This is a genomic window from Corallococcus terminator, from assembly GCF_049194865.1.
Lineage (GTDB): Bacteria > Myxococcota > Myxococcia > Myxococcales > Myxococcaceae > Myxococcus > Myxococcus terminator_A.
The window spans coordinates 1-110,332 of sequence record NZ_JBLZWL010000051.1 but is presented as its reverse complement, the minus strand read 5'-3'; the positions used below and the strand labels follow the sequence as shown (position 1 = coordinate 110,332).

The 110,332-nt window shown below is 69.5% G+C and carries 86 protein-coding genes, 1 tRNA gene and 1 pseudogene; 34 read left to right on the top strand and 54 right to left on the bottom strand.

The window, feature by feature from the left end:
• The 6 genes from ACN469_RS17510 to ACN469_RS17485 form a co-directional block, all read right to left on the bottom strand.
• Positions 1–1,982 (bottom strand): tetratricopeptide repeat protein (locus ACN469_RS17510; RefSeq protein ID WP_498769339.1); only part of this gene is annotated, 1,982 nt, incomplete at its 3' end.
• On the bottom strand, positions 1,979–2,575 hold the full coding sequence (locus ACN469_RS17505; RefSeq protein WP_498769337.1) for an RNA polymerase sigma factor: 597 nt from the start codon (positions 2,573–2,575) through the stop codon (positions 1,979–1,981). The genes ACN469_RS17510 and ACN469_RS17505, both read right to left, overlap by 4 nt.
• A 239-nt stretch (positions 2,576–2,814) precedes the next feature.
• Positions 2,815–3,009 carry a hypothetical protein gene (locus ACN469_RS17500; RefSeq protein ID WP_498769335.1) on the bottom strand — a complete coding sequence of 65 codons (195 nt, stop codon included), beginning with the start codon at positions 3,007–3,009 and terminating at the stop codon, positions 2,815–2,817.
• A gap of 130 nt (positions 3,010–3,139) precedes the next feature.
• Positions 3,140–6,130 (bottom strand): CHAT domain-containing protein, encoded by a 2,991-nt coding sequence (locus ACN469_RS17495; RefSeq protein WP_498769332.1) that lies wholly within the window; start codon positions 6,128–6,130, stop codon positions 3,140–3,142.
• Complete coding sequence (locus ACN469_RS17490; protein WP_498769349.1) at positions 6,127–6,714, bottom strand: RNA polymerase sigma factor; 588 nt, start codon at positions 6,712–6,714, stop codon at positions 6,127–6,129. Before ACN469_RS17490 ends, ACN469_RS17495 begins: the two co-directional genes overlap by 4 nt.
• 140 nt (positions 6,715–6,854) lie before the next feature.
• Entirely contained in the window at positions 6,855–8,462 is a 1,608-nt protein-coding gene (locus ACN469_RS17485; RefSeq protein WP_498769330.1) for a sensor histidine kinase, read from the bottom strand.
• A gap of 82 nt (positions 8,463–8,544) precedes the next feature.
• Between ACN469_RS17485 and ACN469_RS17480 the strand changes: the two genes are divergently transcribed.
• The 3 genes from ACN469_RS17480 (at position 8,545) to ACN469_RS17470 (ending at position 10,682) form a co-directional block, all read left to right on the top strand.
• Complete coding sequence (locus ACN469_RS17480) at positions 8,545–9,414, top strand: DMT family transporter (protein WP_498769328.1); 870 nt, start codon at positions 8,545–8,547, stop codon at positions 9,412–9,414.
• Positions 9,415–9,519: 105 nt separating this feature from the next.
• Entirely contained in the window at positions 9,520–10,068 is a 549-nt protein-coding gene (locus ACN469_RS17475) for a hypothetical protein (RefSeq protein ID WP_141644216.1), read from the top strand.
• The gene (locus ACN469_RS17470; protein ID WP_498769326.1) at positions 10,065–10,682 is read left to right on the top strand and encodes a tRNA-uridine aminocarboxypropyltransferase; all 618 of its coding nucleotides are present in this window, start codon (positions 10,065–10,067) and stop codon (positions 10,680–10,682) included. Before ACN469_RS17475 ends, ACN469_RS17470 begins: the two co-directional genes overlap by 4 nt.
• A gap of 4 nt (positions 10,683–10,686) precedes the next feature.
• Here ACN469_RS17470 and ACN469_RS17465 read toward each other — a convergent pair whose 3' ends face one another.
• A complete protein-coding gene (locus ACN469_RS17465) occupies positions 10,687–12,129 on the bottom strand; it encodes a protein-disulfide reductase DsbD family protein (protein WP_498769324.1) in 1,443 nt (480 codons plus the stop codon).
• 62 nt (positions 12,130–12,191) lie between these two features.
• The gene (locus ACN469_RS17460; protein ID WP_498769322.1) at positions 12,192–14,027 is read right to left on the bottom strand and encodes an SPFH domain-containing protein; all 1,836 of its coding nucleotides are present in this window, start codon (positions 14,025–14,027) and stop codon (positions 12,192–12,194) included.
• A 372-nt stretch (positions 14,028–14,399) separates the two neighbouring features.
• Between ACN469_RS17460 and ACN469_RS17455 the strand changes: the two genes are divergently transcribed.
• The 7 genes from ACN469_RS17455 to ACN469_RS17425 all read left to right on the top strand — a co-directional run bounded on the left by ACN469_RS17455 (position 14,400) and on the right by ACN469_RS17425 (position 19,773).
• Entirely contained in the window at positions 14,400–15,761 is a 1,362-nt protein-coding gene (locus ACN469_RS17455; protein WP_498769347.1) for an IscS subfamily cysteine desulfurase, read from the top strand.
• Positions 15,762–15,859: 98 nt separating this feature from the next.
• Positions 15,860–16,261, top strand: coding sequence for a Fe-S cluster assembly scaffold IscU (gene iscU, locus ACN469_RS17450; RefSeq protein WP_141644221.1), 402 nt, complete (start codon positions 15,860–15,862; stop codon positions 16,259–16,261).
• Positions 16,262–16,305: 44 nt separating this feature from the next.
• Positions 16,306–16,707, top strand: a complete 402-nt coding sequence (locus tag ACN469_RS17445; RefSeq protein ID WP_498769318.1) for a HesB/IscA family protein — start codon at positions 16,306–16,308, stop codon at positions 16,705–16,707.
• A gap of 112 nt (positions 16,708–16,819) precedes the next feature.
• Positions 16,820–17,377, top strand: a complete 558-nt coding sequence (hscB, locus tag ACN469_RS17440) for a Fe-S protein assembly co-chaperone HscB (protein WP_498769316.1) — start codon at positions 16,820–16,822, stop codon at positions 17,375–17,377.
• Positions 17,374–19,218, top strand: coding sequence for a Fe-S protein assembly chaperone HscA (gene hscA, locus ACN469_RS17435; RefSeq protein ID WP_498769314.1), 1,845 nt, complete (start codon positions 17,374–17,376; stop codon positions 19,216–19,218). The genes hscB and hscA overlap by 4 nt, the downstream gene beginning before the upstream one ends.
• A gap of 1 nt (position 19,219) precedes the next feature.
• Positions 19,220–19,597, top strand: coding sequence for a 2Fe-2S iron-sulfur cluster-binding protein (locus tag ACN469_RS17430; RefSeq protein ID WP_498769312.1), 378 nt, complete (start codon positions 19,220–19,222; stop codon positions 19,595–19,597).
• Between the two features lie 92 nt (positions 19,598–19,689).
• Positions 19,690–19,773 (top strand) — tRNA-Leu (locus tag ACN469_RS17425).
• 72 nt (positions 19,774–19,845) lie between these two features.
• Here the strand turns inward: ACN469_RS17425 and ACN469_RS17420 are convergent.
• Both ACN469_RS17420 and ACN469_RS17415 read right to left on the bottom strand, forming a co-directional pair.
• Positions 19,846–20,931, bottom strand: a complete 1,086-nt coding sequence (locus ACN469_RS17420; protein ID WP_498769310.1) for a lysylphosphatidylglycerol synthase transmembrane domain-containing protein — start codon at positions 20,929–20,931, stop codon at positions 19,846–19,848.
• 26 nt (positions 20,932–20,957) lie between these two features.
• A complete protein-coding gene (locus ACN469_RS17415; protein ID WP_498769345.1) occupies positions 20,958–22,511 on the bottom strand; it encodes an alkaline phosphatase family protein in 1,554 nt (517 codons plus the stop codon).
• 182 nt (positions 22,512–22,693) lie between these two features.
• On the opposite strand from ACN469_RS17415, the gene omp85 (ACN469_RS17410) reads away from it, so the two are divergent.
• Positions 22,694–23,866: an Omp85 family outer membrane protein gene (gene omp85 / locus ACN469_RS17410; RefSeq protein WP_498769308.1), complete on the top strand. Its 1,173-nt coding sequence runs from the start codon at positions 22,694–22,696 to the stop codon at positions 23,864–23,866.
• A 110-nt stretch (positions 23,867–23,976) separates the two neighbouring features.
• On the opposite strand, the gene ACN469_RS17405 is transcribed toward omp85 (ACN469_RS17410), so the two are convergent.
• The 6 genes from ACN469_RS17405 to fni all read right to left on the bottom strand — a co-directional run bounded on the left by ACN469_RS17405 (position 23,977) and on the right by fni (position 30,243).
• Complete coding sequence (locus ACN469_RS17405) at positions 23,977–24,564, bottom strand: DUF642 domain-containing protein (protein ID WP_498769307.1); 588 nt, start codon at positions 24,562–24,564, stop codon at positions 23,977–23,979.
• Positions 24,565–24,804: 240 nt separating this feature from the next.
• Complete coding sequence (locus ACN469_RS17400) at positions 24,805–25,884, bottom strand: mevalonate kinase family protein (protein ID WP_498769305.1); 1,080 nt, start codon at positions 25,882–25,884, stop codon at positions 24,805–24,807.
• A complete protein-coding gene (gene mvaD, locus ACN469_RS17395; protein WP_498769303.1) occupies positions 25,884–26,870 on the bottom strand; it encodes a diphosphomevalonate decarboxylase in 987 nt (328 codons plus the stop codon). The genes ACN469_RS17400 and mvaD overlap by 1 nt, the downstream gene beginning before the upstream one ends.
• A gap of 8 nt (positions 26,871–26,878) precedes the next feature.
• Positions 26,879–27,811 (bottom strand): mevalonate kinase, encoded by a 933-nt coding sequence (gene mvk / locus ACN469_RS17390; RefSeq protein ID WP_498769301.1) that lies wholly within the window; start codon positions 27,809–27,811, stop codon positions 26,879–26,881.
• Positions 27,812–27,816: 5 nt separating this feature from the next.
• Positions 27,817–29,145: a hydroxymethylglutaryl-CoA reductase, degradative gene (locus ACN469_RS17385; protein WP_498769299.1), complete on the bottom strand. Its 1,329-nt coding sequence runs from the start codon at positions 29,143–29,145 to the stop codon at positions 27,817–27,819.
• Between the two features lie 39 nt (positions 29,146–29,184).
• Positions 29,185–30,243 (bottom strand): type 2 isopentenyl-diphosphate Delta-isomerase, encoded by a 1,059-nt coding sequence (fni, locus tag ACN469_RS17380; protein ID WP_498769297.1) that lies wholly within the window; start codon positions 30,241–30,243, stop codon positions 29,185–29,187.
• A 163-nt stretch (positions 30,244–30,406) separates the two neighbouring features.
• Between fni and ACN469_RS17375 the strand changes: the two genes are divergently transcribed.
• Positions 30,407–30,817 carry a hypothetical protein gene (locus ACN469_RS17375; protein ID WP_498769295.1) on the top strand — a complete coding sequence of 137 codons (411 nt, stop codon included), beginning with the start codon at positions 30,407–30,409 and terminating at the stop codon, positions 30,815–30,817.
• 60 nt (positions 30,818–30,877) lie between these two features.
• Here the strand turns inward: ACN469_RS17375 and ACN469_RS17370 are convergent, their stop codons facing one another.
• Entirely contained in the window at positions 30,878–33,295 is a 2,418-nt protein-coding gene (locus ACN469_RS17370; protein WP_498769293.1) for a TonB-dependent receptor family protein, read from the bottom strand.
• Positions 33,296–33,424: 129 nt separating this feature from the next.
• Positions 33,425–34,903, bottom strand: coding sequence for a hypothetical protein (locus ACN469_RS17365; protein ID WP_498769291.1), 1,479 nt, complete (start codon positions 34,901–34,903; stop codon positions 33,425–33,427).
• A 146-nt stretch (positions 34,904–35,049) separates the two neighbouring features.
• Here ACN469_RS17365 and ACN469_RS17360 point away from each other — a divergent pair, with 146 nt between their 5' ends.
• The 3 genes from ACN469_RS17360 (at position 35,050) to ACN469_RS17350 (ending at position 38,849) form a co-directional block, all read left to right on the top strand.
• A complete protein-coding gene (locus tag ACN469_RS17360; RefSeq protein ID WP_498769289.1) occupies positions 35,050–36,285 on the top strand; it encodes an imelysin family protein in 1,236 nt (411 codons plus the stop codon).
• The gene (locus ACN469_RS17355) at positions 36,278–37,717 is read left to right on the top strand and encodes an HTTM domain-containing protein (protein WP_498769287.1); all 1,440 of its coding nucleotides are present in this window, start codon (positions 36,278–36,280) and stop codon (positions 37,715–37,717) included. The genes ACN469_RS17360 and ACN469_RS17355 overlap by 8 nt, the downstream gene beginning before the upstream one ends.
• A 145-nt stretch (positions 37,718–37,862) precedes the next feature.
• Positions 37,863–38,849 (top strand): zinc metalloprotease HtpX, encoded by a 987-nt coding sequence (locus tag ACN469_RS17350; protein ID WP_498769285.1) that lies wholly within the window; start codon positions 37,863–37,865, stop codon positions 38,847–38,849.
• Positions 38,850–38,894: 45 nt separating this feature from the next.
• On the opposite strand, the gene ACN469_RS17345 is transcribed toward ACN469_RS17350, so the two are convergent.
• Entirely contained in the window at positions 38,895–39,713 is an 819-nt protein-coding gene (locus ACN469_RS17345) for a 2-oxo acid dehydrogenase subunit E2 (protein WP_498769283.1), read from the bottom strand.
• Positions 39,714–39,971: 258 nt separating this feature from the next.
• Here ACN469_RS17345 and ACN469_RS17340 point away from each other — a divergent pair, with 258 nt between their 5' ends.
• Positions 39,972–41,024: a cell envelope biogenesis protein TolA gene (locus ACN469_RS17340; RefSeq protein ID WP_498769281.1), complete on the top strand. Its 1,053-nt coding sequence runs from the start codon at positions 39,972–39,974 to the stop codon at positions 41,022–41,024.
• Between the two features lie 87 nt (positions 41,025–41,111).
• Here ACN469_RS17340 and ACN469_RS17335 read toward each other — a convergent pair whose 3' ends face one another.
• On the bottom strand, positions 41,112–41,570 hold the full coding sequence (locus ACN469_RS17335) for a MarR family winged helix-turn-helix transcriptional regulator (RefSeq protein ID WP_498769279.1): 459 nt from the start codon (positions 41,568–41,570) through the stop codon (positions 41,112–41,114).
• A gap of 116 nt (positions 41,571–41,686) precedes the next feature.
• Here ACN469_RS17335 and ACN469_RS17330 point away from each other — a divergent pair, with 116 nt between their 5' ends.
• From ACN469_RS17330 to ACN469_RS17320, 3 genes are all read left to right on the top strand, one after another.
• Positions 41,687–43,066 carry a TolC family protein gene (locus tag ACN469_RS17330; protein ID WP_498769277.1) on the top strand — a complete coding sequence of 460 codons (1,380 nt, stop codon included), beginning with the start codon at positions 41,687–41,689 and terminating at the stop codon, positions 43,064–43,066.
• On the top strand, positions 43,054–44,202 hold the full coding sequence (locus tag ACN469_RS17325; protein ID WP_498769275.1) for an efflux RND transporter periplasmic adaptor subunit: 1,149 nt from the start codon (positions 43,054–43,056) through the stop codon (positions 44,200–44,202). The genes ACN469_RS17330 and ACN469_RS17325 overlap by 13 nt, the downstream gene beginning before the upstream one ends.
• A 76-nt stretch (positions 44,203–44,278) precedes the next feature.
• The gene (locus ACN469_RS17320) at positions 44,279–47,425 is read left to right on the top strand and encodes an efflux RND transporter permease subunit (protein ID WP_498769343.1); all 3,147 of its coding nucleotides are present in this window, start codon (positions 44,279–44,281) and stop codon (positions 47,423–47,425) included.
• A 79-nt stretch (positions 47,426–47,504) separates the two neighbouring features.
• Here ACN469_RS17320 and ACN469_RS17315 read toward each other — a convergent pair whose 3' ends face one another.
• Both ACN469_RS17315 and ACN469_RS17310 read right to left on the bottom strand, forming a co-directional pair.
• Entirely contained in the window at positions 47,505–47,879 is a 375-nt protein-coding gene (locus ACN469_RS17315) for a DUF488 domain-containing protein (RefSeq protein ID WP_498769273.1), read from the bottom strand.
• Positions 47,880–48,692: 813 nt separating this feature from the next.
• Positions 48,693–49,607, bottom strand: coding sequence for a glutaminase (locus ACN469_RS17310; protein ID WP_498769341.1), 915 nt, complete (start codon positions 49,605–49,607; stop codon positions 48,693–48,695).
• 173 nt (positions 49,608–49,780) lie between these two features.
• Between ACN469_RS17310 and ACN469_RS17305 the strand changes: the two genes are divergently transcribed.
• A complete protein-coding gene (locus ACN469_RS17305; RefSeq protein WP_498769271.1) occupies positions 49,781–51,406 on the top strand; it encodes an ELWxxDGT repeat protein in 1,626 nt (541 codons plus the stop codon).
• A gap of 136 nt (positions 51,407–51,542) precedes the next feature.
• Positions 51,543–53,975 (top strand): ABC transporter permease, encoded by a 2,433-nt coding sequence (locus ACN469_RS17300; protein ID WP_498769269.1) that lies wholly within the window; start codon positions 51,543–51,545, stop codon positions 53,973–53,975.
• Between the two features lie 21 nt (positions 53,976–53,996).
• Here the strand turns inward: ACN469_RS17300 and ACN469_RS17295 are convergent, their stop codons facing one another.
• From ACN469_RS17295 to ACN469_RS17245, 11 genes are all read right to left on the bottom strand, one after another.
• Complete coding sequence (locus ACN469_RS17295) at positions 53,997–54,743, bottom strand: 2OG-Fe(II) oxygenase (RefSeq protein ID WP_498769267.1); 747 nt, start codon at positions 54,741–54,743, stop codon at positions 53,997–53,999.
• Positions 54,744–54,933: 190 nt separating this feature from the next.
• Positions 54,934–55,650: a phosphatase domain-containing protein gene (locus tag ACN469_RS17290; RefSeq protein WP_498769265.1), complete on the bottom strand. Its 717-nt coding sequence runs from the start codon at positions 55,648–55,650 to the stop codon at positions 54,934–54,936.
• 92 nt (positions 55,651–55,742) lie between these two features.
• Positions 55,743–57,044 (bottom strand): PQQ-dependent sugar dehydrogenase, encoded by a 1,302-nt coding sequence (locus ACN469_RS17285; RefSeq protein ID WP_498769263.1) that lies wholly within the window; start codon positions 57,042–57,044, stop codon positions 55,743–55,745.
• 148 nt (positions 57,045–57,192) lie between these two features.
• A complete protein-coding gene (locus ACN469_RS17280) occupies positions 57,193–58,089 on the bottom strand; it encodes an NAD-dependent epimerase/dehydratase family protein (protein ID WP_498769261.1) in 897 nt (298 codons plus the stop codon).
• Between the two features lie 117 nt (positions 58,090–58,206).
• A complete protein-coding gene (locus ACN469_RS17275; protein WP_498769259.1) occupies positions 58,207–59,061 on the bottom strand; it encodes an ion transporter in 855 nt (284 codons plus the stop codon).
• 73 nt (positions 59,062–59,134) lie between these two features.
• Complete coding sequence (locus ACN469_RS17270) at positions 59,135–59,734, bottom strand: cysteine hydrolase family protein (protein WP_498769257.1); 600 nt, start codon at positions 59,732–59,734, stop codon at positions 59,135–59,137.
• A gap of 140 nt (positions 59,735–59,874) precedes the next feature.
• Positions 59,875–60,732, bottom strand: a complete 858-nt coding sequence (locus tag ACN469_RS17265) for a serine protease (RefSeq protein ID WP_498769255.1) — start codon at positions 60,730–60,732, stop codon at positions 59,875–59,877.
• A gap of 211 nt (positions 60,733–60,943) precedes the next feature.
• Positions 60,944–61,795, bottom strand: a complete 852-nt coding sequence (locus tag ACN469_RS17260; protein ID WP_498769253.1) for a serine protease — start codon at positions 61,793–61,795, stop codon at positions 60,944–60,946.
• Positions 61,796–61,958: 163 nt separating this feature from the next.
• Positions 61,959–65,144: an efflux RND transporter permease subunit gene (locus ACN469_RS17255; RefSeq protein ID WP_498769251.1), complete on the bottom strand. Its 3,186-nt coding sequence runs from the start codon at positions 65,142–65,144 to the stop codon at positions 61,959–61,961.
• Entirely contained in the window at positions 65,141–66,331 is a 1,191-nt protein-coding gene (locus ACN469_RS17250) for an efflux RND transporter periplasmic adaptor subunit (RefSeq protein ID WP_498769249.1), read from the bottom strand. Before ACN469_RS17250 ends, ACN469_RS17255 begins: the two co-directional genes overlap by 4 nt.
• Before the next feature lie 403 nt (positions 66,332–66,734).
• Positions 66,735–68,117: a hypothetical protein gene (locus tag ACN469_RS17245; protein WP_498769247.1), complete on the bottom strand. Its 1,383-nt coding sequence runs from the start codon at positions 68,115–68,117 to the stop codon at positions 66,735–66,737.
• Between the two features lie 79 nt (positions 68,118–68,196).
• Between ACN469_RS17245 and ACN469_RS17240 the strand changes: the two genes are divergently transcribed.
• Together ACN469_RS17240 and ACN469_RS17235 are read left to right on the top strand one after the other, a co-directional pair.
• Positions 68,197–68,712, top strand: coding sequence for a 6-pyruvoyl trahydropterin synthase family protein (locus ACN469_RS17240; RefSeq protein ID WP_498769245.1), 516 nt, complete (start codon positions 68,197–68,199; stop codon positions 68,710–68,712).
• Positions 68,709–69,416 (top strand): SDR family NAD(P)-dependent oxidoreductase, encoded by a 708-nt coding sequence (locus ACN469_RS17235; RefSeq protein WP_498769243.1) that lies wholly within the window; start codon positions 68,709–68,711, stop codon positions 69,414–69,416. The genes ACN469_RS17240 and ACN469_RS17235 overlap by 4 nt, the downstream gene beginning before the upstream one ends.
• Before the next feature lie 7 nt (positions 69,417–69,423).
• Here the strand turns inward: ACN469_RS17235 and queD are convergent, their stop codons facing one another.
• Both queD and ACN469_RS17225 read right to left on the bottom strand, forming a co-directional pair.
• The gene (gene queD / locus ACN469_RS17230; protein ID WP_163862189.1) at positions 69,424–69,822 is read right to left on the bottom strand and encodes a 6-carboxytetrahydropterin synthase QueD; all 399 of its coding nucleotides are present in this window, start codon (positions 69,820–69,822) and stop codon (positions 69,424–69,426) included.
• Between the two features lie 70 nt (positions 69,823–69,892).
• On the bottom strand, positions 69,893–71,689 hold the full coding sequence (locus ACN469_RS17225; RefSeq protein ID WP_498769241.1) for a serine hydrolase domain-containing protein: 1,797 nt from the start codon (positions 71,687–71,689) through the stop codon (positions 69,893–69,895).
• 259 nt (positions 71,690–71,948) lie between these two features.
• Between ACN469_RS17225 and ACN469_RS17220 the strand changes: the two genes are divergently transcribed.
• Both ACN469_RS17220 and ACN469_RS17215 read left to right on the top strand, forming a co-directional pair.
• Entirely contained in the window at positions 71,949–73,493 is a 1,545-nt protein-coding gene (locus ACN469_RS17220) for a sensor histidine kinase (RefSeq protein WP_498769239.1), read from the top strand.
• On the top strand, positions 73,490–74,821 hold the full coding sequence (locus tag ACN469_RS17215; protein ID WP_498769237.1) for a M16 family metallopeptidase: 1,332 nt from the start codon (positions 73,490–73,492) through the stop codon (positions 74,819–74,821). Before ACN469_RS17220 ends, ACN469_RS17215 begins: the two co-directional genes overlap by 4 nt.
• Here ACN469_RS17215 and ACN469_RS17210 read toward each other — a convergent pair.
• Positions 74,799–76,058, bottom strand: a complete 1,260-nt coding sequence (locus ACN469_RS17210; protein WP_498769236.1) for a tetratricopeptide repeat protein — start codon at positions 76,056–76,058, stop codon at positions 74,799–74,801. The genes ACN469_RS17215 and ACN469_RS17210 overlap by 23 nt on opposite strands.
• Positions 76,059–76,170: 112 nt before the next feature.
• Here ACN469_RS17210 and ACN469_RS17205 point away from each other — a divergent pair, with 112 nt between their 5' ends.
• A complete protein-coding gene (locus ACN469_RS17205; RefSeq protein ID WP_498769234.1) occupies positions 76,171–76,515 on the top strand; it encodes a hypothetical protein in 345 nt (114 codons plus the stop codon).
• 27 nt (positions 76,516–76,542) lie between these two features.
• On the opposite strand, the gene ACN469_RS17200 is transcribed toward ACN469_RS17205, so the two are convergent.
• The 6 genes from ACN469_RS17200 to ACN469_RS17175 all read right to left on the bottom strand — a co-directional run bounded on the left by ACN469_RS17200 (position 76,543) and on the right by ACN469_RS17175 (position 83,882).
• Positions 76,543–77,403: a hypothetical protein gene (locus ACN469_RS17200; RefSeq protein WP_498769232.1), complete on the bottom strand. Its 861-nt coding sequence runs from the start codon at positions 77,401–77,403 to the stop codon at positions 76,543–76,545.
• 412 nt (positions 77,404–77,815) lie between these two features.
• Positions 77,816–78,946 carry a DUF819 family protein gene (locus ACN469_RS17195; protein WP_498769230.1) on the bottom strand — a complete coding sequence of 377 codons (1,131 nt, stop codon included), beginning with the start codon at positions 78,944–78,946 and terminating at the stop codon, positions 77,816–77,818.
• Between the two features lie 61 nt (positions 78,947–79,007).
• Positions 79,008–80,324, bottom strand: coding sequence for a pyridoxal phosphate-dependent decarboxylase family protein (locus ACN469_RS17190; RefSeq protein WP_498769228.1), 1,317 nt, complete (start codon positions 80,322–80,324; stop codon positions 79,008–79,010).
• A gap of 15 nt (positions 80,325–80,339) precedes the next feature.
• Positions 80,340–81,410 carry a TauD/TfdA family dioxygenase gene (locus ACN469_RS17185; protein WP_498769226.1) on the bottom strand — a complete coding sequence of 357 codons (1,071 nt, stop codon included), beginning with the start codon at positions 81,408–81,410 and terminating at the stop codon, positions 80,340–80,342.
• A 295-nt stretch (positions 81,411–81,705) separates the two neighbouring features.
• Positions 81,706–83,022, bottom strand: coding sequence for an Omp85 family outer membrane protein (gene omp85, locus ACN469_RS17180; protein WP_498769224.1), 1,317 nt, complete (start codon positions 83,020–83,022; stop codon positions 81,706–81,708).
• Positions 83,023–83,186: 164 nt separating this feature from the next.
• Positions 83,187–83,882, bottom strand: coding sequence for an SDR family oxidoreductase (locus ACN469_RS17175; protein ID WP_498769222.1), 696 nt, complete (start codon positions 83,880–83,882; stop codon positions 83,187–83,189).
• A gap of 432 nt (positions 83,883–84,314) precedes the next feature.
• On the opposite strand from ACN469_RS17175, the gene ACN469_RS17170 reads away from it, so the two are divergent.
• The 5 genes from ACN469_RS17170 to ACN469_RS17150 are packed head-to-tail and all read left to right on the top strand — an operon-like array spanning position 84,315 to position 90,003.
• The gene (locus ACN469_RS17170) at positions 84,315–86,078 is read left to right on the top strand and encodes a flavin monoamine oxidase family protein (RefSeq protein WP_498769220.1); all 1,764 of its coding nucleotides are present in this window, start codon (positions 84,315–84,317) and stop codon (positions 86,076–86,078) included.
• A 42-nt stretch (positions 86,079–86,120) separates the two neighbouring features.
• The gene (locus ACN469_RS17165) at positions 86,121–87,299 is read left to right on the top strand and encodes an FAD-dependent oxidoreductase (RefSeq protein ID WP_498769218.1); all 1,179 of its coding nucleotides are present in this window, start codon (positions 86,121–86,123) and stop codon (positions 87,297–87,299) included.
• Between the two features lie 33 nt (positions 87,300–87,332).
• Positions 87,333–87,866 carry an AidA/PixA family protein gene (locus ACN469_RS17160; RefSeq protein WP_498769216.1) on the top strand — a complete coding sequence of 178 codons (534 nt, stop codon included), beginning with the start codon at positions 87,333–87,335 and terminating at the stop codon, positions 87,864–87,866.
• A gap of 60 nt (positions 87,867–87,926) precedes the next feature.
• Complete coding sequence (locus tag ACN469_RS17155) at positions 87,927–88,460, top strand: AidA/PixA family protein (protein ID WP_498769214.1); 534 nt, start codon at positions 87,927–87,929, stop codon at positions 88,458–88,460.
• A gap of 31 nt (positions 88,461–88,491) precedes the next feature.
• Complete coding sequence (locus ACN469_RS17150) at positions 88,492–90,003, top strand: peroxidase family protein (protein WP_498769212.1); 1,512 nt, start codon at positions 88,492–88,494, stop codon at positions 90,001–90,003.
• A gap of 49 nt (positions 90,004–90,052) precedes the next feature.
• Here ACN469_RS17150 and ACN469_RS17145 read toward each other — a convergent pair whose 3' ends face one another.
• The 7 genes from ACN469_RS17145 to ACN469_RS17115 form a co-directional block, all read right to left on the bottom strand.
• Positions 90,053–90,478, bottom strand: a complete 426-nt coding sequence (locus ACN469_RS17145; protein WP_498769210.1) for a DUF779 domain-containing protein — start codon at positions 90,476–90,478, stop codon at positions 90,053–90,055.
• Entirely contained in the window at positions 90,478–91,998 is a 1,521-nt protein-coding gene (adh, locus tag ACN469_RS17140) for an aldehyde dehydrogenase (RefSeq protein ID WP_498769208.1), read from the bottom strand. The genes ACN469_RS17145 and adh overlap by 1 nt, the downstream gene beginning before the upstream one ends.
• Positions 91,999–92,190: 192 nt before the next feature.
• Entirely contained in the window at positions 92,191–94,173 is a 1,983-nt protein-coding gene (locus ACN469_RS17135) for a sigma-54-dependent Fis family transcriptional regulator (protein WP_498769206.1), read from the bottom strand.
• A gap of 115 nt (positions 94,174–94,288) precedes the next feature.
• Positions 94,289–94,516 carry a YtxH domain-containing protein gene (locus ACN469_RS17130; protein WP_498769204.1) on the bottom strand — a complete coding sequence of 76 codons (228 nt, stop codon included), beginning with the start codon at positions 94,514–94,516 and terminating at the stop codon, positions 94,289–94,291.
• Positions 94,517–94,616: 100 nt separating this feature from the next.
• On the bottom strand, positions 94,617–94,994 hold the full coding sequence (locus tag ACN469_RS17125) for a hypothetical protein (protein WP_498769202.1): 378 nt from the start codon (positions 94,992–94,994) through the stop codon (positions 94,617–94,619).
• A gap of 118 nt (positions 94,995–95,112) precedes the next feature.
• Positions 95,113–95,850, bottom strand: coding sequence for a hypothetical protein (locus ACN469_RS17120; RefSeq protein ID WP_498769200.1), 738 nt, complete (start codon positions 95,848–95,850; stop codon positions 95,113–95,115).
• A complete protein-coding gene (locus tag ACN469_RS17115; protein WP_498769198.1) occupies positions 95,847–96,527 on the bottom strand; it encodes a hypothetical protein in 681 nt (226 codons plus the stop codon). The genes ACN469_RS17120 and ACN469_RS17115 overlap by 4 nt, the downstream gene beginning before the upstream one ends.
• 163 nt (positions 96,528–96,690) lie before the next feature.
• On the opposite strand from ACN469_RS17115, the gene ACN469_RS17110 reads away from it, so the two are divergent.
• A complete protein-coding gene (locus ACN469_RS17110; RefSeq protein WP_498769197.1) occupies positions 96,691–97,434 on the top strand; it encodes a DUF6600 domain-containing protein in 744 nt (247 codons plus the stop codon).
• 22 nt (positions 97,435–97,456) lie between these two features.
• Here the strand turns inward: ACN469_RS17110 and ACN469_RS17105 are convergent, their stop codons facing one another.
• A complete protein-coding gene (locus ACN469_RS17105; protein WP_498769195.1) occupies positions 97,457–98,521 on the bottom strand; it encodes a fatty acid desaturase family protein in 1,065 nt (354 codons plus the stop codon).
• Between the two features lie 279 nt (positions 98,522–98,800).
• On the opposite strand from ACN469_RS17105, the gene ACN469_RS17100 reads away from it, so the two are divergent.
• Positions 98,801–99,274 (top strand): FBP domain-containing protein, encoded by a 474-nt coding sequence (locus tag ACN469_RS17100; RefSeq protein WP_498769193.1) that lies wholly within the window; start codon positions 98,801–98,803, stop codon positions 99,272–99,274.
• 6 nt (positions 99,275–99,280) lie between these two features.
• On the opposite strand, the gene ACN469_RS17095 is transcribed toward ACN469_RS17100, so the two are convergent.
• The 4 genes from ACN469_RS17095 to ACN469_RS17080 are packed head-to-tail and all read right to left on the bottom strand — an operon-like array spanning position 99,281 to position 109,848.
• Entirely contained in the window at positions 99,281–100,780 is a 1,500-nt protein-coding gene (locus ACN469_RS17095; protein WP_498769191.1) for a DUF4388 domain-containing protein, read from the bottom strand.
• 18 nt (positions 100,781–100,798) lie between these two features.
• Positions 100,799–102,649 (bottom strand): GGDEF domain-containing protein, encoded by a 1,851-nt coding sequence (locus ACN469_RS17090; RefSeq protein WP_498769189.1) that lies wholly within the window; start codon positions 102,647–102,649, stop codon positions 100,799–100,801.
• 38 nt (positions 102,650–102,687) lie between these two features.
• Positions 102,688–103,539, bottom strand: coding sequence for a diaminopimelate epimerase (gene dapF, locus ACN469_RS17085; RefSeq protein WP_498769187.1), 852 nt, complete (start codon positions 103,537–103,539; stop codon positions 102,688–102,690).
• Positions 103,540–103,563: 24 nt separating this feature from the next.
• Positions 103,564–109,848: a methyltransferase domain-containing protein gene (locus ACN469_RS17080; RefSeq protein ID WP_498769185.1), complete on the bottom strand. Its 6,285-nt coding sequence runs from the start codon at positions 109,846–109,848 to the stop codon at positions 103,564–103,566.
• 104 nt (positions 109,849–109,952) lie between these two features.
• Here ACN469_RS17080 and ACN469_RS17075 point away from each other — a divergent pair.
• A pseudogene (locus ACN469_RS17075) lies at positions 109,953–110,332 on the top strand (IF-2 protein); the annotation flags it as partial.

The window sequence follows — 110,332 nt, the reverse complement described above, 5'->3', positions numbered from 1 at the left end:
CGATCCCTCTCCAACATGAACTGCCCTTCCATGAAGGTCAGCGCCGCCAGCTCTCCCGCCGTGCGAGAGCCGCGCCGCAGCTCGTCGAGCGTGCGCCGCAGCAGGTCCTCGTCGCGGACCTCCGCGCCATGACGGGCCAGATACGAGAGCACCCACGCGCCCGCGATGCCCAGGGGCCGTCCGCAGCGGGTGGCCTGCTCCAGCTCCTCGCGGGCCTCGACCGGACGGAAGTCCGACCAGGCCACCGTGGCGAGGTTGCGGTGCACATACGTGCGCTGCTCGCAGTCATCCGGAATGCGGGACAGGGACTCTCGCAGGAAGGCCCGCGCGATGGCCGGGCTGTGGCGATGGCGGGCAATCTGCGCCATCTCCTGGAGGAACTGCTGCTCCAGGTTCCACTCGCCCAGCTCCCGCGTCAGGCGCCAGCCGTCACGGGCCTCCTCCACCGCGTCAGCCGGCCGGTTCAGGCCCACGAAGAGGTCCGCGAGGCGGCGGCGCAGCGTCGCGCACCGGTAGGCCAGCCCCCGCCCCGAACACGACGCCAGCGCCGCGCGCAGCCGCTGCTCCGCCTTCCACCACTGCCCCGCGCGCTCCTCTCGCACGGACAGCTCGCGCTCGGCCAGCAGCACCAGCCACGGGTCTCCTCCCGCCCGGGCGATGCGCTCGAAGTCGTCCACGTGGCTCGCCACCACGTCCCGCGCCACGAGCGCGCCCAGGTACAGGTCGTCCTCGCCGGAGCGCCGCAGCGTCTCCAGATAGGCCTCCGGCGAAGGGTGCTCGCCGCGCAGCAGTCGCACGTACTCGCGCGCCAACGGACCGCGTCGCTGGAAGTCAGCGCGCGCGACGGCGTGCACGGTGTCGCGAAGCGTGGTGCCGCCCTGCACTTCGTCCAGCACCTCCGCGAGCGGCGAGAGGCGCAGCGCCGCCTCCCGCGTGGGCGCGGCCCTCAGCGCGTCGTAGAAGGCCAGCCGCACCACGCCCGGGAAGCGCCGCGCCTCGTCCAGGGGAAGCCGCGCGCCCTCCAGCGTGGCCAGGTTCAGCGCCGCGGCCCGCGCGTCATGGAAGTCCCGCGAGCGCAGGAGCGTCTCGCTGCGAAGCCCCTGGGAGCGCACCCGGGCCTCCTCGCTCCACCCGGCCTCCCCCTGCTTCGCCACCGTGTCGAAGGCCTCCGCCGCCTGGAGCGTCAGCCCCAGCTCCCGCAACACCAGCCCCCGGTTCCACAGCGCCTGCGGATGGTCCGGCGACTTGCGCAGCACGGCCTCCAGCAGCTCCAGCGCCTCCTCGCGCCGGCCCTGCTCCAGGGCGATGACGGCCAGGTCGCTGTCGCGGTCCAACGACGCGGGCGTCCTCCGCAGGAAGTCCGCCGCCTGCCGCACGTCCTTGCGTATCAGGTACGCGGCGGCGATGCCGTGCAGGTCCCCCCGGTCCTCCAGCTCCGCCAGCTCGCGCAGCGGCAGGGGCGTCGTCATCACCGGCGCCGCGGGCCCGGCGCGCATCGGCACGTAGGGCCGATACCCGTCCGCCCGCGCATAGGCGACCCGCGCCTCCAACGCGCGCTGCGCCGGATGCGCCGCCCACACCTCGGGCGACGTGGCCCGGGCGCGAGGCACGGCCAGCACCAGCACCAGGAGCGTCGCGGCCAGCGCCACCGCGCCCGCGGCCCACCAGCCCCCTGGGGCCTGCCACGCGGGCAACACCGAGCGCAGCCGCTGGTGCCACGCGGGCTTCGGCTTCGGCCACGGCGGCGTGGGCCACGACGGGAGCGACTCATAGCGCGGCGCTTGCTCCTCCACCTCCTCCTCATCGAAGGGCAGCCCCTCCGGGTGGAGCGCCTGGAAGCCGAGCAGCTCCAACTGCATCGCCTCATGCAGCCCGGCCGCGCACATCGCGCAGCGGGCCAGGTGGTGTCGGAAGTTCTCCTCGTCTACGGGGGCCAGCTCGCCATCCAGGAACAGATGCAACCGATGACACGGAGGGCTCATGCCACCCCCCCGCCGTCCGTCAGCGGCATCAGCAGCTCGCGCAGCTCCTTGCGCGCCTGGAACAGCCAGCTTCCCACGGTGCCCTCGGGCACCCCCATGCGCTGGGCGATGGCCCGGTAGCGCAGTCCCGTGGCGTGCAGCTCGAACGCCTCACGCACACGCGGATTGGGCAGCCGGGCAATGGCCTGGACCAGGTCCACGTCGGTGATGCGCTCCCACATCTCGCCCGTCCTGGCGTCGGGAGACTCCACGTCCTCGCGCACGAGACGGATGTCCCGGCGCTCCTGCTCCAGCAGCTCCGTCCTGCGCTTGCGGCACTGGTCCAGGAAGTGATTGGTGAGCGCCCGGCACAGCCAGGCCCGGTACACGGGCTCTGGCTGCGCGGACAAGGTGGCATGGTGGACAAGCGCCCGGACAAGCGCTTCCTGCGCCAGATCCTCCGGGTCGATACCACCCTGGCCGCACAGACGCCTCGCCATGGCCACGAGCATGGGCCTGACGCGCTGAGCGAACTCCTCGAAGCCTTCGTGTGCCACGGCGGCACTGTAGGCCACGGTGAATCTCTTCACCGAGGCATTGCGATGGTCCCTCATCGACCCCTCGCCCTCCTTCCACGCCCACTCGAAACGCAGCCACCCGGAATCCTTGGGTCGCCGTCGGGAAACCGACGCAACCACGCCGGTTTCCGCCAGCTCCCCGACACCGGTGCAGCCCCCAGGGCGGAGTCGACCCGCCACCTGGAGGACGCCGCGTCTCTTCCGTCCACCACTTGCTTGGACGCCCCACGAACGGAGCGTTGGCGAGGACCTCGCGCCGCCGCGAGGCACCAGACTCAGCCCGGAGGACCGCTGGGCGGTGGGTCTCGCACATCGGGACGCGCCGACTCCGGCGGCGTGCCGACGGTCTCTCCCGGCGCGTCGGAATCCACCACCACGGGCGCCTGCTTCGGAACCGCCCCACTCACCGCGGGCCCTTGCACAACTGGAGTCTCCTCCGCCGGCTTCGCTTCGCTCATGCAGCTCGTCATGTCGCACGGCTCCTGGGGCCCGCCGTCCTCCCTCCCGCAGGATGCGGGGCACGGAGGCCCTCATGCCATAGAACGCACGACGTCCTGCTTGTTGCCGGAAACCTCCAACGTCACAACCCCGAAGGCGCGCTCACTCGAAGAGGAGGACGTGGGACAACCACCGCGCGTCATCGGGGTGCTCGCGCAGCCACAGCGCGCGCGCATCCCTCAACGCCACGGAGGGACGCGTGCCCGCGCGGATGCGCTCACGCACCTTCTCGAAGAAGGCCCCCGCTGAGTCGGGAATCTCCACGGAGGCGGCCAGCACCGCGCTCGCCCCCGCGGAGATGAAGGCCACCGGCAGGCTGTAGGACTCGTGCGGAAATGGCGCCGTCCTCGCCGCGCCACACGTGGCCAGCAACACCAGCGGCGCATGCCGCAAGCGCGTCTGCCGGACCATGTCGGCGGTCAGCGCGTAGTCGCCATCCCCATCCGGCGCGAGCACCACCATCGAGGCATCGGACATGGACGCGCTGAACAGCCCATGGGTGTGGATTTCAATCTCGGACGCGTCCGCCATCTCTCGCGACACGCGCGACGGTGTGGCCTCCGCGCCTCGGAGTTCCACGCGCCACGGGTCCGGTACGCGCGGCGGAGTCAGCGCCCCCAGCTTCTGCAACCGCAACGCGGGCGGGCTCGCGACTTCCGTGACGACCAGATGGCTGGAGCCTCCCCCCTGCGCCGGTGTGGCACGGACACCGCGCCCCACGCGATAGCTCCACGCCAGCGCATCCGGCAGCAGCCCGGTGAGCCCATGCACGGGTGGACGCGTGAGTACATCCACGTGCTCGCAGCCCGTCAGCTCCTTCAAGAGTTCGTCAGGAACCAGCCCCGAGGCCTCGTCTCGCAGCGGCTCCCGTCGCCCCGTGGAATACGCCCCCTTCAGCTCGCCGCCGGGTCCCCGCGCGAGGACCAGGGTGCGCTCGTGCTGAAGCGAGACCGCCAGCAGACAGCTCGAGGGGACGGGCTCCACGCGCAGCTCGCGCCCCATCAATGACAGGGCCTCGTGCCAGGCCCCGGCGCGTCCCGCCTCGGACAACAGGGCGGAGTAGCCGAAGGCCAGTGCCTTGCGCGCATCGACACTGTCCGGAAGGTGCTCCGCCATCGACACGCCCCGCCAGAGCAACGCCTGCCCCGTGTCACGCGACTGCTCCAACGCGAACTGGCCCTCGAAGACGAGCAGCAGCGCCTCGCGGCCGGGCGAGACCCCCGCCTGTCGCAGGTCCGCCAGGGCGCGGCGCAGCCAGTGCCCGTCATGCGGCCTGGGGTTGAAGCGCGCCAGCTCCGACAACACCCGCGCGCCCGTCATCCCCAGCGGCCGTTCACACTCCAGCGCCCGCTCCAGCGACTCGCGCGCCGCCTCCGGACGGAACCGCTGCCACTCCAGCAAGGCCACGTTGCTGTGCACGTGCGTGCGCTGGGCGCAGTCCTCCGGCATGCGGACCAGCGACTCCTCCAGATAGGCCCGAGCGCTGGTGAAGGAATGCTGGTAGCGCGCCACGTCCGCCAGTTCCTGGAGGAACAGCTGCTCGAAGCGCCACTCGCGGGCCTCCTGCGCGCGGCTCCACCCGCTCCACGCGTGCTGGAAGGCCTCCGCGGGACGGTGCAGGTCCAGGTACAGCTCCGTGAGCGCCTGCTCCAGTCCCAGGCAGCGATACACCAGGCCCTGCTTCTGGCACGTGTCCAGCGCCTCCAGCAGCCGCTGCTCGGCGTTCCACCAGTGCCCCTCCTGCTTGTCCTGGCGCGCCAGCTCCAGTTCCCCGAGCACCTTCATCCACGGGTCCTCGGAGGCCCGCGCCAGTCGCACCAGGGCCGCCGAGTCCACGGGCTGCCGCGCGTAGCCCGCGAGCACGAGCGCGCCCAGATAGAGGTCCTCCTCCCCCGAGCGGCGCAGTTCCTCCATCACCTCTCCCGAGGGCGACAGCGCGCCGAGCACGAGTTGCGCGTACCGCCGCGCCAGGGGTCCCCTTCGCGTGAAGTCCCGCCCCGCCACTTGAGCCAGCCACGTTTGGAGGACGCTTCCGCCGTAGCGCTCGTCCAGCGCCCGGGCCAACGGGAGCAACCTCAGTACGTCCTGTCGCCGGGGCGCCGCGCGCACCGCGTCGTAGAAGGCGAGCCGGAGGATGCCCGGGTAGTCCCTCACCGCCGCCACGGGCAGCGGCGCGGACGCATCCGTCAGCAAGTCCCGCGTCGCCGCGAAGGCGTCCTTCCAGGCCCTCCCGCGCGAGAGCGTGGACTCGCGCAGGGAGCGCTCCCGGGCCGAGGCCTCCTCGCTCCAGCCCGGCTCCCCCAGCTTCGCGACCTCGCCGAACGAGTCCGCCGCCTGGAGCGTCAGCCCCAGCTCGGCCAGCGTCAGCGCCCGGTTCCACAAGGCCTGGGGATGTCTCGGTGAGACACGCAGCACGCCCGACAACAACTCCAGCGCCTCCTCCAACCGCGCATGCCGGGTGTCGAGCGGCCCGCTCTGCCGAGCCTGCTCCAGCGCCAGGAGCGCCAGGTCACAGTCCCGGTCCACCGAGGGCGGCAGCCGCTTCAGGAAGGCGAGCGCCTGTCGGGGCGCGCCATGAAGCAGGTACGCGGTGGCGATGCCGTGCAGGTCCCCCCGCGCCTCCATCCGCGACAACTCCTGGAGCGGCAGCGACGGGACGGCGGGACGCTCCCAGGCGCCACTCCGGTCCGGGACAAAGGGCTGATGACGCGCATCCACGGCGCGATACGTCACCCGCGCCTCCAAGGTGCGCGGGCCGTCCTTCACCAGCCAGGCCAGTTCGTCGCCACCCCAGTGGCTGGCGCTGGGGGTTATCAAGAACATCGCGAGGCAGGCGACGAGCACCTTGAACCCGGACCCGGCCTCTCCTCGCCGGAGCCACCCGCGCTTGCGCTCGGCGGGCGGGGATGGCTTCGCCATGGGCGGCGCGAGCGAGGGCAGCGCCCGGTGCACCAGCAACTCCAGTTGCAGCGTCTCGCGGAAGCGCGCCTCGCAGAGCTCACACCCGCCCAGGTGCTGACGGAACCCACCCTGCTCCGCCGCGTTCATCTGTCCGTCGAGGAAGCGCGGCAGGTCCTTGCAGTCGACACTCATCGCCTCCGCTCCCGGCGTCGACGCTCGGCCGTCTCGCGCAGCAGCTCTCGTAGCTCCAGTCGGGCGTGATGCAGGCGCGCGCCCACCGTCCCCGGCGATACGCCAGTCTCACGAGCAATGCGCGCATAGGACATCCCTTGGAGGTACAGCTCGAAGGTCAAACGCAGCTTGGGGCTGAGGAAGGTCAGCGCCCACTTCACGTCCTCTTCACCGACGTAACACCACAGCTCGTCCTGCGCGGCCTCGTCGATGTCCTCGGCCTCTTCATTCAGCTCGAGCAGGCTGCGCAGCCGGTCCGCCTCGCTCTTCCGGCGACGGCACCGGTCCAGGAAGCAGTTCTCGGCGACGCGCCCCAGCCAGAAGCGCTGCTTGTACGACTCCCAATGCTGTAGGTGCTCCCACTGGAGCAGCGCACGCAACAACACATCGTGCACCAGGTCCTCGACCTCGTGCTCGATACCCACACAGTACTTTCTAAGAATGGCAAACAATACGGGTTGGAACTGGCGAGCGAAGGCTTCGAAGTCCGCCCCCGGCGCTCCAGACGGAGGATCCACCACCCTCAATCTTGGCCTTGCCCTCATCATGGCCGCCTCCTTCCCTTTCACTAGAGAACGCGGCAGGTCTGCTTTATTGCCGACAACCTCTTTTCCTCACAGCCACGGCACTCCCGCGACATCAGAAAACCCAGGAGGCAAACTGTCTACATATGGACAGTATGACTTCAGGAGGCGGCGGCCGAAAGGGGCACAGGCTGCGACAGTGGAAGGGTCAACACGAAGCTCGCGCCCCCCAGGGAGTCAGAGCGGCTTGCCCGCACCGAAGCTCCGTGACGTTCCAGGATTCCCCGGGCAATCGCCAACCCAAGGCCAGTTCCTGGACGGGGTCCCTCGCGACGCCGCCCCGTGACGAAGGGTTGGAACAACCGGGGGAGCAGCTCCTCGGGGATGCCGGGGCCGTTGTCCTCGACGATGACCTGGAGGCTCGCATCGACACGCTCACACCGCACACGCAAGACAGGAGCGGGCGTATCACTCAGCGCGAGCAAGGCATTCTCCAGGACAATGACAAACACCTGCGAGAGCTGGGACTGGTCCGCCTCCAACTCCAGGGGTTCACTGTCTGGGAGTTCGAAAGAGACGTCCGGCGCCAGCGTGCCCAATCCCTGTCGCGCGGTGGAGTACGCCAGCGCCACGGTGGCCAGCATGTCCACGCGACGCAGCTCCAGCGGCCGGGGACGGCCATACCGCAGCAGTTCGTCCACGAAGTGCCCGGCGCGGGAGATCTGCTCACGCATGGCGGCGACGGCGTCCGCGTCCACGCCCTGTCGCTCCAGGAGCTTCAGGTGCGCGGCCAGCACGCCCAGCGGGTTTCGCACCTCGTGGGCCACGGCGGAGGTGAACTGACCCAGCTCCGCCAGTCGCGCCGACTGGTCCGCGCGGGCTTCCTGCTCGGCCAGGGCGGCCACCAGCTCGGTGCCCGTGGCGCGGCCCTTCAGCAGCCGGCGACCCAGCCACTCCTGGAGCCCCTGGCGCAGCGGCTCGAAGGCGAGCGCCGACAGCGCCAGCAGGAAGAAGGCGCCCACCCGGTACTCGCGCAGGAAGGGCTGCCCGCTGCCCGCCATCAGCGTCAGCACGCCGAAGAGGAAGCCCGCCGACAGCACCGCCGCCATCGCCGAGTACACGAGGCTGCGCTCCAGGAGCCGCCGCTCCCTCGGAGGCTGGTGGGCGTTGACGACTTGCACCAGCACCAGCAGCGAGGCCAGCACGCCGTACATCCCGAAGGGCAGCGCGTAGCCACCCGACAGGAGCAGCGCCGTGCCCAGGCCACCCGAGTACGCCAGCGCGCCGACGATGCCCAGGCTGCGCAGGAGCGGCCGGCGCTCCGGCGTCTCGCGCTGATAGGAGCGAGCCAGGTGCAGCAGCGGCACCAGCGCAGCGGAGACCGACAGCGCGATGACGGGCCAGAACAGCGGCCCGCGCTTCATCGCCAGCGGCCCATACAGCGCGTCCGGGAAGAGCGCGCCCACGCCGGTGACGACCGCCGCCACGGCGTAGGCCAGCACCACCAGCCGATAGGAGCGCTGCCGGGTGACGTCGTACGCGACGTGGAGGTACGCGGCGGCGGTGAAGGCCCCGCTGGCGGCGAAGCGCTCCCCCAGCCATGCACCCTGGGGCACGCACATCAAGAGCAGCGAGCCGCTCCAGATGGCCGTGGCCAGGCAGTAGAGCGTCAGCCCCCGTGCGTCCCGCCCGCGAAACGCGGCGGTGAAACACAAGAGGAGTGACACCGAGAGGACGGGCACGAGGCTGTAGGCGAACAGGGGCCCCATGGACGGAGTGTGGCAGATGTTCCTAGGCTGCGCGCCCCGTCGGCGCCTCCAGGCGATTCGGCGTCACCAGGAGTCATGAGCAGTGCGGCACTTCGCCATGGTCGCGGCCGGGGCCACCCTCTGGGGGTGTTGGTCTCTCTTCCTCCGGCCCGCGGGCCTGTCCTGGGCCCAGAACGCGCTGCTGGCCCTCATCGCCATGTCGCTGCCCGTGCCCTTCCTCCTGCGCGGCGCCCCCTGGCGCGACAAGCGCGCGACAGCGGCCCTGCTCATCGTCGGACTGGCGGATGCGGCCAACATCAGCCTCTTCTTCGCCGCCATGAAGCGCGGCCCCGTGTCCGTGGCGGTGCTCACGCACTACCTGGCGCCCCTGCTGCTGGCGCTCGCGGCCCCCTGGGTGCTGGGCGAGCGGCGCTCCGTCCGGGCCCTGGTCGCCGCGCCGGTGACGCTGCTGGGGCTGGTGCTGCTCATCGGCCGGCCGGATGGGGCGGGCGGCTCGGAGATGACGGCGGCGCTGGGCGCCGGGAGCGCCCTGTTCTACGCGGCCATCGTCCTGGGGACGAAAGCGGCGACACGGGCATATTCTCCCCTGGCGGTCGCGTCGCTCCATGCGCCGGTGTCGGCGGGGGTGCTGTTGCTCATCGCCGGGGCGGACGCCTTGCCCTCGGCGATGGATGGGGCCACGCTCCAGGTGCTGGCTGGCGGCGCGGTGTGTGGACTGATGGGGACCTTCCTCTTCAATGCCGGGCTGCGGCATGTGCCCACGGCGGCGGCGGGGGCCCTGACCTACCTGGAGCCTCTCACGGCCTCCCTGGTGGGCTGGGCCGTCTTCGCGGAAGCCCTCACCCCCGTGGGGGTGGTAGGCGGACTGCTGGTGTTGGCGGCGGGGGTCTGGGTCGCCTCCGAGCGGAGGGCGGCCGTGGCCGGAGTGCCCCTCCCGTCCACCTCGCCTTGAACCCTCCGCCGAACTCCCCACTTGCAAGGTCGGGGAATCCTTTGGTCCTCTTGGGTGAACGAAGCTCTTGCTTGCAGTGCAGCGCCTTGGCGACGCCGTATGCCCATGGAAACCGCAGCAGACAGCCGTGAGTATCGCGTCCTCTTCTTCTGTCCCGCGTCCAACGCGCGACTGGAGCGGCTGGAGGCACCCGTGCGGCGATTGCTGTCACGCATCCAAGCACCTCCCGCGGAGCTGACGCCCATCCAGGAGTCGGGCGCGCTCTCCGAGGCCGGGTGGCAGGTGTATCTGGTGCGCTCCCTCACCGAGCGCTCCGCGGCCCAGGCCATGGCCGCGTACGTGAGCGAGGCGACGTGCGCGCTCGCCGCCGAGGTCGACGCGGAGGTGCTGGGCCTCTACGTGGACGTGTCGGGTGACTCGGCGCGCATCTGCCGGTGTGGGCCGGAGGACGGGCCCGAGACTTTCGCCGGGCGGCGTCAGGCGGCGCTCAACCGCACGGCCGAGTGGCTGGAGGTGGCGCCCATCCTCCTGTCCGCCATCTTCCAGCTCGACGTGCCGGACGCCGACTACGAGCCGGACGCGGACGACCGCTACGTCGAGGAGAAGCTTCGTGAGGCGCGCGTGCTGATGGAGCGATACCGTCAGGGGAAATGAGGTCTCGAACCCCGGAGGACCTCGCGGGTCGCTGTCCGCGCTGTTTCCTGCCCACCGCGTTGTGCCTGTGCGCCGAGCTGCCCGTCGTCTCCACGCGCACCGAGCTGCTCATCATCCGTCACCACAAGGAGACGCTGAAGTCGACGAACACGGCCCGCATGGCCGCGCTCGCGATGCCCCGGTGTCGCATCGTCTCGTATGGCTCGCCGGCGGAGCGCTTCGATGTGTCGACGCTCGAGGACGACGGCGCCACGTGGCTCCTGTTCCCCACGACGCAGCAGGCCCCCGCGCCGGATGCCACGCTGCCCAAGCGGCTCATCGTCCTGGACGGGAGCTGGGGTCAGGCGAAGCGCATGGTGCAGCGGGTGCCCGCGCTGCGCCGGCTGCCGAGCCTGATGCTGCCTCCGCCGCCCCCCGACTCACGCAGGCTGCGCAGGCCTCCGCATCCGGATGGCATGTCCACGCTGGAGGCCATCGCGGGCGCCTTCGCGCACCTGGAGGGCGAGGACGTGGCGAAGCCCCTCTATGAACTGCATGAGCTGATGATCGACCGCGTACTCGCGAGCCGGGGGCGAGGGACAGTCCCCTCGTGCGACGAGGACGACGGGGACTGACGCCTCAGCAGGAAGCGCCGTCGGTGCAGCGCGCCTTGCGCATCTCCGCGGCGAATGGCGTGGGCTCCAGGAAGCCGGTGATGCGCGGACGCGTGAGCACCTTGCCGTCCGGCGCCACGAAGGCCACCGTCGGCAGCCCCTCCACCCCGAAGCGCTCCATCAGCGCGTCGAGCGCGTCCTCGCTGTTCGTCGCGTCAATCTTGATGGTGAGGAACTGGCCCTCGGACGACTGAGAGATGACCTCGGGCGCCGGATACGTCTCGCGGTCCAGCTCCTTGCAGGCCGCGCACCAGTCCGCGAAGAAGTCGATGAGCACCGGACGCCCTTCCGTCTTCGCCTGGGCCAGCACCTTCTCGAACACGTCCGGAGAGAACGTCGCCTGCTTGGCGGGCATCACGTGGTGCCACTGCCAGGACGGCGCGCGCGGCGGCTCGGCGACGCCCAGGCGCACCCACAGCTCGCCCACCGGCCCCGCGTCCAGCGCGCCACCACGAATCACCAGCGCCACCACCACCAGCGCCACGCCGAACGCCTTGAACGAGAACTCTCGCGCGCCCTCCTTGAAGGAGCGGTGCACCGCGCCCACCAGCACGCCCACCACCGCGAGCCCGGCGGCCACCGCCGCGCCCGGCACCCGGCCCAGCTCCGCGCCCAACATCTTCACCACGCCGCGCGCCCAGGGTGACGCATCCTTCAGGTAGCTGAAGGCCAGCGCGACGAGGACGATGCCCAGCACGCTCTTCACCCACTCCATCCACACGCCACTCTTGGGCAGCCGCACCGTGGACACGCCGAGGACGAAGAACGGCACGCCGATGCCCAGCGCGTAGATGAACAGCAGCGAGGCGCCCAGCGTCGTGTTCGCCGTCTTCGCCACGAAGGCCAACAGGCCCGTCAGCACCGGCCCCGTGCACGGCGCCGCGAGGAACCCGGACACGCTGCCCATCAGGAACGCGCCCGCCACGCCCGCGCCGCCCACCGAGTTCAGCCGCGTCTGGAGGCTCGACGGCAGCGCCAGCTCGAAGGCGCCGAACATGGACGAGGCGAGCAACAACAGGAACACCGCCAGCCCCGTCACCACCGCCGGGTGCCCCAACATCGAGCCGAAGGCCTGCCCCGTCTTCGCCGCGAGGATGCCCAGCGCGCTGAACACCACCCCCATGCCGACGATGTAGGACGTGGTGAGCAGCAGCGCCTTGCCCCGGCTCTCCGCCTTGCGGGCGCCGAAGACGGACACTGTGATTGGGATGAGCGGGTAGACGCAGGGCGTCAGCGCGGTGAGCAGACCGCCGCCGAAGACGATGGCCGCGCCCACGAAGAGGTTTCCGGATTCGAGGAAACGCGCCGCGTCGAGCTCCGTGCTGGGCCCGGTGGGCAACAGCCACGGCACCACGGCCACCGCCACGCCGGCCAGCACGGCCATCAATCCCAGCTTCTTGGCATTCATGCGCGCTTCGCTCCGTCTTCCCGAAAGGGCCTGCCTTGTATACGCAGGCCCCGGTCAGCGGGCTACTGCGCCGTGGGGGTAAGCGAGGAGGCGGGCACCTTCAAGCCCGCGGAGCGCGCCAGCCCCATGACGCCCTCCACCGCTGCGGCGATGTAACCAAAGGGATTTGCTCCATCTATCGCCGTGACGTGGACCTCGCCCATCTTCTGCTGGAAGGCCGCCGCCACCTGCGGCAGCTGCTGCGCGAGCGTCATCTGGATGACCTCCGGGCTGATGGTGTTCTCGATGTCGCGCAGCACGCGGGCCCGCGACAGCTCCATCTCCTGCCGCGCGTTCTCCCGGCGCACCTCCAGCTCCGCGATGGCCACCTCCGCCTCGGCGATGGAGCGCCGGGACTGCACCACCTGGAGCTGCGCCTTGAGCTTCTCCACTTCCTGGAGCTGCTCGGCCAGCTGCCCCTCGTGACGCGCCGCCGTCTGCTCCTGCTCGCGGCGCAGCCGCTCCAGCTCCATCTGCGCCCGGGCCGTCGCCTGCTCCTCCTCGCGGCGAAGGCGCTCCAGCTCCATCAGCGCGCGGGCGTGCTCCGCCTCCTGCTCGCGCTGCAGGCGCACCAGCTCGAACCCGGCCTGCGCGGCCTCGGCATCCTGCGCCAGCTTCTGCTTCTCCAGCTCCAGCTTCGCCTGGCCCACGTCCGCGTCCTGCTCGCGCTTGAGCTTCTCCAGGGCGATGCGCGCGCGCGCCACCTCGAGTTCCTGCTCGCGCGCCAGCTTCTCCATGTCCACCTGCGCGCGGCTCGTCGCCAGCGCGCGCTCGGAGACAATCTTCGCCTCCGACAGCCGCGCCTCGGCGTTGAGCGTCTCCAGCTTGGCCTGCTCGTCGGAGACCTGCTTCTTCTGACGGACCTCCTGCTCGGCGGTCAGCTTGGTGAGCGCCACCTCGCGCTCCACGGTGACTTGCTCCTGCTTCAGCGTGCGCTCCTGGGCCAGCTTCGCCTCGGCCACACGCGCGGCCACGGCCAGCGTCTCCAGCTGGGATTGCTCGTCCGCCGTCTGCTTGCGCTGGCGGACCTCGTCCTCGGCCTCCAGGCGCTGGAGGTTCAGCTGCCGCTCGGCCTCCGTCTCCTCGCGGTGGACGAAGCGCTCCTTGGCCAGCTCCGCCTCGCGCGCCTGCCGCTCCTGATCGCGACGGAAGCGCGCCTGCATGTTCTCGAAGACGGTGGACGACAGGACGCGCACGTCCTGGATTTCAATCGTGTCCAGCAGCACGCCCCAGCCCGCGTCCACCGAGTCTTCCAGCCGCCCCCTGCCCGAGAGCACCGGAGCGATTTCACGCATCAGCTCCGTGGAGATGCCCTCCTTGCGCCGCGACAGACACTCCTCCACGGAGAGGTTGGCGACGAGGCGCCGCGCCGCGCCGACGAACATCTCGCGCAAGAGCTCCGCCAGCTTCTCCTGCGCCCGCTCCGGGAAGGAGAAGTTGAGCATGCGGAAGGCCACCAGCGGGTCCGCGATGCGGTACACCGCGAGGCCCGTCACCTGCACGCCCACCTTCTCGCTCGTCACCTGGTCCGCGGTGAACTGGAGCCGCTGGATGCTGGTGGGCACAATCGCCACCGAGTCACCCGGCCACTTGAAGCAGCTCGCCCCCTGTCCGCTGACGTCACGCACGCGGCCCCGACGCATGTGGACGAGGAACTCGCTGGGCCGCGCGGTGATGAGGCCCCAGCGCTTCATCTTCTCCGGGTCCTCCGCCGGCTTCCCCGCGCGCCAGCCGTCCGAGTAGCGGTTGGGCTCCATCCCCCCGGAGCCCCCGTCCACCCGGACCAGCTGCGTCCGACCGGGCTCCGTGGACTCCACCTGCTCCTTCGACCGGGCCGTCTGCTTCGCGTTCGCGCTCATGCCTGCCTCCTGATGGACCACCCAGGTTGCACCCCCTCAGCCAGCACGAACTCCACGGGAATTCAGACACTTACAGGCGGCAGTAGCCCCGTTGCCGCGCCATTTCGGAGCACCCCGCGCCAGGACGGAGCAGCCGGGACTGATCCACCCTGGCCCAGTCGTTCCACCGCCGACATCCCCTCCACCCGGGCATGCCCAGCAGGTCTCTCGTCCGCCTTATGTTCGCTTGACCCGAGGGCACCCGATTTTATAATTGACCAGTCCGGTCCACATTCATGTGTGACGGTGTATGCCCGCCGCAGCGCGCCCCTTGGGTGGCGCCGGGGTGCGGGGGCAGCAGTAAGCCCCTTCAGGAAGGTGTGGGAAGCGATGCTGAAGCTGCCGATCTACATGGACAACCACGCCACCACGCCGCTGGACCCGCGCGTGCTGGAAGTGATGCTCCCGTATCTGCGCGAGGACTTCGGCAACGCGTCCAGCCGCAACCACGTGTTCGGCTGGAAGGCCGAAGCGGCGGTGAAGAAGGCCCGCCAGCAGGTGGCCGAGCTCATCGGCGCGACGGACCAGGAGATTGTCTTCACCTCCGGCGCCACCGAGTCCGACAACCTCGCCATCAAGGGGGTCATCGAGTACTACAAGTCGAAGGGTGACCACATCATCACCCTCAAGACGGAGCACAAGGCCATCCTGGACACCTGCAAGCGCCTGGAGCGCGTGCGCCAGGAGCGCCTGGACGAGCTGAAGCTCTTGCGCCTGAGCCAGCTCGCCGAGCGCGACGTGTCGCCTGAGGACGTGGCGGAGCTGGCCGCGAAGCACGACCTGGAGAACGACGCGACGTACAAGAAGTGGGCGGAGCTGCCCACCGGTGGCGCGCGCGTGACGTACCTGGACGTGGAGCAGGACGGCCGGGTGAGCATGGAGAAGCTCGAGGAGGCGATGACGCCGAAGACGGTGCTCGTCTCCATCATGTTCGCCAACAACGAGATTGGCGTGGTGCAGCCCGTCGCGGAGATTGGCGCGCTGTGCCGCAAGAAGGGCGTCCTCTTCCACTGCGACGCGGTGCAGGGCATCGGCAAGGTGCCCTTCGACGTGGAGGCAATGAAGGTCGACCTCGCGTCCATCACCTCGCACAAGATGTACGGCCCCAAGGGCATCGGCGCGCTGTACGTGCGCCGCAAGCCGCGCGTGCGCATCGCCCCCCTCATCGACGGTGGCGGCCATGAGCGCGGCATGCGCTCCGGCACGCTGAACGTCGCGGCCATCGTCGGCTTCGGCCACGCGGCGCACCTTGCGCGCGAGGAGCTGGCCGACGAGGCCGCCCGCATCCTCCGCCTGCGCGAGAAGCTCCGGAAGGGGCTCACCGACGCGCTGGACATGACGGTGCTCAACGGCTCGCTGGAGCACCGGCTGCCGGGCAACCTCAACATCTCCTTCGCCCACGCGGAGGGCGAGTCCCTGATGATGGGCATCAAGGACGTCGCGGTGTCCTCCGGCTCCGCGTGCACGTCCGCCTCGCTGGAGCCCTCCTACGTGCTGCGCGCGCTGGGGGTGGACGAGGAGCTGGCCCACAGCTCCATCCGCTTCGGCCTGGGCCGCTTCACCACCGAGGAGGAGGTCGACTTCGTCGTCAACCTCGTCGTCGACAAGGTCCGCAAGCTGCGCGACATGAGCCCCCTCTACGAGATGGCCAAGGAAGGCATCGACCTCAAGAGCATCGAGTGGACCGCGCATTAGCGCGGCTTTCCAGGCAATCAGCGGGGCGCATGGCCCCTCGACCGGTGGGCATTGCTCCCCGGAACCTTTGGTGAGAAGCATCCGTTGAAGGAGTTGGCATGGCTTACAGCGACAAGGTCATCGACCACTACGAGAACCCCCGCAACGTCGGGACGATGGACAAGGAAGACCCGAACGTGGGCACGGGCCTCGTGGGGGCTCCGGCGTGCGGCGACGTGATGCGCCTGCAGCTCAAGATTTCCGATGACGGGCTCATCGAGGACGCGCGCTTCAAGACGTTCGGCTGCGGGTCCGCCATCGCCTCCTCGTCGCTCGTCACCGAGTGGGTGAAGGGCAAGACGGTGGACCAGGCGATGACCATCTCCAACAAGGACGTGGCCCGGGAGCTGTCGCTGCCGCCGGTGAAGATCCACTGCTCGGTCCTCGCCGAGGACGCCATCAAGGCGGCCATCGAGGACTTCAAGAAGAAGCGCGCCGCGCGCAAGGCCCAGGCATCCTAAGGGCTGTAGGTACGGCGAACTTCACGACTCCAGGAGGCGGAACCATGAGCGACCAGGCAACCCAGCAGACGACGCAGAGCCCGGTGCCTGGCCCCGCGCCCGTGGCCAAGGCCCCCCCCAAGGGCATCGTCGTGGCGGACAGCGCGGTGGCCCGGCTGAAGGAGCTGCTGGAGCAGCGCCAGACGCCCGAGGCCGGTTTGCGGCTGGCCGTGAAGGGCGGCGGCTGCTCGGGCCTCCAGTACTCCATGGAGTGGTCCGAGAAGTCCCGCGAGCGCGACAAGATCTTCGAGCGGGACGGCGTGCGCGTCTTCGTGGACCCGAAGAGCTACCTGTACCTCATCGGCACGGAGCTGGTGTTCGAGCAGACGCTCATGGCCTCCGGCTTCAAGCTGAACAACCCCAACATCAAGGCCGCTTGCGGCTGCGGAGAGAGCTTCTCCGTCTGAGTGGGGACAGTCCCCGTCCCTTCCCTCCCGGAAGGGACACCGTCACGCGGGGTCCGGCCAGCCGCCGGGCCCCTTTCGTTTGTCTGGCCCACACCCCCATGGAGCACACCGAGTGAGGACCCACTTCGACGTCTTCGGGCTGCCGCGCGCCTATGACGTGGACGTGCCCGCGCTGGAGAAGCAGTACCGCGAGCTTTCCCTCCAGCTCCACCCGGACCGCGTGGCCCAGGCCGACGCGCGCGAGCGCCTCAAGGCCCTGGAGGCCACCACCGCCCTCAACGAGGCCCTCAAGACGCTGAAGGACCCGGTGCGGCGCGCCTTCTACCTCTTGAAGCTGCACGGGGTGGACCTGGACCGCGAGGACGCGGGCGCGCAGAAGGACATGCCCCTGGAGTTCCTCGAGGAGGTCATGGAGCTGCGTGAGGCGCTCGACGGGGCCATGGAGAAGAAGGACCTCGCCGGCGTGCAGGGCATGGGTCGGCAGGTGGAGGGTCGGCGCAAGGCGGCGCTCGACGAGGCGGCCGGTGTCCTCAGGGCGCTGGAAGGTGGGGGGACGGCGGAGGAAGCGCCGGCCCAGGTGAGAAAGGCATCGCACGCGCTGGGGCGGGTGCGCTACTTCACGCGCTTCCTCGAGCAGGTGGACGCGTTCGAGGAGGAAAGTCTGTCGTGAGCACGAACGGCTACATGCAGATCCACGACCCGCTGAAGCCCAAGGGGCAGGCGGTGGGCATCGACCTGGGCACCACGCACTCACTCGTCGCGGCGGTGGCGCAGGGCAAGCCCCGCTGCGTCCCGGTGGACGAGGGCGACTCGCTGCTGCTCCCCTCCGTCGTGCACTACGGCAAGGACGGCGGTGTCATCACCGGCGTGCGCGCCCGTGCGCTGGCCGGCGAGCACCCCACCGACACCATCGCCTCCGTGAAGCGCTACATGGGGCGAGGCCCCGACGACGCGGAGACGCGCAAGCTCTCGCACTACAAGTTCGTGCCCGGCGCCAACGTGGTGCGCTTCGACGTGGCGGGCGGCAACCCGGTGACGCCCATTGAAGTCTCGGGCGAAATCCTGCGCGCGCTGAAGCGCCGCGCGGAGGCTCACTTCTCCATGAAGGTGGAGCAGGCCGTCATCACCGTGCCGGCGTACTTCGACGACGCCCAGCGCCAGGCCACCAAGGACGCGGGCCGGCTCGCCGGGCTGGAAGTGCTGCGGCTGCTCAACGAGCCGACGGCGGCGGCGCTGGCCTACGGGCTCGACAAGGGCAGCCAGGGCACCTTCGCCGTCTATGATTTGGGCGGCGGCACGTTCGACATCTCCATCCTCAAGCTGGTGGATGGCGTGTTCGAGGTGAAGTCCACTGGCGGCGACTCCGCGCTGGGTGGCGACGACTTCGACCGGGCGATTGCGTCACAAGTCTTCCAGGCGCTCGGCATCACCGAGCCCTCCCCTTCCGTCGTGGCCCAGACGCTGGCGGCCTCGCGCAAGGCGAAGGAGGCCCTCACCGACGCGCCCGAGGCGACCGTCACCGTGGGCGGTCAGTCGCACACCGTGAAGCGCGCGGACTTCGACGCGTGGATCCAACCGCTGGTGAACAAGACGGGCCTCGTGTGCCGTCGGGCGCTGAAGGACGCGGGCGTGGTGGCCGGGGAGCTGGACGGCGTCATCCTCGTCGGAGGCTCCACGCGAGTGCCCGCGGTGCGGCGCTTCGTCGCGGAGCTGTTCGGCCGCGAGCCCCTGGGTGACATCGACCCGGATCAGGTGGTCGCGCTGGGCGCGGCGGTGCAGGCGGACCTGCTCACCAACACGGACCGTCAGGACGAGGTGCTGCTGTTGGACGTGATTCCGCTGTCGCTCGGGCTGGAGACGATGGGCGGCATCAGCGAGAAGTTGATTCAGCGCAACTCCACCATCCCCACGGCGGCGGCGCAGGTGTTCACCACGTTCAAGGACGGGCAGACCGGCCTGGACGTGCACGTGGTGCAGGGCGAGCGCGAGCTGGTGGAGGACAACCGCAGCCTCGCGCGCTTCACCCTCTCCGGCATCCCTCCGCTGGCGGCGGGCATGGCGCGAGTCGAAGTGCGCTTCCAGGTGGACGCCGACGGCATCCTCTCCGTCTCCGCGAAGGAGCAGAGCACCGGCGCCGCGCAGTCCATCACCGTCAAGCCGAGCCACGGCCTCACCGAAGAGGAGATCGAGCGGATGTTGCTCGACTCCATCGAGTACGCCGAGGACGACATCCAGGCGCGGCAGCTGCGTGAGCAGCGCGTGGACGCCGAGCGGGTGCTGGCCGAGGCGGACCGTCAGCTGCGCGAGCACGGCTCGCTGCTGGAGGGCGACGAGAAGGCCACCATCGACGCGGCGCTCGCGAAGGTGCGCGAGACGGCCCAGGGCAAGGACTACCTGAAGCTGAAGGAGGCCGTGCACGCGCTGGACGAGACGTGCCGCCCCTTCATCGAGCGGGTGATGAACCAGGCCATCACCCAGGTGGTGGCCGGCCAGTCGGTGGAGGACTACTGACGTGCCCAAGGTGACTTTCAAGAGCCCCCTGGCCGAGGTCAGCGTGGACGTGCCCCCGGGGACCATCCTCCTGGACGCGGCCGAGCAGAGCGGTGCCCAGGTGGGCCATAGCTGTGGCGGGGTCTGCGGCTGCTCCACCTGTCACATCTGGGTGCGCAAGGGCCTCGACTCGCTGAGCGAGCAATCGGACGCGGAGGCGGACCGCCTGGACATGGGGTTCGACGTGCGCCCGTACTCGCGGTTGAGCTGCCAGACGGAGGTCAGCCAGGAGGACGTCACGGTGGAGATCACCGAGGAGTCCCTCACCGCGTTCATGGACGAGAACCCCGTCATCCGCCGCGCCCTGGAGTCCGAGGGGAAATGGCCGCTGAAGAAGTGAGGTTGTTACGTAGTTCTTGACGGCGCGGGGCAGGACTTCTATATGTCCGCCCCATCGCAGCAACGCCGCAACGCCGCGAGGAAGAACCACCTGCCCAGGTGGTGGAATTGGTAGACACACTAGATTCAGGGTCTAGCGCCTGCAAGGGCATGGAGGTTCGAGTCCTCTCCTGGGCACAAAGTTGAGAAGGGGTCCTGGTTCAAACCAGGGCCCCTTTTCGCTTTTCAGGGCTCTGATTGCCCCAGCGCTCACGGTGGTGCTGGCTCCACGGACTCGTGGGCCACGTGGCTCGCGGCCTCGCGCGCCAGGCTGCCGCCCTTGCGCAAGTCGCGAATGCGAATCTTCCGGACGTAGACGGAGATGGCCCCCACTCCCGCCTGGCTGAGCACCGTCCCCAGGTGGGTGAGCGTGGCGAAGGCCGCCGCGTCCTCCGGGCTGGCTCCCAGGCTGCGGGCCGCCCAGCTGGTGACGAAGTAGTAGATGCCCATGCCAGCCGGGACGCCGGGGAGCGCCTGCCCCAGGGAGATGGCCCCCAGCACCACGGCCCCCGCGAACAGGCCCCCTTCGATTCCAATGCCGTGCAGCGCCAGCCCGTAGGCCAGCGCGGACGCCATCACCGGGCCCACCGAGAAGAAGAGCACCTTGCCCATGCCCCGGAAGGAGCGCGCGGAGCCCAGCCCGTCGCTGACGTGGTGGAGGAAGCCCTCCAGGCGCGGGAAGCGGTGACGGCGGTGCAGCCAGTTCGCCAGCGGCGCGGACCAGTGGGCCAGCAACACGACGAGGGCGACGAGGCCCACGCACAGGGACACCGCCACCTTGAGCTGCCCCTGGAAGCGGGAGAGCGTGGTGCCGAAGGGCCCCAGCAGGGAGAGCGTCACCAGCAACATCAGCGCCGCGAACTCCATCAGCTTGCAGACGCCGACGGTGCCGAGGCAGCGCAGGAAGGGAATGCGCTCGGTGCGCGACAGGAGGAACGAGCGGAGGATGTCGCCCAGCTTCCCCGGCAGCGCGTTGTGGACGAAGGCGCCAATGGCGACCAGGTGGTAGCGCTCGCGGAAGGGCACGCGCTTGCGCAGCGTGCTCTGCCACTGCACCGCGCGCAGCGGGATGATGGAGCCCTGGAGCAGCACGAAGGGCAGCAGCCACACGAGGTGGCCGGGCAAGTCTCGCAGGAAGTCCCTCAGCGGGAAGCGAGGCACGAGCAGCGGCCCGGTGCCTTGAAGGTTCCACCGGAAGAAGGCCGTGGAGAGCAGCACGACGGACAGCGCCAGTCCCAGCACGGCGAGCAGCACCTTGGGCAGGCTGACGCCGCGCGCCGAAGGTCGGGGCCACATGCCCCTGGGGCGAGGTGGCTCGGGCGTCACTGGACCCACCGCAGCCTAGGAGCGGGCTCCACATAGGTCTGCGCGAGCCGCTCGTGCAGGTCCGCGCAGTGGCCCAAGCCGGACAGGTCCACGGGCGCGTCCGCTGGCCAGCACACCAGGCTGTTGGCCTCCGTGCGCGTCAGTCCACCGTGCGAGCCGAACTCCCAGGCGAAGCCCACCGTGCCGCCCCGCTGCACCGCCTCGCCGAAGAGGACCAGGTCTCCCGCGGTCTTCATCGCCGGCAGTCCCCTGAGGAAGTCCGCCACCGCGCGACGGCTGTACTCGGAGGCCAGGGGCGCTCGCTCGATATCATCTGGGCCGTAGACGCCGCCGCGCACCACGGCCACCGCGGAGTTGCCTCGGCGCATCGCGACGATGCCGATGTCCGCGCTTCGAGTGGCACGCGCCAGCACCTCCGGGTGACGCGCCAGCAGCGTGCGCGCCTCCAGTGGCTCCTTCGCGCCGGAGAGATAGACGTGGGCGAAGTTGCCGCACTCGATGACCACGGGCTTGAACGGTTCTCGCGCGACGGTGTCCAGCTCCGGGAGCGGACGTCCTTCACACAGGCCGCGAGCCACGTCGTCGGACAGCGGGACACGCTCCCCCTCGAAGAGCATGGACTCCAGCCGTACGCCCTGACGCTGCTCCAGCGGCAGGCTGTCCACGTGCCCGTGGTCCGAGAGGATGACGACGTCATACGGACGCTCCACCGAGCGCGACATCGCATAGAGCTCCGAGAGGTACGCGTCCACGCGGTGCAGCTCCATCAGCGCCAGCTCCGAGCGAGGCCCGCGACGGTGGGCCACCTCGTCGTAGTTGCCGTAGACGAGGTAGATGGCGGGCACGCCGCGCACCATGTCCACCAGCGCCTTGGTGTGCGCGAAGCTCCAGCCCAGGCGCTGGAGGAACACGCGGCTGAGCAGGAAGGACTGCTCGTGGCGCCAGTCGTGGAGGGAGTGGCCCCAGTGGGCCACCTCTCGCGCCGCCTGCCACGTGTCCATTCCGAACGAGCGCAGGAAGTCCCAGGCGCCCCGCGTGCGGCCCGCCGACAAGCCCATCATCTCGTAGGAGAACGAGCGCGACATCAGCTTGAAGCTGCCCAGCGTGCTCATGCTCCACGCGTTGTCCGCGCCCGCGCGAAACAGCGAGAAGTACCCGTGGCCACCGCCGTCCAACAGGCTGTCACGCCCCGCCCCTCGCAGGCGTTGATCCACGAGCAGAGCGTCCGAGGGCACGTTCATCCGCACCTCGCGGCCCAGCTCGCGGTCGTACCAGGAGTAGGCAGGCAGGTTCGATTCACGCATCCCGTACAGCAGGCCCGCCTGGAAGTAGGGCGTGGAGGTGGGCGCGCCCCAGAAGGCGTCCTCCAGATGAAACGCGCCCGAGCGGATGAGTCGTGAGAAGAACGGCATCTTCCCGGCGACAATCGCCTCGTCCAGCAGGGCCTTCGGCACCCCGTCTAAATGGACAATCAGGAGGTTCCGACGTCGGTGCGCCGCTGCGGGCGGAACTTTCGCGCGAATCCTCCGCGCAAGTCCGTGGGCCCACATCCATGAAGCTGGGGTAATGACACCACTCACGTTGACGCCTCCCCTCCCTCGGCGGGCAAAATGAGCACTTGGGGGGACGGCCGCCTTCAGTCGAGGGCAGCTCTCCTGGAAAGCAGGCGGGCAGACAGCGCCGTCCTTCAGTCGGGATGGAACCGACTCAGAGAGGCGTCACCACGGTCCCCATGCTGATTTCCGCCGTCCTGCTCGCAACCCTCGCCGCCGCCCCGGTGCAGACACCGTCTCGGCCGGCACCGGGGCTGCCTCCCGCGACGACGGAGTCGGGCTCGGACATCATCGCGCTGCCGATGATGACGTTCAGCTCGGACAGCGGCATCAGCTACGGCGCAGTGGGCGGCATCTACCTGTATGGCCCCGGGAAGACGCCTTACGCGCACGGCATCGGCGCGCAGGTGCTGTTCAGCAGCCGAGGGGTGCAGAGCCACTACCTGCGCTACGACGGGCCGCGCCTCATCGGTCCGCTCCGCGTGGAGGCGGGGCTCGAGTACCGCCGGGAGCTGCGCAGCCCCTTCTTCGGCGCGGGCAACCTGTCGGCGCCGGACTTCAAGGGCGACCTGGACAACGAGCGCTTCACCTTCGACAAGGGCGCGCCGAGCGCATGGATTCGCCTTCGGGGCCGGCCGTTCGGTCCCACGCATCCGCTCCAGTCCTACGTGGGCTACGCGTGGCGCAACACGCGCGTGAGCGCGGAAGACCACTCCATGCTGACGCAGCAGCAGCCCATCGGCATCGAGGGCGGCTCCACCGGTCAGCTCCTCGCGGGCGCGCTGTGGGACACGCGCGACGACGAGACGGACCCGCTGGAGGGCGGCGTGGAGGAGCTGGCCCTGCGCGTGTCCGGACAGGCCACGGGCAGCCGCTACCAGTACGTGGGCATCACCCTGAGCGAGCGGCGCTACCTGCGGCTGTCCTCGCGGCTGACGCTGGCGCAGCGGCTCACCCTGGACATGCTCTTCGGCGACGTGCCGTTCTTCGAGTGGAGCAACACCGGCGGCGTGAATGTGTCGGAGGGCATCGGCGGCATGAGCAGCGTGCGCGGAATCGAGCGCAACCGCTTCTCCGGCAACATCAAGGCGTTCAGCAACACGGAGCTGCGCTTCCAGGCCGCGCAGATGCAGGTGTTCGGCAAGAACATGAAGGTGGGCGCGGTGATGTTCCTGGACCTGGGGCGCGTGTGGCATCCGGGCGTGCCCGACGGCAGCTGGCACGAGTGGCACCCCGGCATCGGCGGCGGCCTGCGGCTCACCCGTCGCGCCGCCGTGGTGCGCATGGACTACGCCCGCTCCACCGAGACGGGCCGCCAGCGCATCTACATCACCTTCGGCCACATGTTCTGAACGAAACGAGGCCCCGGGCTCGCTCGTGAGAGAGAGCACCAGGGCCTCGCGTGATTCAGGGTGTCACCGGCGCCCGGACGTGTCCGCGTGCCGCGGCAAGCCCCCCGGAATCACGGACCGTCGACAGTGAGGTCGTCGATGGCCAGGCCGCAGCTCACGCCACCCGAGGTGCTCTGGAGCTTGATGAGCGTGCTGGCGGTGGTGGCCGTGAAGACGTACGTGCGCAGCGTCCAGCCCGCCAGGCTGTTGGAGATGCTCGCCGTGGAGGGGCCGTACGTCAGGGTCGCCGTGCGCGTCACACCGGCACACGTCGGGCCGTTGGCCACGTAGAAGCGCACCGTGTAGCCGGAGCCCACCACCGTGGAGATGGTCTGCTCGATGCTGCCCGCGCCCAGGCCGTTGAGGTCCACGGACTTGGTGCCGCTGTTGGGCGTCTTGTACGTGCTGTTCATGACCTTGATGCTGCCGGTCACCGTCCAGTTGGTCAGCGTCGTCGCCCCCGTCGACAGGTTCACGTAGTTGTAGACGCCGCCGGGCGCCGCCTCGAAGCCGCTGTTGGTGACCTTGTTGATGCCCTGCTCGGCCGTCCCGAGGTCCTGGGGCTCCACGTCTCCAGCCAGCTCCGGGCCACCGCAGCCCGCTAGCACCAGGCCCATGGCCAGACTCGCGACGACTCCCCCTCGAATGATTCGCTTCATGTGCTCGTTCACCTTTCAGGTTGACCGCGGCCGTTCGGCATTCCCCAAACGCCGCCGATTCCGCGGTGCCGTGTCATCGGCGCGGTGAACCCTAGCGATACTCTGAGTACAACCCACGATGTCCATTGAGACACCCGAGGTCTCGGCGAAGCTGTCCCTCGGACATGACAGGCATTGCGTCGACGTCATCCAGGCAATGACTCACCCGGGTAGCCCCGCACACCAGCGAGGAGCCCAGGCTCAGCCGCGCGCGTCCACCCAGGCGCGCAGCCGCGCATCCACCTGCGTCTCGCCTCGGACGCCCTGCTCCGGCTCCAGCAGCAGGGTGTGGAAGCCGCGCGACTCCAATCCCTTGCACAGCTCCGCGCGGGCCTCCGCGTCGGGAGCGAAGAGGATGCAGCCGTCCCCTCCCCCCGCGCCGGACAACTTGCCCACGCAGCCGTAAGCCGCCGCCATGGACAGCACGCGGCGCATGCCCTCCGTCTCCAGCGGGCCCAGTTCCAGGAGCAATTCGTGCTGCGCCTTCACCGCCTCGGAGAAGCCCCGGAAGTCCCAGCCCGCGAGGCCGTCTTCCATCACCTGCCCCACCGCGTCGGAGCGCGCGACGAAGGCCTGACGCCCCGCCTCCTCCAGCCGCGCTTCCACCTGGCCAATCAGCACCCGCGTGGACGCGCTCTCGCCCGTGAAGGCATACGCCATGGCCACCCGGGGCACTGGCAGCCGCCACACGTCCACCGAGGGCGACTCCGTCAGCGCCGCGCTCAGCCGAGCGCCGTTGCTCGCGTCGGCCAGGGACGTCACGTCATAGCGCCGGTAGCGCAGCACGCCGCCCGCGAAGCTCGCGGCCACGTCCCCGCCGCTGCCCTTGCCACCCTGCCCCAGCGTGTGCGCCAGGAGCGCCAGCTTCAGCGCGTCGTAGCGCTCCTCCAGCACGTAGCGCGCGGCCTCGGCCGCCAGCACCGCCGCGCATGCGCTGCCGCCCATGCCCAGCTTCTGCCCGTTGGGGCCCACGGCGGAGGGGGCCACCGCGAAGTCGAAGCCCTGGCTCGCGCGGCCGTGCGCGCGCAGCGCCTCGTCCAGCGTGCGCGCCACGAAGGAGAAGCCCGCGGGCACCTCGCGCTCCCAGCGCACGCCCCGTGGTGTCATGCCGCCGCCCAGCGAGCCCTCCTCCAGGCAGACATGCACGCGCGCATCCTCGCGTCGCCGCACATAGGCCGCGGTGCGAGGTGCCACCGCCGCCACCCGCGCCACTCCGCCCCACAGCACCGCGTACTCGCCGGAGACGAACAGCTTTCCCGGTGCGGAGAGAGCGCGCTCCATCAGAACAGGTGCTCCTGCTTGAGCTCCGCGTCCCCGCCCGGCACGCAGCGAATCACGTCCAGCGCGCCACACGCGCGCGCCAGCGCCTCCGCGGCGACTTCGTGCGCAGCGTCCGTCAGCAGCACCGGGTTGGGCCCCGCGTCCAGCGTGAACCACACGGGGATGCCCTTCTTGCGGTGCTCACGAAGCTGCTGGATGAGGCCCAGCGTCCCCGCGTTCAGGTAGCAGAGGGGCGGGTCGGCCGCGAGCGACGTGGAATGCATCCGCCACGCGTTGCGCTCACACAACTCCCCCAGCGCCTGCAAGTCCCTCCGGGCGATGTGCGCGCGGGCTCGCGGCACTTCCTCTTCCGCGTCCCGCACCCAGGCCGCGTAGTACGGGCTGGTCTCCACCGTCTGCTTCATCCCGTCGCGGGACTTCACGTCCTTCTCGCCCCGGTCCACCACCGCCACCACCATGCGCAGGTCCGGCCAGTGCGCCGCGTCGAAGCGCTGCACCGCGAAGCTGTCCTCACCGTCCGGACGCTCGCCGCGCTGCCACTCGCAGAAGCCGCCCTCCACGCTGCGACACGCGGAGCCGCTGCCCAGCCGCGCCAGGATGCTCGCCGCCCTCGAATCCGCCGGCAGTCCCGCCGCCGCGCGTCCGGCGACGGCGAGCGCCGCGAAGCCCGCCGCGCTGCTCGCGAGCCCCGCCGCCATGGGGAAGTCTCCGCGCGAGACGACCTTCGCCGGCCCCAGCGCTTGCTTCGTCTGGGCGCGCACCGACTCCAAGAGGCGCAGCACCCGGTCGCGCTCGCTGCCCTTGGACGTGTGGCCGTTGATCTCCACCGCGTCGGCTGACACGCCGAACTCCACCGTCGTCGTCACCGACAGCGGCGACAGCGTCAGCGACAGGCTGGACTGGTGCGGAAGAATGAGCGCGTCGTCCCGCTTCCCCCAGTACTTCACGAGGGCGATGTTGGGATGCGCCAGGGCTGTGGCTTTCATGGAAACACTCACGGCGCTCGCGGACCCGCGAGCTGGCTGCTGAAGCAGCGCACACCGAGCCGCGTGAGCTGGACCACCGCGGCCTCCGGTTCGAGGAACAGACCGACCACGGCCCCACCATCCCCACCCGCTCCGGTGAGCTTGGCGCCCAGCGCCCCCAGGCCACGCAGTCGATACACCATTTCTTCCAGCGGCTGAGACGACAGGCCCAGCGCCGCCAGGAGGCCCTGGTTGACGTTCATCGCGTCACCCAGCGCCTCCAGGTCACCCGCCTCCACCGCCTTCGCGCCCTCCGACGCCAGCCGCCCCATCTCCGTGAAGATGCGTCGGTAGCGCGCGGGCCAGCGCGCCTGCCGCTCCCGCAGCGACGCCACTGTCTTCTTCGTGGGACTGCGCTCGCCGGCCAGCGCCACCACCACCTTCAGCGGGCGGGGACTGTCCACCGTCCTGCCGCGCCCCACCGTCGCCGCGTTGGGCGTGCGGCGATAGAGCAACAGCCGCTCCTCCGCGCTGGTGGTGTGGTCCACCCCGGAAGGCGTGCCGTGGAACTCCTGCTCCATCTCCCACGCCACGCGCGCGGCCTCTCGCGGTGTGGCCTCCTTGCCCGCCGCCAGCAGCAGCAGCCGCGCGCACGCCACGGACAGCGCCGCGGAGCTGCCCAGTCCCGCCGACAGCGGCAGCTCTGGGTCCAACGACACCTTCACCAGCGGCTCCCCCACCAGCTTCGCCGCGCGCGCGAAGGCCTGGGTGAGCAGCGCCCGCTGCCCCCGGCTCAGCGTGGACGGCAAGGAGAGCTGACACTTCTTGGACGGCACGCCGCGCGCCTTCACGCCTTGCGACAGCGGGCCCGCCAGCGCGGGATGGCCGTACACGACGCTGTGCTCGCCCAGCAGGATGACCTTGCCGGCGCCGAACGTGGACAGGGAGGACGGAGTGCCCACGGCGCTCAGAGTGTCGTGCCCGTGGCGGCGGCGGCGTCCTCGGCGGACAGGCTGGCGAGAATCTCCCGCGCCTTCTCCACCTTCACATGGCCCGCCTTCACCAACAGGTCCGCCAGCTTCTCCACCCAGTCGCCCCGCGCGCCCGCCGTCACCGCCACGCAGCGCGCGTGCAGCGCCATGTGGCCCTTCTGGATGCCAATGCTGCCCAGCGCCCGGAGCGCCGCGAAGTTCTGCGCCAGCCCCACCGCCGCGAACACCATGGACAGCTCACGCACGTTCGAGGCGCGCAGGAGCTTGAGCGCCATCTGCACACCGGGGTGCACCTTGATGGGGCCGCCCACCAGGCCCAGCGCCAGCGGCAGCTCGATGCGGCCCACCAGGTGGCCCTCCTCCAGGTACCACGTCGACAGCGGACGGTACTGCCCGCCCCGGCAGGCGAACGCGTGAGCACCGGCCTCAATCGCGCGCCAGTCCTGACCGGTGGCGATGGCCACCGAGTCGATGCCGTTCATCACGCCCTTGTTGTGCGTGGCCGCGCGGTACGGGTCCGCCTCCGCGAAGCGGCTGGCCTGGGCGATGCCCTCGGCGATGGTCTCGCCGGGCATCTCGAAGTCGGCCAGCATCGCCAGGGGAATCCGGCACGTGGCGCGCGCCAGCCGGCGGTCCGCCAGGTTGGAGAGGATGCGCAGGTACACCTTGCCACCGGTGATCTGCTCCACGAGCGGCGCCACGCCCTCCGCCACGGTGTTGATGAGGTTGGCCCCCATCGCCTCCTGCGTGTCGATGAGGATGTGCACCACGAGCAGCGGCTCGCCGCGCGGGCCCTCGGGGGCCGGCAGCACGCGAACCTCCACGTCCTTCGCGCCGCCGCCGCGCGCCACCATGGCCGGGTGGAAGCTGTTGGCCAGGGCCAGCAGCTGCTCCTTGTGCGCGAGGATCTTCTCCGTGGCCTCGGTCGGGTCGCCGTAGCGCGTCACCTGGACCTGGCCAATCATCATCGACTCGTCGGCCTCGGCGTAGAAGCCACCCGCCTCGCGGACGATCTTCGCGGCGAACGACACCGCCGCCACCACCGACGGCTCCTCCACCGCCATGGGCACCAGGTAGTCACGGCCGTTGACCTGGAGGTTGAGCCCCACGCCCAGCGGCAGGGAGAACGTGCCCACCGCGTTCTCGATCATCTGGTTGGCCAGCGCCGGCTGCAGGGCCTCGGTGCCGCGAAGCAGCTCCATATCCGCGGGCGACAGCCGCAACATGCGAGCGAGCTGCGCGAGGCGCTCGTCCATCGGCAGCTTGTGGAACCCGGAGAGCCGGGACGTCACCGTCTCAGACATGTTGAGTCTTCCTTCTTCCCGCATCGATGCGAACGGCCGCTACAGCGCCGAAATCCAATCCTTCAACACTCCGGTCACTACTCGCGGCCGCTGCCTCAGCTCAGCGCAGCTTCTGCTTCCCGTGAGCACGAGCGCCTGTCGCAGTCCCGACAGGATGACCGCCAGCGCCTGCTCCGCCGCCTCCACCCCACCCGCCTGCTGCGCCCGGAACAGCGGCAAGGCCATGCCACCCAGGTCCGCCCCGAGCGCCAGCACCTTCGCCACCTCCAGCCCCGTCCTCACTCCGCCGCTGCCCACCAGTCGGACTTCCGGCCCCACGGCCGCGCGCACCGTCGCCACCGCCGCCGCCGTGGGAATGCCCCACGCGCTGAATTCAGCCCCGACCTGAGCTTGTACGCCCGAGGCCCGAAGTTGTTCCACGCGAACCCACGACGTGCCGCCCAGGCCGGAGACATCCAGGTTCCGGACCCCCAGCTCCACCAGCCGCCGGGCCACGTCCGGGCCGATGCCACACCCGGTCTCCTTGACGAGCAACCGGTCGCCGAAGGCCTTCACCAGCGCGGCCACCACGTCGTAGCCGCCCCGGAAATCCCTGTCGCCCTCGGGCTGGGTCAATTCCTGACCCGCGTTGAGGTGCAGCGCGATTCCGTCCGCGCCAATGTCCTCCATCAACCGCCGCACCCCGTCCACGCCCAGCCGCACCGCTTGATAGAGCCCGATGTTGCCCAGCAGCGCCACCGTGGGCGCCACCTGCCGCACCTGGAACGAAGCGGCCCGCGACACGTCCTCCGACATGGCCCGCTGGCTCCCCACGCCAAACGCCAGCCCATGGCGCTCCGCCAGCAACGCGAGGTCGCGATTGACCGCGCCCGCGCGCTCGGTGCCACCTGTCATTCCGGTGACGAGCAGCGGGTGGCGCAATTGCTTTCCAAGAAATGGAGTGGAGAGGTCCACGTCCTCCACGGCCATCTCAGGCATGGCGCAGTGGACCAGGTGGACGTGCTCCAGGAGGGTGCTGTTCTCGACAGGCTCGACGTCGCCAGTGGCGCACAGGTCGAGGTGAGCGTCTTTACGCCGCGCTGTGATGTCCTCGACCATGTGAGAAGCAGCCCGTCCCAAGTGCCCGTCAGGGCGTGTAAGTGCCCGATGGCTCGCGGGTTTCCTAGCAAGCGCAAGGGCACGGGCGCAAGCCAAAGGGCCCGAGCGGTCCGCGCGGGCGACTCAATGGACGGCACGGGCTGCTGGACGGTATGAGGCCCGCATGAGCGCGCCCCCGTTGCCCAAGGTGGTCGTCTTCCTTCACAGCGGAGATTACGACCGGGTGCACCAGGGACTGTCCATCGCCGCCGCGGCGACAGCTTCTGGCCGACGCGCGGAGGTGTATCTCTTCTGGTGGGCGCTGGAGCGTTTCCTGCGGGGCGACCTGGACGAGCCTGATTTCGCGGGCCGCGCGGACATCACGGACCGCTTCGAGTCGAGGGGAATGCCCACGCTGCGCGCGCTGCTCGAGCACCTGACGGAGTCCGGACTGTGCACGCTCGCGGGATGCACGGGCTCGCTCGGCGCGCTGGGGGGAGAGCCGGAGACCTCGAAGAGCGGCATCGAGCTGTGGCTCGGCTGGAGCGCCATCCTGCAGCGCACCGCCGGCGTGACGGACCGCTTCTATCTGTAACCCGCAGGTGGCCCCGCATGTGCCCCGGTCGCGCTCCACCGGGGCCCGCGCGCACTGTCATCAGTGAGACAGCTTGAAACCCAGAATCACCGTGCGCGGCGCGTTGGGACGCGCGCCATACGGACGACGCGAGACGATGTCCGCCGCGTCGAGCACGTTGCGCGCGCTGAGGTAGAGCTGCCCCCAGTTGGAGAAGTTCCAGTTCGCGTTGACGTCGAACGTGAGCAGGGAGTCCGTCAGCTCACCCGGCAGTGCCTCGCCCTGCCCCGCGGACTCGCGCATGCTGTCGACATAGAGCGCGCTCAGGATGACGCCACCCAGCGCGCCCTCCACGCCCACTGACGCGAAGAGCTGGTGCCGGGGCACGTAGGGCAGCTCGTCCCCGGCCTTCACGTCGCCGAACTGCGGGTCCGCCGAGCGGAAGTCATTGAGCAGCTCCGTGCGCGTGAAGGTGTACGAGGCGGTGAGCGGGAACGTCACGCCGCCACCGGGGCGGAAGGTCTTCTCCGCGAAGACCTCCAGGCCGTAGATGTGGGCCTGGCCCGCGTCCGTCTGCCGGTCCAGGTCGTCGTCCACGCAGCCGCTGGAGAAGGTGCAGATGGCGGTGAGGTTCGAGTAGTCGTTGAAGAAGCCGACGACTTCGAGGCGCTCGCCCCGGCGCGTCCAGCGGGCGCCTGACTCGTAGTTGATGCTCTTCTCCGGCTTCACCGAATCGGGCTGGCCCGGCGAGGGCGGCGAGAAGCCCCGGTACGCGCCCGCGAAGATGCCCAGGTTCGGCGTCAGCGCACCATAGGCGCCCAGGCCGGGCATCAGCACCTCGAGCGCGCCGTCCGTGTCCTCGCCGGTGATGCGGTCATACGAGCGGGAGCGGATGACCTCCAGGCGCACGCCCGGCGTGAGGACGAGCGGCCCCCAGGCGATGGCGTCCGTCACGTGCAGCGCGAGGGCGTGGGTGGCGTCCTTGTTGTCGGCGGTGGTGGACGTGGGAGCGCCGGCCCGGACGAGGGAGCCGCCCGCCATGCGGTAGGCATCCTCGGTGTGCTTGCGGTCGATGCTGTCGTAGTGGAAGCGCGCGCCGACCTCGAGGCTGTGATTCAGCGGGCCCGTCGTCGTCGTCCACCGCGCGATGCTCTGGAGGCCTTGCGAGACGAAGGTGCGGTCATTGGGGCCAATGAGCAGCGTGTCCTGCGTGGACGACGTGTCGATCTGTCCGGTGAGCACGCCGTAGTAGATGGAGTTGCGCGCGCTCGTCGGGTCCGCGAGCACGGTGGCGATGGCGGCGCCGCCGAAGCGGTTCACCTTGTTCCACGCGCGCGAGAAGTCGTTGCGGTAGGCCGTGGTGGTGAGGGCCAGCGAGCCGGACTCCAGCACGTGACTGGCGGCCACCTGGGTGCGGTGCCACTTCATCCGGTCCAACGCGCTGGCGACGTAGCGGCGCAGCGGGTTCTCGCGGAAGTCCGCGTCGGACAGGCCCAGGTACGTCTCGTTGGACAGCTCGTCGGAGTAGCCCAGCTTGAGGTTGAGGCTCTGGCGGACCGCTCCGTCGGGCACCAGGCGATAGCGGGCCTTCGCCATCCACTCGTTGCGCCGGAAGCCCGTGGTGCCGCCTCCGTCCAGTTCCTTGAAGCCGTTGCTGCGCAGGTGGAGTCCTTCCACCAGGAAGCCCGCGCGCTCGGTGCTCGCGCTGAAGACGCCGTGCGCCTTGCCGTACAGGTAGCCGCCTCCGGCGACGTCCAGCCACGCGGACTCGGACGCGGAGATGTCGCGGGTGAGGAACTCCACGGAGCCCGCCACCGTCTGCGGACCGTGCTGGATGGCGGAGGGGCCCTTGAGCACGCGCACCGACTGCATGCGGGTGACGAGCGGGAAGAAGTAGGCCGCGGGCGCGGAGTACGGCGCCGGGCCGAAGAGGACACCGTCCTCCAGCAACGTCACCTTCTTGCTGCGGTCCGGATTCACGCCGCGCAGGCCCACGTTCGGCCGGAGCCCGAAGCCATCCTCGCCGCGCGCGTAGACACCGGGCACGCTCATCAGCACCGTGCTGGGGTCGTCCTTCTCGTAGCGCTCCAGCTGCGCGGGCTTGAGGATGTGGACCGAGCCGCTGGTGCGCGTCTCCGAGGTCCCCACCACCACGCTCTCGAACTTCCGCTCACCGGCCTCGGGCACGACGGGCTCTGCCACGACAGGCTCGGTCGGAGCGGTCGGCTCGGCCACGGCGGGGGGAGCCTGGACCGGGGCGTCACCCGCGACGGCGGGCTCCTGCGCCGGGGACAGGGGGGCATCCTCGGGCGGCGCGGAGGGAGCCGCTGAGTCCGACGGCCCGGGCACGACGGGCGCGTCCGGAGTGGGAGCCGCTCCGGTGGGCGATGCCGTCTCTGGCGGCACGGACCCGGCGGCCGACGACGTCACGACTCCCAACATGAGCACCGGAGCCGTCCAGCTCCGCGCCCGCTTCAGCCTGTCCTTGAACCATGCCATCTGCGAAGTACGCCCTTGTCTCGATGGTGTGCGGTGGCACTGCGCCAGATACCAGGAAGCCGGGGTGGCCGGGCCCATGAAAGGACCCGACTCCCCGGCTCCAGGACTGGGTGCGACGAGCTGCCGCTGTTACTGCTTGTCGGCCGTACCGGCGACGACGATCTTCCCGTCGGACTGGATGACGATGCCGCGCACGGTCTCCTCCGCCTTGCTGGCGATGAAGTTGTGCTTCACGATGCCGCCCGTGCCGAACGTGGTGTCCAGCTCGCCGGTCGTCGTGTAGCGCACCACCACCATCTTGTTGTCGCCGCCCTCGGTGACGAAGCCCGCCGCGTAGACGCGGTTGGTCGAGTCGAAGGCCACGGACCAGAAGCGGTCATTCTCCGTCTCGGAGATGGTCGCCACCTTGGTGACCTCCGTGCCATTCGCGCCCACCGGGATGATGGCCAGCACACCGTCGTCATCCTGTCCGCCACCAGCGCGGTAGCCGGCCGCCGCCACCCAGTTGCCATCCGCCGACTTCGCCACGCCGAAGAACGCCTGCTCCGGACGCTCGAAGTCGTACAGCTTGTAGCCTTCCGTGTTGAACGTCGTGCGGGCGCCGTTCTTGTCCAGCATGAACACCAGGGCGGCGATCTTCTGCGCCACCGGCGTCGCGCTGCCCACCGTGCACACGCGGTCGTCATTGAGGACCACCAGGTTGCGGCCGCGGTCGTTGTCGTTGACCAGGTCCAGCAGGGCGACGCCGTTCGTGCCCCACTCCATGTCGCGGTCGCCCGTGGCGGTGTACTTGAAGTTCACCACGTCCACCGTGCCGGAGGACGCGCTGCGGCCGTAGCCGGTGGTGACGTAGCTGCCGTCGGAGAACTGGCCCACCTGGTACGCCTCGGCCATGCCCCACTCGGGGTTGGCCTGGCTGACGGGACCGAACGGCGCGTTGTTGACCACGCCCTTCCAACCGAAGGTGTTGTCCGGCTTGCCCTCGGCATCCAGGCGCACCAGCACGATGCGGTTGGCCGCCTGCGCGCCCACGCCCGTCGGCTGGCTGGTGTAGCCCGACGCGACAATCTTGCCGTCCGCCTGGACGATGCCATAGCGCGCGCCGTCGCTCAGGTTGGAGATGTTCAGCGTGTGCACGCCGTCGGTGCCGAACGTCGTGTCGCGGGCGCCGTTCGCCGTGAAGCGCACCACCACGCGGTCCGCGTCGGTGCGGTCACCCTCGCCACGGCGCGAGCCGAAGACGACGAGCCGGTTGGTCGCATCCGCCGCCAGGCCCCACACGGAGTCCTTCGTTCCACCCGCCACGGTGCTCAGGTCCATGCGCGTGGTGCCACCGGCGCCGAACGTCGTGTCCAGCGTGCCGTCCGTGTTGAACCGTGCCAGCGCGATGTCCGCGTCCGACACCGTCGTCACCGGGCCCGCGTCCGGCGTGCCGGAATCGGGGGTGCCCGAGTCGGGTGTGCCAGAGTCCGGGGTGCCCGAGTCCGGAACGTTCTGCGGCGGGTCCTTCTCGTCGTCATCTCCGCACGCGCTACCGAAAACGGCCAAGGTGAGCGAGAGAACTGCTACCCCCACGAACGACTTGCGCTGCTCCATCCGGCTCTTCATGTGCATCCCTCTCCCGGGTAATATTCTGTAACCTGCTAACGATAATCGTTCTCAAAATCGGGACGGGCTCGTAAAACGGATCCACACGAGCTGTCAAGAACTCAGGCCTCGAGCCCCCCGCCTTTCATCGAGATAAGCGAGACCCCATGAACACCCAGACACCGGGCCCCCTCAGCGCGCGTCGCACGCGCGCGCTCCTGCTCATCACCGCCCTGACGTGCCTTCCGGGCTGCAAGGAGTCCGACAAGGGCAAGGACGACGCGGGCCCAGGAGGAGGGCCGGGCGAAACGGACACGACGCGAGCGGACCTCTTGAAGGCGACGGGCGCGTGCGTGGAGAAGACGGCGCGCCAGTTCCTGGAGGCGAGCACCGCGCTGTCGGGTGCGGTGTCGCGGTACGCGGGCCAGCCGGACGCCACGACGAGGGCGGAGGCGCGCGCGGCGTTCCACGCGGCCATGGACGTGTGGCAGGTGGCGGAGGTGATGCAGGTGGGGCCGGCGGCGCCTCGCGGCGCGGCGGGCGGCGCGGAGCTGCGCGACAACATCTACTCGTGGCCGCTGGTGAGCCGCTGCGCGGTGGAGGAGCAGGTCGTCAGCAAGAGCTACGAGACGCCGGGCTTCCCGACGTCGCTGGTGAGCCGGCGCGGGCTGTACGCGCTGGAGTACCTGCTGTTCCACGAAGGCGAGGACACGGCGTGTCAGGGCACCTCGCCCATCGTCGCGCAGGGAACGTGGGCGGCGCTGTCGTCGGAGGAGCGGGCCACGCGCAAGCGCGCCTATGCGCTCGCGGTGGCGCGGGAAGTGAATCAGCGGGCCACGCAGTTGGTGAAGGCGTGGGCGGCGGACCAGGATAACTTCGCCAACACGCTGGCGACCGCGGGCTCCGGCAACACGGTGTTTCCTTCGACGCAAGCCGCGCTCAACTCGCTGAGCGACGCGATGTTCTACTTCGAGAAAGAGGGCAAGGACCTGAAGCTCGCGCGGCCGTTGGGCATGCGCGAGTGCTCGACGGACACCTGCCCGGAGCACCTGGAGTCGCAGTACGCGGGTCGCTCGAAGGCGAACCTGCGCGCCAACGTCCGGGGCTTCCGGCTGCTCGCGCAGGGCTGCGGCGAGGGCTACACGGGCACGGGCTTCGATGACGTGCTGGTGGCCGCGGGCGCGGAGGCGCTGGCGCAGAAGCTGGTCGAGCGCATCGTCGCCGCCGAGGCCGCCTTCGGCACCATCGAGGAGGAGGACCTGCGGCAGTCGCTGGCCCAGGACAAGCCGTCCGTGCGCGCGCTCCATGACGCCTTCAAGGGCGTCACGGACGTGCTCAAGACGGAGCTCGTCACGGTGCTGGATTTGGAGCTGCCGCAGTCCGTCGAAGGGGACAATGACTGAGCAGGCGCCGTCCTCCCGGGCCGAGCGCCTCTGGAAGCTGCTGCTGGCGCCGCGAGACATCGCGGCGCTGGTGGCGTTCCGGGTGGCGCTCGGCGGGCTCATCACCGTCTCGTCGATTCGCTTCCTCGCCTATGGCTGGGTGGACGTGCTGTTCGTGCGTCCGCGGTTCCACTTCACCTACTGGGGCTTCGACTGGGTGCCGGCGCTGCCCGCGCCGTGGATGCACGCGGTGTTCGCCGCGCTGGCGGTGCTCGGAGTGTTCCTGTCGGCGGGACTCTTCTACCGGGCGACCACGGTCCTGCTCTTCCTCGCCTTCACGTACGTCCAGCTCGTCGACGTCAGCAACTACCTGAACCACTACTACCTGGTGAGCCTGCTGCTCGGGCTGCTCATCTTCGTGCCCGCGCACCGCGCCTTCTCCGTGGACGCGTGGCGCAGGCCCGCGCTCCGGAGCGACACGCTGCCCGCGTGGTGCACGCTCTTGCTGCGCTTCCAGGTCACCGTCGTCTACGTGTTCGCGGGCCTCGCGAAGCTCACCTCGGACTGGCTCGTTCACGCGCAGCCGCTCAGCATCTGGCTGTCGGCCCGGACGAGCCTCCCGTGGGTGGGCCCCCTGCTGGAGCAGCGCTGGGTGGCCTATGCCGCGGCGTGGTCCGGCTTCCTCTTCGACACCACCATCGTCGCCTTCCTGCTGTCGCGACGGCTGCGTCCCTTCGCGTACGTGGTGGTCATCGTGTTCCACGCGGCCACCTCCGTGCTGTTCCCCATCGGGATGTTCCCCTTCATCATGGTGACGGCGGCGCTCGTGTTCTTCGATTCCTCCTGGCCTCGCCGCCTGGGTGCGCGCGTGCGCGAGCTGATGCGACGCGCGGCTGTTGCTTCCACTCCCGCGCCCGTGGCTCCCGTGCTCGCGGTGCCTGGTTGGAAGGCCTGGGTGTCGCTCGGAGTCGCGGCGGCGTACGGCGTGGTACAGGTCGCCGTGCCGCTCCGCACACACCTGTATGGCGGCAACGTGCTCTGGCACGAGCAGGGCATGCGCTTCTCCTGGCGGGTGATGGCGCGCGAGAAGAACGGCAGCGTGACGTTCATCGTCCGCTCACCGACGGCGGGCCGCGAGTGGCACGTCTCGCCGAACGAGCACCTCACGCGGCTCCAGGAGCGGGAGATGTCCGTGCAGCCCGACCTCGTGCTCCAGCTCGCGCGGCACATCGCCCGCGACTTCGAGGCCCGAGGCCATGGCGCGGTGGAGGTCCGCGCGGATGTCCGCGTCTCGTTGAACGGGCGCTCGGCGGAGGTGCTCGTGGACCCGAACGTGGACCTGGCGCGCGAGGTGGATGGACTCGCGCCCAAGTCGTGGATTCTTCCCGCGCCCGACTCTCCGCCCATCCGGCTGCGTCCGACCTTGCGCGCCGCACGCGCGGACCCACGCTGAGGATGGCTCGCCCGCTCCCCTGCCCGGCGTCCATGCGTTGACGTAAGTCCCCGGATTCATGGAGCCTTTCCAGGGCTTTCATTGACGAGCCGGCCCGCCTGTTTACGTTTCTGAAGCCCCTGACGGGGGAAAGGAACGAGACGACATGGCACTCACTGGCACCCACGAAACTTCCCGGAACGGCGGCGGACGTCCGGCGCTGCACGGCGGCGGTGGGTGGCACCGCCTGGGCAACGCGCTCAAGACGACGGTGCTGCTCGCGGGCCTCACCGCGCTGGTGCTCGTCATCGGCCAGCGACTGGGCGGAGCCCAGGGCCTGATGTTCGCCGGCTTCTTCGCCGTGGTGATGAACTTCGGCTCCTACTGGTTCAGCGACAAGATCGCCCTGGCCATCCATGGCGCGCAGCCGCTGCCGTACGAACAGGCGCCGTGGCTTCACCAGATGGTGGAGAAGCTGGCGGCTCGCGCGGGCATGCCCAAGCCGAAGGTCTACATCCTGCCCACGCGCGCGCCCAACGCGTTCGCCACGGGCCGCAGCCCCAAGCACGCCGCCGTCGCGGTGACGGCGGGCATCATGGACATCCTCGACCAGCGCGAGTTGGAGGGCGTGCTCGCGCATGAAATCGGGCACGTGCGCAACCGCGACACGCTCATCGGCACGGTGGCGGCCACGCTCGCCGGCATCATCAGCTACGCGGCGCAGATGCTCTTCTGGTTCGGCGGCTCCATGCTCAGCAGGAGCGATGACGACGAGGGCGGCCTCGGCGGCGCGTTCGCCAGCCTGGGCCTGCTCCTCGTCGCGCCCATCGCCGCCACGCTGTTGCAGCTCGCCGTGAGCCGCTCGCGCGAGTACGGCGCGGACGCGACAGGCGCCGAGCTGAGCGGAGACCCGGACGCGCTGGCGGATGCGCTGCTGAAGATGGAGCGCGGCGCGGAGGTGATGCCGTACGACAGGGCGCCGGCGACGTCGCACCTGTTCATCGTCAACCCGCTGCACCGGGGTGGGGTGATGGCGCTGTTCTCCACCCACCCGCCCATTCCCGAGCGGGTGCGCCGGCTGCGCGCGATGAGCGCTCGCGCGGGCAGCTCGCGCGCTCGTGGTGGCCGAGGCGGCTGGGAGTACGCGTACTGACGTGACGAACCCGCGCGGGGAGAGCTGCCAACCGGCTCCCCGCGCTCAGTCCCCCGAGGCCGCCGCGTCCGGCGGACCGAACGCCGCTTCGGGGTCCTCCAGCAGCGCCTTCAACGTGTTGGCCAGCACGCCCGCGTGGAAGCCGTCGATGAAGCGGTGGTCGATGGACGCGTTGAGGCTCATCACCTTCCCCACCACCACCCGCCCCTCCTCCACCACCGGCGTGTCGCGCACCGCTCCGGGCGCCAGGAACACGGGCACCCGCGTGAACGGCACCAGCGGCAGATAGGCCGAGTCCAGCCCCAGCTCCCCCACGTCCGTGACGACGGCGGCGCCGAACGCGTCCCTCGGCAGGCCGAAGCGGCCCAGGTCCAGGTTGAGCGTCACCGCCAGGAACGACACCCCACCGGTGAACAGCCGCATCAACGGCGCGGGCACCTTCTCCACCCAGCGCCAGCCCTGGCGAGTCCCCGCCTCCGCGCGCGCCGCGTCCACGGCGAGGACCAGCTCGCGCAGCCCCTTCCGGTCCGCGTCCGCCACCCGCACCGGCGCCCAGCCCGTCTCCGAGCGCAACAGCGCGGACACCGTGATTCGCTGGCGCAGATAGATGCGGTGGAAGCGCAGCACCGCGTTCGCGTCCGGGCAGCGCCGCAGCGCCTCCGCGAGCGCCTTGAGCACCAGGTGCGTCACCGTCAGCCGCAGGCCCGTGCTCCGCTGGAAGGCGTCCATGTAGACCAGCGCCCGGTCCATCCGCACCGTCAGCGTGCCGTAGACGGTGGGGTCATACGCCGTCCCCCAGCTGCCAATCGCCAGCTTGCGGAAGCTCGACACGCGCTGCTTGGGTCTCAGCTCCAGATGAGCCATGTGTCACTCACTCGTGCTCCTGGGAGCTTGGGGGCTTGGGCGGGCGCGGCGCAGCATCGCGGCTCCCGGCGGGGCGGGGAAGACCCCGTCCGAGCGACTGCCCTCCGAGGGAGCCGTCGATTTCGCACGTGCACCCCTCCTCTGAAAAGGGCATGGAGGCGGGGTACTGGGGCCGTTCCCCCTGCGCACCCTTGACGGGCCCGCGCTGGACGATAGGCTGCCCCGCTTTTTGCATATCCCTCCCGTGGAGGTCGTCCCGTGGTTCTCCTGGTCATCGCCCTGGCAGTCGGGCTCGCCATCTCGCTGTATTTCAACCTCTTCGTCGGCGGTGCGAAGCAGACGGTGCTCCCGTCCTCTTCCTCGTCCTCCAACACGCCCCGCGTCGAGCTGGAAGCCGACCACAGGGCCGCGCGCGCCAAGGCGGAAGCGGAGCTGCAGCGCAAGCAGAAGGAACTGGATGAGCAGCGCGCGGCGCTCCATGAAGTGAAGGAGCAGCTCAAGCAGACCAAGCGCAAGGTCTTCGAGCAGAAGGAGGGCGACAAGGGTTCGCAGGACCTGGCCAAGGCCCGCGCCGAGGTGGAGCGCAACGCGTCGCTGCAGTTGGAGCAGACCCGCCTGGAGCTGGCGCAGGTGATCACCGAGAACCAGCGACTGAAGTCGGAGTCGGAAGGCGGCCGTGGTCGTCGGCCCCCGCAGGCCCCCGCCCCAGTGGCGCCCGTCGCCGCCGCCGCGCCCGTGGCCCAGCAGATCGCCGCCCCCGCCAAGGAGGGCGAGCAGGTGGTGGCCGCGGCCGTGGCGGTGACGCCGGTGGCCGAGGTCGCTCGCGAGGACCGGACTCCTCGCCGCGTCATCCGCGAGCTGAGCGAGGCGGACCGCGAGAAGATGGACCGGCTGGAGCAGGCGGCGAACAAGGACCGCAACCGCGCCGTGGACCTGGAGAAGGAAGTGCGTCGCATCAAGGGCCGCAACGAGACGCAGCAGCGCGTCTACGCCGCGACCAAGGGCGACCTGGACTTGATGAAGGACAAGTACAAGGCCCTGGAGAAGCGGCTCAACCGCACGCTCCTGGAGCGCGACCTCATGCGCCGCGCCATCAAGGACCTGGAGAAGAAGACGGGCATCCTGGCCGACCGCACCGAGCTCACGCCGGAGGAGATGGCCGCCAGCGACCAGCGCACCGAGGAGACCTCCCGCGTGCGCGCTGAATCGGAGGCCCAGTCCGCCGCGCAGCAGGCGCCCGCCGAGGCTCCCGCCCCCGCCGAAGTCAGCGCTGCTCCCGAGGCCGAGCCGAAGTCCGCGCAGCAGGCCTGACAGGCCGCCTCACCGCTTCGAGCCGAGGGGCTCGGTCTTCCGGATTCACTTCCGGAGGCCGGGCCCTTCGTCGTTTCGGAGGCCCGCTCACTCCCCGCAGCCACCGCCACCGTCGCCGGGAGTGTCTGGACCGCCCGAGCGCATCGCCAGGCCCACCTGGAGCTTCTCCATCAGCCGCTTCAGCTCGGACAGCTCCGGCTCCGGGAGGTACTCCTCCAGCTCGCCGTCCAGTTCCCGCAGCGCGTCGAGCAGGTGGGCCAGCTCGTGCTCCCCCGCCGCCGTCAACTCCAGCCGGAAGCAGCGCCGGTCTTCCCCGGCCCGCCTCAGCACCAGCCCATCCTCTTCCAGCCGATCCACCAGCCGGCTCGCGGCGGGCGCGTCCACCATCAGCCGCTCGGCGAGCGCTGACTGCTTGCGCACGTCCTCGGAAATGGCCTTCAGCGCCAGCAGTTGATTGAACGGCCGGTTCGTCCGCGCCCCGAGCCTCTCGGTCAGGTGGCGGCGAACGCTGCGACGCAGTGAGGCCAGGTGCTCCGCGAAAGTCATTCGTCGGAAGAAATAGTTGTCGCCTACAATGGTTGTCAATTACATCTGCCTGACGCAATTGCTCGCGTGGGGGGAGTCGAGTCGTACCTGTAGTCACCCTTACCTACCCCCTTGGTATGTCCGCCCCCACCGTTCTCCTCCTGGCGCTCGTCGCTGCCTCGACGCCGGCCGCGCCGAGCAGTCCCGTTGTTCCTCCGCCCGTCCCCTTTCAGCCGAAGGTGGACGACCCGATGTTGGCCCCGGTCCCCCCCGCCACCCAGCAGGTGAGCACCTGGGACCAGGCGCTGACGCTCGTGCGGGAGCGCTCCACGAACCTGCGCTCCGCCGAAGCCGGCATCCAGCGGGCCGAAGGCCGGTGGCGCCAGGCCCTGTCCACGCTCCTGCCCAACGCGCGTGCCCAGGCGAGCGCCACGCATGACTTCCTCAACCCGGACATCGCCGTGGGCGTGTTCCCCACGCCGGCCCTGGACGGGCGCAGCGGCACCGCGCCGATTCTGGGCACCCTCTCCGCGTCGCTGAGCCAGTCGCTGGTGGACGTGGGCGCGTGGCGCGGTCTGTCGTCGGCCTCGGCCTCCGAGCGCGGCGCGGTGGCCAGCCTTCAAGACTTGCGTCGCCGCCTCACGCTGGGACTCGCGCGCACGCTGGTCGCCACGGTGGCGGCCGAGCGGGCCGCGGAGCTCAACCGCGTGGGACTGCTCCAGGCGCTGGAGCGCTCCGCGTTGACGACGCGCTCGTTCGATTTGGGCGCGAGCAACCAGCTCGACGTGGTGCGGGTGAACCAGGACGTGGCGCTGGCGCGCGGCGCGCTCGTCGCGGGTGACGAGCAGCTTCGCCGGGCCCGCGAGGCGCTCGGCATCGCCCTGGGCTTCGGCAACGCGGTGGGCGTGGACACATCCTTCAACCTGGGCGGGCTGATGGAGGACACTCGCAAGGCGTGCACTCCGCTGGAGGACCTGGACGCCCGCCCGGACCTGGCCGCCGCTCGCGCGCAGGTGGACGCGACTCGCGACAGCCGCCGTCAGGCGTCCGCGGGCTACCTGCCCACGCTCGGCCTGACGAGCAACCTGCAAGGCGTGACGACGGACCCGGGCTTCGGGCGCTTCTCCACGTGGAGCATCGCCGCGGTGCTGTCCGTCCCCATCTGGGAAGGCGGCCTGCGCGGGGGCCTCGTCCGCGAGCGCGAGGGCATCGAACGGCAGGCGGCCGAGACGCTGGAGGGCAGCCGCCGCGACGTGTCCATCGAGGTGACGCAGGCCCGGCGAAGCATCGATGTGGCGCAGGCCCTGGTGAAGACGGCGTCCGAGTCGCGCGAGCTGGCGGACCGGACGGACCGGCTCACCCGACGTTCCTTTGAAGTGGGCCGCGGCGACAGCCTGGCGCTGGTGCAGAGCGGAGCGGCCCTGCGCCAGGCGGAGCTGACGCTGGCGCTGCGTGAATTCGAGCTTGTCCAGGCGCGCCTGGACGCATTCTTGACGGAGGCCCGGTGCGATTGGTGATGCGGGTGCGCCCCCTGAAGGCGCTGAAGATGACGTTGTGGAGTACCGCCCTGCTGGTGGCGGCGGGGTGCTCGGGCAAGACGGCGGCTCCGGCCGCGCCTCCTCCTCGTGAAGTCCAGGTGCTGACGCTGACCCCCAGCGAGGTGCGGGACACCGGGGAGTACCTGGGCTCGCTGTTGTCGCGGCAGAACATCACCGTGCTGCCTCAAGTCGCGGGCTACGTGCGCCGCATCCACGTGAAGCCGGGCCAGAAGGTGGAGGCCGGGGCGCCCATCCTGGAGGTCGACTCCCGCACGGAGACGGCCGCGCTCGACAGCGCCCAGGCGCAGCAGAGCTCCGCGCACGTCAGCCGGGAGCTGGCGCGCACCACGCTCGCGCGCACGGAGGCGCTCTACAAGGAGGGCCTGGCGAGCGCGCAGGAGCTGGAGCAGGGCCGCGCCCAGGTGGAGGCCGCCGAGGCCGCCTCGCGCTCCGCCGCCGCGCAGGTGGCCCAGCGCCAGGTGCAGCTGCAGTTCCACGCCGTGCGCGCGCCCTTCGCGGGCACCGTGGGCGACGTGCTGGTGCGCATGGGTGACTTCGTGGGCGCGACGACGCCGCTGACGACGATTGCCCAGGCGGATGTCCTGGAGGTCAGCGTGGCGCTGCCGTCCGAGCGGGCCCGCGCGCTCAAGCCGGACACGATGCTGGAGGTCCTCGACTCGCAGGGCAAGGTGCTGCTCACCAGCCCCTTGTTCTTCGTCGCGCCGCAGGCGGACCCGCGCACGCAGCTGGTGGAGGTGAAGGCGGCCTTCCAGAACACCGTGGGCCTGCGCCCCAGCGAGCTGGTGCGCTCGCGCGTCGTCTACGCCAAGCGGGACGCGCTGCAGATTCCCGCGCTCGCGGTGGTGCGGCTGAGCGGTCAGCCCTTCGCCATGGTGGTGCAGGACAAGGAAGGCAAGACGGTGGTGGAGCGCCGCCCCATCGTCCTCGGGACGCTGGGAGATTTGTCCTACGTCATCGAGGGCGGCCTGAAGCAGGGCGACCGCGTCGCCGTGTCCTCGCTGCAGGCGCTGCGCGACGGCATGGCCGTGAAGGTGAAGTCCCCCGACGCCGCTCCGGCCGCCGGGGCCGGTGCCGCCACGGCGGGCAGCCGCTGAGCAGGGGATGGACCCGAGCCTCGCTGGCAGCAGCGCGAGGCTCGGATACCGCCATGAGAATGAGGGCCTGAACGCCGTGTTCGTCGACTTCTTCATCCGCAGACCCGTCTTCGCCATCGTCTGCTCCATCTTGCTGACGCTGGTGGGGGCGATTGCCATCCCCACCCTCCCCATCTCCCAGTACCCGGACCTGGCACCGCCGCAGGTGACGGTGACGGCCAACTACGTGGGCGCCAGCGCCGAAGTGGTGGAGAGCGCCGTCACCATTCCCATTGAACAGGAACTCAATGGCGTGGAGGGCATGCGCTACATCACCTCCACGAGCAGCAACGACGGCACCAGCCAGATTACCGTCACCTTCGAGCCCACGCGCGACATCGAGGTCGCCGCCGTCGACGTGCAGAACCGCGTCAGCCGCTCCGCCGCGCGCCTGCCCGCGCAGGTGAACCAGACGGGCATCGTCGTCAACAAGGCGTCCAGCCAGATGCTGATGACGGTGGGCCTGTCCAGCCCGGACAACCGCTACGACGCGAAGTTCCTCAGCAACTACGCCGACGTGAATCTCAAGGACGCCATCAAGCGCGTGCGCGGCGTCGGTGAGGTCCGCATCTTCGGCGAGCGCAAGTTCTCCATGCGCCTGTGGTTGGACCCGACGGAGCTGGCGCGCCGCAAGCTCACGCCCCAGGACGTGACGCGCGCGCTCCAGGAGCAGAACCTCCAGGTGGCCGCGGGACAGGTGGGCCAGCCGCCCTCCAGCACGGAGCAGCCCTACCAGCTCGCGGTCCGCGCGCGCGGCCGTCTGGTGGAGCCGGAGGAGTTCGGCGACATCGTCCTCATGCGCGACGCGAGCGGCAAGAGCGTGCGCGTGAAGGACGTGGGCCGGGTGGAGCTGGGCGCGGAGAGCTACGGCACGCTCTTGCGCTTCAACGGGAAGACGGGCGTGGGCCTGGCCATCTTCCAGCTCCCCACCGCCAACGCGCTCGACGTGCGCGACGGCGTCTTCAAGGAGCTGGAGCGCCTGTCCGTGCAGTTCCCCCCGGGCATGACGTTCCAGACGGGCACGGACACCACGCTCGCGGTGCGCGCCTCCATCCACGAGGTGCTCCAGACGCTGGTGGAGGCCATCGCCCTGGTCATCCTCGTCATCTTCCTGTTCCTGCACGGCTGGCGCAGCGTGCTGATTACGGCGTTCACCCTGCCCGTCTCGCTGGTGGGCACCTTCGCCTTCGTCCAGTTGATGGGGTTCTCCATCAACACCCTCACCCTCTTCGGCCTCACGCTGGCCACGGGCCTCGTCGTCGACGACGCCATCGTCGTCATCGAGAACATCGAGCGGTTGATGGTGGAGCGGCACCTGACGGCGCGGCAGGCGGCGCGCGAGGGCATGAAGGAAGTGGCCGGCGCGGTCATCGCCATCTCCGTCGTGCTGGTGGCGGTGTTCGTCCCGGTGGCCCTCTTCCCTGGAACGACGGGCGCCATCTACCGGCAGTTCGCTTTGACCATCGCCGCGTCCGTGGCGCTGTCCACCTTCTGCGCGCTGACGCTCACTCCGGCGCTGAGCGCTCGGATGCTCAAGCACCACGTGGGTGAGAAGTGGGTGTTCTTCCGCTGGGTGGACAAGGTGCTGGACGCGACGCGCGCCTGGTACGGCCGGAGCTTGCGCGCGCTGCTCAAGCACCCGCTCATCGTCCTCGTCGCCTTCCTGGCCTGCATCGCGGCCACGGCGGTGCTGTTCCGGGTGACGCCCACGGCCTTCATCCCCGACGAGGACCAGGGCTACGTCATCATCTCCATCCAGGGTCCGGAGGGCATGTCGCTGGCCCAGTCGGAGAAGGTGCTGGTCCAGGTGGAGGAGGTGCTCAAGGCGCAGCCGGAGGTTCGCGCCATGTTCGCCATCGGCGGCTTCTCCTTCCAGGGCACGGGCCCCAACCTGGCCACGGTGTTCACCAGCCTCATTCCCTGGGAGGACCGTCCGGGGAAGAACCAGTCGGTGGCGGCGATGGTGGAGCGGCTGCGCGGGCCGCTGAGCCGCATCGGTGGCGCGCGCGTCATCCCCTTCCAGCCTCCGGCCATCCGTGGCGTGGGCAGCGTGGGCGGCTTCCAGTACATTGTCGAGGACACGGCGGGCTCGCGCTCGCTGGACGAGCTGGCGACGGCCACGCAGGAGCTGGTGGCGAAGGGCAACGCGGACGCGCGGCTGCGTGGCGTGCTCACGGCGTTCAACGCGGACACTCCGCTGTTGGACGTGGAAGTGGACCGGCAGAAGGCCAAGGCGCTCGGCATCCCCATCGAGCAGGTCTTCGGGACGATGCAGGTCTACATGGGCAGCCAGTACGTCAACGACTTCAACTACGCGAACCGGACGTACCGCGTCTACGTGCAGGCCGAGCAGCAGTACCGCGACAGCCCGCAGGACATCGGCGCGTTCTATGTGCGCAGCGACAACGGGGAGATGATTCCGCTCGAGTCGCTGGTGAAGGTGACGCCCACGGTGTCCGCGCAGGTCATCCGCCACTACAACCTGTTCCGCTCGGCGGAGGTCAACGGCGCGGCGGCGCCGGGGGTGTCCTCCGGTCAGGCCATCGAGGCGATGGAGGCGCTGGCGGCGGAGACCCTTCCGCAGGGCATGACGGCGGAGTGGACGGGCATCAGCCTGGAGCAGAAGGAGAGCGGCGGGCAGACGATCATCATCTTCGGCCTGGGGCTCTTGTTCGTGTTCCTGGTGCTGGCGGCGCAGTACGAGAGCTTCAGCCTGCCGTTCGTCATCATCCTCTCGGTGCCCCTGGCCATCATGGGCGCGCTGGGGCTCCAGTTGTTGCGCGGGTACGCCAACGACGTGTTCTGCCAGGTGGGTCTGGTGATGCTGGTGGGTCTCGCCAGCAAGAACGCCATCCTCATCGTCGAGTTCGCCGAGCAGCTGAGGGAGAGCGGCAAGGACGCGCTGGAGGCGGTGGTGATGGCCGCCGAGGTGCGCCTGCGGCCCATCCTGATGACCTCCATCGCCTTCCTCCTCGGCGTGGTGCCGCTGATGACGGCGCAGGGCGCGGGCGCGGCGGCTCGCAACTCGCTGGGCACGACGGTGTTCGGCGGCATGTTGGTGTCCACCATCGTCAACCTCATCTTCATCCCGGGCCTCTACGTGCTGATGCAGAAGGTGCGCGGCGAGTCCCGGCGGGAAGCGGCGGACGACGACGAAATCCCGGCTCCGGCTCCGGCGCCGTGAGGCAGTGAAGGACCCGCTGGTGGGCGAGGGAGCGAGCTGCTCCCACGTCCCGGCGGTGAGGCCGCCCACGCTCCAGGACTCAGGAGCGTCGGGCGGCTTCGATGAGCTCGGCGAGCAGTGTGCGGTGACAGACCGGCTCCAGGATGCAGTCCTTGGAGCAGAGGAGCGTCACTGTCTCACCTCGGTCCACACGCTCGGCCAGCTCCGCGATGATTTCCCGCTGTGACTGCATCTCCTGGAGGTACCGCTCTCGGTAGGCATCGAGGGTGATGGGCGTCTGGCCCTTGCCGTAGAAGGCCTCGAAGAGGTCGGGGCTGGGGGCGAGCTCGCGGCGCCACACATCCCAGGTCTCCTTGGCTTTGGGGAGGCCGCGCGGCCTGTAGCGGCAGACGAGGAGCCGCAAGCCATCATCGGGCTCGCCAGGCACACACCAGCGACGGGTCTTGATGGGCATCGAGGGGCAACGCGGTGTGGATGGCGCCCATTCCGGAAGGGTTCACCCGACTTCTTACCGGACCCGGACCGATCACTTGTGAGACCTGTGTCGCAAGTCCTTGGAAACGCTTGGATCTGCCGAGGTGAAGGAAGCGGCACGCGCCCTGCTATGGGATGGCATCACGAAGCGCGGCGGAACGGCGCAGGGTTGGGCAGGACGGGCGGCGGGTTGGACGGGGCGGTACGGGCGGCGGGTTGGACGGGGCAGCACGCAGGACGGGCGGCGGGTTGGACGGGGCAGCACGCAGGACGGGCGGCGGGTTGGACGGGGCAGCACGCAGGACGGGCGGCGGGTCGGACGGGGCAGCACGCAGGACGGGCAGCACGGGGCGGTACGGGCGGCGGGTTGGACGGGGCGGTACGCAGGACGGGCGGCGGGTTGGACGGGGCGGTACGCAGGACGGGCGGCACGGGGCAGTACGGGCGGCGGGTTGGACGGGGCGGTACGCAGGACGGGCAGTACGGGCGGCGGGTCGGACGGGGCAGCACGCAGGACGGGCGGCGGGTTGGACGGGGCAGCACGCAGGACGGGCGGCGGGTTGGACGGGGCGGTACGGGCGGCGGGTTGGACGGGGCAGCACGCAGGACGGGCGGCGGGTCGGGCGGGGCAGCACGCAGGACGGGCAGCACGGGGCAGCACAGGGCGGCGGGTTGGACGGGCGGGGCAGCACAGCGGGACGGCTCGGGCGTGAGGGATGGGCGGTGGGGGCCGGTCCTCAGCGGAAGAACATCTTCGCGAGGACCGGTTTACCTTCAGCGCCACCCATCCCCATCAAAACACCGAGAGTCCGGTCAACGTCGTGAAGCGGTCCAGCGCTTCGACACCAGCAACGGAGTTGCCGTGGGCATCCAGCCCCGGACTCCACACACACAAGCCACAGCGATTCGGGATGACGGCGATGATGCCGCCACCGACACCACTCTTGCAGGGCAGGCCCACGCGATAGGCGAACTCGCCCGCGGCGTCATACGTGCCGCACGTGAGCATCACCGCGTTGACCTGCTTGGCCTGGCTGCGCGTGAGCAATCGCTCACCTTTCGCGCCCTTCCCATGCCGCGCCAGGAAGCCACAGGCCCGCGCCAGGTCCGCGCAGCTCATCGACAGCGAGCACTGCCAGAAATAGTGCTCCAGCACGAGAGGCACCGGGTTCTGGATGTTGCCGTAGCTCGCCATGAAGTGAGCCAGCGCGGAGTTGCGGTGGCCGTGCTCGGCCTCGGACGCGGCGACCACCGGGTCGAAGTCCACGGACGCGTTGCCGCTCTCCGCCCGCAGGAACTCCCGCAGCAACCCACGCGAATCGCCCGTGAGGCTCAGCAACCGGTCCGTGACGACCAGGGCCCCCGCATTGATGAACGGGTTGCGGGGCACGCCCTGCTCGTACTCGAGCTGCACCAGCGAGTTGAACGGATTGCCCGAGGGCTCCTTGCCCACGCGGCGCCACAGCGCATCTCCATCCCGAGCCAGCGTCAGCGCCAGCGCGAACACCTTCGAGATGCTCTGCACGGAGAACGGCACCCGCCAATCCCCCACACCGAACACCTCTCCCTCCACCGTCGCCAGCGCCATGCCGAACCGCGAGGGGTCCACCGCGGCGAGCGCCGGGATGTAGTTGGCCACGCGCCCCTGCCCCACCGTCGGCCGGATGGCCGCCATCACTTCATTCAGAATCGCCTGGAAGTCGTCCATCACGTGCCCCGTCCGCCGAGCCCCGGATGATAGCCGTGCGGGGAGCGTCGACTCATTCACATCGGTGAACTGGCGAACCTGACCTCATGCCCCAGAGCACTGGGCATTCGCCAATCACCCTCCACATTCCGCGTACCCGGATGAACGTGGGTCCGGGGAAAGGAAATGAATCGATGCGTCATCCCCATTCCTACCTCTTGGCCAGCGGTTGTGCGCTGCTCTGCGCCTGCGGTCCCATGGAGGAGTCCGTGGACCCACCCGCCGCCGATAGTGACGCCCCGCTCGAGCTGAGCCAGGACCTGCACAACCCACCCCAGTGCACCGGCCCCAAGCTCGTCGCCGACCTCGCGCCGGGGCCCGGCAACACGTTCCCGTTTGATCGCGCCGAGGTGGATGGCGTCGTCTACCTGAGCGTCGTCTACGGCCCGAGCCTCGACACCCATGCCCTGTGGAAGCTGGAGGAGAAATCTTCCGGATGGAAGACCACCCTGTTGCTCGGAAACCTCCCCGACTACCCCAAGCGCATGACGGTCGTGGGCTCCAATGTCTTCTTCATCATGGACGATGGCATCCATGGCAACGAGCTGTGGAAGACGGACGGCACCACCGGAGGGACTCGACTGGTCGAGGACATCAATCCCTTCGGCGATGCCTTCCCCGACAACCCGCCCTTCCAGCTCGTCGCCGTGGGCAAGACGCTCTACTTCCCCGCCGATGACGGCACGCGGGGCACGGAGCTGTGGCGCAGCGACGGAACGACGGGGGGAACGAACCTCGTGAAGGACATCGCCCCGGGCTTCGCGAGTTCCTCACCCGGGCAACTCCTCGTGGATGGCAAGCGGGTCCTCTTCGCCGCGGACGACGGTGGCAAGGGTCGCGAGCTGTGGAAGTCCGACGGCACGAGCGGCGGAACCCGGCTGGTGCGAGACATCGCGCCTGGAGCCGCGAGTTCGTCGCCCGACCAGCTCTTCCGACTGGAAGACGGCACCCTGTTCTTCGTGGCGGACGACGGCACCCACGGTCGGGAGCTGTGGACGACGGACGGAACGAAGGAGGACACCGAGCTGGTGGAGGACATCCGCGCGGGCTCCGCGGGCTCGGACATCGCTTGGATGACGTCCGGGAAGAAGAAGCTCTATTTCACCGCGAACGACGGCGTCCACGGCGCGGAGCTGTGGACCTCGATGGGCTGCGACGACGACACGCGCCTGGTGAAGGACATCCGTCCCGGTGCCACGGGCTCGGAGCCTCGCGAGCTGGTGCCGCTGAAGGGCAACGTCATCCTGTTCGCCGACGACGGCACCCACGGCCGGGAGCCCTGGCGGAGCAACGGCACGACGGCGGGCACCTTGATGCTCGCGGACACCCATCCGACGTCGCCACCACCAGGGTACGAACCCTCGAGCCTGTCCGCGGGGAAGAACAAGGTCTTCTTCTACGCCACCACGCCCGGCGAGGGGAAAGAGCCCTGGGTCACCGACGGCACGCCCTCGGGCACGCGGCTCATCAAGGACCTGAATCCAGGGCCCGCGAACTCCATCTCTGGAGACCCCTACCCGCCCTTCGTCGTGGGTGGCGGCGCGACCTTCCTCTACTACGAGGGGTCGGTGGGCGCGGAGCTGGCGTGGACCAACGGCACCTCGTCGGGAACCCGTGTCGCGGACATCAATCCGGGTCCGGCTTCGTCCAATCCGATCATCTACCTCGCCACCCGCAACTGGGTCTATCTCGTCGCCAATGACGTCCTCCACGGTGGTGAGCCGTGGGCCCTGTCCGTGGGCTGCTTCCCGAAGAACTGACCTTCGCGAGTGAGTGTCCGGAGCCGGGAACCGCGTGTCCCAGCTCCGGCCACTCCGCCAGGAGGCTCGCCGCACGGTCCGTCCGGCGACAGGGTGTGAGCCTTCATGGCACGGTCCGTGCTGTCGGGCCGACTCCATGGACATTCTCCGCCAGGATTTCCGTCACGCGCTGCGCCGGTTGCGACGCAGTCCCACGTTCACCCTGGTGGCGGTCGTCACGCTCGCGCTCGGAATCGGTGCGAACGCAGCCATCTTCAGCGTGGTGCACGGCGTGCTGCTGCGTCCCCTCCCCTTCCAGGACGACGCGCGCGTGGTGCGGCTGTACAGCGTGGGGAAGCAGGGCCCTGGGCCCACCTCGCCTCCAGACCTGGTGAGTCTGCGAGAGCAGGCGCGCTCCTTCACCGGGTTGGCCGCGCTCGCGAGTGCCGAGCTGACCCTGGGCGCACATGACGCCGAGTCCCTGCCGGAGAAGGTCCAAGGCACGCTCGCCACGGCCGAGCTGTTCCAGGTGCTCGGCCCGCGCGTGCACCTGGGCCGAGCGCTCCAGCCCGGAGACGATGCGCCGGGCGCGCCGCCAGTCGCCGTCATCTCGCATGCGCTGTGGCAGCGTCGCTTCGGTGGAAGTCCGACGGTGGTGGGACGGACCTTGCGCACGGGGGCTCCCGTGCCCGCCACGGTGGTGGGAGTCATGGCACCGGGCTTCGACTTCCCGGCGCGTTCGGAGCTCTGGCTGCCACTGACCCTGGGCGCGGACTCGTTGACGCCGGAGGCACGCGGTGCGCACTGGCTGGAGGTGTATGGCCGACTCGCGCCCGGTACGAGCCTCGAGCAGGCGCGCGCCGAGGTCTCCGCGATTGCACGGGGCCTGGCGGAGCAGCATCCCCGGACGAACGCCAACGTGGGAGCAAGCGTGGAGTCCCTGCGCGACGTGCTGCTGGGACAGGTACGCCCCTCGCTGCTGATGTTGATGGGCGCGGTGGGATTGGTGCTGCTCGTCGCCTGCGCGAACCTCACCCACCTGCTGCTCGCACGCGCGGCCTCGCGTGAAGGCGAGCTCTCGATTCGGCTCGCCCTGGGCGCGAGCCGGGGCCGTCTGGCTCGCGAGCTGTTCGTGGAGAGTGGTCTGCTGGCGGTGGCGGGGGGAGCGATGGGGCTACTCGCGGCCATGTGGGCGATGGATGCGCTGGTGGCGTTCGGTCCCCAGGACATTCCGCGTCTCGGCGAAGCCTCCATCGACGGCACCGTGCTGGCATTCACCGCGGTGTTGGCGATGCTCACCACGGTGTTGTTCGGACTCGTTCCCACGCTGAAGGCCACGCGCGTGTCGCTCGGCAGCGGACTTCGCATGGCGAACGGGGGGAGTGGCGGCGGCGCCCATCACCACAAGACGCGCGCGCTGCTCATCGTCGGAGAGACAGCGCTCGCGGTGTTGCTGCTGGTGAGCGCGGGGCTGTTGTTGCGCAGCTTCGTGCACCTTCAGCGCGTGGCCCCGGGGTTCGAGTCGGAGGGAGTCCTCACGGTGAAGCTCGACCTGCCGCCCAATCGGTATGGCTTCGGCACGGCCGCGCCCGAGGCCTTCTTCGACCAGCTCCTCACGCGGGTGCGCGCCCTGCCCGGCGTCGAGGCAGCGGGAGTCGTCGCCGGACTGCCGATGGACGGCGGCAAGATGCCCCTCGACTTGAAGGACCCCCAGCGCCCGTTGCCTCCAGGGACGGAGCCTTGGAAGGCCAGCGTGCGCATCGTCAGTCCTGGCGCGCTGGAGACCCTGCGCGTGAAGCTCTTGAGTGGCCGAAGGTTGAGCGACGCGGACAGGGGTGAGGGCAGGCGCGCCGTGCTCGTGAACGCGGAGGCCGCGCGCCGGTTCTGGCCGAACGAGGACCCGCTGGGGCGGACGCTGAGCACGGAGATGAACTGGGGAAACGGCGCCTTCGGAGGTGTCGTGGTCGGCGTGGTGGACAACCTCGCCATCGATGGGCTGGCGGCGCCGGCCGTCGCGGAGGTCTATCTCCCCTATGAGCAGGCGCGCGGCACGCAGATGACGCTGGTGCTGCGGACGTCGGCGGACCCGCTCACGCTCGCCTCGGCGGTGCGCGCGGAGGTCCGGTCGCTCGACTCGAGCCTCGCGCTCGGAAGCGTGCGCACGCTGGCCTCGGTGGTGGACCGCACGGTGGCGCCGCTGCGCTTCTATCTGCTGCTCGTCGGAGTCTTCGCCGGGGTGGCGCTGCTGCTGGCCGCGGTGGGGCTCTATGGCGTCGTCGCCTATGCGGTGTCCCAGCGCACGCGAGAGCTGGGCATCCGCCTTGCCTTGGGCGCGAGGACACACCAGGTGACGAACCTGGTGCTGCGCCGATACGTGGGACTGACGGCGGTGGGGCTGGGACTCGGGCTCGTGCTCGCGGCGGGGGCCAGTCGGACGCTCGCGCATCTGCTCAACGGGGTTCAGCCCGTGGATCCGCTCACGTACGCGGTGGTGCTCGTGGTTCTGGGAGGGGTGGCCTTTGTCGCGGCCCTGCTCCCCGCGCGGAGGGCGGCGAAGGTGTCGCCCTCGGTCGCGCTCCGAGGCGACTGACGAAGCCGGGCGTGGGGGCCTTCAACGGGCATCGTGGAAGATGATGCCCACCGTGTGACGGTGGCCCGAGCGAAGGCGGCTCACGCCGTGGCGCATGTTGACGCGGTAGATGCCGCGCGTGCCCTGCACGGGGCGGTGGTGGACCGGGAAGATGACGCCATCTCCCTGGCGAAGCGGCACCACCTCCACGCGGGACTGCATGCGCGGGCGCTGCTCGGTGAGCACCAGCTCGCCGCCGGTGAAGTCGCGCTCCGGCTCTGACAGGAGGAAGGCCACCTGGAGCGGGAAGACCTCGTCGCCATAGAGGTCTTGATGGAGGCAGTTGTAGTCGCCCTCTCCATATTGGAGGAGCAGCGGTGTCGGCCGGAGCTGCTCCGCCTGATGACAGCGCTCAAGGTAGGCGGCGTGCGTGTCGGGGTAGCGCGTGTCGATGCGCATGGCCTCGTTCCAGCGATTCGCGATGGCGGCGAGCTGGGGGTAGAGCCCGCTTCGTAGACGGGCGACGAGGTCGGGGAGCGGATAGGCGAAGTACTTGTATTCGCCCCGACCAAAGCCGTGCCGAGCCATGACGACGCGACTGCGGAACGGCGCGTCGGAGGCGTAGAGCGACGAGAGGGCCGCGCATTCGTCGGGCGTCAACAGGGAACCCAGCGTGGCGCACCCGCGTGTACCCAGCTCCGAGCCGAGCACGTCCCAGTCGAGCGCCTCCAAGCGCTGCTCCACGGTGGGACGGCTCGACGAGCGCATCCGTCGAACGGGGGCGGTCATGACCTCCCCCTGTACACAGAGACCTGTCCTGACATTGAGTCCTGCCTCGTTCCCCGCGCCATACAGACACTCCCTTGGGTCATCGGTGGCTCGGTCAGCGCACCGGACAGACTCAGGAGATGGCGCACAGGGAAGCAGGTTGCGACCCGGTTGTTGCGGCGAACGTACCGCGCGGGGCGACGCTTCTAACTCACGCGCCACAAGCACTGACTGTATCGCGCTCCATGCGACGCAGCCGCGCTCCCAGCGCCTCCACCGCAGCCCCTTGCGCCGCCGACAGCCGTACGCCCGGCCGAGCCTTCTGAACCATGGCCAGGGCTTGCCTCGCATCGGGAGCCAGTCCCCGTGCCATGAGGACCGCGGCAGCCACCATCCCCGTGCGCCCATGTCCCTGCGCGCAGTGGATGTAGAGCGGCGTCGGCAACGCGGCCCAGGACTCGAGATGGGACGCCAGGCGCTCGATGGACGGCGCCGTCGCGTCGAGGATGGGCAGACACACGTAGTGCTCGACACTCCGGATGCCTTCGGGCTCGATGAACTCGGACGTCAGGTCCACCACTGTCCGAGTCCCCTCCGGCAGCTCCCCCGCCAACAACCTGCGCCCGATGACGATGCCGGGCGCGACCTCGTCATGCACGGACTCACGCGAGAGCCGCCGCGCGAGTCTCCACGTCGCCCAGGTCATCAGCAGATAGGGCAACAAGACGACCAACGCCCAGGGCTGCATCCGCCCATCAGCGCGCTTGCCGAAGACCGCCGGCCCCGCCCCCGCGTACGCCACCGCCACGAGCGAGAAGCTCAGCGCGGGCCAGAGCAGCCCCCATCCCAGGCCCCGAAGCTGGAAGGCCAGGACCCCAAGCAGCGTCGCGAAGACACCGAAGACGAATGAGTACTTCAGGCCCGCCATGGGACGACCCCACTCAACCCTTCATCGCTCATGCGCTCGAGTATCGGGCGGAACCCCGCCCCACGCGAGCGCATGGAGCCCCCGACAACCACTCAGCGCGGCGTCAGCTTGAGCAGCTTCCCGTCATCATCATCGGTGAGAAGATAGAGCGCGCCCTCCGGGCCCTGGACGACCTCGCGGATGCGCGCGTCCTGGTCCAGGAGCAACCGCTCCTCGCCCACCACGCGGTCGTCCTTGAGCACCAGCCGCACCAGGGCCTGGCTCGACAGCCCTCCGATGAAGAAGTTGCCCTTCCATTCCGGGAACAAGTCTCCGGAGTAGATGGTCATTCCCGAGGGCGAAATCACCGGGTCCCAGTAGTACACCGGCTGCTCCATGCCCGGGCCCTGCGTGGACTTGTGGATGGGCGCACCCGAGTACTCCTCGCCGTAGCCGATGGTGGGCCAGCCGTAGTCCTTGCCCTTCTCGATGAGGTTCAGCTCATCACCCCCGCGCGGCCCCATCTCCACCTCCCAGAGCCGATTCTGGCTGTCGAGCGCCGCCGACAGGATGTTGCGGTGGCCCAGCGTCCAGATTTCAGGCCGCGCGTCCTTGCGGCCAACGAACGGGTTGTCCTTCGGAATGGAGCCGTCCGGGTTGATGCGGACAATCTTCCCGAAGTCACTCTTCAGGTCGCGAGCCTGGACGCGGCCCGGGAGAATCGAGCGCTCACCCAGCGTGACGAACAACTTCCCGTCCGGCGCGAAGACCAACCGCCCACCCGCGTGCAGCGTCGACTCCAGCGTGGGCTCCATGCGGAAGATGACCTTCAGCCCCTCGATGCGAGGTTTCGCCCCATCCACCAGCTTCGCGCGCGCCACCGCGAGCCCATTGCCGCCTTTGCGCGGCTCGTAATAGCTCCAGTAGATGAGGCCGCTCGTCGCGTAGTCCGGTCCGACCTCCACGTCGAGGAGCCCGCCCTGGTTGCGTCCATCCACGGGAGGCAGCCCCGCGACGGGCTGCGACTTCTCGCCCTTCTGCGTAACGATGAAGAGCTTCCCGGTCGGCTTCTCCGTCACCAGCATGCGCTGGTCCGGCAGGAAGGCGATGGCCCACGGCTTGTCGAAGCCCTTGGCCACCTCGGTGACCTGGAACGGAGTGTTCGTCTTGATGCCCGGAGCGCGCGTCTGGCCCGGGAAGGCCGGCTTGAACTCGGGCACGTTGGGCGGCGCCGTCTCGACGGGAGCGCCCGTGGGATTTGGCCCCTGGCGAGGCTCGGACTGCTGACTGCCCGCGGCGCCACCGGGGGCCATGTTGCCACTCGGCTTCGTGGGCTTGTCGGGAGCCTGCCCGTGGGCGGGCCCCGCGAAGGACAGCAGGGTGGTGCAGGCCAGGGTCGTCAGCAAGGTACGCATGGGCTCACTCCGCGAGCTGGGATGGAAACGAAGCTCTGACGGCGCGCAGCAAACCCGAAGAGCGCTGCGGGGTGGAAGAAGGAAGCGCTCAACGCGCGGAAGTGGACGATCCGCCAGGACACCTCGTGGAGACAGCCATGGCCCCCGCTCAATCGATGGGCATCTCGTCGCGAATCCACGCCGTCACGGAGTCATGACGCGGCGCCCAGCCCAGCTCGCGCCGTGCCCTCTTCGCGCGCACCCTGCTGTTCGAGCCGAACGAGTAGCGCGCGTGGCCCTCACCCCACTCGCGCGAGGCCTCCTCGACGCTCCAGGACTGCACCGGCCCCAGCTTCAGCCGCGCCGCGATGGCCTCGCCAATCTCCGCGTAGGACGCCTCGCCGTTCTCCACGAAATAGAAGGCCCCCGCTGGCGCCCGCTCCAGGGCCAGCGCATAGAGCGTGATGACATCGTCCAGGTGCACGTTGGACCAGCGGTTGATGCCCTTGCCGACGATTCGCACCACGCCGCTCTTGCGCGCCTGGGCGACGAGCGGCGGAATCTGCACGCTGTCGCGGCTCAGGCCCTTCCCCGTGCCGTAGATCATCGTGTTGCACAGGACGATGCCGCGCGCGCCCTCGGCGGCGAGGACGCGGTTGTCGAGCGCATGCCGCGCCTGCTTCTCCGGCTCGACGATGAACGGCGTCTCCTCGTCGAACACGTGGGGCGACAGCGCGTTGCCCTTCACGTCATCGCCAATGACGCTGGAGCCGCTGGTGTGAATCAACGGCTTGCCGGAGCCTCGCACGCCTTCAATCAACGCCAGGATGGCCTCGTCATGGTCGCTGCTGGCCGCGTTGATGACGCCGTCCGCGCGACGGGCCTCGGCCGTGAGCAGGGCCGTGTCGTCCAAATCCCCGCGCACCGGCTCGATGCCGAGCGCCGCGAGCTTCTTGCCCTTCGCGTCGTCGCGCACGAGCCCGCGAATGACATGCCCCCGGGCCTTCAGGTCCAACGCCAGGGAGCCGCCGATGAAGCCAGTGGCGCCAGTGATGAAGAGGTTCATCGCGAGGTCTCCAGGGAACAGGACGGCGTCAACGTGCGCACAGCATGCTCACGGATGAAGCCGCTCCCTGGCGGGGTTTTTCCGCCGCGCGGTGAACACTGAACACCCCGGCCCTGCTCACCCAGCGGGCTTCGCGGGCGCCCAGTCCAGCGCCGTCCCGCACGCCTTGCAGAAGCGCGCGTCCAGGTCATGTCCCTGCTTGCCACAGCCAGGGCAGGCCTGCGTATCCGGGCGCTGCTTCGTGGCGGCGGCCAGCTCCACGGAGACGATGCCGGTGGGCACCGCGAGGATGCCGTAGCCCATGATCATCAACACCGACGCGATGAACTGACCCGGCACCGTCTTGGGAGTGATGTCGCCGAAGCCCACCGTCGTCATCGTCACGATGGCCCAGTACATGGACCTGGGGATGCTGTCGAAGCCGTGCTGCTCCCCTTCCACCAGGTACATGATGGCGCCCATGACCACGTCCACGGTCAGCACGAAGCCGAGGAAGACGATGATCTTCCCCCGGCTCGCGCGCAGCGCGGTGAGCAGGACCTCCGCCTGGCCCAACAGGTGCCCCAGCTTCAGCACCCGGAAGACCCGCAGCAGCCGCAGCACGCGGACCACGAGCAGCGTCTGTGCGCCGGGGAAGATGACGCTCAGGAACGACGGGAGGATGGCCAGCAGGTCCACCAGTCCGAAGAAGCTGCGCGCATAGTCCAGCGGCCGGCGCACGGCGATGAGCCGCAGCACATACTCGAGCGCGAAGATGATGGTGAAGAACCACTCCGCCACCTGCAGGGCGGACGCATACTGGACCCGGATGGAGGACACGCTCTCCAGCATCACCGCCGCGATGCTGAAGACGATGGCCCACAGCAGGGCCACGTCGAACGCCTTCCCCGCCGGAGTATCCGCCTCGAAGATGATGGTGTGGAGTCGGGCGCGGAAGCCGCCTTGGGGGCTCTGCTCGGAGGACCTGGACACGGGGCGGCAGTCTAGGCGCAACCCGCCGCAGGACGCAGAAGCTTCGCACCCCTGGTGGGTTGACGTGAAGGAGCTACAGACGCCTGGACCCCTTCGAGGGGTGCGCGGGCCGGCGGACGCGCCCTCCGCGCTTCACCTCATCGGCCCTGCACACGCGGACCCGCAGGAAGCGCTGGAGCTGGTCCAACGCCAGGTCGTGGTCACCGTCGCTCTCCGCGCAGCAACAATCGCTCAGCACGGTGATGTCGTACTCGAGCATGTGCGCGTCATGGGCGCTGAAGAAGACGCACAGGTTGGTGGCAATGCCCGCCATCAACAGCTTCTTCGTCCCCAGATACTCCAGGAGGGGAACCAGCGACGTGGCGAAGAAGGCCGAGTGCTTGGGCTTGAGGACGAAGTAGTCCGTGGCATGGGGCCGCAAGGCCCGGGCGATGCCTCGGCCACGGCTGCCCGCCCGGGTGCAGTGCCGATAGACGTCCCGGAAGTTGCTGCGCCAGTGGTTGAAGTTGTCGTTGACGTAGATGACCGGCACCCCTGCCTTGCGCATCCGCTGGGCGAAGGGCGCCAATCGCTCCACCATGCGCGACGCCCAAGGGAGCACGTGCTCTCCCCCGGGGAAGTCCAGGTCGTTGATGACGTCGATGATGAGCAGCGCGGTATCCGAGCCCCTCATCGGCTTCGAGCGCGACCTCTTCCCGGACTTCGGGCCCGACGTGGCCACAGGCACCTCCCGGCGCCTCAAGGTAGCCACGGCCCCGGCGCCTGAGCAGCCCCCTGGGAGCCACGGGCCCGAGCGCGGCGCGCCCGGGTGGACTACTGCCTCGCCGTGGCGCTCAGGAGGCGAACCTGGTTGTTGATCCACGGGATGTAGTTGGGGACCCGGGCATAGATGCCGGGCAGGCCGGGCCTCGCGCAGCCCACGCCAAAGCTCACGACCCCCTGGAGCACGGGCTTGCCATTCGCTCCGCGGATGTAGAACGGTCCCCCGCTGTCGCCCTGACAGGAGTCCTTGCCCCCCGCCTTGTACCCGGCCCCGAGCATCGCGTTGCGGTCGATGGTGATACCAGCCGCCCTGTACATACTGGCCAGGTCCGCATGCGCGATGGTGGGGACCCCCACCTCCATCAGGATGGGGGACACATCTCCATCCTCTTGCGTGAGCCCCCACCCCGCCACCGTCGCGGTGACTCCGCCCGGGACGAACTCTCCCGCGAGCGGGAGCAGGATGGGCTGGACCGTGGCGGAGAACTTGATGGGCTTATCGAGCTTGATGATGGCGATGTCGTTCATCGTCGTGTCCGGGTTGTAGGCCTGATGGTAGACGGGCGCATACAGCCTGGCTTGGACCGTCTGGGCACCCGCCCCGGGCCTCCGGAGGTCGTGAACGCCCGCGGACACCGTCAGCGATCGCACGCCGTCGTAGACGCAGTGCGCGGCCGTGACGACGATGTCCGTCTCCTCCTTCGTCGCGCTGACCCGGATGAGCGAGCCGCCGCAGAAGTGGCTCCCGTACTGCTGCAGGCTGACAATCCAGGGGTGGGCTCCCGGGCGCGCCTCCACGCCTCCGACAATCTCCTGGCCAATGCTCTCCACCGCATCGACACCCTGCATCTCCGGACCACCACAGCCCACCAGCCCCACCGCGACAACGACTCCCAGCACGAAGCGCATCGACCCCTCGGATTTCAAGTTCGAGGCACTTTGTGCAAGCCGAAGACCACGCACGTGAGGGGACTGCTTCGAGGCGAGCCGCGCGCGCGCGCCGGCCTGAGTCGAGCCGTTGACGTGTCAGGCGCGGTCCAGGTCGCCACCTGACACGTCAGGGTCCCTCGGCTCATTGCCCTTCGGGCTCGCAGGCGCGGACGTAGCACGTCCGAGCGGACTACTGCCTCGCCGTGTCGCTCAGGAGGCGAACCTGGGTGTTGATCCACGGGATGTAGTTGGAGACCCGGGCATAGATGCCGGGCATGCCGGCCCTCGCGCAGCCGATGCCAAAGCTCACGACGCCCTGGAGCACGGGCTTGCCCTGCGCTCCGAGAAGGAAGAGAGGCCCCCCGCTGTCACCCTGACAGGCGTCCTTGCCCCCATGCTTGTACCCGGCCCCGAGCATCGCGTAGCGGTCGATGCTGATACCTGCTTTTGCGTACATCTGCCTCAAGTCCTCATGCGCGATGGTGGGGACTCCCACCTGCAGCAGGATGGATGACGATGTTCCGTTCTCGCGCGTGAGGCCCCACCCCGCCACCGTCGCCTCGGCGTTGTCCGCAACGGTCTCTCCCGCGAGCGGAAGCAGGATGGGTTGGACGGTGGCGGAGAACTTGAGGGGCTTCTCGAGCTTGACGACGGCGATGTCGTTCATCGTCGTGTCCGGGTTGTAGGCCGGATGGTAGACGGTCTTCACTCCGTTGACCGTCTGGGCACCCGCCCCAGGACGACTGAGGTCGTGAACGCCCGCGGAGGCCGTCAGCCGCGACGTGCCGTCATAGACGCAGTGCGCGGCCGTGACCACGATGTCCGACTCCTGCTTCGTCGCGCTGACCCGGATGAGCGAGGCGCCACAGAAGTGGCTCCCGTACTGCTGCAGGCTGACAATCCAGGGGTGGCGCCCCGGGCGCGCCTCCACGCCTCCGACAATCTCCTGGCCAATGCTCTCCACCGCATCGACACCCTGCATCTCCGGACCACCACAGCCCACCAGCCCCACCGCGACAACGACTCCCAGCACGAAGCGCATCGACCCCTCGGATTCCAAGTTCGAGGCACGTTGTGCAAGCCGAAGACCACGCACGTGAGGGGACTGCTTCGAGGAGAGCCGCGCGCGCGCGCCGGGCCGGGTCGAGCCGTTGACGTGTCAGGCGCGGTCCAGGTCGCAACCTGACACGTCAGGGCCCCTTGGCTCAGTGTCCTTCCGCGCCCGTCGCTCCCGCCGGAATCACGGGGGCTTCCCGCTCCGCCCCACGCAGGGCGAACTTGCGGATGACGATGTAGAAGATGGGCGTCAGCACCAGCCCGAACAGCGTCACGCCGAGCATGCCCGCGAACACCGCCACGCCCATCGCCTGGCGCATCTCCGCGCCCGCGCCCGTGGCCAGCGCCAGCGGCACCACGCCCATGATGAAGGCGATGGAGGTCATCAGGATGGGCCGCAGCCGCAACCGGCACGCCTCGAGCGCCGCCTGCACCACGCCCATGCCCTCGTCTTCTTGAGCCCGCGCGAACTCGACGATGAGGATGGCGTTCTTCGCCGCCAGGCCCACGAGCACCACGAGCCCAATCTGCGTGAAGATGTTGTTGTCCCCACCCACGAACCACACCCCGGCGATCGCGCTGAGCAACGCCAGCGGCACCGTGAGCAACACCGCCAGCGGCAGCGACCAACTGTTGTACTGCGCCGCCAGGATGAGGAAGGCCAGGAGGATGGCGAGCGGGAAGACGAACAGGCCTTCCTTGCCGGCGAGCTTCTCCTGGTACGTCAGGTCGGTCCACTCGAAGCCCATGCCGGCCGGCAGTGTCTCGGCCGCCACGCGCTCCATCGCCGCCACCGCCTGTCCCGTGCTCACGCCGGGCGCCGCCGCGCCGTTGATGTCCGCGGACGGATAGCCGTTGTAGCGCAGCACCTGGTCCGGCCCGAACGAGGGCTTCACCGTCACCAGCGACGCCAGCGGCACCATGCCGCCCTGCGGGTTGCGCACTTGCAACCGGCCGATGTCCTCCGGCTCCATGCGGTGCTTCGCGTCCGCCTGGACGTTCACCTGATACGTGCGCCCGAAGCGGTTGAAGTCATTCACATACAGCGAGCCCAGGTGGATCTGCAGCGTCTCGAACACCGAGCCGAGCGGCACGCCCTGCTGCTTCGCCTTCACCCGGTCCACGTCCGCCTGGAGCTGCGGCACGTTGATTTCAAAGCTCGACATCAGGCCCATCAACTGGGGCTCGGCCGACGCCTTCTGGACCAGCGCCTGCGTGGCGGCGTAGAGCGCCTCCGGCCCCAGGCCCGCGCGGTCCTCCACCTGGAGCTTGAAGCCCGCCATCGAGCCCATGCCCGGCACCGGGGGCGGTGGGAAGACGGCCGCGAAGCCCTCCTGGATGCCCCCCAGCTTCATCTGGATACGGCCAGCGATGGCGTTCGCCGACATGTCCTCCGTCTTGCGCTTCTCGAAGTCGTCGAGAATCGCGAAGACGACGGCGGAGTTGGGCGAGTTGACGAAGCCGTTGATGCTGATGCCGGAGAAGGCCACCACGCTCGCCACGCCCTTCTCCGCCAGCATCAGGTCCGACATCCGCTTCACCACGTCGTCCGTGCGCTCCAGCGACGACGCGGGAGGAAGCTGCGCCAGCCCCACCAGGTAGTACTTGTCCTGCATGGGCACGAAGCCCGCCGGAACCTTGTTGAAGCCCAGCCACGTCAGGAGCAGCAGGCCCCCGTACACGACGAGCGCCATCCCGCTGACGCGCACCACCCGCTTCACCAGCGACACGTACCCTTCGGAGGCCTTGTCGAAGAAGCGGTTGAACGGCCGGAAGAGCCAGCCGCCGAACGCCTTCTCCATGAAGCGCGTGAGGCCATCCTTGGGCCCGTGGTGCCCGCGCAGCAGCACGCCCGCGAGCGCCGGGCTGAGCGTCAGCGAGTTGAAGGCCGAGAGGATGGTGGAGATGGCGATGGTCAGCGCGAACTGCCGGTAGAACTGGCCCGTGAGTCCGCCGAGGAACGCCGTGGGGACGAACACCGCCGACAGCACGGAGGTAATCGCGATGATGGGGCCCGTCACCTCCGTCATCGCCCGCCGGGCCGCTTCCTTGGGGCTCACGCCCTGGGCGATGTGCCGCTCCACGTTCTCCACCACGACGATGGCGTCGTCCACGACGATGCCGATGGAGAGCACGAGCCCGAAGAGCGACAGCGTGTTGAGCGAGAAGCCCAGCAGGTGCATCACCGCCGCCGTGCCCACCAGCGACACGGGCACCGCCGCCAGCGGGATGATGGAGGCGCGCCACGTCTGGAGGAACAGCAGCACCACCAGCACCACCAGCACCACCGCCTCCAGCAGCGTCGTCACCACGTTGCGGATGGACGTGCGCACGAAGAGCGTCGGGTCGTAGGCGATTCGGTACTCCATGCCCTCGGGGAACGCGTGGCTCAGCTCGTCCATCCGCGCGCGGATGCCCGCGGACACGTCCAGCGCGTTGGAGCCGGACGCCTGACTGATGCCGATGGCCACCGCCGACTTCCCATCCAACCGGGCACGCACCGAATAGGAGTTCGAGCCCAGCTCCACCCGGGCCACGTCCCCCAGGCGCGTCACCTGCCCGCCCTCGCCCACCTTCACGACGATGTCGCGGAACTGCTCCTCGTCCGTGAGGCGTCCCTGCGTGGTGACGGTGAACTGGAAGGCGGAGCGCTCATCCGGCTGCTGACCGATGACCCCCGCCGCCACCTGCACGTTCTGCTCACGGATGGCCCCCACCACATCGCTCGCGGTGAGGTTGCGCGCGGCGAGCAACTGAGGGTCCAACCAGATGCGCATGCTGTATTCGCCCGCGCCCAGCACGTTGACGCTCCCCACGCCGGGGACTCGCTGGAGCACGTCTCGCACCTGGAGCACCGCGTAGTTGGAGAGGTAGAGCGGCTCCAGCGTCCCGTCGGGCGACACCAGGTGCACCACCATCAGCAGGTCCGGGCTCGACTTCTCGGTGAGCACGCCCAGCCGCTGCACCTCCGCCGGCAGGCGCGGAATCGCTCGGGCCACGCGGTTCTGCACCTGCACCTGCGCGGTGTCCGGATTCACGCCCATCGCGAAGGTGACGGTGACGGCCACCCGGCCATCGCTCGTCGCCTGCGAGGACATATAGAGCATGCCCTCCACGCCGTTGATCTCCTGCTCCAGCGGCGCGGCCACCGTCTCCGCGATGACACCCGGGTCCGCGCCCGGATAGGCCGCGCGCACCACCACCGTGGGCGGGGAGACGGCCGGGTACTCGCTCAACGGAAGCTGAATCAGGGACAGGCCACCGCCAATCAACAGCAGCACGGACAGCACGGCCGCGAAGATGGGCCGGTCCACGAAGAAGTGCGCGAACTTCACGGCCGCGCCCCCTCGGAGTGCTCGGAGCCGGCCATGGCCACCACCGTCGGCGCCACCGTCATGCCCGGCCGCGCCATGCCCTTGAGCACCACGCGCTCACCCGCCGACAGGCCCTGGCGCACCACGCGCAGCCCGCCCTCGGTGGTCCCCAGCTCCACGCGCCGCTGCTCCAACGTCTGGTCCGGACGGACGACGAGCACATAGCGCCCCTTCTGGTCCGTCCCCACCGCCTGGTCCTGGATGAGGAAGGTGGGGTGCGCCGCGCCCGTCTCCAGCCGCACCCGGGCGAACAGGCCCGCCGTCAGCTTCCCGTCGGAGTTGGGCAGCACCGCGCGCGCTCGCGCCGTGCCCGTCTGCGTCGCCACTTGGTTGTCCAGGAAGTCCAGCCGCGCCTCCCGGGGGAAGTCCTCCTCGCCCGTCAGCCCCACGCGCACCGGCACCGCGTTGACGCGCCCATCCTTGCCGCGAGCGCCCGAGGCCGTGCCCGCGAAGCGCAGGTACGTCGCCTCGTCCACGTCGAAGTAGACGTAGAACGGCTCCACCGAGACGATGGTGGTGAGCAGCGTGGCGTTGGCGCTGCCGCCGCTGACCAGATTGCCCGCCGTCACCAGCGCCCGCCCCACCCTGCCGCTGACGGGTGCGCGCACGCGGGTGTCATGCAAGTCAATCTCCGCCGCGCGAGCCGCCGCCTTCGCGGACTCCACACGCGCACGCGACTCCGCGCGCTCCGCCATCAACACATCGAAGTCGCCCCGGGAGATGGCCTGCTCGGCCACGAGCTTCTCCCCGCGCTCGAACTTCTTCTCCGACAGCGTGCGCCGCTCCTCGGCCTGACGCAGGTCCGCCTGGGCCCGGGCGTGCGCCGCCTCGAAGGCGCGCGCGTCGAGTTGGAACAGCACCTGTCCCGCCGTGACGAGGCCACCCTCCGCGAAGCGCACCGCGTCGATGTAGCCGCCGACGCGAGGCCGCAACTCCACGCTCTGCACCGCCGCGAGCGTCCCGGTGAACTCGGCGCTGTCCGCCACCTGTCGGGTGACGACCTCCGCCACGACGACGGGCGCCGCCGCCTGCTTCGCGGGCCCGCCTCCTCCTTGCGCGTCCGAGCCCTCGTCGCGCGCGAGGACAAGACCGCCCACCACCAGCGGGAGGGCCAGAGCCCCTCCCACCGCTGCACGTCTCCAATTCATGGCTGACTCCAACTTCTTCTCTCAGGGGTCGGGACACACCGGTGGCGCTCGCATGCCCGCGATTGCGCCTCCGGCGGCCCGTGGGAAACAGGACGAGGAACGACTGCACGAACGTCTCCCGGCCAGTCGGTGCGTCACCGCCGGAAGACAGGGTGTGTGGAGGTCTGGGACTGGTTCAGGAACCGGGACCGCGGCGCACCGAGCCTGGAGACGCGCTCGGCCCTCCGCGCGAGGACCGGTGGGGTGCTAGCGAGAGGAGGAACGACAACAGCGCCCCGAGGAACGGGACGCTCGAGGCGGAGCACGCCTCACCGCGGAGGTAATTTGCAACATTTCCTATTACTAATTAACCCGACGCCTGACGCGCAACGCAATTTGAAGCAGCCGGCCCCGAGGTGTGAGGTCACTTGCCCGTGACAGGGGTGGTGCACTCCGGTGGGGGCTTCCAGTCGCGCAGCGCGGTGACCAGCTCGTCCTGTTCCTGGTCGACACCCTCGGGCGCATCCACCGCGCTGACGGCGGCCGGGCGCGTGAAGTCGAGCAGGTCCACCGGCACGGGACGTGACGGGCAGCCAGGCTTGAAGGTCCCTTCCAGTGACTCAATCAACTGGTCCGCGTGGTCCTCGGCGGGGTCAGCGGACTCGGGCCACGTCACCTCACCCGAGAGCGGCTCACCCTTCCCAGGCGGGAACCAGTTCCACCGCACCTGGGTCTGCCCGCTGTTGAACCACATGGCGCCGCCGCCCACACCGCCCAGGGTGGTGATTCCCGAGGGCCGCTCCCGCCATTCGATGGGATAGCCCGCTGGCACCGTGCGCGTGAGCGGGCGAGCACGCTCCACGGAGACGACCTCGTCAACGAGCAGGAGCACCCACGTCAGCTCGCGCAGCAGCTCTCGCGACAGCGTCCCCACTGTCACCTGGGGAAGCCGGTGGGCCTGCGTGGTCTCTACATCCACACGACCGATGCGCTCCGCGTCTTCATACAAGGTCAGCTTGCTGCAGCTCTGGGACACAAAAGCCGCGCCCGTCTCCAGGTGGTAGGCGCGCACCTCGTCACAGAATGAGTAGTGCCCCCGGCGCCCTCGCAGCACCAGCCAGCCCTCCGTCGGCGCCCGGAGACGCACCACCGGCAGCACCTTCTCGAAGGACTTCGTCCCGCCCTCGCAGCCGCGCCAGGCCGTGTAGCGCCAGCGCTTCGGCCGGGACTTCGCGTCATCCACGCAGGCCTTGCGAGCCTCCGCCTCCGACGCCGCGTCCGCCTTGTCGGCCCGCCGCTCCAGCGCTCGCGGGAAGGCCGCCTCCATCCTCGCGTACCAGGCCTCCGTCGCCTTCGCGCAGGCCGCGTCCTTGGAGGCGCACAGCAGCCCCGCGAGCCGGTGGTCCGGCTTCACGGTGTCCAGCGTCAGCACGTCACGCGCCTCCGGAGGCAGCACCACCGTGCGCGCGCCGGGCTTGCCCAGCTCCAGGTACGACTCCGCCCAGGTCCGTCCGCCCTGCTTCCACCAGGTCTTCAAGCCCAGCAATGGCACGTCCTCGGGGACGAACTCGGGCTCCTCCCGGCTCATCTCGAAGCAGCGCGACGCCAGCAGCTCGTGCAGGGCCGACACACCGAGCTTGCCGTCACCGTCGTCCGGCAGCGCCTCCAGCCTCGCATCCAGGGCGAGCAGCCGCTCACGGGCCGCCATCCACTCGGGCGCGGACGCGGGGCACGGGGTGAAGACCTTCTCGTCAGAAGGTGGCTTCGCGAACAGGAACACACCCAGGGTGAGCAAGGGCAGGAGCATGGGCCTTCCAGAATCGTGCGATTCACCGGGCTGGAGCCAGGACGTCCCGGGGCGCGAGACTTCCCGGCGGCTGCGACAGATGCTAACCCCACTCCTGCCCATGCCCCGTACGACGACCCTGGAGCTCTACAAGGAAGAGATGAAGTTCTCGGCCGGGCACTTCACCATCTTCTCCGCGACACACCGCGAGAACCTGCACGGCCACAACTTCACCGTCTACGTGGCGCTGACGGGCGAGGTCGCCGACAACGGGATGCTCTCCGACTACGGCCCCCTGAAGCAGACCATCATCGCCCGCTGCCGCGCCTGGAACGAGACGTTCTTCCTCCCCGAGAGGTCTCCTTTCTTGAAATTGGAGCGGGACGCGAAGGGCAATGTCCTGGCGCACTTCAACGGGGAGGAGCTGCGCTTCCTCGCGCGCGACATCACCGTGCTGCCGGTGGAGAACGTGACGCTCGAGGAGCTGGCGCGCGTCTTCGGCGAGGAGCTGCTGGGAGACGGCACCGCCCTGCGCGAGGACGGCGTCACGCGGCTGGTCGTGAAGTGCGCCTCCGGTCCGGGCCAGTCGTCCTCGTGGGAGTGGGACGCGCCATGACGGATTGGGCCATCGTCACCGGCGCCAGCCGGGGCATCGGACAGGCCCTGGCCGCGCGCTTTCGCAAGGAAGGTTGGGGCGTGCTGAACCTGGCGCGCCAGCCGAGCCACGTGCCGGGGGTCGTGGACCTGAGCGTGGACCTGGGCTCCGGAGACTGGGAGCCGCGCGTGGAGGCCGCGCTCCGAGACACCGTGGGACAGGCGAAGGGGCGCGTCAGCCTGGTGCACAACGCGGCCATCTATGACCACGACGACGCGCTGGCGCTGACGGCGGAGCAGCTTCGCCGGGTGCTGGAGGTCAACGTCGTCGCGCCCGCCGTGCTCAACCGGCTGACGCGGCCCTACCTGGGCGAGGGCTCCTCCATCCTCTACGTGGGCTCCACGCTCTCTGAGAAGGCGGTGAAGGGCAACGCGTCGTACGTGACGTCGAAGCACGCGCTCGTGGGGCTGATGCGCTCCACCTGCCAGGACCTGGCGGGCACGCGCATCCACACCGCCTGCGTGTGCCCGGGCTTCACGGACACGGAGATGCTGCGAGAGCACCTGGGCGACGACGCGAAGCGCGCCGCCCTCATCTCCGCGAAGTCGACCTTCGGGCGCCTCATCACTCCGGAGGAGATAGCGGACGTCCTCTACTTCTGCGCCACCACGCCCACCGTGAATGGCGCGGTGCTCCACGCCAACCTGGGACAGGTGGAGACCTGAGAGGGCCTCAGCCCTCGGCCGGGTAGACCGTGCACTGCGAGGTGCACGTCTCCGACACGCGCAGCTTCACGACGCGCGCGGTGGCGAAGCTCAGCCGCTCGAAGACCCAGGCGGCGAGCAGCTCGCTGGTGGGGTTCTCCAGGCCGGGCACGTCGTTGAGCAGCCTGTGGTCCAGCAGCGCATGCAGCGGCTGCCACGCGGCGTTCAGCTCCGCGAAGTCGACAATCCAGCCGAAGTGCGGGTCCACCGGCCCCCGCACGGTGATTTCGATGCGGTAGCTGTGCCCGTGGACACGCGAGCACTTGTGGCCGGGGGGGACGTTGGGGAGGCGGTGCGCGGCCTCGAAGGTGAACTCCTTCGAGATTTCAGTCACCAGCGCGGCTTTCTTCGTCGAGACGGGCTCCATTGGACCGGCCTTCTACCCACGTTTGCCTCCGGGCGTCGAGCCAAGACGCGGGCCGGGCTCCCACCCCTGCCTACCGGCGCACCGCCGCGAGGATGTAGCGGGGCAGCAGCTCCTCCCGGAAGGTCTTCCAGAGGTTGAACTGGCCGTAGTTGCCTCCGGTGAACATCACCGTCAGCTCCAGCTCGGGGATGACCATGACGTACTGCCCGCCGTTGCCACCCGCTTCGTACTCCGCGTAGACGCGCTCGCCCACGCGCAGCTCGTGACGCCACCACGCGTACCCGTAGGTCCGGTCAGGGCCCATCACCGAGTGCCGTGAGATGGAGCGCTCGACCCAGCGCTTGCTGACCACGCGCTTGCCGTTCCACACGCCGCCCGCCAGGTAGAGCTGCCCCAGCTTCAGCGCGTCGCGAGGCCGCGCGTAGAGGCCGCCGCCCAGGTACGCCTCGCCATCCGGCATCAGGTTCATGGCGTAGCGGCGGAACTGGAGGGGCTCCGCCACGGTGCGCGCGAAGTGCTCGGGCAGCCACGTCCCCGTCGCGTTGCGCACAGCGCCGCCCACCAGGTTGATTCCCGCGGAGCAGTACACCGCCTGCGACTCTCCGGGCGCCTTTCCCAGGGGCAGATTGAGGGTGTACGTGTACCAGTCCCCCTCCTGCTCCTGGAGGGCGTTCTCGTTGCCGGGGGACTCGTCGTTGTTGTCGTCGCAGTCCAGGCCCGACGTCATCGTCATCAAGTGTTCCAGCGTGAGCTGGGCCTTGCGCGGGTCCGCGGGCGCGGCGCTCTTGTACGCGGGGAACAGCGAGTAGACAGGCGTCTCGGGGGCGAGCTTCGCGCCCTGCTCCATCGCCGTGCCCACGAGAATCGGCGCCAGCGTCTTGGCCGCGGAGCGCAGGTCGTGAAGGCGCTCCTTGTCGAAGCCGTGGAAGTACTCCTCGACGACGAGCTTGCCCTTGCGCGCGATGAGCACGCCCTGGATGAGCGGCCCCGGCGTCGGGCCCGGCTCGGTGTCGAGGATGCGCTGCATCAGCGCCGCGATGGGCGCGGGGTCCATGCCCACGTCGGCGAGCGAGCCCGTCGCCCAGCCGTCCTGCTCCGCGATGGGCGGACGGTAGGCATAGGCCCCCGGCGCGGGAGTGCGCGGGTAGAGCCCCACGGCCTGCGCCCGCTCCTTCTTGGTGAAGTGGATGGGACCCAGGAAGAGGATGGGCACCGTCAGTCGCTCGAAGCGCGGGTCGAAGGTGCCGTCCAGCGTCGTCGGGCCACGCGGGTCCACCAGCTTCACCGCGTTGCCCTGCATGGAGACGTTGAACGCGAACTGCCTGCCGAAGCCCTTCTCCGGGTCCTTCAGGTACGCGGCGACGGTGCCATCCGGCCGCGTGTACACGACGAGGTACAGCGTGAAGCGGTCCGCCCACGGCGTCACGCCACCCCGCCACACTCCCTTCTGGAGCGCGCGCAGCTCCACGGGCGTGGCGTATTGCACGCCACCGATGACGACGCGCGGCTGCACCCAGTGGCCCCGGATGAGCTTGCCGTCCGCGCCCACCACGCCTCGGAACGTGCCCTGCCCTCCCGGCATCGTCACCGTCAGCTGGTTCTTCTCCAGGCGCCCGGGGGCCTCATAGCCGCCGATGCGCGCGCGCCACGTGTCGCCTTCGCGGAACACCGTCAGCTCACCTTGAACTTCGGGACCGAAGACGGGCTCACCGGCCCAGATGCCCACCAGCCGCGACGCCGGGTCCGCGGGGGCCTCCACCTTGGGGGGCTCCACGGCGGCCTTCGCGGGCCCCTCGGCCGTCGAGGAGGACGGCAACGCGAGCAGCGCCAGCAGGGCGCCCAGGGAGACATGGGCCGTGGGGGTCATGGAGTGAGTCCTTGGTGGACGAGCGAGGGGGTTCACCACGCCCTGCCCTACGCTGGGGTCTTCATGACGATTGCCACCCGCTCGCACGAATGACCCCGGGCGGGACGGAGGCCCTCGGGCTATCCTCCGGAGTCATGATTCAGGAGGCCAGCACGGCCGGTTGCCCCGCTGGGGGGCTGGCGGGAGGACGGCGCTGCTTGCGTGCCGGGCACGGGCCGCTTGGCGATGACGCCCTGGCCGTTGCACGGTCCTCGCGCGCATGAAGCTCTCCCTCGCCACCCGCATCTTCCTGGGCTACGCGGTGGTGCTCGTCACCTTCGGCCTGGTGTCCCTCTTCAGCGTCGCGGAGCTGCACCGCAACCGGCTTGAAATCCGTCTGTTGAGCCAGGGCTACCTCCAGCTCTCCCAGGACGCGGCGGAGATGGAGATGAACCACGCCAACCAGCAGCGGCACACCGCGCGCTTCCTGGAGGAGGACAGCGCGGAGATACGGCGCGCCATCATCCGCCTGGCCCGCGTCTACGTGCCCACGGCCTTCATCTCCCAGCGGCTGGCCACGACGCGCGAGCGGGCCACCCAGCTCCACGACATGGCTCCGGCGAGCGAGGCGCCCTTCATCAGGGAGCTGGAGGCGCGCCTCGCCGAGCTGGACTCGCGCTACCAGGAGTATGGCCGCGCCGCGGAGAGCGTGTTCGACGCGTTCTCCACGCAGGCGCCGGACAAGGCCCAGGTGGACCGCGCCACCGCCGACGTGCTCACCATGGAGGACGCCATCGGCCGCGAGCTGCGGCTGCTCCGGCTGTCGCTGTCCAATCGCATCCGCCAGCGCGTGGACGGCGCCGAGGAGCGCGAGCGTCAGACGGGCCTCGCCATCATCAGCCTCTCCGTCGCGGCCATCCTGCTGGGCCTGGGCGCCACCGCGTGGTCGGCCCGCACGCTGCGCCCGGTGCGCACGCTCATCGAGGGCGTGTCGCGCATCGGCAAGGGTGACTACAGCGCGCAGCTGGGCGTGAAAGGCCACGACGAGGTGGCGGTGCTGGCGCGAGCGTTCGACCAGATGGCCCGCTCGCTCCAGGCCCGCGAGGCGCAAATAAAGGCGCAGGCGGAGGCGCTGATGCGCGCCGAGCAGCTCGCCGCCGTGGGCCGCATCTCCGCGCAAATCGTCCACGAGGTGCGCAACCCGCTGTCATCCATCGGACTCAACGTGGAGCTGCTCGGGGACGCGGTGGAGCGCGCCACGTTCCCCGCGCCCGACGAGGCCGACGAGGTGAAGGACCTGCTCTCCGCCGTCACCCACGAGGTGGACCGGCTGGCGGACGTCACCGAGCACTACCTGCGCATGGCGCGGCCCCAGCGGCCGGACCTGGACCCGCGCGACGTGACGGCGGTGCTGGACGGCGTGCTGGACTTCTCCCGCGAGGAGCTGATGCGCGCGGGCGTGGAGGTGGTGCGCGAGTTCGCCCCGACGACGCCCCCCGTGCTCGCCGACGAGGGGCAGCTGCGCCAGGTCTTCCTGAACCTCTTGCGCAACAGCCGCGAGGCGATGCCCCACGGAGGACAGCTCACCATCGCCACCCGCCCCATTGAGCAGGACGTGGAGGTGACGGTGACGGATACAGGTCAGGGCATGACGGAGGAGGTGCGTCGTCACCTCTTCGAGCCGTTCTTCACCACCAAGGAGGGGGGCACGGGGCTGGGGCTCGCGGTGAGTCAGCAAATCCTCCAAGCCCACGGGGGCTCGCTCTCCTGCCAGAGTATTCCCGGCCAGGGCACGGCCTTCGTGTTAAGGCTTCCACGCGCATGAGCTTCACACCGTATCGGGACGTGCTGCCTTCCGGGCTGCGCGTCGTCACCATCGAGACGCCCCACCTCCACACGGCCCTGCTCGCCATCTACGTCCGCACGGGCAGCCGCCACGAGACTCTCGCCAACAACGGCGTCAGCCACTACCTGGAGCACCTGTTCTTCCGGGGCAGCGCGGGCTGGCCGGACACGGTGAAGATGAACGCCGCCGTGGAGGAAGTGGGCGGCAACCTCAACGGCGTCACCACCCGGGACCACGGGTACTACTACACGCCGCTGCACCCCGCGCACATGCGCGTGGGCCTGGACATCCTCGGGGACATGCTCACCCGTCCGCGCCTCACGGACATGGAGGTCGAGCGGCAGATCATCCTCGAGGAGATGCTGGACGAGGTGGACGAGAAGGGTCGCGACATCGACCTGGACAACCTCTCCAAGAACCTCCTCTTCCCCGACCATCCGCTGGCCCTGAAAATCGCGGGCACGCGCGAGTCCGTCTCCGCGCTCGCGCACAACCAGGTGCTGGAGCACTTCGCGCGGCACTACGTCACCGGCAACCTGGTCGTCACGGCCGCGGGCCGCGTGCGTCGCGAGGAGGTGTTGGAGTTGACGGAGCGCGCCTTCGCGCACCTGCCTCGGGGCGTGGCCAGCACGGAGGCGCCGCCGCCGTCCGTCTCGCCCGGTCCCCGGCTGCACTTCGTCTCCCACGACGAGTCGCAGACGGAGTTCCGCCTCAACTTCCGCACCGTGCCCGAGCAGCACGACGACTACGCCGCGCTGCAGATCATCCGGCGCGTGCTGGATGACGGCCTGTCCTCGCGGCTGCCGTTCGAAATCGTGGAGAAGCGGGGCCTTGCGTACTCCGTCCACGCGTCGCTGGACGGGTACCACGACTCGGGCCTGTTCGAGATTGAGGCCGCCAGCGCGCCGGAGAAGGCCGCGCAGGTGGTGGCCGAGGCGTTCCGCGTGCTGGGCGCGCTGTGCGACGAGGAGATTGGCGAGGAGGAGCTGGCCCGGGCCAAGCGCCGCCACCGCATGCTGCTGGAGTTCTCCCAGGACTCACCGGGGGAGCTGGCCGGGTGGTTCGGCGGCACGGAGCTGTTCCGCGTGCCGGAGACCTTCGAGCACCGAGCGGACCTGGTGGACTCGCAGCCCGCCGCGCGGGTGCGCGAGGTGGCTCGGCGCTACTTCCACCGGGACAACCTCACCGTCGTCGCGGTGGGGCAGCGCAAGGGAATCAAGGCCCTGGAGCGCGTGGTGACGGAGGCGCCGGGACTGCCCGGAGCCCCCACCACGAAGCTGCTGGTCAGCGGCGACCGCCGCGGATGATGAGGGGGCCGCCGGTCGGCTTCTTCTTCGGCTTGGGCGCGACGGCCAGGAGGGCTTTCTTCACCTCCTGGTACTCGACGTTGTCGGGCTCTCGCTTGAGGGCCTCGTCGATGATGGTCATGGCCCGGGTCATCTGCGTCTGCAGCTGAGCGGAGAGCTTCGCCAGGGCGACCTTCTCCTCCTGGGAGGCCTCGCCCAGGGCCAGGAGGCGCTCCAGGGACGAGTACGCGTCCACCTTGCGCTCGGACTGGAGGAACAGGCGCCACAGCCGGGTGTGCACGGGCGCGAAGCGGGGCTCGGCGCTGAGGGCGAAGCGGTAGCTCTCCTCGGCGCCCTTCAAGTCCTTCGCCTCCTCCTGGGCACGGCCGCGCACGTAGAGGGCGCGGGCGAGGCGGGGGCGGAACTGGAGGGCGCGGTCCACCAGCGCGAGCGCGTCCGCGCGGCGATTCTGGGCGAGCACCGTCTCCGCCATCCACGCGAGGGCTTCGGCGTTCTGGGGTTCGGCGTCGACCAGGGGCTTGAGGGCGGCCTCGGCGTCCGTGGCGCGGCCCTGGGCCAGGAGGGCGCGGGCGCGCAGCATGACGACGTCGCCTCGGTTGGCGTCCTTGCCCGCGACGGCCTGGAGGTCGGCCTCGGCCATCTGCGGCACGCCGCTGACGAGGAAGTAGCGGGCGCGCAGCAGGCGCGCGGAGGTGTGCGCGGGGTTCTGCTGGAGCAGCTTGTCCATGAGGTTGGCGGCGAGCAGCTCGTCGCCCTTCATGAGGAGGACCTCCGCCTCCATGGCCTTGGCCTCCGGGTCGTCCGGGCTGTCGCGCAGGACGCTCTCCAGCGTGGCGAAGGAGGCGTCAATCTGCCCCTCGCGGGCCTGGAGCCGGGCCAGGCCGAGCACGTCCGACTCGGTGAGCAGGCCGGAGTCGCGCAGGGTGGAGAGGATGGTGAGGGCCTCCTGGGTGTTGCCGTTGCCGAGGTACAGGTCGGCGAGCTGCTTCTGGATGGTGGGGTCCGTGCCGGGGATGAGGGCCTCGGCCTGCTTGAGGGACATGATGGCCGCGCCCATGTTGTTGTTCATGAGGTGGGCATCGGCCATCAGCAGGTAGGGCTCGGCGCTGTCGGGGGCGGCGGTGGCGGCCTTCTTGAGGGCCGCGAGGGCGGGGAGGGCCTGCCCGTTGGCAAGCTGGGCGCGCGCTTCCCCGAGGGCCGACTGGGCCTGTTGGGCACGGTTCTGGACGGCGGCCACCTCCGGTTCCTTGCAAGCAAGCGGGAGGAGGAGCGCCAGGGTCCAGGGAAGGGTTCGAATTCGCCAGGGCATCGCTGAGCGGGAGGGTACCGGATGTTATCCTCCCACGTCGATGGACCCATTCGTTCGGCGCCTCGTGGAGAGGCTCCATGACCCCAGCAAGCCACTGTCGCGTAATCGGCACTTCCACACCTTCGACACGCCCGAGGGGCGGATGGCGCTGAAGGTGTTCCGGCGCCTGCGCAGCCTCCAGAAGGACATCCTCGCCTGTCGGGCGGAGGGCCGGTTGGCCCGCATCTTCCGGCGCGTCAACGCGGCGGGGGACCACCGCATCGAGCTGACGATGGAGCGCATCTCCGGCAAGCGAGTCTCCGTGCTCCAGAAGGCGGAGCTGGAGCTGCTGTCCGCGCTCCCAGGGGTGCGGGAGGCACTGGAGATTCGGGAAGAGGCGGCCTGAGCCTGTTCGAGCGTCGTGAACGGCGGCTCAGGAAGTGAGGCGGAGGAGGGACACGAGGGACGGGCCGGGCTCCTTGGCCTCGAACCCACCGAGTCTCGTGATGTAGTCCGCGAGCCCTCTGTAGTGTTGCGCGCCCACCAGGACCGACGCGTAGCGCCAGCGGCGGCGCCCGAGCGCAAGGCGATCGGGGTCCTTGGGCTCCGCTGAATCCATCCATCCGCTGAGCTGGTCGTAGATCTCCGTGTCGGAGGCAACCAGCCGACCGATGAGCTCGCCGACGTCATCCCCCACACTCATACCGAGCTGCGTTGTCGCATTGAGCGTGGCCTCATCGGAGTCCATGTCCAGGACATGGCCGTCAACAGCTCCTTTCTGGAGGGCGCCGAGCGTCTTGTCGAAATACTTCCGCTGCCCGTCACTGAAGCGCTCGCGCCAATCAGCGTAGTCCTCGCGGCCCTTGACGACCTGCCCCACGTGCAGGTTCTTCTCCCAGAAGCGGGTGGCCTTGTCGTTGAACAGGTGTTCGGCGAGATGCTCCATCCGATTGTGGGTCTCCCCGAGCAGGATGATGCGACGACGCTCGTCGCCTTCGCCCCTCTCGAACCACCCTCGCATCGGAGCGCTCCACTCACCGCTCTTGATCAGGGGCCAGACCCGAGGGTCCGTGGCGAGGTGTTGGTCCATGGGCGTCACGGACCAACCGTCCATGCCCTTGAGCGCCTCGACGGCGCGTTGCTGTTGATCCTCCTGCGCGCCGGTGAGGGGCACCGCAAGCGCCCTGGCGGTGGGATCCCACTCCTCCTCTTCCTCTTCCTCCTCTTCCTCAACCTCTTCGAGGAGTTCCTCGAGCACCTCTTCATCATCAGAGCCATTGTGCATGCGCTGCACGGGGAGGCCCCCCTGGCCAGAGGTTGACGCCGCCAGTCGTTGGATGGGATGCGCCGCTCCGGTCGAGGCCGCCCGCCGCTGCAATGCCTCGACCTTCGGGCTCGAGTTCAGCAAGTGCTGGTAGCCGGACGCCCTCTGGACTGTTGGGCTCTGATTGGCGCGCGACTGCCGTTGGACGAGACCACGCTCCGACACCGTGCGACCGGGACTTGCGTGGACACCACCCTCGCTCACCTTGCGCTGGGCGAGGCCCGAGTCGTGTGCCACCTGAGGGGATTCCTGGGGAGTGGCACGCATGGTTCTGGCTCCTGACGAGAGCCCTCAGCATAGGCCTGGCGCCTTCGCCGCCAACAGTTGTTGGCGGGTTGACCCGACAGGAGAAACTCGCCGCGTCGGAACGCCTGCAGGAAGCCTACGGCCGCAAGAGCCAGGACAGCGCGAGCCCCAGGTACGTCCCCAACGCGAAGCCCATCAGCCCCGTGGTGATGCCGGAGACCATCAGCTCGCGGTTTCGCAGCGCTCGGGCAACAGGAGCAATGAAGGCCGGTCCGAAGATGGTGGCCGTGGAGGTAATCAGCACCGTGTCGGCGTCGATGCGGAACAGCGCCGCCAGACCGAAATGCAGGACGATGGCCAACACCATCACGCTGGCGCAGAAGAAAAAGACAGACAGCCCCGCGCTCCCCAGCTGGCTCGCATCCGCCAACGTCCCCACCGCCACGCAGAAGACGAGCAGCGCGTAGTCCCCCAGCGCGTAGCTCCCAGGCAGTGAGCGGACCGCCGGAACAAAGGACGCCGCCAGCGACAGCGTGGTGATGAGCAGCAGCACGACCGTCACCTCCAGTCGCCCAGCGAGGCCCAGGCTCGTCCCGGCGGACACACCGCAGATGGCGACGGCCAGCAGCAATGACAAGGCCAGACCTCGCGTGAACCGCCACGAGAACCCCTCCTGTCGCGTCCCCTCCTCCGTGCTCGACCCATCCCAGGCCGTCGGATTCGGGAACGGCGGCAGGAAGGCCAGCGCGATGCGCTGCGCCACCGTCACCAGCACGAGCAGGTAGGCCGCTCCCGCGACGATGTCCGCCGTGTTGAGGAGCACGAAGGTCTCCTCGCGCACCTGGAGCGCCATGCCCACGGCGTTCATGTTGGCGGTACCGCCGACATAGACGCCCACCAACATGCCAGCCATCTTCCACCACTCGTCCATCCGCCCCGAGAAGGCGAGCCCCACCACGGTGGCACTCACGAGTGCGGACACGCACGCGAGGACGAAGGACAACAGCGTCGTCCGAGCCAGCCGCGTCCAGCGCGGCACATCCGTGGAGAACAGCAGCAGGGGAATCGCCAGCGGCACCGCCGCCTCGCTCACGGAGAGACTCACGCCCGTCTGAAGCAACAACCCTGGCGCGTTTCCCAGGAGGATGCCCGCCGCGTAGCACATCACCACGGGCCCCACCCACGCCACGGGCTTGAAGGCTCGCGCCCCGAGCAGGACGAGCCCGGGGAGTCCCACCACGACAAGGACCTGGACGAGCGCGCTCATCGGAGGGCCCCCACAAGTCCGAACCAGGATGAGGTCGCCGCGCCAATCGGGATGAGCGCGCTCATCCGTAGATGGAGTCCATGAACTGACGGATGAAGTCCGCGGCCTCGCGCCGGTCCGGAATCGCGCCAAACATTCCGTACATGGCAGCGCTCCCCTCGGGCGCCGGCTCTCCACGCGCCAGACTCCCGGCACATTCGTGCAGGTCCGCGAGGAACGGCTCCACCACCTTCTCGTGCGCGGGCGTAACCATCAGGTGCAGCGCGGGCGGCCCCATCTGCCGGTCCAGCTTCCACCCTCGCGCCTCCATCGCATCCCCCAGCGCATACACATCCAACGTGTCCGACGCGAAAGCGAAGACACTCAGCCGAGGCTCACCCACCAGCTTCAAGCCCGGAATCGCGGTGATGCCATCACGCAATGCCCGCGCCGTATCGAGCACCGTCCCAGCGAGCCGCAGATACCCCTCCTCGCCCAGGTACTTCAGGATGGCCCAGGCCGCCGCGATGGCACCTCCCGGCCGCGTACCCGCCATCGATGGCGACGCATAGATGCCGCCACACCAATCCGCGTACGTGAAGAACTGATACCGACGCAGTTCCGGCGTGCGGTACAGCACGAGCGACGCCCCTTTCGCCGCATAGCCATACTTGTGCAGGTCCGCCGACAGACTCGTGACGCCAGGCACCGCGAAGTCGAAGTCAGGCACGTCGTGACCCAGCTTCCGGGCAAACGGCAGCAGGAAGCCCCCAAGACACGCATCCACGTGAAAGAGCACACCGTGCTCCTGTGCGAGCGCCGCCAGCTCGGCAATCGGGTCCACCAATCCGTGCGGATAGGCCGGTGCCGACCCGACGACGAGCACCGTGTTCGCCGTCAGCACGGCCCGAGTCGCCGCCACATCCGCGCGAAAGTCCGGTCCCAGGGGCACATTGACGGGCTTCACCCCGAAGTAGTGCGCGGCTTTCTGAAACGCCGGATGCACGGACGCGGGCAGCACCATCTCCGGCGCGGTGATTCCCCGCTCCTCCCGAGCGAAGTCTCGAGCCGTCTTCACCGCCATCAGGATGGACTCCGTCCCTCCCGACGTCAGCGTCCCAGCGGCCGTGTCTCCATGAAAGAGCTCCGCGCCCGTGGCCACCACCTCCGACTCGAAGCGCGCGAGGCTGGGGAACGCCAGCGGACTCAGCCCGTTCTCCGACATGAACTCCGTATAGGCATCCGCGAGCAGCCGGCGGATGTCATCCCCCGCGTGATAGACGAGGCTCCACGTCTTCCCCTCCTTCCAGCGCGCATCATCGGCGCGCAGCTCGCGCATCTGGTCGAGGACGTCCTGGTGACTCACTCCGTGGGGGGCCAGTCGAGGCGAAGCGGGCATGGTGTTCTCCGGGGTTCAACGCGCATCGAAATACACACCGCGAACCCAGCGGGCACCCGTGAACGAGGTGCGAGCGTGAAGCATTCGCCAGTTGTCATAGAGGAGGAAGTCACCCGCCCCGAGACGGAAGCGGAACTGGTGGCGCTCATCCCGGACCAGCGTCGCGAAGCGGTTGTACGCGCGGTACCACGCCTGCATTCGAGCAAACGGAACCCGATGCGGCGCGAGCGTGAAGTAGCTGTACCGGATGCGAAACCCGCCCGGCGCATCGAAGTCGAGCACCGGTGACACCAGCACCCGCTCGAACGCCGCCTGCTTGCGATGGAACGTCACCGGCACCGTGCGCAACAGCTCGAAGGCCTGTTCGTCCTGGTCCGCGAGGTAGCGCGCCGCCGCGAGCCCATCCACCACGCTGTTGTCTCCCCCTGTCTCCGCGGGCCGCTGGCAATGCAGCAACTGGTAGCGAGGGGGTCGGTCCAAGAAGGGCTGGTCCGTGTGCAGCTGCACCGCGCTGTCCGTGTAGCCCAGCTGGTCCGTGTTCCGATTCGTCGTGTTGTCGGTGCGCAGGTCCTCGATGCGACCGAAGTGCGTCTCGATGACAGCGAGGCCGGCGCCGCCAAAGAGGTCGATGAGCGCCTCCGTGTCCGCCCCGAAGCCCCGCACGATGACGGCCCCTGATTCTTCGAGCCGCTTCAGCGCGAACGGCACGAGCGGCTCGCGAACCCGAGCGGCCTCCACCGTGAGCAACCCACTGTCCGAAGGCGGCGGAGGCACCGCGACCCGGTCAGCCGCATAGGCATTCGCCAGTAGCCAGTCCGCGAGATACCGGCTCACCTGCCCGTCGGCACGGTCTCCCCAGTCGATATCGAGGGCGGAGGCATCCTCCGAGACGCTCACCCCACGAGGCCGCAACTCCAGCGGAAGCTCCGAGGAACAGACGATGCGCTCGCGGGTGAGCGGATGACGGTCCAGCTCCGAGTTGTGCCGCAGCCAGAACCAGTGGAAGTCCGCATGCCGGGGGACACCGTCTCCAGCGAAGTGGACGCGCAGGAAATCGTCATGCGGCTCGAAGCGGGTGATGGGCATGCGGAAACTCCGGCGGAGGGACGCGAGGCCACGCACGCGCGACGAGGTCAGGGCCTCATCGCCGGGACGCGGGACGCCACCGGAGCAGCGAGCCCGAGGCACAAGGCCCAGGGCGCATCAGCGAATACGAACCGGTGGGAAGACGGACGCTCGAAGCGACTCGACTAACAACACGCGCCACGGCAACAGCGGCCGGTGGCGGTCGTCAGGAAGCTCGCGTTCGAGAGCGTCATCGTGGCGTCACGCTAGCTGGCGCCCTCCGCGGGCGTCAATGCCACCGGATGACATCGACCACTCAAAACATGTGGTTGAAGTCGAGATAGAAGGCGGACGTGCCATCCCGAGGACTCACGCCGTAGTCCGCTCGGACGATGAAGGCGTTGTCCCAGGCCACTCGCAGGCCCCCACCTCCCGCGTACCGGAACAACCCCTTGTCCCGAAAGCGAAGGTCCGTCCACACCTGTCCCGCATCGAAGAAGGCCACCAGCGTGAGCTCCAGCCGCTGCTCCCACGGCCGCACGTCGAGGAAGCGCCAGCGCAGCTCGCCGTTGCCCACCGTCTTCACCTCTCCCTGCAGGCGGTTCTTCAGCAGCCCTCGCGCGGTGAACAGGCCGCCCACGCCGCCCCAGCCATCGCGCCACTCCACTCCGCCAAAGCCGCTGAGCAAGAAGAAGGGCACATCCCCTCCAAGCACGTCGGCCATCAGGCGCAACGCGGCCACCAATCGCTCATGCCCCAAGGGGTGGTAGAAACGCAGGTTCGCCGTGGAGCCCCAGTAGCCGAACGAGCTGCCCGTCACCCCCACCGCGCCGCGTGCCGCCAGCTCGTGGAACATGCCGCGCACGGGCGCGGGCTCGTTGTCGCGCGAGTCCCACAAAAGCCCCGCCGTCACCTCCGCTGTCCGGAACGTCCCCTCCCCTCCTCCAGCCTCCAGCCCCGTCAACAGCCCCGCCCGAGCATCCTCCTCGAGCCGCGAGTCCCGCGACTGCCCCAGGTCCTTCGCGCTGTAGCGCGAGCGAATCCGCGTCAAGCGGAAGCGATAACCCACGGACACCTGCAGCGGCCCTCTCAGGGTGCGCCGCGCGTTGAACACGACGCTCGGCAGCGTGCGCTGCTCGAAGCTGTAGTAGCGCAGGCCCCGGAATGAGGGATTGCCCGCGCACACATCCCGCGCGTCCTCGAGCTGCTCCCGGTCGTCACATCGGGCGAAGTCTGGCTCGTATCCGGCGGCGGCGCCCTGGCCGAAGTAGGGCGAGAACCGCTCGTTGATGAAGCTCAGGTCCAACCCCAACCGCCAGTCCGAGTCGAAGAAGCGCGGCGCATCCATCATCAGCCGATGGGTGGCCACACCCCGCGTCGTCTGGAAGAACTGCGCGATGAGGGAGTGTCGATAGGGCCGGTACGTGCCATCTCCCGCATCCACCAGCAGGAGCCTCGCGCCGAAGCCGAACCCCTCGTCGCTGTTGAAGTTGAGCAGCGGCAGGCCCTGGACGCGCCACCCCGTGCGCGGCGGTGGCACCAGCGCTTCAACGGGAGGCTCGTCTGCCCAGGCCGAGGTCGCCCCCATCAGGACGACCATCACCACGCTCCACGCCAGGCGACACTGCGGCATGCGAAGTCTCCAGGCTCACGTTCGAGCCTGGAGACACCATAACCTTCCCCGCACAGCGCATGACACTTCGCCCCGCGCGTGGGCCCGCTCTCACTCCAGCGGTCTGGACACGGCGTGCGCGGTGGCTGCCTCGGAGAAAGCTCCGCGGCGCGCCGCCAGCTCGCTCACGAGTTCTGGAGGTAGACGCCCGCGGACAGGCCCTGCTTCACGTTGCGGCTCACCTCGTCGGCGAGCACCTCGTCCTGGCCCGCTTCGAGCGCATCCAGCGTCAGGCGCACCACCTCGGAGGTGCTCGTCTTCGGCGCGGTGACCTTCTCCGCCATGTCCGTGTCCATGTAGCCGACGTGCAGCGCCACCACCTGCGTCTTCTGGGCGCCCAGCTCCTTGCGCAGCCCATTGGTCAGCGCCCAGGCGGCGGCCTTCGAGGCGCTGTAGCTGGCCGACCCCGGGAAGGCCACCCAGCTGAGCACCGAGAGCACGTTGATGATGGCGCCCCCGCCGTTCTTCGCCAGCACGGGCGCGAAGGCGCTGCTCGTCGCCAGCGGCCCCAGGTAGTTCGTCTCCAGCTCGGCGCGCGCGGCGGACAGCGCGTCCGTCCCCAAGAGGCTCGTCCCCTTCAGGATGCCCGCGTTGTTGATGAGCAACGTCACGTCGCCTGCCTCGCGGACCAGCGCCTCCAGCTGCTCGGGGCGGGTGACATCCAGGCGGACCGGCACGACGCCAGGAAGCTCCACGCTCGTGGGCTCCCGGGCCGCCGCGTAGACCTTGCGGGCCCCCCGCTCCAGCAAGGCCTTCGCGAAGGCGAGCCCCAACCCACGATTGGCACCAGTGACCAGGGCGACAGCATTCTTGATCTGCATGACTCGACTCCCACGCGACGACAGGCGGATGGATGACCCGGACGCCGCAGGGCGAGCGACCTGCAGCCGGGTGGGTGGGCCCGCGGACCACACCCCTGTTCATATGATGAGCATAATATGGAGGAATTCGAGCGTCATCGAAAAGCGACATGGGTGGAGGACCGGGCCATCCGGGCGCCGCTCCCCCAGTCGCTCGCCTGACAGGGCAAGTCCTCGCTGACGCGTCCGTCCAAAAGCCTGACACGTCAGCGATTCCCCAGCGACGCCCCCCCCGGGACCTCCCAAATCCATTCGCGTGACGCGTCAAGGCCGCATCCCCTGCCCCGCATGTCCTTGAAGACAGACACCCAGGACAGGGAAGGACCTTGGTGCACCAATTGCAGTGGACCGGACCGACGCAAGGCGAATCCCACCCTCCCCCATGAGGCAGACATGTCACGAGTCGACCCACCAGCGATGGACACCGGAATGGACGATGGGCTCCAGCTCGACGTGGCCATCATCGGCGCCGGAGTCTCCGGCCTCTATGCGGGCTGGAGACTGCTCGTGGGAGACCTGGCCCCGGAGGGAACCCGCTCCGAGACGGTCCACATCTTCGAGCTGAGCGAGCGCCTGGGTGGACGCATCGAATCCGTCTTCCTCCCTGGCATCTCCCTGGCCGCGGAGATTGGCGGCATGCGCTATCTGCAATCGCATGAGATCGTGAACTCGCTCATCACGAAGGTCTTCGAGCAGGAGGTGACGCCTATCGACTTCCCCCTGGGCGACGACAGCAATCACTACCGCTACCTGCGAGGGCAGCGCTTCAAGGCCAATGAATGGGAGAACGCCCAGGCCGACCGCCGCACGTACAAGACGCGCTACTTCCTACCCGACGCGGTGGTGGGCTTCACCTCGGACCAGCTATTCAACAAGATCATCTACGACGTGCTCATGGCGGACCCGTGGTTCCGGGAGCGCTATCCAGGCAAGGCCACCTTCACGGCGCCCTATGACTACGCCTTCACCCTGACGGCCCGCGAATGGGATGACGTCAAACCCAACCTGACCTATCACCAACCAGGTCCATACGACGGCCTGAAGGTCAACGACCTGGGCTTCTGGAACCTCATCAAGGACCAGGTGGGCCAGGAGGCCTACGAATTCCTGTCCGTGGCCGGCGGGTACTACTCCAACACCATCAACTGGAACGCCGCGGAGGCCTTCCCCTACCTCGTGGGCGACTTCTCCAACGCGGAGGTGAAGTACCAGACGCTGGCGGGCGGCTATGACCAGGTCGGCAATGTCCTCGCGCAGCGCTTCCTGGCGCAGGACCCCAGCGGCAAGCGCGCCCATCTCTGGGGTCAGAATGGCCTGCGGCGAATCGACCCGGCGCCGGGCGGCAGTCCGTACAAGTACGTCCTCACGGTGGCCAATGCACAGAGCGGCAAGAGCTGGACGGTGTACGCCAAGGCCGTCGTCCTCGCCATGCCCCGCCGCGCCCTGGAGCTGCTGGAGGTGGACCGCTTCTTCACCACGCCGGAGGTGAGCGAGCAGGTCCGGAAGAACCTCGACTCGGTCATCTCCGAGCCGTCGTTCAAGCTCCTGATGGGCTTCGAGTCTCCCTGGTGGCACGCGGAGTTCAACGCCCTGGCGGGCGAGTCCATCACCGACCTGCCGATGCGACAGTGCTACTACTTCGGCACCGACCCCTCGAACAGCCACTCCATCCTGCTGGCCAGCTACAACGACATGCGGACCACCCCCTTCTGGTCCGCGCTGATGGCCTCTCCCCATCGGAACCTGAAGCGTTTCAAACCCCGGGCCACGCGACTGGCGTCCCCGGAGTCCCTGGCCCAGGTGGAGTCCCTCCAGGCTCCGGCGGTGATGGTCCAGGAGGCCGTCCATCAGCTCCAGGAGCTGCACGGCCCGGAGAACCCCGTCCCCGACCCGTACGTCTCCTACTTCCGTAACTGGACGGATGACCCCTACGGCGGCGGCTACCATGCGTGGCAGGCCGGGGTGAGCGTGCGCGACGTGATGCCTTTCATGCGCCGCCCGGACCCCGCGGAGCGCCTCCACATCTGCGGCGAGGCGTACTCGGACCAGCAGGGCTGGGTGGAAGGAGCCTTCTGCGAGGCGGAGAAGATGCTCCAGGCGCACTTCGGGCTCGCGTGGCCCTCCTGGCTGGACAGCCAGTACTACCTCGGCTGGTAAAGCCAGACACCTTCGTCCCTCCAGAACGAAAGCAACGAAGACATGGACTCCTATGACGTGGTGGTCGTGGGCGCGGGCGCCATTGGCCTGTCCGCCGCCTACTGGTGCTCGAAGGCCGGCAAGAAGGTCCTCCTGTTGGACCAGTTCGACTTCGACAACGACTTCTTCTCCTCCAAGGGAGAGTCCCGCTTCTTCCGGGTGATGTACTCCAATCCGCACCTGTCCCTGCTGGCGCAGTCCGCCTATCCGCTCTGGCGGGAGCTGGAGGACGACAGCGGCCTGGACGGCATCCTCAACGACACGTCCCTGCTGTTCTTCGGCCCGCCCAGCGGGGTGAACACGCCCGAGGGAGACCTCAAGGACTCCCAGGCCGTCCTCGAGGAGCAGGGACTGCCCTTCACCCGCCTCACCGCGGCGGACTTCCCGGAGCGCTACCCCGCGCTCAAGGGGTTGAGTGACGACGTCGTCGGACTGGCGCAGCCCCAGGCGGGCGTCATCGCGGCGGACCGGGCCCTGCAGGCCCTCGCCCAGCTCTGTCGCAAGCAGGGCGTCACCATGATTCCCCGCCGGACGGTCAGCCGCATCCAGGACGCGCCGGGACAGGTCACCGTCACCACCGCGCAAGGGAACTACACCGGCAAGAAGCTCATCCTGGTGCCCTCCGCCTGGACGAACCCGGTGCTCGACAGCCTGAACCTCCAGCTGGAGCTGGAGATCTGGACCATGACGTATGCGTACTTCACGGTGGCCCAATCCCAGTACAACTACCCGCTCTGGTTCTACTTCGGCGCGCCCCAGTTCCCTGGCGATGACCAGACGACCTACTACGGCCTGCCCCCGCTCCTGACGCCCGGGCGCCTCAAGGTGGGCACGGACTTCACCTTCCAGAAGTCCCCGCTGCCGCCCACCTCGCCGCCCCAGGCGGACCCTCGGATGGTGGAGCTGCTCAACAGCTTCATGCGTGCGCACTTCCAGGGGCTTCAATCCCTGGCACAAGACGCCGTGGGCTGCCTCTACACGATGACCCCCGACCTGAACTTCGTCCTGGATGCCCTGCCCGGCCATCCGGACATCCTCCTGTTCACCGGTGACACGGGGCAGGCGTTCAAGTTCACCCCGCTGCTCGGGAAGATTCTCGCCGAGCTCGCGCTGACGGGCGTCACCCAGTTCAACATCCAGCCCTTCTCCATCCAGCGCCCCGGAATCCTGCGGCCCCGCTGAGCCCTCTCACCCCGTCTCAATCAGGAGTGGTCCATGCCGGATACTGAAAACACAGCCAACGTCCTCGTCGTCGTGGATGCGGAGAGCATCTACCAGGCCTACCAGGGGAAGTTCAGCACGGACGCCAACAGGCCCGTGTCCCTGGGCGAGAGCACGCCCTACATCTACATGTTCGTCCGTCAGGACGAGGTGCTCTCCGGACAGGCCACGGATGACCTGGTCATCACCCTCAACACCAACAACAACATCCGCTGGCGCATCACCTCGCTGACCGGGAACACTCGCTTCAGCGTCGCGCTCAGCCAGTGCAACATCCTCCGGGGCGTGGGGCTCATCACCCAGCCCGGCCTCATCGAGCCCACGGTGACGGTGCCCCTCCCGTCGGTGAATGGCTATCAAGTGACCGTCAACCAGACGCAGACCTATACGGACGCCTATTTCCAGGCGACGGCGGTGAACCCCTCGCCTCCCAATGTCTCGTACCAGTTCTCGTTCGTCCTGGCGAACAACGACGGGAACATCCTGAGCTACTTCTCGTGGGATCCGCAGATCTCCATCACCTCATGACGTCATCGGCTGGCTCGCCGACGGTGTCTGACTTCTTCTTCCGAAAGGATTGGATGCGATATGGGACAGGATAACGGCTTCATCGATGTGCTCACCGTGGTGGACGTGGACAAGGTCGTCGGCAAGTACGGCCCCAACGCGTCGCTCGACAACCCCGGAGTGTCCATCGCGGACTGTGTGTACATGCTCGTCCGGCGGGACGCGGCCGTGGGGGCGGAGGCGATATCGGAGCTGACGGTCGCGGCGAAGACCAACGACAACCTCCGGTGGCGGCTGGCGTCGCTGACGCTCAACACGCGCTACAGCGCCCTGCTCTACAAGATGAATGTCTCCGGGAATGCGCAGTGCATCACCCAGCCCCAGCCCTTGGTGTCCCACATCAAGGTGCCAGTCCCCGAGGTATCGGGCGGGCAGAGCAGCGGCTTCAACGTGCAGCCCTACGTGGACTTCTTCTTCCAATCCACCGCGCAGCTGCCCACCGCCACGCTCCCCGGCGCGCGCGTGACCTACCAGCTCTACCTCCAGGTGACGGACAACCAGGGCAACAAGGTGGGCACCTACTCGTGGGACCCGTACATCACCATCACGTCATAGGCCGCGCTTCCCATTCACGAGGAGACCCATCATGAGTGACAAGAACCGGCCCTCGGGCCACACCGCGCTCCCTGGGAGCGGCTGTCCGTTCCACCGGGGCGCGGGAAACGCGATGCTGTCCAAGGCGCCCTCCGGCAACCTGGTGCGCCCCCACGGCGGCGTGGGCACGGCCGTCTCCAGCAAGTCCGCGCAGTCGCTGAGCGGAGACAACGGCCCCGTCGTCTCCGACTTCTTCCGCATGTTCCCGGACCTGGGCCCTTCCCTCTTCAACGTGGAGGACCTCCGGGCGCTCACCCTGCCTGGCGGCCCCATGGACGTGGCCAACCAGAGCCCGGGCCTCCCCCAGGACAACCCCACCATCCCCGCCGGCTACACGTTCCTGGGCCAGTTCCTGGACCATGACCTGACGTTCGACGTCTATTCGAACATCAATGGTCGGGATACCCAACCCAACCAGACGCGGGATGCCATCACCCCCACCCTGGACCTGGGCAACATCTATGGCCGAGGGCCCGTGCAGGACGCCTTCCTCTTCGACCAGAAGGACGGCGCCACGCTGCTGTTCGGCCGGCCCGACAACCCGGATGGCGACGTGCTCCGCAACTCCCAGGGCACGGCCATCATCGGGGACCCGCGCAATGACGACAACATGTTCGTCGACCAGCTCCACCTGGCCGTCATCAAGTTCCACAATCAGGTGGTCAAGGACCTGTCGAGCCAGTTCTCCGGAGGAGCGCTCTTCTCCGAGGCGTCGCAGCGCGTGCGCTGGCATTACCAGTGGATTGTCTACCACGACTTCGTGCGCCGCTTCGTCGGGGATGAGCTGTATGGGAAGTTGTTGAGCCAGGGCCCCCAGTACTTCCCGCCCAACCTCCAGGCGATTCCCATCGAGTTCTCCGCGGCCGCCTACCGCATGGGCCACGCGACGATTCGCGAGTTCTACCAAGTCAATGACAACTACAAGGGCGCGCAGATTTTCGACCTGCACCAGCCCGGGACGTTCCTGAGCCCGGAGAAGCGCGTGGACTGGAAGTACTTCTTCAACACCGACTCCCGCGTCACACCCCAGGGCGCCAAGCTGTTCGACACGCTGGTGGCGTCGGAGCTGCTTCAGTTGCCCGAGGCCCTCATCCCCGGCTTCGACAATCCCCAGTACCAGGGCAAGCCGGATCCGCTCTACCTGTCGCTGCCAGGCCGCAACCTGCTGCGCCAGAATGAGTTCACCCTTCCTGCGGGACAGACGGTCGCCAGGGCGCTGGGGACGACCCAGTACTCCAATTCCCAGTTGGGCCTGCCCACGAGTTGGGGGAGCACGCTGGCGCCGCTCTGGTTCTACATCCTCAAGGAGGCGAAGCTCGCCAACCAGGGCCGCTTCCTCGGGCCCGTGGGCGGTCGCATCGTGGGTGAGACGTTCTTCAGCGTGCTCATCAACGACCCCCAGTCCTTCCTGCACAACAAGGGCTGGAAACCCACCTACGGCACGGGCGGCGACTTCACCATCGTGGACCTGCTGCGCATCGCGGACGCGTACAAGTCCTCCTGAGATTCCCCCGGGCACGACGCCACGGCGGCATCGTGCCCGGGTCCCTTGCTCACTCCGGCGGTCCACGCCTCGGCGGTGGCTGGGTCTTCATGCGCTCGTATTCCTCATCCGTGAAGACACGGCTGCGGGTGAGGAAGCGCACGCCCAGGGGCGACTCCAGGCTGAAGCCCGCGCCCCTTCCTGGCACCACGTCCAGCGTCAGGTGCGTGTGCTGCCAGACCTCGAACTGCGCGCCGCCGATGTAGACGGGACAGTCCTCGACGTCGCCCAGGAAGACGTCCCGCTGACCGACACGGAACTCCCCCGCCGGATAACACATGGGCGCGCTGCCATCGCAGCAGCCACCCGACTGGTGGAACATCAGCGGCCCATGGGCGGCACGCAGGGAGCGGACGACGGCGGCGGCCTCGGGCGTCATCTCCACCCGGGCCACCACCTGCCCACCCGCGCCGGGCTCGGCACGGGTGTCGCTCATCAGAAGAACCCCATCGCCTTCGGGCTGTAGCTGACGAGCAGGTTCTTGGTCTGCTGGTAGTGGTCCAGCATCTTCCGGTGCGTCTCGCGGCCGATGCCCGACTGCTTGTAGCCGCCGAACGCCGCGTGCGCCGGGTACAGGTGGTAGCAGTTGGTCCACACGCGGCCCGCTTCGATGGTGCGGCCCGCGCGGTACGCGGTGTTCGTGTCACGCGTCCACACGCCCGCTCCCAGGCCGTACAGCGTGTCGTTGGCCATGCGCATCGCGTCGTCGAAGTCCTTGAACGTGGTGACGCTCACCACCGGTCCGAAGATCTCCTCCTGGAAAACGCGCATCTTGTTGTTGCCCTGGAACACCGTCGGGGCCACGTAGTAGCCACCCTCCAGGTCGCCCGGCAGGCGCACGCGCTCGCCGCCCAGGAGGAGCTTGGCGCCCTCCTTCTTGCCGATGTCGATGTAGCCGAGGATCTTCTCGAGCTGGTCATTCGACGCCTGCGCACCCAGCATCGTCTCCGTGTCCAGCGGGTTGCCCGGGCGGATCTTCTTCACGCGCTCCAGCGCCCGCTCGATGAACTGGCCGTAGATGCGCTCACCCACCAGCGCGCGGGACGGACACGTGCAGACCTCGCCCTGGTTCAGCGCGAACATGGCGAAGCCCTCCATCGCCTTGTCCAGGAAGTCGTCGTCCTGCGCCATGACGTCGTCGAAGAAGATGTTCGGGCTCTTGCCGCCCAGCTCCAGCGTCACGGGGATGAGGTTCTCGCTCGCGTACTGGAGGATGAGCCGGCCCGTCGTCGTCTCACCCGTGAAGGCGACCTTCGCCACGCGGGGGCTGCTGGCCAGCGGCTTGCCCGCCTCGACGCCAAAGCCGTTGACGATGTTGAGCACTCCCTCGGGCAGCAGGTCCTGGATGAGCTCGGCCAGGACGAGGATGCTCGCGGGCGTCTGCTCCGCGGGCTTGAGCACCACGCAGTTGCCCGCCGCCAGCGCCGGCGCCACCTTCCACACCGCCATCAGGATGGGGAAGTTCCACGGGATGATCTGCCCCACCACGCCCAGCGGCTCGTGGAAGTGATAGGCGACGGTGTCGTGGTCCAGCTCTCCCACCGTGCCTTCCTGCGCGCGGATGCAGCCAGCGAAGTAGCGGAAGTGGTCGATGGCCAGCGGCAGGTCCGCCGCGAGCGTCTCGCGCACCGGCTTGCCGTTGTCCCAGGTCTCGGCCAGCGCGAGCATCTCCAGGTTCTGCTCCATCCGGTCGGCGATCTTCAGCAGGATGTTCGAGCGCGCCGTGGGCGACGTGCGGCCCCAGGAGACTCGCGCCGCGTGCGCCGCATCCAGCGCCAGCTCGATGTCCTCCGCCGTGGAGCGGGGAATCTCGCAGAAGGCCTTCCCCGTCACGGGGGAGATGTTTTCAAAGTACTGCCCGCGCTTCGGCTCGACCCAGCGACCTCCGATGAAGTTCTGGTAGCGGGACTTGAACTTCACCTTCGAGCCGGGCTGGTTGGGGGCGGCGTAGATCATGAACGCTCTCCTTGCGGGTGGGGCTGCGGGGAAGCCCCCTCCTCCAGAGCAGCGCGCATGCCATGCCCCGCACGGACGACGTCGCGGCGCGTCGTGTCCCGCGATGCGACACCTTCGTCCGGACACGTGGCGCACCTCGCGACAGTGTCGCGTCCCGATGTGCCACCGCCTGGATGGAATGTTCCGCTCGCGTCAGGAACGAGGAGGGAGCTTCAATCCGAACCGCTCCACCATCCGGTACAGCGTGCTGCGCGCAATCCCCAGCAGCCGGGCCGCGCGGGCCACGTTGCCGCCGCTGCGCGACAGCGCCTCCAGGATGGCGTGGGCCTCCAGCTCGCGCAGGCCCGTGGCGCTGACAGGCTCGACACGAGGCGCGGGCGCGGGCGCCCGATTCAGCTCGGAGGGAAGCGCGGCCAGGCTCACCACCGCCTCTCCTCCCGCTCGGACCAGGGCCAGGCGCAACACCGTCTTCAGCTCGCGCACGTTGCCCGGCCAGGTGTGGGCCCGCAGTCGCGCCAGCGCCTCGGCGGACAGCGTGCTCGGCGGATGGCCTCCTTCGACGCACAGCTCGCTCAACAGCGACCGGGCCAGCTCCGGCAGGTCCACCCGCTCGCGCAGCGGAGGAAGCCGCAGCATCGCGCCCTGGAGGCGATAGTAGAGGTCGCTCCGGAAGGTGCCCTCGCGCACCGCCTCGTCGAGGTCTCGACACGTGGCGCCGATGAGGCGGAAGCGTGATTGCCGCACGCGCGACTCACCCACGCGCGAGTACCCGCCATCCTCCAGCACGCGCAGCAGCATCACCTGCAGCGCCGAGGGCATCTCCGCGAGCTCATCCAGGAAGAGCGTGCCACCATCCGCCGCAGACAACTTCCCATCCGCCCCGCCCGAGCGAGCCCCCGTGAAGGCGCCCGGCGCATGGCCGAACAGCTCGCTCTCCAGCAGCGTGGCGGAGAGCGCGCCGCAGTTGACGGCGACGAAGGGCCCGGATGCCACCGCGCTCGTCTCATGCACCGCGCGCGCGAGCAGCTCCTTGCCCGTGCCCGTCTCCGAGAGCAGCAACACCGGCAGCGTCGTCGGAGCGAAGCGCGCGGCCTCCCGCAGCGTCGCGCGATGCTCGGGGTCACTCCCCTTCAGTCGAGCCCAGACGCCTTCATCGGGAGTGGCCTCCACCACCGCGGACGGCATCCGCGCCGTGACGTGCGTCGCGCGGGGCTCCAGCCGCACCAGCACCGCCAGCGCCGAATCCCCCTCCCCCACCGCCTCCGCATGCACCCGCCACGTGGCGCCCGACGGCTGGTGCCGCGCCTCCAGCGCGTGGCCTCGCAGCGCCGCGTCCTTCAAGGCCCGCCAGGACAAGCCGAGCACCCGCCCCGGCGCCGCGTCCTCCCGCGAGGGCTCCACGCCCAGCAGCGAGCGCGCCGCCCCATTGAGTCGCCGCACGCGGCCTGGCGGCTCGATGAGCAACACGGGCCCATCCTCGCGCGACAGGCGCGCATCCAGCCCTCCTCGGGCCGCGGTCGCCACGCGCGCCCAGGCCACCTCGCGCAGGCGCGCCTCCGCCGAGTGCGCGATGCTCGCCACCGCCACCAGCACCAGCGGGTCCGCGCCGTTCGCGGGGCCCGTGACGTCCAGCACGCCGATGACCTCGCCGAACGGGTCTCTCACCGGCGCCGCGTAGCAGACGAGCCCATGGTGCCGCTGCGCGTAGTGCGCGGGCCCCACCACGGCCACGGCCGAGGACTCCGCCAGCGCGGTGCCAATCGCATTGGTGCCTCGCGACACCTCGTCCCAGCAGGCGCCGGCCACCAGTCGGACGTAGTCGGCGTGATCCCTGAAGTCGCCCCCCGCGCCGCGCGTGGCGAGGATGACGCCCTCCCGGTCCGCCAGCAGCGCCACCCGCCCCGAGGGCATGGGCGCGGCGGCGAGCACGTCCAGGATGTCGCGGACCTCGTGCCACACCGGCTCCAGGCGGGCGCGACGCTCGATGAGCGCGACACCGGCGACGCTGGGGCCCTCGTCTGGCAGGCCGGTGCTCGGAGCGCCGAGCGCGCGCGAGCGCTGCCACCGGGACAAGATGGGCGGGGCCTCCGGAATCGAGGCCACCTCCTCGTCGAGCGCGCCGACGAGGAACTGCTCCCACAGGTGCGCGGAGGCGCTGAGCGTGAGCGTTCCCATGGGACGTGATTATTCGGCCAGTCCCCACGCCCACGGCAACCCATGGCCTCCCCGAAACGCAGCTGCTGAACCAACGCAGTGCGGCGTCCGGGAAGGCCAGGGGCCTCCCACCTGACTACTTGTCGGTGGCGTCCTCAATCTTGTCGCCCGCCTCCTCGGCGGCATCCTCGACCTTGTCGCCCACCTTCTCGGCGGCGTCCTCGGTCTTGTCCGCGGCGCGCTCAGCATCATCCTTCGCGCTCTCACGGGTGTTGCGGTGGCAGCCCACTCCGAACGTCAGGGAACCCACCACCAGCGCAACCAGAATCTTCGCCTGCACCGTCAGCTCCTCGCGTGACAACACCGGGGCATCGCGCCTCGGTGCCGCATTGTGCGCGGGAAACTAGTCACGACCCGCCGGCTGCCAAGTGGTCACCCGTGAGCTTTTCGTCGGGCTCACAGGCTCAAAAGACGCAATAGCCATTGGAGCCGCAGGTGCCCTGCAGGCCCTCGCACACACAGTTCCAATCTCCGCCACAGCGGTAGTCCGTGCACTGCGAGCCAGGGCCCCCGCCACCAGGGCCGCCGCCGCCCGGATCCGGGTACGTGTACTGGCAGTAGAAGTTGACGCAGACAGCGGTGGCCGCCTCGGGGCAGTTGTCCTCGCAGTTCCAATCTCCACCACACCGGGCCGGCCCACAGGTCAGCAGCGAAGTCTGGCTGCTGGAGTCCTCGCGAGAGACCAGCTCCTCCCCTGACCCGGCGAACGCGGTCAGCGCGGTCAGCGCGAAGGTGAGCACCACGGCAAGGCTCCAGGGATGCGACAGGCGACGTGAAGTCATGAGCGGCTCCTCCAGGTGACCCGCCCGGGCTGCACTCCAGGTCCCGTACGGGGAGTGCGAGACTAGCACTCCTGCATGGAGACGCTCGCGCGAGGCTTCATGAGTCAATCATTCGCCGTCAGGGCGAAGTGCCCGCGACGGCGCCCGGCTCGGCGAGCCACTGCGCCAGCGCCTTCGCGTCGAGCGTCTCGAGCCCCGACTTCTTGGGACCGCAGCGCACCCCACCGTCGCGCTCGCGGACCCGAGGGTCTCTGGCGAACACCACGACGACCGTCTCGCCCTCGGGGCTCACATGGGTGACCACGTGCTGCGCCTCCACCAACGCGTGAAGCGAGGGCTTCGCGAGCAGCTTGCGAGTGAGCTGCTCGACGGGTGTCCCCGCCTGGACCAGCTCTCGGGCCTCGTCGCACAGCCAGCTCGAGGTCCGCGCGCCCTCCAGCTCGAAATGGGGCCATGAGCTGCGCACCAGACGCGCGCGCCCCGACATCAGCCAGCCCACGTGGTGGCCGATTCCCACCGAGGCCATCGTCGCGGCGAAGAGCAAGACGACCCCCAGCAGCAGCGACGCGCTCCAGCGCGGACGCCACGCGGAGGCCTCTGGAGTCTCCACATGAAGCTGACGCCACAGCCACCGGAGGAACAGGTGAGCGCCCGCGCCGAGCATCGTCGCCACGACGAGGAACTCGACGATGGCGCCCCACCGCAGCGTCACCTCCGGCACCACCTCCTGGAGGAAGGTCAGCCAGCCGAAGGCGAGCAGCAACGGCACGCTCATGACCCAGACCTGCCCCATGCAGAGGAAGAGCATCATCACGGCGACGACGCCCAGGAACGCCACGCCCTTGTAGGACTTCACGGCGCACCCTCCGCCACGAACGCGCGGTGGATGTCCTCGACGGGAAGGCGCCGGAGGTCTCCATCGGTGAAGAGCACCCAGCGCTCCTTGCCGAAGAGGCCGGGCTCGTATGCCAGCGGCGACGCGGGCGCATCCGCCTTCTGTCCGCCGATGTAGATGAAGTGCAGACCGGAGTCCCCGAGCACCTTCCAGCGCGCGGCGGGGAGCTCCGTGCCCAGGTCGCTCTGGGGGAAGTCGCGCCCATGCTCCGCGGCATAGGCCCACAGCGCCACGCGCAGCTCATCCAGCCGCTGACGCCGCGCCTGGACCAGCAGGTCCGCGTCCGAGGGCGGCGGCGCGGGGATGACCTGGTACGTGACGCCCTTCTTCTCCCAGGCGCCCGGCGTCATCAGCTCACGGCCACCGGCAATCATCGACAGGACGAGCTGAAAACCCAGCCCGAGCAGGAACACCAGCGCGAGCGACGCCCGGTAGCTCAGCTTCGGCAGCCGGGGCACATCCCGCCGCAGCCAGTTCCACAGCCCCCAGACGCCCAGCGACACGAGCAGGAAGATGGCGATGAAGAAGGAGATGGCCTCCAACCGCTGCTCGGCGATCTCCGTGAGCGAGAAGCTGGGCATTCCCGCCAGGGCCACGGCCGGGGTCAGCAGCAGGAACGAGAGGAGGGGCTTTTTCACGCGCACGACGAGCAGTCTGCCTTGCTCGGGTGACAGGAAGTCAACCAAGGGGCCGGCTGTGCTGGGCGACCGGGCCTTCCAGGGCATCGCCCCCGAGGGTCTCTGCGTTCAAGGGGAAGGCACATCCTGAGACGAGCGGGACACCCATCGAGGAGGACCGACGATGCGCACCTGGAATCAAACCTGGCGCTGGCTGCGCCTGGGTGGAGTGAGCGCGGGCGCGCTGCTGGCGTCACTGGGCTGCGCGATGGGGCCCGAGGAGTTCGGTCCCCAGGTGAAGTCGAACGCGACGACCCTGGGCAGCAACATCTCCATCTTCCGCGATGTGATGGCGCCCTATGGCGAGTGGATCCAACTCCCCGAAGTGGGCTGGGTGTGGCGCCCCGACGCGAAGCTCGTGGGCCTGGACTTCGTGCCCTACGCCACCAATGGCCAGTGGGTGTTCAGCGACTGGGGCTGGACGTTCCAGAGCGACTGGGACTGGGGCTGGGCCCCCTTCCACTTCGGCAGGTGGTTCGTCACGCCCTCGGAGGGCTGGGTGTGGTGGCCCGACGACGAGTGGGCCCCTTCCTGGGTGGACTGGCGCTGGGGCGAGGGCCTCGCTGGCTGGCAGCCCATGCCCCTGCCGGGAATGAATGTCCGGAGGCCGTGGACCTTCGTCGCCACCAGCGACCTGGTGCAACCCGATGTCAGTCGCTACCTGGTTCCACCCGACCAGGAGGCCGCGCTGGTGGGGAAGACGCAGCCGGTGGGCGAGCGCGTGACGGGACGCACGGGCCAGTGGAACGTGGGCCCCGCGCCCGACGAGGTGGCGAGCGCCACCGGGGCGCCCGTGCCACACACCGGCCCCATCGCGCCGCCCACGGGGCAGCCTCCCATCGCGGGGCCCCACGCGGCCGCGCGATGAGGAGCACGCCCACCACGAGTCGTCACGACACCGCGTGCCCCTCGGAGGAGACCGCGCTCCGGGCGGGCGCGTCGGTCCGAGCCTCCCAGGTGCGCACGCTGGCATCGCGATAGCGCACCATCCGCCCCAGGGAGGGCTCCCACAGGTTCAACCGCAGGCAGTGGATGATGTCGCGCGGGCTCAGCGTCGTGACGTGCGGATGCTGGAGCTCCGGGATGGCCGCCATCGCCTCGGGGAGTCGGTAGAACGGGATGCGCGGGTTGAGGTGGTGCACGTGGTGGTAGCCGATGTTGCCGGTGAACCACGCCATCACCTTGCCGCAGCGCAGGTAGCTGGAGGCCTCCAGCGCGGAATCCGCGTGGGTCCACTGGTGCTCCGGCAGGATGCGGACCTCGTCGAAGTTGTGCTGCGAATAGAACAGGTACGTGCCCAGGGCGTACGCGAGGAACAGCGGGCCCACGAAGGCGACCAGGTACACGGCGGGCCCGAAGAAGACCCAGAGCGCCACGGACAGGGCCACGTGCACGCCGAGCGCGAGCCCGGACGTCCAGTAGCGCTTCGGGTCCTTCACGAAGGGCACCAGGCACAGGCTGATGAGGAACGCGGTGACGTAGCCGAACAGGATGGTCACCGGGTGGCGCTCCACCACATAGCCCAGCCGCTGCCAGCCGGAGGCATTGCGCCACTGCTCGGTGGTCCACGTGGCGAACGTGCCCGCCGAGTCCGCGGCGATGCGCGCCGTGTTGGCGTGGTGATGGTTGTGCGTGTCGTTCCAGATGCGCGCGGGCGTGAGCGTCAGGATGCCCTGCACGTGGAAGAGGACCTTCGCCCAACGAGACGAGGGCAGCAGCGCGCCGTGCATGGCGTCATGGAAGAGGATGAACGCGCGGATGAGGACGAGCGCCTCCAGCACGCCGCCCACCACACGCAGGGGCCACCAGGGCGCGGCCACCGCCAGCGTCACGGCCGCCGCGAGCGCGGCATAGGTGGCCGCCAGATTCCAGCCCGAGCGCGCGACATCCTGCACGGCGAAGGGGCGCGTCCGGGCAATGAGCTCCTTGCTCGACGGCGGTGCGGCTCGTTCCATTGAGAGGGGCTCCTGCTGAAGTGGGGTGTGTCCGGCCCTGTGCCGGAGATGAGGAGCCAGCGTTGTCCCATCGCCATGTCACGCGCGGGTCAGCCGTTGAAACGACGCACGCGGAGGCCGGGATGACGCGGCTCGCCGTGCGCGGTGTGCAATGCCATGCACAGTCGCGCCTCCCTCCTCACCTGGCGACCAGGAGGAGAGGGGCCTGGCTTCCTGGTGGGATTGGGTAGAATCGGGAACTGCTCACTGTTAGGTCGAAACGTTCTCCAAGGAGCAGCCGTGTTCCGATTCGAAACCGACCGGGACCTCATCCAGTCCTTCCGCCCGAGGGACCGCCGCGTCATGGAAATGCCGCCGGGTCTCACCTTCCCCTTGTTCGTGCGGGACTACCTGGCCTGGACGGAGACGTCCGGCGCGCGCGTGTACCTCGTCTTCTCCGCGCCTGGCAGCCACCAGCCCATCGGCATCATCTTCCGACGTGATGTCGGAGGTGGCCCCGACATCTCCCGCATGTGCGAGTGGTGCCACGACTACGGCTCGTCGGTGGACCTGCTCACCACCGACGTGAACAGCAAGCGCCGCGTGGGCATCAGCCTCTGTGTCGACCTGCGCTGCAAGGACAAGCTGGAGGACGCGGCCAACCGCGCGGGCAGACACACGCTCGCGTCGTTGGATCAGCTCCGGGCCCACATGTACCGCTTCGCGAACGAGGCGCTCGGCATCGAGGCCAGGCCCTCCGCGCCCGCCGCCTAGCAGCGGCTAGCCGACGGAGGCGTTGGCCCGCTGCACCTGCGTCACACCGGGCAACATGGGCGAGGGGTTGAGGGCCTGCACCAACAGGGACCTCAGCGCCTCGCCCAGGTCGTCCACCACGCTCAGCGCTCCCGCGGGGGCGCCCTGGAGCGCGGCCGGGACTTCGGCGCCCACGACGACGATGGGCATGCGCGCTTCCCACGCCAGATAGTGCGCCAGCCCCACCGCCGGCTCGGACACGTCCAGCAGCAACGCGCCCACCGCGCCCGCGCTGAAGGGCCGCCACAGGGGCTTGGCTGCCTCGGCCGGGGGCAGCGTGCAGAAGTCCAGCCGCAGCACCTCGCTCAGCACCAGCCGCCCCAGCGTCCCGAAGCCGCTCTTCACCGCGGTGGGCTCCGCCGACAGCGCCTCCAGGCCCGGCACCCGCGCCATCACCCGCCGCGCCGCCGATGCGCCGCTGCCGCACACGAATATCTTGGCGGTGGCCACGCGTGACGGCGCCTTCGTGCGGAGGATTCGACCGCGCAGCGCGTGCACCTCCGCCGCGCCCAGCAGCTCGTTGGCGTTGGCGTCCGTGCCATTCACGTCCGCGGGCCTCGCCACCCCGCGCTGAATCAGCGTGGACAGCACGCTCAGCACTTCCAGGTCCGTGGCGGGCGCCAGGTCCAGCACCTCACCCAGGGCGCGCGGCTGGCGCAGCAGGTCCATCACCTGCGCCGTCACCGGGTGCTGGTCCTGCTGGAAGGCCACGTCCGGCGCCAGCATCAGCCGCGTGTGGCGCGGCGGCAGGCCCGGCATCAGGCGATTCACCTCGTCCGACTGCCGCATGCCCTCCAGCAGCGCGTCGTCCATGGCGCGGTTGATGCGCGCCTTCGCGGCGCTGGCGCCGGGGGAGAAGGTGAAGGTCCCATCGCCCCAGGCCAGCAGGCGGAACAGCGCCTTCTCCCCCTCCACGCGCCCCAGCTTCGCGTTCACGGGGCGGCCCTCCACCACGTGGATTTCACCGCGCTCGTTGCCCCGCTCCAGCGAGAGCTTCCCGCTGCGCCGGTTCATCCCGAGCAGCTGCATCAGGTCCGGGATGCTGAGCTGACTGAGCGAGCCTTCGATTTCCTGCTGCTCGACCTTGAGGTCCTTGGCCGCCTCGTTGCGCCGGAAGATGTGCTCGATGCGGCTGAGCACCTCGTCCAGGTTGAAGGGCTTGCGCAGGTAGCCGTCTCGCAGGCCACGGTACCGGTCCCCATCGAAGCTCGACGTGGTGAGCACCACCGGGATGTCTTCGGTGCGCGGGTTGGTGCGCAGAATCTGGATGAAGGTGCGCGCCTCCAGCAGCCGACAGTGCTCGTCGAACAGCGTGAGGTCCGGGTGGCGCAGCACCGCCACCTCCAGCGCTCGCGAGCCATCCGGCGCGTAGTGCACCTGATAGCCCTTGGTGCGCAGCGCGCGGGACAGCGCGCGCACGGACTCGAGGTCGGGGTCGGCGATGAGGATCTTCCGGACCTGGGCCACGGGTCGCTCCGCTTCGTGTCAGTAGGGCTGCAGGTCGTATTCGGCCTGCAGCTTGGAGATGAGCCCGTCCACCACGGCGGTGTCCGAGGTGTGGAAGCCCCACGTCGCGCCCCGCCCCCGCCGCTGGATGAGCGCGTAGGCCGCGCTCTCCGACAGCCAGAGGATGAACTCGTGCCGGGACACCCGCTCGTCGCCCTCCAGGAACACGGGCGTCAGCGCGGGGTGCGACTCCAGGTCCACCCGGCGGCCCAACAGATAGATGCGCGAGGACAGGTCTGGCGGCGCCGACTCCAGCCCCGCGGCGATGGGCAGGTCCGCGCGAATCTCCGGCCCGCCCACGTACAAGAGGCCGCGCGTGCCCGGGTCTCTCGTCAGCTCGCGAGCAATCTCGGCCTGGAGTTCGTCGAAGAGGACATCCGCCACCTTGCCTCGGCGGCTGGGCTCGGCGCGCTCGTCCACCGGCAACCGGGGGCTGTTGGGCGTGCCCAACAGGAGGTCCACCTCGTCCCAGAACGGCAGCCCGTCCAGCATCAGCCGCCGCTGGAGCGACGCGCGACGCTCGTCCATGCGGCGACGGCAGCGGTGCACCAGCTCGTCGAAGTCCTCGCCGTCCTTGGGGAAGGTGCTGGCGCCGCCCACCAGGGCCAGCGGCAGGCGCGACTCCACGTCCTGCACTTCAGGCTCCTCGCGCACCGCCGCCACCGCGCGACGCACGAACATCATCGCGCCGAAGAAGTCCGTCTCCGGCAACAGGAGGTAGAACTCCTGGTCGCTCGCCTTCGCGATGACGTCCGAGTCGCGGATGATCTTGCTCAGCGCGCGGATGATGCCGCGCACCGCCTTCTTCGCGTCCGCCGCGCCCTGGCGCACGCGCACCAGCGGCAGGTTGTCGATGGAGAAGGTCAGCAGGGAGAAGGTCCGGCCATACCGCCGCGCCTTGTAGATCTCCTTGGAGGCGTAGTCGGTGAAGTAGCTGAGGTTGTAGGCCGCCGTCTCGCGGTCCCTCAGGCCCAGGCGCTGGAGCGCCATCATCCGCCGGCCGTTCTTCACGCTCACGGCGGCGAAGTCCGCGAGCACGCGGGCATCCCGCGAGTGCTCGGCGCGGAAGTCCCCGGTCAGCGGGTCGGAGAGCTGCGCGAGGCCGACGATTTCTCCGGAGACCATCAGCGGCACGTACAGCACCACGGAGCGCTCATCCCGCGCGAACCACGGCTGCGCATCCCGCAGACGCCCCGCCAGCGGTCCTTCGGGGTTCATCTTCTCCGCGAGGAACTGCTTGTCGAGCAGCCCTCGGTACGCGCGCAGCACCAGGTCTCCCCGGTCGTCCAGCACCCACAGCGCGGCGCTCTGCGCGTCGCACACCGCGGACAGCTCCGAGATGATGCGCTCCTGCAGCCACTCCAAATCCGACTGGGAGATGAGCTCCAGGCAGCGCTGGTGCAGGTTGTGGAAGCGGGCGAACTCCAGATTTTCATCACGGAGCTGGGTGCGCTCCCGGCGCAGGGCGGCGCGCTCCAGGGCGCGGTCCACCGCGAGCACCAGGTCCGCCTCTTCGATGGGCTTGGCCAGACAGTCCGCCGCGCCCGAGCGCAGCGCCATCTCCGAGCCCTTCACGTCGGTGCGCTGGCTGACCAGGAGGACTTCCTGGTCCGGGTCTCGCTCGCGAAGGCGCGCGGTGAGCGCGAAGCCGTCGACGCCCGGCATCACCACATCGGTGATGACCAGGTCGAAGGGCGTGCGAGCCGCCTCCTCGAGCGCCAACGTGCCGTTCTCCACCGAGACCACACGGTGCCCATGACGGGACAGCATGTCGCTGGCGAGCTGGCGGAAGAACAGGTCGTCGTCGACGACGAGAATGGGACCGGCCACGCGCTGTCTGACCCGGGTGCGAAGGGGGAGGTCGGAGGTTACCGGCCCCCAGCAAGCGCGACAACGCCCTCGAAGACGAAGGCGACAGGTCCACGGAGGCGGATGTCGGACAGGTCGGCCGGCACGCGGATGCGCAGGTTGCCTCCCGGCAGGGTGACGCGCAGCCAGGTGTCCGAGGGCAACCGCCCCGCCAGCACCGCCGCCACCGCCGAGGCGCAGGCCCCCGTGCCGCACGCCTGGGTGAGCCCACAGCCCCGCTCCCAGACGACGACGGTGAGGCCGTCCTCCTCCACCCGGACGAACTCTACGTTGGTACGGTCCTGGAAGGCAGGGTGCCGCTCCAGCTCCGGCCCCAGTCGAGGCGCGTCCTCCAGAGGCTGGTCCAGGAGGACCAGGTGGGGATTGCCCATGCTCACCGCGGAGGCTCGAAGCTCGGGGTGCCCTGGCAACGGAAGGTCCAGGAAGGGCTTCCCCGTGGCGCCCGATGGCAGGTTCGGGGCCACGAGCCGTGCTGGCCCCATGGAAATGTCCACCGCGACCACCCCGCCGTCACCGTAGCCAGGCATGCAGGAGAGCACTCCCGCGCCCGTCTCCACGTCGATGCGACCCGGGTTTTCCCCGGACTGGTCGACCAGGTACTTCACGGCGCAGCGCAGGCCGTTGCCGCACATCTCCGCGATGCTGCCGTCGGCGTTGTGGACGACCATCCGGGCCAGGCCGTGCTCGGAGGGGAGCAGCGCGAGGACTCCGTCGGCGCCGATGCCGAGCCGGCGCTCGCACATCCAGCGGGAGGTCTCCGCGTCGATGTCCACGCCGGACCGGCGACGGTCGAGGACGACGAAGTCGTTGCCCAGCCCCTGGTACTTGAAGATGCGTTCACGAACGTCCACGAACGCAATCCTAGCCGGGGGCCGTCACTCGCGCTCGTCCGCCTTCTTCGGAGGTGTCGGCTCGGGCATATCGAGCGCGGGCACGGCGGTGCGCGGGGGCTTGACCTGGGGGATGGTGGGGGCCCGGACGGGGGTGCCACCGGGAGGGGTCAACGCCACGCCCGTGCGTCGGGACAGCTCGCTCTTCACCGCGTTGATTTCCGCGTTGGCGCGCTCGTAGAGGTCCTGGACGGGGTTGCCGCCGGAGCGGGCCACCTGACGGCGCAGGGTGCCCAGCTCCGTCTCCTGGGCCTGGAGCTTCTCCTGGAGCGAATCCACCTCCGACTGGAGCTGCTCCATCTCCGCGGCCATCTCCAGGACGGCGTCCGTCTGCGAGGCGGCCCTGAGCTCCTCGGTGGCCTTGAGCAGCTCGTTGCGCTCGGCCTCCAGGGCGGTGAGGCGGGTCTGCTGGTCCTTGATGAGCGGCTCCAGCCGCTCTCGCTCGAAGCGGTCCTTGAGCAGGTCCTGCTTCTCGGCCGTGAGCGCCTGGGCCTGGTCCTGGAGGCGCGTCAGCTCGGTCTTCAGCGTGGCGAGTCGGTCGGACGTGGTGCCATCGCGCTGCGCGAGCTGGCGGCGGGCTTCCTCCAGCGCCTCGGAGGCGCGGGTGCGCTCGGCGCGCTCGGAGTCGAGCAGGCGGACCGCGTCCGTGGAGGCGGTCTCCAGGGCGGTGATGCGGCCTTCCAGTCGGACGCGGGCGGCCCGGGCGACGGTGAGGTCCGATTGGAGGCGCTCGCGTTCAGACTCGGCGCGAGACAGGCGCTCCTGCACGGACTGGAGCGCGGTGGCGCTCCCCGTCGTGGCGGTCTCAAGTTCGAAGAGGCGGGCTTCGAGTTCGACGCGACGGGCCTCGAAGTCCGTGGTGGCCGCCGCGAGCTTCGTGGTGTGCTCCTCACGCAACGCCTCGGCACGAGCCTGGAGCGCGGTGAGTTGGGACTCCAGCTCGGCGCGCCGGGTCTCGGTGTCGACGAGGCGCGAGGCCAGCGTGGCCTGGGCCGTCCGCTCCGCTTCGAGCCGGGACTCCAGTTCCGTGCGCTCGGCACGCTCCGCTTCGAGCTGCGACGTGGCCTCCGTGAGGCGAGCATCCAGCGTGGCTTGTTCCGCACGGTGTGCTTGGAGCTGCACGTCCGTCTCGGTGCGCTGACGTTCGAGGTGCGCGGTGAGGTCGGCGAACCGGGCCTCCCAGTCCGCGCGGGCCTGTTCCAGCGACTCCGTGGCCTCCCGCAGTCGCGCTTCCAGGCTCGCGGAGCGCTCCTGCTCGACGCGCGCCGACTCGGTGACCCGTGCCAGCTCCGAGCGCACGGTCTCCAGCTCAGCGCGTGTGGTCTCCAGCGTGGCCCGCTCGCTTTCGAGCGTGTTCTCCATCGCGGTGGCCTTGCCCGCGAAGCGCCGCGCCGTCTCGAGCTGCACCATGAGCAGCTCGGCGTTCTCGCGCTGGGCGACCAGTCGCTCCCTCGCGTCCACCAGCTCCTCATCGAGCCGGGTGAGGTGCATGCCCCGGTCGTGCAGCGCGGCCATGGCCCGCTGGAGTTCCATGCCCAGGCGCATCACTTCCTGCCGCGCCGCCATCAGGTGGGTCAGCTCGCCGCGCAGGTCCAGGACTTCCTGGCGCGTGACCTCCAGCGTGGCCTCCGTTGCCTCCTGCGTCCGCAGCTGCTCCCGAAGCTCGCCTTCACGAGCGGTGGCCTGGGCCTGGAGCTCTTGCAGGGCCCACTCCCGCTCGGAGAGCGTCGCGTCCACCGCGCGTTTCGCGGTCTCCGCTTCGCTCAACGCCTGCTCCACGGACGCCAGTCGCGCGCCCATGGACTCCGCGTCGGCCAGCCGTGCATCCAGGGTCGCTCGCAGCTCCCGCGCCGAATCCTCGGCCTGGGCGCGTTCACCGTCCAGGCGCTCCACGCTGGCGCGCAGCGACTGCTCGCGGGCCTCGGAGGCCTCACGAAGCTCCGTGAGGGACTGCTCGCGGGCCGCCAGTTCGGCGCGAACCTGGGCCAGAGCTTCGCGCTCTGCCTGGAGGGCCGCACGCGCCTCGGCATGCGTCTCCCGCTCACGGGTCAGCTCGGCACGCGCCGCTTCCGCGCTCTGCTGCTCCGTCGCCAGCGCGGCTTCCGACGCCGAGCGCGCTGACGACTCATCAGCCAGCGCGGCTCGAACCTGAGCCAGCGCGGTCTTCTCTGTCGACAGGGCCTCGCGAGCCCGAGCCAGCGATGACTCGACCTCCGCGCGCGCGGTCTCTTCGGCGGACAGTGTTTCGCGCGTACGAGCCAGCGACGACTCGACCTCCGCACGCGCGGTCTCTTCGGACGACAGGGCCTCGCGAGCCCGAGCCAGCGACGACTCGACCTCCGCGCGCGCGGTCTCTTCGGACGACAGGGCCTCGCGAGCCCGAGCCAGCGATGACTCGACCTCCGCGCGCGCGGTCTCTTCGGAAGACAGGGCCTCGCGAGCCCGAGCCAGCGACGACTCGACCTCCGCGCGCGCGGCCTCCTCCGTGGACAGTGCTTCGCGCGTGCGCGTCAGCGAGGCTTCCACCTCGGCGCGCGCGCGCTGCTCTCCGTCCAGCCGCTCGTGTACGCGAGCCAGACCCGCCTCGCCGTCACTGCGCTCCTGCCGCTCGGTCTCCAGCTCCGCACGAGCCGCGCTCAGCGCCTCCCGCTCGGACGTCAGCGCGGTCTCGACCCGCACCCGGCCTTCGCGCTCCGAGACGAGCTCCGACTGGAGTCGGGTAGCGGCCTCGTCCGCGACGGAGACACGCGCTCGGGCATCGGACAGCTCGACGGTGAGCGCTTCGCGTGCCTCACGCTCGGAAGCAAGCGACCGGCGAGCCTCCGCCAGCGCCGCCTGGGCCTGAACCTCACCCTGCCCCCAGGACTCGCGCTCCGTGGCCAGCGCCTCTCGGGCCTCGGCGAGGGCCGCATCGGCCCGCTCACGCTGCCCTGCTTCCGCCTGGAGTCGAAGCTGGGTCTCCGACAGCGCCTCATCGGCACGCTTCCGCAGCACCTCGACTTCTTCAAGCCGCGCACGAGCCTCTGTCAGCGCGGCTTCGACGCGAGACTTCTCCTCGGTCTCCGCGAGCAGGCGTGCTTGGGCCTCGGCCACTGTCGCTTCGGCGAGAGCCCGCTGTTCGGTCTCACGCTGAAGCTGCGTCCGGGCCTCGGCGAGCGCCGTCTCGACGCGGGCCCGCTCCTCGCCATCCTCGTGACCACGGCTCCGGGCAGTCGCCAGCGCCGTCTCGCCCCGCGCTCTCGCCTCGGTCTCTTCCTGGAGAAGTGCCTGGACCTCGGCGAGCGCGGTCTCGACACGAGCCTTCGCTTCGGCCTCCGACTGGCTCCGGGCCTGAGCCTCGGCCAGCGTCGCCTCGACGCGCGCCTTCGCCTCGGCCTCCGACTGACCGCGAGCCTCCGCCTCGGCCAGCGCCGTCTCGACCCGCGCCTTCGCGTCTGCTTCTGACTGGCTCCGAGCAAGAGCTTCGGCGAGCGCCACTTCAACGCGCGCCTTCGCCTCCGCCTCGTCCTGGAGACGGGTCGTGGCATCCGCCAGCGTCGCCTCGACGCGCGCCTTCGCCTCCGCCTCGTCCTGGTAACGGGCCGTGGCGTCCGCCAGCGCCGCCTCGAAGCGCGTCTGGGCCTCGGTCAGCGCCGCTTCGGCACGGCTCCTTCGCTCGGCCTCGGCCTGGAGGCGCGCCTGTGCCTCCGCCAGCGTCCCCTCGACATGGGTCCGCTGCTGGCCTTCGCCCTGAAGCTGTCCGCGCGCCTCCGCCAGCGCATCCTCGGCGCGAGTACGTCGCTGAAGCTCGTCCTGGAGCTGGACCTGCACGTCCGCGAGCGCCGCTTCCCAGCGAGCCCGACGCTCCGTCTCCGCGTCCAGGGCCTCCTTGGACTGGGTGAGCGCATGTCGCGCCTCGACGAGTCCCGCCTGGGCCTCCGCGAGCGTCGCCTCCGCGCTCTCCCGACGCCCGTGCTCCGTCTCCAGCTCCGCGCGCAGGGTCTTCAGCGCGGAGCCCGACTTCAGGCGGCCATCGCGCTCCGCCACCAGCGTGGCCTGGACCTCCGCCAGCGAAGTCTCCAACGCGGCGCGACGCTCCACCTCCGCATCCACCGCCTCGCGGGTCCGGGCCAGCGTGGCCTCGGCCTCGACGAGTCGCTGCGCCGCGCTCTCCAGCTTGCCGCGTGAGACGCGCAGCGCGTCCTCGACAGCGGCGCGCGACTCACGCTCCTGGTCCAGCTCTCCGCCCACACGAGCGGCCAGGGCCGCCGTGGAGTCCCGCTCCTGGTGTGCCGTCTCCAGGTCCGACTGCACGGACTGAAGCGAGGCCTCCAGCTCCTCCGCGCGCTCCGACTCCTCGCGACGGGAGCGACTCAGCGTGGAGACCTCCGCCTCCAGCTCCACCACCCGGCGGACCAGCGCCTGCCGCTCCTCCTCCAGCTCGAGCTTGCGCGCCTCCGTCTCCGCGCGAATGGCGGCCTCGGTGCGAGCCTCCTCCGCGAGCGCCTCCGCGCGCACGCGCTCCGACTCCAGCACGCCCTCCAACGCCGACAGCCGGGCCTGAAGTCCGGAGCGCTCCGTCTCCAGCGCCCCCGTCAGTCCCGCCTCCACGCGAGCGCGCTCCGCCTCCAGCTCCGTGATGCGCTGTCCTGCCTCGTGGAGCGACTCCTCCAGCTTCCGCGCGGTGGCCCGAGCGGACGCCTCGCCCTCGGTCAGCGTCTCCAGCTCGGCCCGCAGCCGTGCTTCCCGCTCCCGCGCGGCGACGAGCTCCGTCTCCTGACCACGACCCTCGGCCTGGAGCGCCGCCAGCCGTTCTTCCGCGTCCCGGCGAGAGCCTTCGGCCGACGCCGCCCGCTGGGACGCCTCCGTCAGCTCGCGAGCCGCGCGCGCCAGCTCCGCTTCCTTCACGGACAGGGCCGCCACGGCATCGCGCGCGGCCTCCTCCGCCCGAGCCGTGCCGTCCTTCAGGTGCTCCACCGCCGCGAGGGCCGCCGAGTACTGCTCGGCGATGCGCAGCTCCCGCTCCCGGGCCGCGTCCGCCGCGCGACGCCGGTCCTCGGACTGCTCCCCGGCGCGCTCCGCCAGGAGCCGGTCCTTCTCCCGGTCGATGCGCAGCGTGGTCAGCTCATCCTGAAGCTCACGCACCTGGGTATAGGTCTGCGTCAGCCGCTCCCGGGCCTCCTCCAGGGAGGTGGCCAGCTCCTCGCGGCGCGCGCGCTCCAGCCGGAGCGTCTCCTGCCCCGCGAGCACCTGGACCCCGGCCTCCGCCTGCACCCGCTGCGCGGCCTCGACCTCCAGCCGCTGCGCCGTCAGCCGCCGGTCCGCATCACCCAGCCGCTCGTGCGCGACCTGGAGCTCCAGCTCACGTCGGCGCAGCCGTCCCACCAGGTCATCGCGCTCGCGCTGCGACTCCGGCGTGCCCCGCGCCTGCTCCAACTGCGCGGTGAGCCGCGCCACCTCGTCCCGAGTCACCTCCAGCACGGGCTTGAGCGAGGCGACCTCCGCCTCCCGGTCCGTCAGCTCGGTGCGAAGCCGCGTCAGCGACTCCTTCAACCGCGCGCTGCGCTCCTCCCAGGACTTCGCGCGCGCCACGACTTCGTCCAGCTTGCCTCGGGTGAAGGCCAGCGGCTCCGGCGGCAGCTGCACCCACGTGGGGTCCACCGAGCGCGCGGGCTCCTGCCCGGCGACGACCACGAAGTACGCCGCCTCGCCGTTCTCCACGAGCGAGCCGTCCACCTGGAGCCCCTCGCCTCGCTCGAAGGCGAGCTGGTACCCCAGCACCGGCGACTGCGTGGCCACCTCCACGTGAGGGAAGTGCACGTTGAGCGCATCCAGCAGCAGCCCGTAGGTGGGCGGAACATTCCCTTCCTCCGCCTCCACCAACTGCGGCAGCGCCAGGCCCGCGACGTTGCGCAGCCCGCCCACCAGGAAGCCCTGCTTCGCCACCAGCCGCGCCAGCTCCGCCAAGAGCTCCGGGGCCCGGACGTACGGCGCCAGGTCCGCCACGAGCACCACGTCGAAGCTGCCCGGCTCGAAGTCGTCGTAGATGTTGGCGCGGAAGCGCAGCGTGGGCCCACCGTGCGCCTTCTGCGCGGCCTGGACCGCCTTCACGTCCTCGTCACAGGCGACGACAGCCCGGGCTCCCCGCTCCAGCAGGAAACGCGCGCTCTCTCCTCCGGTGGAGGCCACCGCGTCGACCTCCAGCACGCGGCGACGCGCGAAGAGGCTCTCGGCGAAAATGTAGCGGGGCAGCAGTTCACTGGGCCCCATGCGACGGAATGTGTGATGCATGGGTGTGTTCGGGGGTGGGAGTATAGCCGTGGGCCTCCGCGCCCCAAGGAAAGCGCCAGGGGCGGAAATCAGCCCGGCGCCCGGACGTCAGGAGAGCAGGCGATATGAACGGATCGGCACAGCAGGGCTTTGGCTATCGGGCACGGCGGACCTTCACCAGGCTGCTCGTCTTCTTCATCATCCTCGGACTGGGCGGCGGAGTGGTCTTCCTCCTGTCCCAGCTCAACTCACGCACCTTCACCCTGGCCCCCGTGGACGGCCAGCTCGTGGTGATGAAGGGCCGCATGGCCCCCATGGGCGCCGTCCCCTACCGGCCCGGCGACCCCCGGCTGGCGGACGCCTACGCCCCCATTCCCCTGGAGGGCCAGGACGTCGGCTCCCTCATCCTGCGCAGCTTCACCGAGCGTGACGAGCTGGACCGGGCCCTCTTCCCCCTCCTGGAGTCCATGGCCCGCCCCCGAATCGCCTCCGAGGAGCCCCCCCC

Excerpts from the sequence above, each read along its gene's own strand:
- ACN469_RS17145 (WP_498769210.1), bottom strand. The coding sequence starts at position 90,478 with ATGAGCGACACCCGTGCCGAGCCCGGCGCGGGTGGGCAGGTGGTGGCC.
- ACN469_RS17150 (WP_498769212.1), top strand. The coding sequence starts at position 88,492 with ATGAGTGACAAGAACCGGCCCTCGGGCCACACCGCGCTCCCTGGGAGC.
- ACN469_RS17305 (WP_498769271.1), top strand. The coding sequence starts at position 49,781 with ATGCGTCATCCCCATTCCTACCTCTTGGCCAGCGGTTGTGCGCTGCTC.
- ACN469_RS17310 (WP_498769341.1), bottom strand. The coding sequence starts at position 49,607 with ATGGACGACTTCCAGGCGATTCTGAATGAAGTGATGGCGGCCATCCGG.
- ACN469_RS17165 (WP_498769218.1), top strand. The coding sequence starts at position 86,121 with ATGGACTCCTATGACGTGGTGGTCGTGGGCGCGGGCGCCATTGGCCTG.
- ACN469_RS17185 (WP_498769226.1), bottom strand. The coding sequence starts at position 81,410 with ATGCCCATCACCCGCTTCGAGCCGCATGACGATTTCCTGCGCGTCCAC.
- omp85 (WP_498769224.1), bottom strand. The coding sequence starts at position 83,022 with ATGCCGCAGTGTCGCCTGGCGTGGAGCGTGGTGATGGTCGTCCTGATG.
- ACN469_RS17290 (WP_498769265.1), bottom strand. The coding sequence starts at position 55,650 with ATGGCGGGCCTGAAGTACTCATTCGTCTTCGGTGTCTTCGCGACGCTG.
- ACN469_RS17235 (WP_498769243.1), top strand. The coding sequence starts at position 68,709 with ATGACGGATTGGGCCATCGTCACCGGCGCCAGCCGGGGCATCGGACAG.
- ACN469_RS17470 (WP_498769326.1), top strand. The coding sequence starts at position 10,065 with ATGAGGTCTCGAACCCCGGAGGACCTCGCGGGTCGCTGTCCGCGCTGT.
- ACN469_RS17375 (WP_498769295.1), top strand. The coding sequence starts at position 30,407 with ATGAGCGCGCCCCCGTTGCCCAAGGTGGTCGTCTTCCTTCACAGCGGA.
- ACN469_RS17460 (WP_498769322.1), bottom strand. The coding sequence starts at position 14,027 with ATGAGCGCGAACGCGAAGCAGACGGCCCGGTCGAAGGAGCAGGTGGAG.
- ACN469_RS17365 (WP_498769291.1), bottom strand. The coding sequence starts at position 34,903 with ATGAAGAGCCGGATGGAGCAGCGCAAGTCGTTCGTGGGGGTAGCAGTT.
- ACN469_RS17420 (WP_498769310.1), bottom strand. The coding sequence starts at position 20,931 with ATGTGGCCCCGACCTTCGGCGCGCGGCGTCAGCCTGCCCAAGGTGCTG.
- ACN469_RS17350 (WP_498769285.1), top strand. The coding sequence starts at position 37,863 with ATGGCACTCACTGGCACCCACGAAACTTCCCGGAACGGCGGCGGACGT.
- ACN469_RS17400 (WP_498769305.1), bottom strand. The coding sequence starts at position 25,884 with ATGGAGCGCGCTCTCTCCGCACCGGGAAAGCTGTTCGTCTCCGGCGAG.
- queD (WP_163862189.1), bottom strand. The coding sequence starts at position 69,822 with ATGGAGCCCGTCTCGACGAAGAAAGCCGCGCTGGTGACTGAAATCTCG.
- ACN469_RS17155 (WP_498769214.1), top strand. The coding sequence starts at position 87,927 with ATGGGACAGGATAACGGCTTCATCGATGTGCTCACCGTGGTGGACGTG.
- ACN469_RS17240 (WP_498769245.1), top strand. The coding sequence starts at position 68,197 with ATGCTAACCCCACTCCTGCCCATGCCCCGTACGACGACCCTGGAGCTC.
- ACN469_RS17160 (WP_498769216.1), top strand. The coding sequence starts at position 87,333 with ATGCCGGATACTGAAAACACAGCCAACGTCCTCGTCGTCGTGGATGCG.
- ACN469_RS17245 (WP_498769247.1), bottom strand. The coding sequence starts at position 68,117 with ATGCTCCTGCCCTTGCTCACCCTGGGTGTGTTCCTGTTCGCGAAGCCA.
- adh (WP_498769208.1), bottom strand. The coding sequence starts at position 91,998 with ATGATCTACGCCGCCCCCAACCAGCCCGGCTCGAAGGTGAAGTTCAAG.
- ACN469_RS17190 (WP_498769228.1), bottom strand. The coding sequence starts at position 80,324 with ATGCCCGCTTCGCCTCGACTGGCCCCCCACGGAGTGAGTCACCAGGAC.
- ACN469_RS17405 (WP_498769307.1), bottom strand. The coding sequence starts at position 24,564 with ATGAAGCGAATCATTCGAGGGGGAGTCGTCGCGAGTCTGGCCATGGGC.
- ACN469_RS17295 (WP_498769267.1), bottom strand. The coding sequence starts at position 54,743 with ATGACCGCCCCCGTTCGACGGATGCGCTCGTCGAGCCGTCCCACCGTG.
- ACN469_RS17315 (WP_498769273.1), bottom strand. The coding sequence starts at position 47,879 with ATGCCCATCAAGACCCGTCGCTGGTGTGTGCCTGGCGAGCCCGATGAT.
- ACN469_RS17360 (WP_498769289.1), top strand. The coding sequence starts at position 35,050 with ATGAACACCCAGACACCGGGCCCCCTCAGCGCGCGTCGCACGCGCGCG.
- ACN469_RS17285 (WP_498769263.1), bottom strand. The coding sequence starts at position 57,044 with ATGCGTACCTTGCTGACGACCCTGGCCTGCACCACCCTGCTGTCCTTC.
- ACN469_RS17445 (WP_498769318.1), top strand. The coding sequence starts at position 16,306 with ATGAGCGACCAGGCAACCCAGCAGACGACGCAGAGCCCGGTGCCTGGC.
- ACN469_RS17415 (WP_498769345.1), bottom strand. The coding sequence starts at position 22,511 with ATGTGGGCCCACGGACTTGCGCGGAGGATTCGCGCGAAAGTTCCGCCC.
- ACN469_RS17105 (WP_498769195.1), bottom strand. The coding sequence starts at position 98,521 with ATGGAACGAGCCGCACCGCCGTCGAGCAAGGAGCTCATTGCCCGGACG.
- ACN469_RS17370 (WP_498769293.1), bottom strand. The coding sequence starts at position 33,295 with ATGGCATGGTTCAAGGACAGGCTGAAGCGGGCGCGGAGCTGGACGGCT.
- ACN469_RS17175 (WP_498769222.1), bottom strand. The coding sequence starts at position 83,882 with ATGCAGATCAAGAATGCTGTCGCCCTGGTCACTGGTGCCAATCGTGGG.
- ACN469_RS17125 (WP_498769202.1), bottom strand. The coding sequence starts at position 94,994 with ATGACTTCACGTCGCCTGTCGCATCCCTGGAGCCTTGCCGTGGTGCTC.
- ACN469_RS17385 (WP_498769299.1), bottom strand. The coding sequence starts at position 29,145 with ATGTCTGAGACGGTGACGTCCCGGCTCTCCGGGTTCCACAAGCTGCCG.
- ACN469_RS17080 (WP_498769185.1), bottom strand. The coding sequence starts at position 109,848 with ATGCATCACACATTCCGTCGCATGGGGCCCAGTGAACTGCTGCCCCGC.
- ACN469_RS17495 (WP_498769332.1), bottom strand. The coding sequence starts at position 6,130 with ATGAGTGTCGACTGCAAGGACCTGCCGCGCTTCCTCGACGGACAGATG.
- ACN469_RS17465 (WP_498769324.1), bottom strand. The coding sequence starts at position 12,129 with ATGAATGCCAAGAAGCTGGGATTGATGGCCGTGCTGGCCGGCGTGGCG.
- ACN469_RS17205 (WP_498769234.1), top strand. The coding sequence starts at position 76,171 with ATGGACCCATTCGTTCGGCGCCTCGTGGAGAGGCTCCATGACCCCAGC.
- ACN469_RS17220 (WP_498769239.1), top strand. The coding sequence starts at position 71,949 with ATGAAGCTCTCCCTCGCCACCCGCATCTTCCTGGGCTACGCGGTGGTG.
- omp85 (WP_498769308.1), top strand. The coding sequence starts at position 22,694 with ATGCTGATTTCCGCCGTCCTGCTCGCAACCCTCGCCGCCGCCCCGGTG.
- ACN469_RS17355 (WP_498769287.1), top strand. The coding sequence starts at position 36,278 with ATGACTGAGCAGGCGCCGTCCTCCCGGGCCGAGCGCCTCTGGAAGCTG.
- ACN469_RS17250 (WP_498769249.1), bottom strand. The coding sequence starts at position 66,331 with ATGAATTGGAGACGTGCAGCGGTGGGAGGGGCTCTGGCCCTCCCGCTG.
- ACN469_RS17280 (WP_498769261.1), bottom strand. The coding sequence starts at position 58,089 with ATGAACCTCTTCATCACTGGCGCCACTGGCTTCATCGGCGGCTCCCTG.
- ACN469_RS17500 (WP_498769335.1), bottom strand. The coding sequence starts at position 3,009 with ATGACGAGCTGCATGAGCGAAGCGAAGCCGGCGGAGGAGACTCCAGTT.
- fni (WP_498769297.1), bottom strand. The coding sequence starts at position 30,243 with ATGGTCGAGGACATCACAGCGCGGCGTAAAGACGCTCACCTCGACCTG.
- ACN469_RS17135 (WP_498769206.1), bottom strand. The coding sequence starts at position 94,173 with ATGGGAACGCTCACGCTCAGCGCCTCCGCGCACCTGTGGGAGCAGTTC.
- ACN469_RS17170 (WP_498769220.1), top strand. The coding sequence starts at position 84,315 with ATGTCACGAGTCGACCCACCAGCGATGGACACCGGAATGGACGATGGG.
- ACN469_RS17475 (WP_141644216.1), top strand. The coding sequence starts at position 9,520 with ATGGAAACCGCAGCAGACAGCCGTGAGTATCGCGTCCTCTTCTTCTGT.
- ACN469_RS17110 (WP_498769197.1), top strand. The coding sequence starts at position 96,691 with ATGCGCACCTGGAATCAAACCTGGCGCTGGCTGCGCCTGGGTGGAGTG.
- ACN469_RS17300 (WP_498769269.1), top strand. The coding sequence starts at position 51,543 with ATGGACATTCTCCGCCAGGATTTCCGTCACGCGCTGCGCCGGTTGCGA.
- ACN469_RS17195 (WP_498769230.1), bottom strand. The coding sequence starts at position 78,946 with ATGAGCGCGCTCGTCCAGGTCCTTGTCGTGGTGGGACTCCCCGGGCTC.
- ACN469_RS17345 (WP_498769283.1), bottom strand. The coding sequence starts at position 39,713 with ATGGCTCATCTGGAGCTGAGACCCAAGCAGCGCGTGTCGAGCTTCCGC.
- ACN469_RS17260 (WP_498769253.1), bottom strand. The coding sequence starts at position 61,795 with ATGCGCTTCGTGCTGGGAGTCGTTGTCGCGGTGGGGCTGGTGGGCTGT.
- ACN469_RS17265 (WP_498769255.1), bottom strand. The coding sequence starts at position 60,732 with ATGCGCTTCGTGCTGGGAGTCGTTGTCGCGGTGGGGCTGGTGGGCTGT.
- ACN469_RS17270 (WP_498769257.1), bottom strand. The coding sequence starts at position 59,734 with ATGAGGGGCTCGGATACCGCGCTGCTCATCATCGACGTCATCAACGAC.
- ACN469_RS17215 (WP_498769237.1), top strand. The coding sequence starts at position 73,490 with ATGAGCTTCACACCGTATCGGGACGTGCTGCCTTCCGGGCTGCGCGTC.
- ACN469_RS17485 (WP_498769330.1), bottom strand. The coding sequence starts at position 8,462 with ATGGGGCCCCTGTTCGCCTACAGCCTCGTGCCCGTCCTCTCGGTGTCA.
- ACN469_RS17330 (WP_498769277.1), top strand. The coding sequence starts at position 41,687 with ATGTCCGCCCCCACCGTTCTCCTCCTGGCGCTCGTCGCTGCCTCGACG.
- iscU (WP_141644221.1), top strand. The coding sequence starts at position 15,860 with ATGGCTTACAGCGACAAGGTCATCGACCACTACGAGAACCCCCGCAAC.
- ACN469_RS17225 (WP_498769241.1), bottom strand. The coding sequence starts at position 71,689 with ATGACCCCCACGGCCCATGTCTCCCTGGGCGCCCTGCTGGCGCTGCTC.
- ACN469_RS17505 (WP_498769337.1), bottom strand. The coding sequence starts at position 2,575 with ATGAGGGACCATCGCAATGCCTCGGTGAAGAGATTCACCGTGGCCTAC.
- mvaD (WP_498769303.1), bottom strand. The coding sequence starts at position 26,870 with ATGAAAGCCACAGCCCTGGCGCATCCCAACATCGCCCTCGTGAAGTAC.
- ACN469_RS17490 (WP_498769349.1), bottom strand. The coding sequence starts at position 6,714 with ATGAGGGCAAGGCCAAGATTGAGGGTGGTGGATCCTCCGTCTGGAGCG.
- ACN469_RS17335 (WP_498769279.1), bottom strand. The coding sequence starts at position 41,570 with ATGACTTTCGCGGAGCACCTGGCCTCACTGCGTCGCAGCGTTCGCCGC.